We start from the raw sequence: 84,291 nt of genomic DNA, 5'->3' as shown, positions 1-84,291 counted from the left end.
GCTCCATTCGATGCCCCGTTCAATCGGGTAGGGCATCCATTACCCGCGACCATCGAAAACACTGCCGACGAGGTTTCGTATCGTCCAGCCAGCAACGCACTGGCAGTTCATGAAACATTCAGGCTAGTTACGGAGATGAAATGACAAGCAAGGACTATCCTCGATTTCAACGCATAGTCGCAATATTGATCGGCTATGAGAAGTTAAAGCAGCGTATTTGCTTTCTGCCCACCCGTCCGACTTCACCAGCGGCACTGACGCTGCTGGCATCGGGCGCCTGTCAAGACAGGCTGGCCGGTCAGAAGGCGGCGACATGAAGACAATCTTCCTGATCACGGCGCTTTCGCTTCCTTTGATGTCCCATGGAGCGCCGCTCAGCACCGCTATCAGCGGTGACAAGCTGATCCGACAATACCTTGGCGACCCGTCGCAGCGTCATGCCACGCCAAAAGGCGACGCCTACGTCGATCGGGAAACGGCCAGGGGCTATATGGATGGCGTCAAGGATTTGACGGAAGGCGAGCGTTGGTGCGATCCGCGCAATGCGCCACCGCACGAAATTCATATCGACGTCGTCCAGGCCATCGCTCAATTAAGCGCTGATCGGCGAAGGACGAACGCTGCCGTCCTGGTGCTGGAAACCCTGTCCCGTCTCTATCCTTGTAAGCCAAACGGAGGCAAGTCATGAAGCCAAGTTTCGCCGCTGTATAAAGCGGTTATCCGCGCCAAAGCGAATTTATTCGCGACAATCTGTACGAGCAACTGGGCTGGCCTGACTTAAAGAACAATCCCGCGTTTATGGATACGTGCGCGATACGCATGAGTGTCGGATTGGCGGGCGCAAACGTCGTCATTCCAGGCCGGCTGACCATCAAAAGTGGACCACTGAGGGGCAAGTCGGTCGAGCCAGGACAAGCCAAGCTTTCGCACATCCTTAAACGTTTGTGGGGTGCCCCGGAAGTCTACAAAAACCGGGACGCTGCGCGCCACGGCATCGCCAATCGAAGCGGAGTAGTCTCGTTTTTCAGAATCCACGGTGCGGGCGGAGCGAACGGCGGCCACATCGATATGATTGAGCCAGATGGCCACGGCTTCCATGTTTGCGCGATGAGCTGCTATCTGGACGCTGTCGAAATCTGGTGCTGGCCCCTGCTATAAGAATCAATCCGGTCGATAGCAGGAGCCGGTTGCTCAAGTAGGGCACGGGCGATATACCGAAACAGGGTGCCAGGCGCCCGGACAGCGTCTCAGTGCCAGTCGAGTTCGCGGATGCGCGAGACCTGGCGGCGCGCCATCAAGGCCCACAGTTGCTGGGCCAGGGGCAGGTCGGCGCTCATCCGGCGCGGCGGCGCGAGCGCCAGTTCGCAGTCGCGGTCGGACCATTCTTCGAAACGGATATGGCCGCCGCTGCTCACTTCGATCACATACATGAGGCCATCGTCGTAGCCGAAGCGCAAAGCCGCGCTGGCCGGTTCGGGCGCGGCAGCGGGCGCGCTACTGGCCTTGCCCTTGCCCTTGCCTTTGCCCTTTACCAGGCGCAGCGGCGCGTACAGCTCGGCGAGGACCGCGGCCAGCTGCGCCTCGGTGGGCGCGGCGATGTCGCGTCCGTCCATGCTCGTCAGGGTGAGCCAGGCTTGAGTCATGGTCGCGTCCTCCCGGAGGCACGCAGTCCCCGGCGCGGATGCCCCGGCTGGACTGGTACGTGGATGCACTATGTAAAGAGCATAATACCCAAAAAGCCGCTCATGCGAAGCGATATCTGAGGGTTGTTGCAGGCGCGATGAAACAGGTATCAAAACGCAAACGCGCCGCCCGGCGCAAAGGCGAGGGCGGCGCATGAAGGACGCTGCATCGAGCGTCGCCGGGCAAGCAGTTTACTGTACCAGCACCGGAATACTGAGCGGATCGAAATCGGTCCAGTCGCCACCTTCGATGGTGCCCTTGGCGCGCTCGATATGGTGCGAGCCCAAACCGCGCAGCACCTCGATGGCACGCGTTTCGTCGGCCGGCTGGTCGGCCGCCACCGCAATCAACATGCCCGACTGGCGCGGCTCGTAGCGGTTGGCATTGCTGCCCTCTTCCTTCTCGCCGGCATCCTTCATCTTCGACAAGCTGAACAGCGAACCCACGTGCGCCCCGACCAGGCCGCCGACAATCGGGCCGGCCGGACCGGTCACGACCGAGGTGGCCGCGCCGATCGCCACACCGATGGCGCCGCCGGTGGCCGCGCCCGCCACCACGCCCTCCGGGGTTTCCTTGGCGCCCGGCGACTGCATATGGTCGCCGCCGATCGCGGTCTGGTCATGCTGGCCCGGCTGGTTCAGGAAAAAGGCCGAGATGCGGTCCTCTGGAAAACCGGCGCGTACCAGCTCGCGACGCGCGTTGTCAACTTCGTCCTGAAGCTGAAAGTGACCTGCAACGATTGTAGACATGCTAACTCCTCCTGCATTAATGATGGCCCAGCATGCACCGTCCATCCTTTTTACTCTGTACGCAAACGCACCTAAGGCCACAGAGCAACAAAAAGAAATCTTCCCTTCCGCTCTATAAATATTTCTCCGTATAATAAAACGAAGGCCTGCCGCTTGCGCGGCGGCGCCGGCACGGCCAGCACAATCGCATTCTTTATTGAAAGACGCTGATGGAATTGGATACCGCGCATCCCCCCCGACCGCTTCCCGGCGCCGCTGAGGCAGCCTGGGACGCCTGCGCCAACGGCGTGCTGCTGGTCGGCGCCGGCGAGGCCGCGTTCCCCATCCTCGCCGTCAACCCGGCCTTTTGCCGCCTGCAGCGCCGCACCGACGCCGAGTTGATCGGCACCAGCGCGCTGGCGCTGGGCGACGCGCCAGGCGAAGCCCAGCCCGACAATTCCCTGGCCGTTGCCCTGCATGCGGTGGCCGGCGCGGGCGCGACCCACACCCTGCTGCTGCGCGCCAGCGCCAGCGCGCCGTGGTGCCGCTGGACCATCAGCGTGGCGCCAGCGGCCTCCGCCGCTCTTGCGCCCCAGCTGCTCTGCATCGTCGAGGATGTCACCGAGCTGCAAGAGCAGCAGGCCCTGCTGGCTCACCTGTCGAGCCACGACGCCCTGACCGGCCTGGCCAACCGCGCCCTGTTCAACGAGCGCCTGCAAGCGGCCATGACGCAGGCGCACAGCCGCGCCGGCGGGGTCGCCGTGCTGTGCCTGGCTCTCGATGGCTTCAACCTGGTCAATGAGAGCCTGGGCTACGTGGCCGGCGACCAGCTCCTGATCAGCGTGGCGATGCGGGTGCAAGGCTGCATGCGCCCGCAGGACACCCTGTCGCGCCACGGCGGCAACGAGTTCGTGCTGGTGCTGGCCGACGTGACCGACAGCGCCCAGGTGCATGCCGTGTGCGAGCACATCGTGCGCGTGATCGGCGCGCCCTTCCCGGTGATCGGCCAGAGCCTGCATGCCGGGTGCAGCATCGGCATCGCCCGCTATCCGCAAGATGCCGGCGATGGCGTGACCCTGTTGCGCTACGCCGACATGGCGCTGTCGCACGCGCGCGACCTGGGCGGCAACCAGTTGCAATTTTTCGCGCCCGAGATGAACCAGCGCACCACCGAGCGCGCCCAGATGGAAGCGGCGTTGCGCGTGGCCCTGACCGAAGGCCAGCTGCAGCTGCAATACCAGCCCATGGCCGACCTGCAGCAGGGCGCCATCTGCGCGCTGGAGGCGCTGGTGCGCTGGCAGCACCCGGTAATGGGCTTGATTCCCGCCGGGCGCTTCATCCCGCTGGCCGAAGCGGCCGGGCTGACCGTCGCGCTCGGCTACTGGAGCCTGCGCCGCGCGGTCGAGGACATGGTGGCCTGGCGCGCGGCCGGCCTGCCGCCGGTGCGGGTGGCGATCAACATCTCGCCCAAGCAATTTCGCGACGTCGCCCTGCCCGAGGCGGTGGCCGACGCGCTGGCGCAATCGGGCCTGCCGCCGCTCCAGATTTCGCTCGAAATCACCGAGGCGGCCCTGATGCAGGACCCGCAAGCGAGCGACGCCACCCTGGCCCAGCTCAAAGCGCTGGGGGTCGGCCTGACCCTGGACGACTTCGGCACCGGCTACTCCTCGCTGAACTACCTCAAGCGTTTCCCGCTCGACCTGGTCAAGATCGACTGCGGCCTGACCGGCAATATCGTCACCGGCGCCGACGATGCAGCCCTGGTCAAGACCATCATCTCGATGGCGCACCACCTGGGCATCGAAGTGGCGGCCGAAGGCGTGGAAACGGAAGCCCAGTGCGATTTTTTACGGCGCAATATGTGCGACCAGATCCAGGGCTATTTTTTCGGCAAGCCGTGCGACCGCGACCACGTGGCCAGCCTGCTGGCCTCCGGCCACGCGGTGCCGCCGCACCTGCTGCGCATCCAGAAGCTGCCGCGCACCTTGCTGCTGGTCGACGACGAGCAGAATATCGTCTCGGCCCTGAAACGCCTGCTGCGGCGCGACGGCTACCAGATCCTGTCGGCCAACAGCGGCCAGGAAGGACTCGATGTACTGGCCGCCAACGCGGTCGACGTGATCGTGTCGGACCAGCGCATGCCAGGCATGATCGGCGCCGATTTTTTGCGCGCGGCCAAAAACCTGTATCCGGACACGATCCGCATCATGCTCTCCGGTTACACCGAGCTGCAATCGGTGACCGACGCCGTCAACGAGGGCGCCATCTTCAAGTTCCTGACCAAACCGTGGGACGACGAGCAACTGCGCACCCACATCGCCGAGGCGTTCCGCCTGAAGGAAATCGCCGACGACAACGATCGCCTGCACTTGGAATTGCGCACCGCCAACCACGAACTGGCGGCGGCCAACCGGCGCATGGAAGACGTGCTGCGCCTGAAGCAGCAACAGATCACGCGCGACGAAATCAGCCTGAACGTGGCGCGCGAACTGCTGCAGTTCGTGCCGCTGGCGGTGATCGGCCTCGACGACGAGGGCATGGTGGCGTTCGTGAACAACGCTGCCGAGCGCGTGTTCCGCCAGAATGGTGCGATACTCGGCAATGAGGCGCAGATTGTGCTTCCTGAACTGTTTCCCGACGGCCTGGCCCCAAGCGGCAGCCACCAGGTCTACATCGGCGGGCGCTGCTTCCAGGTGGTGGCCCATCCCATGGGCGCGAACTCGCAGTCGCGCGGCAGCCTGATCACCATTAGCGCTTGCGAGGAAACGGTATGATGCCAGTTGAAGACACCATCGGGATCGACGACGCCATCGAGGGCATGGTGCTGGCGTGCGACCTGCGCGACGCCGGCGGCGCCGTGCTGCTGCCGGCCGGCGCCACCCTGGGCGCGGCGGCGCTGGCGTCGCTGCGGCGGCGCGGCATCGAACAGTTGCAGGTGGTAGGCAGCATGAACGCGGCCGACGCGGCGCTCGACGCGGCCGCCTTGCAGGCCGAACGCGAACGCCAGTGCGCGCGCCTCGAGCACCTGTTCCGGCGCTGCCTGAACGGCGCCTCCGGGGGCGCCAGCGCGATGCTGCTCGAACGCCTGCTGGCCTACCGCAGGAGCGCAGGATGAGCGCGGCGCTGAACACCTCGATCGACGACGTCGTCAAGCGGATCCGCGACCTGCCCTCGCTGTCGGCGGTGGTGGTCGAACTGCTCTCCTCCATGGACCAGGAAGACATCGATGTGCACGTCCTGGGCGGCAAGATCGCGCTCGACCAGTCGTTGACGGCCAAGACCCTGCGCCTGGCCAACTCCTCGTTCTACGGCATGTCGTCCAAGGTGACCACCATCCACCAGGCCATCGCGGTGCTCGGCTTTCACAGCATCCGCACCCTGGTGACGGCGTGCGCGGTGACCGGCAGCTTCCCGTCGAACGCGGCCGGCGGCGTCAACTTCCAGGCCTTCTGGCGCCACTCGGTGGCCACCGCCGTGTGCGCCAAGCTGCTGGCGGTGCACCTGAAACTCAATCCCGACACCGCCTTCACGGCCGGCCTGCTGCACGATATCGGCACTTTGGTGCTGGCCACCCGCTTCCCGGCCGAACACGCCGCCATGCTGGCCTACCGCAAGGAGCACGATTGCTACATCATCGACGCCGAGCGCGCCGTGATCGGGATCGACCACGCCGCCGCCGGGGCCGCCCTGGCCGCTTACTGGAAGTTCCCGGCCGACATGCAGGAGGCGGTGGCCAAGCACCACCAGATCGACGCCGGCGGCAAGCCGACTTTGGCGCTGCTGGTGCACGCCGCCAATATCTTCGCCACCGCGCTGGACCTGACCGGCGAGGAAGACGACCTGACGCCGCCGATGTCGCAGGCGCTGTGGGTGAGCCTGGCGCTGAGCGAAGCCGACTGCGCCAAGCTGTTCCGCGATACCGAGTCGACCTTTGTCGACATGTGCAAAATTCTCGTCAGCTAAGGCAATGAACGCCATGGAGACCGATCCAGATGCCCAACCGCGAACAAGCGTTCTCTAACTGCCCTCCCGGCGCCGACGACGGCAGCGCCGTCGCCCTGTCGGCCCTGCTCGACGGGCACCCGGTGGCCACTTTCGTGATCGACCGCGATCACACCATCACGCACTGGAACAAGGCTTGCGAGCACCTGCTCGGCTGGAGCACGGAAGCGATGATCGGCACGCGCAATCACGGCGTGGCGTTTTACGCCCACGAGCGGCAGATGCTGTCGGACATGATCGTCTCGGGCGACGGCGATGGCCTCGGCGCGCACCGCCAGTCGGCCCTGATTCCCGGCGCCTATGAGACCGAAGGCTTTTTCGAAAACCTGGGCGTCGGCGGGCACTGGCTGCACTTCACCGCCGCACCCCTGCGCGACACCTCCGGCCAGGTGGTCGGCGCGATCGAAACCATGCGCGACGTGACCGAGCGGCGGGTCGCCGAAAACGCCCTGCGGCGCGCCCACGACAACCTCGAACACCTGATCGAAAAGCGCACCGCCCAGCTGGCCGAAGCGAACGAACGGCTCGAAGACGACCTGCGCCAGCGCCAGATCGCCGACGCCGAGCTGCGCGCCAAGCACCTGGCCCTGACCGAACTGAACGCCAAACTGTCGATGGCCCAGGAGCAGCTGGTGCAGTCGGAAAAGCTGGCCTCGATCGGGCAACTGGCGGCCGGCGTGGCGCACGAAATCAACAATCCGATCGGCTATATCTTCTCCAATTTCGGCACCCTGCAAAGCTACCTCGACCAGTTGTTCGACATGTTGCATGTGTATCAGGAGGCGGAAAGCCAGGCCAGCCCGGAAACGGCGGCGCGCCTGGCCGCCATGCGCAAGACGCTCGACCTCGATTTTTTGCGCGAAGACATTCCGGTGCTGATGAGCGAATCGAAAGAAGGCATCGTGCGCGTGCGCCACATCGTGCAGGACCTCAAGGATTTTTCGCGGGTCGACGCCAACCAGGACTGGGTCTGGGCCAATGTGCACGGCGGCATCGATTCGACCCTGAACATCGTCTCCAACGAGGTCAAGTACAAGGCCGACGTGGTCAAGCAGTATGGCGCCATTCCCGACATCGAATGCCTGCCGTCCCAGATCAACCAGGTCATCATGAACCTGGTGGTCAACGCGGCGCACGCGATGAGCGAGCGGCGCGGCACGATTACGCTGCGCAGCGGCACCCTGGGCGAATCCGGCGCCGCCGCCGAACAAGTGTGGATCGAGATTGCCGATAACGGCAGCGGCATCCCACGCGAAAACCTGTCGCGCATCTTCGACCCCTTTTTCACCACCAAGGCGGTGGGCAAGGGAACCGGCCTGGGCCTGTCCCTGGCCTATGGCATCATCCAAAAACACCGTGGCAGCATCGATGTCGACAGCGAGATCGGACGTGGCACCACGTTCCGCATCGTGCTGCCGGTGCACCAGAGAAGCACAAGCGAGGAGAGCAGCCCATGACAGACAGCCTGACCGACGATACCGCCCCACCCCCGGCCACCGTGCTGTGCGTTGACGACGAACCGAACATCCTGTCGGCGCTGCGCCGGCTGTTCCGCCCGGAGGGCTACCGGGTGCTGGTGGCCGACGGCGGCGCGGCCGGCCTGGCCATCCTGGAACAGGAAAAAGTCGACCTGGTCATTTCCGACATGCGCATGCCCGAAATGGACGGCGCCCGCTTCCTGGAGCACGTGCGCCAGCGCTGGCCGTCCACCTTGCGCCTGCTGCTGACCGGCTATTCGGACGTGTCCTCGATCCTGGCGGCGATCAACCGCGGCGAAATCTACCGCTACATCACCAAGCCGTGGGACGACACCGATATTTTGCTGGTGGTGCGCCACGCGCTCGAGCGCCATGCGCTGGAGCAGGAAAAAGAGCGCCTGGAAGTGTTGACCGCGCGCCAGAACGAGGAATTGAAAACCCTCAACCAGAGCCTGGAAGCGAAGGTCGAGATCCGCACCGAAGAGTTGCGCAACTCGCGCGACACCATCCTTGAGACCAACAAAAAGCTCAAGAGCAATTTCATCACGACGATCAAGATCCTGTCGAGCATGATCGAAATGCGCGGCGGCAACCTGGCCGGGCATTCGCGCCGCGTGGCGGACCTGGCGCGGCGCCTCGCCGTCAAGCTCGGGCTCGATGCGAACGCGACCCAGGAAGTGTTCATCGCCGCGCTGCTGCACGATATCGGCAAGATCGGCTTTACGGACGACTTGCTGGCCACGCCGGTCAATTTGCTGGCGGGCGACATGCTGGGCGTGTTCCGCAAGCATCCGCTGCGCGCCGAACAACTCTTGATGCCGCTCGACGACTTGCAGGGCGTGGCGACCGTGTTGCGCGCGCAGATGGAGCGCTTCGACGGCGCCGGTTTTCCGGACGGCGTGGCCGGCCCCTTGATTCCGCTCGGCGCGCGCATCCTGGCGCTGGCGTCCGACTACGACAATTTGCAGATCGGCGCGCTGATCCAGCGCCGCGTGCTGGCGCCCGACGCCAAGCAGATCATCTACGACGCCGTGGGCAAGCGCTACGATCCGCACGTGGTGGCGGCGTTCCGGGCGCTGATGGATGGCGACAAGATTGAAAAAATCAAAGACCTGGCCACCATGGCCAAGTACCTGGCGCCTGGCATGACCTTGTCGCGCGACCTGGTCAGTCCGGAGGGCTTGATGCTGCTCTCGGCCGACCACGTGTTGGACGAACGCCTGATCCAGCAAGTCCAGGATTTTGAAAACAAGAACGAGGTCCGCCTGAATATCTGGGTGTGGCCTTTGCCGGTGAAGGAGGCTTGACATGCGCCGCATATTATTGGTTGACGATGAAATCAACGTGCTCAATGCGCTGGTGCGGGCGATCCGCCAGCACATCGAGATTCCCGACTTGCAGATCGAGACCTTCAGCGATCCGTTCGATGCGCTCACGCGCTGCGCCGAGGTTACGTTCGACCTGGTCATTTCGGATTACAGGATGCCGCAGATGACGGGCGTGGAGTTTTTGCACGCGATCATGGAAGTGGCGCCCGACACGGTGCGCATGATTTTGTCGGCCTCGACCGAGTTCGAGACGGTGATGAGCGCGATTAACGAGGCGCAGGTGTTCCGTTTCATTCCAAAGCCGTGGCAGGTGGGCGATTTGCGCGAAAATATCCGGCTCGCGCTGGAATACCGCGATACGCTGCACGAACAGCATCAGCTGGCGGACCGGCAGCGGGTACACGACGGCACCTTGAGCCGCGAAGAACTGGCGATCCGCAAGATGGAGGAAGAGGAACCGGGACTGCTGAAGGTGAACTGGGGGCCGAACGGCGAGATTATCATGTAGGTGGGCAAGGGTCAGCCCGCCTCGGTCGTTGCCGGCCCCGGCGGCCCCTGGCGGGAACGACGGCGCAACGGTCAGCGCGCATTGCCGCTCGCTACCCCTTCGCGCCCGCCCCCGGCGGCAGCACCGGCAAGCGCACCGTAAACGTGGTCCCCTTCCCCGGCGTGGACGCCACGTCGATGCGTCCCCCGTGCTTGTTCACGATCCCGTACGACAGCGACAAGCCCAGCCCGGTCCCGCTGCCCACCGGCTTGGTGGTAAAAAACGGCTCGAAGATCCGGTTCACATGTTCCTGCGCGATGCCGCAACCAGTGTCGCTAATGGCCACCCACACCCAGCCATCCTCGGCCCCGGTGCGGATCGTGATCACGCCTTTTTCCTTGATCGCGTGCCCGGCATTGACCAGCAGATTCATGAACACCTGATTCAGCTGCGACGCCAGGCAAGTGACCTGCGGAATTTGCCCGTACTGCTTGTCCACCGTGGCCTTGTACTTGATCTCGTTCGACACGATATTCAAGGTGCTGTCGAGCCCATGATGCAGGTCGGCTACCTGCCACTCGTTCTCGCCCACATGCGAAAAATCCTTGAGCGCCTGCACGATATCCTTGACCCGCTTGAGGCCGTCCATCGACTCGCGGATCAGGTCGGTCGCATCATCCTGCAGGAATGCCAGGTCCGCGCTTTTGCCGATCTGGGCAATGCGGCTGGCCAGGGCCGGCGGCGGGCTGTGTCCGGCAATCGCGGCATCGTACTCGCGCACCACCCCGAACAGGGTCGCCACGTATTTCTGCAACGTCCCCATATTCGAATTGACGAAACCGACCGGGTTGTTGATCTCGTGCGCAATACCGGCCGCCAGCTGGCCGATCGAGGCCATTTTTTCCGATTGCAGCAACTGGTTCTGCGCTTCCTGCAAGCGCCCGATCAGCAACTGCTGTTCCTGGCCCTTGCTGTAGAGCGCCTCTTCCATGGTCTTGCGGATCGTGATATCGGTCAGCGAGCCGATCACTTCGAGCGGCGCGCCCTGCTCGTCGCGGATCAGGCGCAGGGTGTCGTGCATCCACAGGTAAGCCCCGTCGGCCGCGCGGAAGCGGTACTCATAGGCGCGCTGGCCTTCGACGAACACCAGCGCCAGGCTGGAAAAGATCGCCGGCGCGTCGTCCGGATGAATATGATCGAACCAGAAATTGGGATCGGCCACCATGTCCTCGGGCCGGTAGCCGAGCACGTTGTAGGCGTTGTTGCTGACAAAAGTCATCTTGAAGTCACCGCTGGGCACGGTGCAATAGATGATGGCCGGGGTATTGTCGATCAGGTACTGCAAGCGCACCAGCGGCGAAGCGGCATCTGCGGCCGGCGCACGCGCCGCCACCGGCGTGTCGGACGCGAAGGATTCAAATTCCTCGAACTGCATCGCCATGATCTCGATCCCGTGGGAAAGTACTTCAGGCGATTATGACCCAGTATTCATGAGCGCGCCAGCATCATCGCCACTGGCCGTACACCGTGCCGTAGGAGGCGGGCGGCTCGGGGTCGTCGAAGCGCGGCTCCGCTCCCGGTTCCGGTCCCGGTTCCGGTCCCGGTTCCGGTCCCGGCGCTGGCGGCTCGAGCCAGGCGCGCGGGTCGACCCGGTAGTACTGCTGGAACTGCTCGTACAGCTCGGCGTGGCGTTCGGCCATCTGCCATGGCTTTTCGAAAAACGTTTCGGTGGCGACCGCGAAAAACTCGGCGGGACTGACCGCGCCATAGTGGTCGAGCACGCTTTGGCGGTGGAACATGGCTTCGTGGCGCAGGTTGTTGAAGTCGCGCGAGAGCACCTCGGACCAGTTACGGTAGCTGCCCGGATGGCCCAGGAAAGGGGCGCCGTTGTTGCTGCCCGATTCGCTGTCGAGCTGGTGCGCGAATTCGTGCAGCACCACGTTCTGGCCGTCGGTCCAGTCGCCGGCGCCGCGCTGGACGTGGTCCCACGACAACACGACGCGGCCGTCGACCCACGATTCGCCCAGCAGTTCCTGGCGCGCCGGATGCACGATGCCGGCTTCGTCGGCATGGTTGCGCGGCACCAGGAAGGCGCTCGGGTAGACCAGGATGGTGTGCAGCTTGCGGTACACGCGCGTAAAGCGGTTCAGCAGCAGCAGGCAAGCCTGGCCGGCGATGGTGACGCGGATCTCGTCGTCCATCGCCAGCCCTTCGCAGCCGACGAATTTTTTCTGGAACAGGAATTGCTGCACCAGGCGCTGCAATTGCGCCTGCAGCTCGGGCTGCATGCGGTGATAAATCGGGATATTGCGTTCCAGGATAGCCAGCCAGGCGGGCGGGAACGGCTGGGCCAGCGCGCGCTTGAGGCGCCAGCCGGGATAGCCCATGCCGAGCGCGATTGCCACCACGATGGCGGTGGTCCAGAGCAGCGCTTCCATCTTAGTCCTTGTCGGGTGCGATACGAAAACGAGGGAGCCGCGCCTCGGCGAGCTCCCGCGCGGCGTTGGCGCGGGAGCGGACGGCGCCGGCGTGGCTTACGCCGCCTTGGCGAGGCCGAAGTAAGCGTCGACGGCGTCGGCGTTACCGATCAGCTTGCCGCCGATGAAGACCTGCGGCCAGGTCGACTGGCCCGACACCGCGCGCAGCACGCTGGCATTGATTTTCTGGTCCTGCGACATCTCGTTGAACTTCAGGCCATGCGCCTTGAGCGTGGCCTTGGCGCGCGCGCAGTGCGGGCAGCCGGGCTTGGAAAACACCACGACCGGCTCGGGAACCTGCGCGTCGGGATTGACATGGCGCAGCATGGTTTCAGCGTCCGACACCTCGAACGGGTCGCCTTCCTTGTCGGCCTCGATGAACATCTTTTGGATGACGCCATCCTTGACCAGCATGGAATAGCGCCACGAGCGCATGCCGAAGCCCAGGTTGCGCTTGTCGACCAGCATGCCCATGCCCTCGCTGAAGTCGCCATTGCCATCCGGGATCACGGTGATGTTCCCGGCATCCTGGCCGACTTTCCACTCGTTCATGACAAACGCATCATTGACCGAGATGCAGACGATCTCGTCGACGCCGTTCTGCTTGAACACGGGCGCCAGTTCGTTATAGCGCGGCAAATGGGTGGAGGAACAGGTGGGCGTGTAAGCGCCGGGCAGCGAAAACACGACGACGGTCCTGCCCTTGAACAGTTCATCGGTGGTGATGTCTTTCCACTGGTCGTTGGGCCGGGCCTTGAACGTGACATTCGGTACGGGCTGGCCTTCCAGCGATTGTGGCGTCGGTAACATGGCGTTCCTTTTAGTGAGTAAGTGGGACGAGCGAACATCCCCGCACCGCCACAAGTGGGGCTGGTTCGGGGGTTTTCAATTGGGGACGATGACAGAAAAACAGCGGACGTGCCGAAGCACACGCGTCCGGAGCGGAAAGCGTGAAGGACAAACGGATAACAAGCGGAACGGCAAGGTCCAAGGGCGGACCGTGCTACGCCGGTCCTGCCTGGAAGATTTAACGCTACAGCGTGCGAGCGGCCCCTGCCCCGCAGTCCGACCGGATGGCGGACGCAGGCGCAGCGGGCGCCGCTCAGCCCAGCATCACGCCTGGTCTTTGGCCGACGGCGCCGCGCCGAACAAGGCGGCGACCAGCGGATCGCGCGCCACCGGGCTGCGATTGACGCGAATGGCATAGTGGGTGTCGTCCGCCAGGATGTGGAAGTGACGACCGGTGCCGGCCATGCTCTGCTCGCGCAGGCCCGGACGTTCCTTGCGCGGTGCGGCGCCTTCGCGTTTCGGCTGCACGATCGCGGCCAGGAAGGCCTTGACCCGTTCCGGGTCCGGCGAAATCTGGTACACGGCCTTGCCCAGGTAGGTGGCGGTGCCTTCGATATAGCGCGCCAGTTCGATCACGCCCGCTTCGCGCAGGTCGCGGATGTACTTACGCGCGCCGGACGGCGAAAATTTGAGGAACCAGGCGATTTCGTCGGCCAGCATTTCGTGGGTCGACAGTTCGCCAATCAGCTTTTGCATATTTTCAATGCGACGCTGGGTGGCCGAGGTCGAACGTACACGCTCGATCGGGGCCATCGAAATCGGGGCGCGCTCTGCCGGCTGGGGCGCGACGCGCTCGATCAGCGAAGAATTGGCGTTGGTATGCAATGTGGTCATGTCGCCTTGGGCCGCATTGTGGTGCTGTGTCGTTGCATGCATGTTGAGTACTCCATGAGAAGAGATTCATTTCGTCCGGATCCGGTACATGTCGTTTGACAGCCTGACAATAATTCGGTTCCGCACAACTGAGTGCAAGATTGCCTGTGCGGACCGCGATGGTCTGTGCGCCATCGAACATTTCGCACAATTTACTTCCTATGATCATCTTTTCATCGTTGCAATTGTGCTGACAGACCCTGCTGTGTGCGTTGGCGTACAGATTCCAACTAAACAAGACCGTATTCTGGGTTCGTTCGCACAAATTCGTGTGTGCAATGACTTCACTGACGTTCAGTCTGGTTGCCGCCGGCACCGGACACATATAAAAGGAAACCACCATGAAAACGACTATCCTGGCAGCACTGCTGGCAATCGCCGGCCTGACCGCATGCGAAAAAACCACTGTTAACCCACCTGCAACGGTTGTCACCCCAACCGTTGAAGTTCCAGTCGCCGTACCTGGCCCGGCCGGCGCTGCTGGCGCTACCGGCGCGACCGGCGCTGCTGGTACCGACGGCAACTCGGGTGCCACCGGCACCCCAGGCGCTGCTGGCGCGGCTGGCACCCCAGGCGCTGACGGCGCCAAAGGCGACCAAGGCAAAACCGGCGGCGACACCGTGATCGTCGTACCGGAAAAAACCAACTAATAGCCCCCGGCTATTTATTGCGCGACATCTCGCGCCGCACCAGGTTCGCCTGGTCCGGCGCGATTTTTCTTGGTACTCGCACAAATTGTTGTATTAAAAAGACAAGCTCACTATCACGGTACGCTATCGAACGGTTGCATTGAACTCCCCCACTTAATCTCAAGTCGAACGTCACACTGCAGCATTTCAGTGATGACAAATCGACTGACCTATCGAATAGGAGTTCCCTGTGAGCAAATTGAGAAAGACGGCCTTGGCGGCGGCACTAGCGTGCGGCGCGTCACTGGCCTTAGCGCAAGATATCAACCCCTCGTGGTACATCCAGCCCAGCGCCAATGCATTCAGGCCCGACAAGGATTTCGGTGTCGACGAGCGCGACTACGGTGGCGGCCTCAAGATCGGCAAGCCCGTTGCCGAGATGTGGGACGTGCAGATGGGCGTCACCCACGCGCGCGCCAAGGAAGGCCTGGCCAACTATCGCCAGACGCTGGTGGGCGCGGACGTGCTGCTGATGCTGTCGCGCCAGAATTTCCGCCCCTTCCTGCTGATCGGCGTCGGCGCCGAGCGCGACCGGGTAGACAATCCGCTGCGCCGGGTCAGCAAGACCTCGCCGTACGCGACCGCCGGCCTCGGCTTTCAACTGGGCCTGAGCGACCAATGGTCGATGCAGGCCGACCTGCGCACGGTGCGCGGGCGCCTTCGCGGCGACGAGGCCTTCGGTTTCGACCGCAGCAACAACAAATACCTGACGATCGGCTTCAACTACGCCTTCAACAAACCGGTTCCGCCGGCCCCGCCACCAGCGCTGACGCCGCCGCCAGCACCCACGCCGCCGCCGGAACCGGTCGCACCGCCGCCGCCGCCGCCGCCGCCGGCCCGCTTCGAAAAAGTCACGCTGGCGACCACCGAGTTGTTCGCCTTTAATAGCGCAACCCTCAACGTGACCCAGACCCGCCTGGACGAGATCGCCGCCGCGCTGTTAGCCGACCCGAGCATCACCGACGTCGACATCACCGGCTACGCCGACCGGCTGGGATCGGAGAAATACAACCTCAAATTATCGGAGCGGCGCGCCAACGCGGTGCGCGACTACCTGGTCGCCAAGGGCATCGACGGCGCGCGCCTGAAAGCCTACGGCAAGGGCGAGGCCAATCCGGTGGTAAGCTGCAACGACAAGCGGCGCGCCGACTTGATCAAGTGCCTGGAGCCGAACCGGCGCGTGGAAGTCGAGCAAATCACCATAGAACGACGCGTTCAATAAGAAGGCTAAGGCCTGTTTTGCGGGGGCGCAGGCTCCCCGCGCGAATTTAAGGAAAGTAACAATAATGGAAATTAAGGAATGGGCGCCCTACTCCAAACAACTGGTCAATGTGATGCGCTGCGCGGTCACCGAATGGTTCGCGCACCGCGCCGCCAGCAAGGGCGCGGCACTGGCGTTCTACACCCTGTTTTCGATGGCGCCGATCCTGGTGCTCGTCATTGCCATCGCCGGCTTTTTCTACGGCGCCGAAGCGGCCCAGGGCCAGCTGATTAACGAACTGCGCGGACTGGTCGGCAAGCAGGGCGCGGAAGCGATCCAGCTGATCCTGGCCGGCGCGCAAAACAAGGAAAGCGGCATCTGGGCGACCGTCATCGCCACCGGCCTGCTGCTGTTCGGCGCCACCACCGTGTTTTCCGAACTCAAGGACAGCCTGGACGAGATCTGGGCAGTGCCGGCCTCGACCGATGCGACCTGGTGGGACATCCTGCGCACGCGCCTGCTGTCGTTCGGGCTGATCCTGGTGCTGGGCTTTTTGCTGATGGTGTCGCTGGTGGTCAGCGCCGCGCTGGCCGTGCTGGAAAAATACATGAACGGATTGTGGAAAGATGCCGCGGTGTTGCTGTCGTGGGTATCGTGGGCGATCAGTTTCCTGGTCATTGCCACCCTGTTCGGCGTGATCTACAAAATGCTTCCGCGCATCAAGCTCTCATGGCGCGACGTGACCATTGGCGCGCTGGGCACGGCGGCCTTGTTCAGCCTGGGGAAGTTTGTAATAGGGCTGTATATCGGCAACAGCGGCGTGGCCAACAGTTTCGGCGCGGCCGGCTCGATGATCGCGCTGCTGCTGTGGGTGTATTACTCGGCGCAGATTTTCTTTTTGGGAGCGGAGTTTGCGCGCCAATATGCGCTGCAACTGGGCAGTTTGAAGCACAAGCCCGATGAAATCACCGGTGGCGGGCAGGCCTCGGCGGCGAAGGTGACGCGGATTCGCTGAGTTCAATATTGGCTGCCGCTAGCGGGGAGCTCGCGGTGAAAATGCACTTGCCGCCGACTGCACGTCGGCGGCCACACAGTCGTCCGCGACATCGATACGCTCTGCCAGCTCAATGATTGCGACGGGCAACGCCAGCAGCGAGGCGCACATGCCTGGCCTCAATTCGGATGACGTCGCCCGATTGCATGGCAATCTCAAACTGGCCTGCTTGCGAGGAGCCGCCAATCAGTCATCGTGCAGTGGGAGGCCGCTCGACACATGGGTCTCGATCCTCAGCACCACATCACGGTCCCGAAAGTGCGGCGGCAAGCCGGCGTCGCCATACGTGTAACACTCCAGCGTCAGCGAATGATTTTCTACAAAGGCGATAAAGCCACACACAATGCCGTCCACCTCGCCAATGACCAATGGATCGCCGAGTACTGCGCGAGCCAGGGGCAGGCTGGAAGAATCAAAGCTCAGAAAATATCCGACACCTGTGTACTCAACCTCGATAGTGCTTGCGGACCGGGCAAGCAGCGGAAGCCTGTCACCGTAGGGGGTAGAGCTTCCTAACAAACCGAGCACGTCCAACTCAAATTGGCGTAATGTCATAATGTTTCTTCAAGCTAGTTCTGGTCAGCGAGCGACAAAGCCCGTTTACTCATAGCGCAAGGACTCCGCCGGATTGATCCGCGCCGCCCCATAACTCGGATACAAGGTCGCCACGAAGGCCAGCGCCACCGACACGCCGCCAATCATGACGATATCCTGCCATTGCGGGTCCGACGGCACCGAACTGAGGAAGTAAATCTCTTTCGACAGTAGCTTGCTGCCCAGCAGTTTCTCCACCACCGGCATGATCATATCGATATTCATGGCCAGCAGCACGCCCGCCGCCACCCCGGCCGCAGTCCCGATCACGCCGACCAGCGCGCCCTGCATCATGAATACCGCCATGATCGAACGCGGCGAGGCGCCCAGGGTGCGCAAGATCGCAATATCGGCCTGTTTGTCGTTGACCTTCATCACCAGGGTGGACACCAGATTGAACGCCGCCACCGCAATAATGAGCACCAGGATCAGGAACATCATGCGCTTTTGCGACTGCAGGGCCGCGAACCAGACCTCGTTCTGGCGCGTCCAGTCGCGGAACATCAGTTCCGGCGGCATGCTGCTGGACAATTGCTGCGCCACTTTCGGCGCCTGGTGCAGATCATGCAAACTCAGGCGCAGCCCGGACGGCAAGGGCAATTGCTCGACCGCGCGCGCGTCGTCGATATGCGCCAGCGCCACGCTGGAATCGTAATCGTTGTGCCCCACATTGAAGGTCCCGGTCACCGTGAAGACTTGCCGGCGCGGCGTCCAGGCGGTGGCCGCCCCACCCTGCGGCGCCACCAGCAGCGACAATTTGTCGCCCACTTTCACGCCCAGCTTGCTGGCCAGTTCGTAGCCGAGCACGATATTGAAGCGGCCCGGCTGCAAATCTTCGAGCTTGCCGTCCTTGACGCGATCGGCGATGCTCGACACGGTCTTTTCGGCCGCCGGCAAGATGCCTTGCACCGCCACCGGGCGCATGGTTTCGTCGTACAGCAGCATGCCCTGCAAGGTGACGAACGGCGCGCCGCCGGACACGGCCGGATTGCCGCGCGCCTGCGCCAGCGTTTGCTCCCAATTGCGCAAGCCGCCGCGCTCGTCGATGACTTCGATGTGCGGAATCATCGACAGCATGCGCGCCGCCACTTCCTTCTGGAAGCCGTTCATCACCGACAACACCACAATGAGCGCGGCCACCCCCAGCGCAATGCCGCTCACCGAAATGAGGGAAATGACCGACAGCATCGGATTGCGTTCGCTGCGACGTTGCGCGCTGGTGTAACGCAGGGCGATCTGTAATTCGTAAGGTAAATTGGCGAGCATGTATTCCTAGTATCCTTGTGCTTTCAGGCGGCCGATGTCGGCTTCGCCATCGTCTTGCAGGCGTTTCTTCTCATCGAGCTTGTCCATGCCGAGGCTGCGCGACATCGACAGCAGCAGGCTCTGTCCGTGGGCCGGATGTTGTGGCGAGAACTGGTAAACCGGGTCTTCGAAGGCCTTGGCCGGCGCCACGATGGTCCAGCCCATGTCCTTGAACATCCCGATCACGTCATCGAGAAACAGCGCGTTGAGCAAATTGTGGTGCAGCAAAATCACCTGGGCAATGTCGCGTCCCTGCAGCCGCTGCGACAAGGCGCGGTAGGCCAGCGCGCGCTCGCGCACATGCGCCAGGTAGGCTTTTTTCAAGGGCGCCAGGTCGGCCTGGCTGTTCTTGTCCAAGGTCTCGGCCAGATGTTCATCGAGGCGCCAGTCGCTCGTGTCGAGGCTGACATACGCATTGCGATAGCCCTGCGCGGCGAGAAAGTCGCGCATGCCCGCGCGTTTGTCGGGCGTGCTGCCTTCGCGCAGGTAGGTGTAGCGGAACCACTTCTGGTAACCGGGCAAGGTGGCGATGATCTTGTCGCAGTCCAGCACTTCACGCTGGTATTGCGCCAGGCTGACCTTGGCGTTATCGAGATCCGGATGGGTCATCGTATGGTTGCCAATGGCGTGCCCGGCCTCGCCCCAGGCGCGCGCCAGCGCATAGCCGGCCGGCTTGTCGGCGCCATTGCCGGCGGTAACGAACAGCGCGGCCTTGACCTGATGCCTGGCCAGCGCGGCGAGCATGGCGTCGTTGCGTTGCTGGGGCGTCAGGCGTGGCGTGGCGTCCAGCGAGGGACCGTCGTCGAAGGTGAACGCGACCGATTGCGCGCAGGCGGCGCCGGCGAACACGCCGCAATAGAGCACGGCGCAAGCGGCCCGGGCCACGCTGAGCGCAAGATTTTTTAACTGGAGCATGAACAAAGCGCGCTTATGAATTGACGATCTGCAAGCCTAACATACGGCGGCGCGGGCGCAAAGGCATGCAGCCCGCCGCCGCCGGCTTACTCGCCCAGCAGCTCGGCCAATACTTCCATGCCTTCGACCCGTTCGGCCACGACCTTGATCATCACGACCACCGGCACGCCGAGCAGCAAGCCCCACATGCCCCACAGCCAGCCCCAGAACAACAGGCTGACGAACACGGCGGCCGGGTTCATCTTGGCGATCTTGCCGGTCATCCAGGTCGCAATGACGGTGCCGACCAGGGTGGCGATGGCGAGCGAGGCGCCGGCCACCAGCAGGGTCATTTCCAGCGATTCGAATTGCATGAAGGCAACCAGAGCGGTCAGCGCGGTGATCAACAGCGGGCCGAAGTACGGCATGATGTGCATCAGGCCGGCAAAAATCGCCCAGGCGCCCGCATTTTCTAGGCCGATGGCGCTCAGGGCGACCCACATCAGCAGCGCCAGCAAGGTATTGGTGACCAGCAGCATGAACATATAGTTCTGGATCGAGGAATTGATGTCGTCCAGGATATGCACGGTCACCTTCTTGCGGCTCAGCGATGGCCCGGTCAATTTGACCAGCTTGCGCTTGAAGGTGTCTCCCGCAAGAAGCAAAAAGAACACCAGGAACACCACCATCGTCGCTTGCGTGACGAAACCGATGAATCCCATCGAGCCGGCCAGCACCCAGTCCATGATCTTGAAACTGCCGCCGGCGGCGGCCGCGGCCGGCATTGCCTTGCGCGCCGCCGACTTTTGCCCGCCCACGCTGGAGGTGGCTTGCTCGATCTGGGAGGCGGCGGCCTGCATCTGCTGGATCGTGCTCGGCTGTCCACCGCTGGCGCGGGTCAGGATGCGCGTGACCTTCTGCGTAATGGTCGGCAATTCGTCGATGATGTTGAAAAACTCGCCCTGCACCCGGTTCAGCACCCCGCCCATCAGCACCAGGATGACGACCGTGACGATGGTGGCGCCGAAGGCGCGCTTGACGTGCATGCGCCGTTCGAGAAACAGGACCAGCGGGTTGAGCGTGTAGGCGATAAAGATCCCGAGCAAGAGCGGGACCAGGAATTTTTGCGCCCACTGCAACGCGTAGACAAAGGCAATCGTCGCGATGATGCCCAGCGCCAGCCCGCGCGCATTGACATGGATCGGGATGCGCAGCGCGTGCGCAGCGGTGGCAGTGAGTGGATCGTGATGCTCCGCGCCGGCATCGGCGGGGCTTGCCTTGACGGCGACGCTCTCGGTGGCCGGAGCGGGGTTTTCATTGGCGGGTGCCGGAATCGGATCTGCAAGCTGCATAAAATCTTCACATTATAGAGCCGGCGCCGCAGGCCGGCCACTGCGGGCCGGCCTGAAGAGCTCAGCTTACTTCACACGTACGTCGTTCTTGACCGATACTACACCCTTCACGCCGCGTGCCACATCGGCCGCTTTGGTGGCATCAGCCGGGTCGGCCACGAAGCCGGACAACTGCACGTCGCCCTTGAAGGTTTCGACATTGATTTCCGACGCTTTGAGGGTAGGCTCGTTGAAAATCGATGCTTTGACTTTCGCGGTGATCACGGTGTCATCGATAAACTCGCCGGTGCCTTCTTTGGTGGCGGTCGAAGCGCAACCAGCCATGGTGGCGACGAGGGTGGCGGCAAACAGCATGGTCGACAGACGTTTTGCGATTTTCATAGTGGACTCCTTAGTGGGTGGTTCAAAAAAGTGCTCGATATGAGCTGTTGCAGCATAGCTTGCTTGTTACTTATTTACCATACTGCGATTTCGCGGTTGAGACACAGGTGTCCTTGACCGCACCGGCAAACGCATCGCACTTTTCAAGCGCGACTTTGTACTCGGCCGTTCGTTTGTCGTCACGCGCATCGGTGCGCGCTTCGATCGCTTTCTTGTCGGCCCTGGCGTCGGCCTGGGCCGCGATCAGGGTCGATTTTGCCTGCTGCACGCAGACATCCTTGTCGTTGCCGGTCAGCGCACGGCACTTGACCTTGTCGAGGTCATAGTTGGCCGAGGCGATCGTCAGGCGCGACTGGGTGTAGGCCTTGAGCGTGTTCTTGTAGTTGGCGTCCGCTTCTTCCACGGCGCGCACGCGCGCCGCCTTGGCTTCTTCCACGCAGACATCCTTGGGGTTACCGGTGATCACGTCGCAGCGCGCACGGGCCGCCTTGTAGTTGGCGGTGGCGGCCTCCTTGGCCTGGCTGTACGCCGCCTTCGCTTCCGGCGTGGCCGCGCCGGCGGACAGGGCGGCCGACATCAGGAAAGCGCCGATCAAGGCGGGGGTGACTGCTCGTTTCATCTTGCTTTTCTCCGGTGACAATACATCGCTGCTTACCGTTGTACGGGATGTGCCGCCGCCCATCTGTTCGCTGGCGAACACAGCGTGATTAGTGGCAAAAACCCAACAGTTTGAGCCAAACTCAACTGGATCGACCTGAGTGCGGCAGCGCACAGACCCCATGCGGTGCGCTGATTATGCTGGCTTCACACTTTGTCAGGAGAACAACATGAAATCGACTCAGACTATCGCAGCAATCGTCATTGCCACCACTGCCATGCTCAGCGGCTGCGCCAGCACCTCGCCCCAGCCATACAACAACGGCGCTTACGACAATGCCGCCTCGTCCTCGGCTGGCTACGGCACCATCGAATCGATCCAGGTCACCCGCAATGAGGGCCACACCAACGGCACCGGCGCCGTGGTCGGCGGCATCGTCGGCGCGCTGGTCGGCAACCAGGTCGGCAGCGGCAGCGGCCGTACCGCGGCCACCGTCGCCGGCGCTGTCGGCGGCGCCGTGGTCGGCAACAAGGTCGAAGCGAACCGCAATCAAGGCAATGGCCAGGAGATGTACCAGATCAACGTTCGCCTGCAAAACGGCGAAACCCGCACCGTTGTGCAGGACAGCGTGTATGACCTGCGCGTGGGCAACCGCGTGCGCCTGGTCGACGGCCGCGTCTACCGTTACTGATTTTTCGCACTACCCATTTACTTACAATAACTCCCGACCTGTGTAAACAGCTCGACCACCTTTAAGGAGCCCACCATGGGTACCATTCTTCTCGTTATCCTCATTCTTGCGCTGATCGGCGTTCTTCCTACCTGGAACCACAGCCGCAGCTGGGGATACGGCCCAACCGGCATCACCGGCCTGATCGTGGTGGTGCTGATTGTGCTGCTCGTCACCGGGCGCCTGTAAGACAGTCGAGAACCGGCGCCGCGTGCGCCGGTTTTTTTGCCCCACCATACACAACCAACAAGGAGCTGCCATGCGCAAGCCCGACGACAATACGATGCCATGCGCATCGCCACGCACCACCGCCCCACTGGGCAGCGTGCTGCGCGCCACCGTGGCCGCCGCCTGCCTGCTGGGAATGGGCTTTGCCAACGCCCAGCTGCCCCAGACCTCGACCGACCAGAATGTGCCGGCCGCCACCGCGCGCCAGCAAGCGGCCGAAATCGCCCGTGGCGACCCGGCGCGCTGGTCGCGCGAAGACGTCACGCCCGACGCGCGCCTGCGTACCTTGCGCAAGGAAATGGGCGCGGCCCTGCAGGAAGCGAAGGGCGCATGCCGGGCCTTGCCGGCGTCCGAGCGCAGCGCTTGCAATAAAGAAGCGCAAGCGAACTACCAGAAAGACATGGCCGGCGCGCGCGCCCAGGCTGCCGCTGGCGGCTGATCCGACCCGCGCCGGCGCGCCGACGAGCGGCGCTGCCGGCAGCGCCGATTACGCCGCCGCGACCCAGTCATCCTGCTCCGGCGGCAGTTCATGCACCACCACGGCCGTTTCTTCGGCCACCATCACCAGCCAGCCCGCGTGCCTGAGCGCGCGCAGCGCATCGCGGTAGCCCTGCTCCCAGCGCCACTCGATCGATCCCTTTGAAAAATTGACGTCCTTCGACGCCATGTGCCAGTCGCGCCCGGCGTAGGGAATGCGCACGATGTGCAAGGTGGCGTCGCAACCGAGCGCTTCGAGTTCGCGCCGGTCGTCCTCGGTGCGCTCGGACTCGGGCATGCGCGCATACATCTGGCGCAGCTTGTGTTGCAGCGCATGGGTGGTGCTGTAGTCGTCGATATGGCGTTTCGAGCGCGAGGCGAATGTCACGTCTTTCTGCCGCGTACTGACTTCATCCATCGTCACTGGTTCCTCGCCCTCCGCGCTCCACAAGTCGACCATGAAGCAGATGGTGTCGCCACCGGGCAGCTCGCGCAGCACCGATTCGAGCGGGGTGTTCGAGTACAGACCGCCATCCCAGTACAGTTCGCCGTCGATGCGGACCGGGGCAAAGGCCGGCGGCAGGCTGCCGCTGGCGCGCACATGGTCGGCGCACAGCTGCCCGCCCTGGCTGTCGAAGTGCGCCAGTTCGCCGGTGCGCACATTGACGGCGTTGACCGTCAGGCGCATGCCGCCCTCTTCGTTCAGATAATCGAAGTCGACCAGTTCGCGCAGCGTGTCGCGCAGCGGCGTGGTGTCGTAGAACGAGGCTTCTTCGGGGGCCACCGTCATCCCGAACGGAAAGCCGCTGAACAAGCGCGGCGTGAAAAAGCCCGGTACCCCGCGCATGACGGTGTCAAACGTGTTGAGCCAGATATTCGAGCGCCGCTGGCGGTCGTCGACCCGGGTCATGTCCAGGGTGTCGGGATGCGAGACGCGGTCCCAGAAGGCCTTGATCTTTTCCAGCCGTACCGATTGTTCATTGCCGGCGATCAGCGCCGCATTGATGGCGCCGATCGAGGTGCCAACGATCCAGTCCGGCACCAGATTGTGCTCGTGCAGGGCCTGGTACACCCCGGCCTGGTAGGCGCCCAGGGCACCGCCGCCTTGCAGGACGAGCACGATACGCAGCTTGTCGGGATTGAGTTTGTTTATGTCAGTCATAAGAGGGCCGGGATGAAGTCGAGATGAAGAGTGCGGAAGTGAAAAATGCACAAGCGAAAAATGGACAAACGAGTATAGATGAAAACGATGTCAACAAAAAAAGACGGCGCCGAATCCGAAGATTGCGACGCCGCTCAAGCCCCACCATATTTTTCCGTTCTTATTGCAAGGCCGGGTTAGCTTGCCCGGCATGGTCGCCAAGCAGTTCAGCGGCATGCTTCACATGTGTTGCGTCACATGCGCTGCGCTACAACCGTCACATGCGCTGCGTTACAACGCCTGCGCCTGCCCCGTGCGGCGCTGCTGCAAGTACCACGCCACGCCGCCCAGCACGGCCGCCACGCCGAGCGCGGGCTTGATCAGCCGGCGCTGCGTGATGAAGCCGATGATGGTCGCGGCGTACGGCATGATCGACCCGACACTGATGCCGGTCGGATGCAGCACGCTGTCGATCCGCGAACGGACCGCCCAGGTCGCATGGTCGAGTGCCGAGTGAAACAGCACGTCGGGGCGCGCATCGTGTTTGATCCGGGCCTTGGCATGGGCGATGCCGACGCGGTAGAAATCGCCCTGGCGCAGCAAGCGCGCCTTGCGTTCGGCGATCGAATCGGCCTTGTCGCCACCCGTGCCCGGCCTCTTTTCGAGCCCGATAATGTTATCCATTGTCATCCTCCCGTCTGAATGGCCGCTTAAAGCAGCATGTCGCGATCGTTCTTCAGTTCGTTCATGGTCTCGGGGAAAGCCAGCTTGCCCTCTTTGAGCATGGCCTTGGCCTTGAGCACGAGGCCGATCGTCACGGCGATAAACACGGCAAACATCAGCAAGAGGATTTTCCAGCCCATGCTTTCCCAGGCGAGCGCAACAATTGTCGCGGTGCCGTAGGCCAACGCAAACATGGCGCACAGGACGGCCAGCGAAAAAATCACCAGCAATTCAAGCACATGATTGCGCACTTCGGACAACTCGAGTGCCGCCAGTTCCACGCGCGACACCACGAGTCCGAAGACATTTTTTGCCAGCCCTGTCAGGCCGCCCATCAGGCCGGGGCCATGTACTGCTGCTGTTGTTTTGTCCATGGCTTCTCCCGGCTTGGATTATTTACGGCCCAGGATCACACCGACCAACAAGCCGACGCTGGCAGCGGCGGCGATGGTGCGCCATGGGTTGTCCTTAACATAGACATCGGCGGTGTGCGCCAGTTCCTTACCTTTGACGATTGCTTGACCTTGCACTTGCGATGCCTTGCCCAGCGCCACGTCCAGCATTTCCATGCCACGTGCGCGCATGTCTTCGGCTTTCTCGCCGGTCAGCGAAGCGGCTGCCGACAGCAGGGTCTGGGCATCCTTGACCAGGGTTTTGACGTCGGTTTGCACGGCGTTCACATTGCCGTTCAGGTTTGAAGTGCCGTTCGTGCGGGTGTTGGTATCTAACATGATGAACTCCAGTGGTGGGTTGAAATAAGTCTGTAAAGTGTTACCGTTTTTGCTTTTAGGCTCTTAATGAGCCAGCAGATCACGCATGTCGTCCGCGTGCTCTTCTTCGACCGCCATGATGCTGATCAACAGATGCTTGGTGGTCGGGTCCTTGTCGCCAATGGCGGCAATCATTTGACGGTACGACTCGATCGCCACGCGCTCGGCGATCAGGTTGGAACGGATCATCGCTTGCACGTCGTCCGAATCGTCGTACTCGGCGTGGCTGCGCGCGGTCAGGGTGGCCGGATTGAAATTCGGCGAACCGTTCAGCTGGACGATGCGCTCGGCCAGCGAGTCGGCGTGTTCCTGCTCCTGCTGCGCGTGTTCCAGGAATTCGGCCTTGATCGGGCCGTTGCCCACGCCGCTGACGGTGTAGTAGTGGCGCTTGTAGCGCAGCACGCACACCAGTTCGGTAGCAAGCGCGTCGTTCAGCATGTTGATGACCGCTTCACGATCGGCTGCGTAGCCGTCCGTGACGGCGCCGTCGTCGAGATTGGCGGCTGCCTGGCGAATGGCTTTCACGTCGAATCCGTGCGCCAGTGGCTTGGTATTGTCTTCCATGATGATTCCTTTTGCTTGTAAATTACGACTTCAATTTGTTCGGTATTAACGACGCGGAGCGATCGCGGCGCCTTCGTTCGACAGAACGATTTCCACGCGGCGGTTCATCTGGCGGTTGCCGGCCGAATCGTTGGCGGCGACCGGGAAGGCTTCGCCATAGGCGCGCATCGCGACGCGGTCACGGGCAACGCCCATCTCGACCAGGGCGGCGCGCACGGCGGCGGCGCGTTTTTCAGACAACTGCTGGTTATGCGCGCTGCTGCCGGTACTGTCGGTAAACCCTTCGACCAGCACGCTGCGGTTCGGGTTCTGTGCCAGTGCATCGGCCAGTTTGCGCAAGGTAGCCTGGCCGTTGGCGGTCAGGTTGGCCTGGTCCACGCCGAACAGCACGTCGCCGATCGTGATGACCAGGCCGCGTTCGGTTTTCTTCGCTTGCAGGTCCGTCATCAGCGCTTCGAGCTGGGCGGCGCGAGCCTGGGCTTCGCGGGTCTGGGCTTCAGCGGCGGCGACCTGGCCTTGGGCGGCGGCAGCCTGGTTCTGGGCGGCGGCGGCATCGGCCGATGCGGCGGCGGCGGCGGCCTTGGCGGCGGCGGCATCCATCTTGGCGCGGTCGGCTTCGACGGTGCGCGCTTCGAGGCGCACGGCGTCGCGTTCTTTGCCGGAAGCGGCGATATCGGCTTCAGCCTGCTTCTGCTTGGCTATTTCTTGTGCGGTGGCGATTTTTTGCTTGGCCAGGTAGGCCAGCTTGTCGATCTGCTCCAGGCTATCCTTGCGGGCGGCGGCGGCGTTGGCTTGATCCAGCGCTTCGCTCGCTTGCTTGAATTCCAGTGGGGCGAAGGTCGACACGCGCGAATTGTTGTTGGCGGCGACGAAATCGCCACGGGCCTGGTCCAGCAATGGCGTAGTGGTCGGTACGCTGCTGCAAGCACCCAGTGTGAAGACGGCGGCGAGGATGGCGGATTTGATCAGGGTATGTTTCATGGAAGTGTTCCTTTTGTTGTCATGGCGCCATATGGCGCGGAATTCAATCGTTTTCTTGTGCTCTGGGTACTGCTGTGCGCGGACCGCTCGGCCTGCGCTGCCGCTGTGAGGGCGCGCGGCGCTGTCTGTTTTTCAGACGTGTTTTTGTTTTTATTGTTGTGGCTTGTTGGCGCGGTCGACTTCTTCGCGCAGCACGCGCAGGTCATCCTGGAGTGCGTTGGCGGCGGTGGTCGCCTTGGCCGAATTGGCTTTGCTCTGGGCCAGCTTGGCGTCGGCCTGGGCTTGGGTAGCCAGTTCGCGCGCCAGTTTGTAATCCTTGGCGGCCAGGGCCTGGTTCGCTTGCATCATCTTGCTGCGGGCAGCGTTGATTTCGGCCGGAGCCAGATCGGCGGCGCCGGCGCTCACGGCGTTTTCGACCGCATTCTTCGATACGGCAACATCAGCGGTGGCCGGTGCTTTTTGCGAACTGGCGCAAGCGACCAGTGTCATAACCAGTGCGGCGCAAAGTACTTTACTGACTTGATTCTTGATTTGTGCATTCATCGTGTTTCTCCATGAGGTGTAGTGATGTCGTGATAACGTTATAAGCTGATTTATTGGCAAGTTCGGTTCGCTGCCGCACATAGCAAATGTTTTACGTGCAAGGGGGCTGGCGACCGTGCGCTAACGTACACAAGTGCGCCACCCTTATCGCTTAAAGTGACCCTGTTACCACAATAAGGATAATCATGAGTCAAGCCGCCCCGGTCCCGTCCGCCCCCCGCCCACCGCTCGCGCGCCGCACCAACATTATTCTCGCCATCGCGGCCGTGCTGGTCGCCATTGCGCTCATCGCGCTCGCCATCTTGCTCACCTACGACTGGAACAAGGCCCGTCCCTGGCTCAACGCCAAGGCCAGCGAAGCGATCGAGCGCCCGTTCGAAGTCAAGGGCGACCTCAAGCTAAGCTGGGAAAAGCCGGCCGCCGTCATGGCCGAGCGCGACCGCACCTGGCGCGACGCGGTGCCCTGGCCGCACCTGGTCGCCAACGATGTGCACGTCGGCCAGCCGGCGGGGATGGGGACGGGCGCCATGGCCTCCGTCAAGCAATTCTCGTTTTCGCTCAACCCCTTCGCCCTGCTCCACAAAACCATCGCCATTCCCGTGCTGCGCTTCGATGCGCCGGCCGTCGACCTGCGTCGCGACAAGGAGGGCAAGAACAACTGGACCTTCCCCAATGACGACCAGCCGGCGCGCTGGAAGCTCGACCTGGAACGCGTGGTCTTCACCAAGGGCGTGGTCAAGTTCAATGACGCGGTCGAAAACATCGACCTGACCGCCGACGTCGACACCGTCAACGCCGACCCCGCCTACGGCATCAGCTGGAAGCTGCGCGGCACCTATAACAACGGCCCCGTCACCGGCGGCGGCAAGGCCGGCGCGGTGCTCTCGCTCAAGCAGCAAACCACGCCCTACCCGATCCAGGCCGATCTGCGCGTCGGCAAGACTCACATCGAAGTCGAAGGCACGGTCACCAAGCCGACCAAGCTGGCCGCGCTCGACCTGCGCCTGAAACTCTCCGGCGCCAGCATGGCGCGCTTGTATACGCTGACCGGGGTACTGCTGCCGGAAACGCCGGCCTTTCGCACCGAGGGCCGCCTGACCGGCGAGCTGGGCGAAACAAGCAGCCGCTGGGTCTACGACAAATTTACCGGCAAGGTTGGCTCGAGCGACATCGCCGGCCACCTCGAATACCGGACCGGCAAGCCACGCGGCAAACTGAGCGGCACTGTGGCGTCCAAGCTGCTGCAGTTCGCCGACCTGGGGCCGCTGGTGGGCGCCGATTCGAACGCCAGCAAAGAGGCGCGCGGGGTCGAGGCGGTGCAGCCGACCGGCAAGGTGTTGCCGGTCGAAGCGTTCCGTACCGAGCGCTGGACCGCGATCGACGCCGACGTGCGCTACGCGGCCGATCGCATCGTGCGCGAAAAACAGCTGCCGATCAGCAAAATGACCACCCACCTGATCCTCCAGGAGGGCGTGCTCACCCTGGCGCCGCTGAATTTCCAGATGGCCGGCGGCAACGTCACCTCCACCATCAAGCTTGACGGCAGCGGCAAGGGCAAGCAAGCCATCAAGGCTACCGCCAATGTCAGCGCGCGCCACATCAAGATCAAGGAACTGTTCCCTTCGATTGCCGAAATGAAGGCCACGGTCGGCCAGATCAACGGCGACGCGCAACTCTCCAGCACCGGCAATTCGGTGGCCTCGCTGCTGGCGGCCTCGAACGGCGAGATCAAGGCGCTGATCGACGAAGGCACGGTCAGCAAGATGCTGCTCGAACAGATGGGCCTCAATATCGGCAATATCGTGCTGACCAAGCTGTTCGGCGACAAGCAGGTCAAGCTCAATTGCATGGCGAGCGACTTCCAGGTCACCAACGGCCTGATGCAGACGCGCACCTTCGTGGTCGATACCGAAGAGGCGGCCATCACCGGTGACGGCACCATCAACCTGGCCAACGAACAGATGGACCTGACCCTCGATCCGAAGACCAAGGGCTTGCGCATTTTTTCGCTGCGCTCGCCCCTGCACTTGCGCGGCAGCTTTTCCAAGCCCGAGGTGAGCGTCGACAAGGGCGTGCTGGCCCTGAAGGCGGGCGGCGCGGTGGCGCTGGGCCTGGTGGCGGCGCCGGCAGCCCTGCTGCCCCTGGTCAATACCGGTCCGGGCCAGGAAAGCGGCTGCGGGCGCTTGCTGGCCGAGGCGCGCGAAAAGCCGGTGGCGCCGCCGCCCGGCCAGGGCGCGGCCAAGAGCAATAGCAAGGGTAACGCCAGCGCCCAAAACGTGCGCCCGCGGCGCTGAGTGTAAAAAATTGCGCTTTGTCACTTATGTGCGTTGCCGAACAGACCATGGGCCCGGCAAGCCCTAATCTAGACACATCGGTTGGGCGATATGCACCGCCGAACGCATAACAATATAGACCACCACCATAGAGGAATACACCATGAAAAACCTGAAAATCGTATCGACCCTGATCGCCGCCCTGATGCTGACCACCGTTGTTGGCTGCGCGTCGACCGACAAAAAAGAAAGCGTGGGCGAATACGTTGACGACAGCGTGATCACCACCAGCGTCAAAGCGGCCATCGTCAATGAGCCAACCCTGAAAGTTGCGGAAATCAACGTTGAAACCTTCAAAGGCGTTGTTCAGCTGAGCGGCTTCGTCGCCGCCCATGACAGCATCGCTACCGCCGGCAAAGTTGCCCGCAACGTCAAAGGTGTCAAGCAGGTGAAAAACGACATCCGCATGAAATAAGCTTTACCCATAAAGAGGCATCATCATGAAAACAATCAAGCAACTGGTAATGAGCGCGACACTGGTCACCGTGGCGCTCGGTTTGGGTGGCTGCGCAGGCATGTCGGCCCAGGATAAAAACACGGCCATCGGCGCCGGTGCCGGCGCAGTTGTCGGTGGCGTACTGACCGGCGGCAGCGCTGTCGGTACCGTTGGCGGCGCAGCCGTCGGCGGCGTCATCGGCAATCAGGTCAAGCCACCGAAATGATCCGGCTTGCCTGATTGATGAAAAAACCCCGCCAGCGGCCCCGCTCGCGGGGTTTTTTTACGTCTGCTCCGCGTGCGGGAAGCCCGAATCAGCACGCCTTGGCCCGCCTCGACGTCGAGCGCAGGCTCAGCGTCGGCGCGTCGGGAATGCCTTTCGGGCCGCGTACCTCGAGCATGTTGTCAATCAGGGATGCTCAACGCGACATCCTGATCGGGCCATGAGGACGAGCGCGAGCGCGATGATCACTTGTTTTGCGGAGAGAAACGGTCAGGGATAAGGCCGGAGGCGGTGCGCATCCGTAGCGAAAAAGACGAAGAATGCGCGAATACGTTCCCTGGACAGCGCCGCGTCCCGCAGGCCGGCGCTGCCCGCAGGCTCACACGAAGGCTGTCGACAGCGCGCTGGCGCCCGCTTCCTTGACGATCTCGTAGCATTTGCAGGAGGCCGCGGCCAAGCCCTGCACGTCGAGGATCTCGATATTGCCACGGCTGTAGATGATCAGCCCCTGCTGCTGCAGGGCGCTGGCGGCCTTGGTCACGCCGACCCGGCGCACGCCCAGTGCATGTGCCAGGAATTCATGGGTCAGGTGAAATTTGTCGGACTTGAGGCGGTCGCGCGTGATGAGCAGCGAGCGCGCCAGGCGTGCTTCGAGCACGTGGAAGCGGCTGCACACGGCGATCTGGATCGCCTGCGCCAGCAAGGTATCGGTATACCGGTACAGCACCCGCTGCAAGGACGGATTGCGCGCGAACTCGGTGCGGAACTTGGCGCTGTCCATGCGGCTCGCGCAACCGGCGCGCTGGACGATGGCGCGCGTTTGCGCCGTGTCGTGCCCGAGCGCGACGGTGGCGCCGAGCATGCCTTCGCGCCCGACCAGGCCGACCTCGAGCGTCATGCGCCCTTCAGCCACGCCCAGCAGCGAAATCAGGCTGTCGTGGGGAAAATAGATATGGCGGATCGGCTCGGCCGGCTCGTACAGCACCTCGCCCACTTCCACCTGGACCGGTTCGAGCAAGGGCGACAGCCGCGCAAGGTCGCTGTGCGGCAGGGCGGCGAGCAACTGGTTGCCGGTCGGGTGGTCGAACTCAACGGCGGAAACGTGATTCATCGCTCCCTCCGAAGGGCGTTGCGCGTTGGCGGCCAAGAGACAAAACGGATAGCGATCATTAGATAGGTAAGGCCAGGTTGGTAGTACAAATACATTTACAAACAATTTCAATCAGCGTAACGGCAATAATAGGCAAAGTATGTACGGTGACGCACGGAAGGACCGCCCCATCCTCGGGAGAATGACATCCATCAACCCGACAGTGCAGCACCTCACATCATCAATAAGGAATCATCATGACGACGCCCTCCCCTCCCGCGCCCCGTAGCGCCCAGCATCCCCTGCTGATCGCCGCCGCCGTCGCGGTGATCGTGTTTTGCGGAGCCGGCACCGTCGCCATCCTCGGCTGGATTCCGTCGTCCATCGGGGGCACGCCCGCCAAAACCGAACTGAGCGAAATCGACCGCGCGGTGCTGGCCTCGACACTGCAAAGCGGCGCGGCGGCGACGGCGCCGCGTACCCTGGCCGCACTTGATGCGCCTGGGACCGGCGCCGAACGCGACACCGAACGCGACGCCGCGCGCTACCGCGCCGCGCAGCGCGCCGAGAACCAACGCCTGGACGACCTGCGTGCCGGGCGCGAGCGCGAAGAAAAGCGCGCCGCGCTGTATGACAACACGGCGGCGCCGGCGCGCGATGCGGCGCGCGATGCGACGCGCGATGCGACGCGCGAACCAGCGCCCGAGCACTGGTGCAATCATTGCGGCAACATCGAATCGGTACGCGAAATCACCCAGCGCGCACAAGGCAGCGGCCTGGGCGCGGCCGGCGGCGCCGTGCTCGGCGGCTTGCTCGGCAACCAGGTCGGCGGCGGCAATGGCCGCAAGCTGGCCACCGTCGCCGGTGCGGTCGGCGGCGCGGTGGTCGGCAACCAGGTCGAAGGCAATCTGAAAGCGACCCGCAGCTACGAAATCCGGGTGCGCCTCGACGATGGCGGCGCGCGCACTTTCCACCAGCAGAGCGCGGCCGGCTGGCGCACCGGCGACCGGGTCAAGGTGGTCAACGGGGCCTTGCGTCCGGTCGCCTGATCCGACCCGGCTGTACTAAAAAACAACGCCCCGTGGCTTCTGCCCGGGGCGTTTTTGTTTTCTTGTTTGCAATGTGCGGCAACGAACTGATCTGCTGATGAGCAAGCGCGAAAATAGCTTCACGCCTGTAGCAAAAGGCGCGGCAGTATCACCAGAGACGAAGGAATTATCATGAACCGCATGGTTTGGATCGGCATTTTAGCTTGGGGCATTATCGTGACGCTGTTTGGTTTCAGCGCTGCGGGACCTGTCGCGGCGGGCAGCAGCGCCACAATGCAGGCCCAGGACGTGGTGTTCCTGATTGCCGGCGGCCTGGTGGCCTGCCTGATCGGTCTCGTTGGCCTGGCGGGCGTATTGGGATGGTTGCCCGCCTTGCAAAACGAACAAAAAACATATTCTTAATGTACGCCAGCGTACGGAGCGGCATGCAAGAGTTCTGCATACTGCACTCACGACATACCAGTCGTCTATAAAAAACCCACCGAGGACAAAATCATGCTCTATACAATCGCCGTAGTACTTCTGATCCTGTGGCTGCTTGGCTTGGTCACTTCCTATACAATTGGCGGCTTCATCCACATTCTGCTGGTTGTCGCTGTTATCATGATCCTGGTTCGCCTCATCAGCGGCCGAGGTATCTAGCTGACGCATCATCCGGCCATCGACTGATGTCCGATCCGTTTCGCGGTCGTGCCAGGCGTAGCCTGGTGTGACAGCGAAACGGATTATTTACTTTTAGGAGCCACACTATGAAAAAGAACCTGACTAAATCCCTGCTCGGCATCACCGTCCTCGCCCTGATGGCGACCGGTTGCGCCGACATGTCCGCCACCCAGCGCGGTACGGCAACAGGCGCTGGTGTCGGCGCCGGCATTGGCGCCATCATTGGCGCCACCTCCGGCCACGGCGGACGTGCCGGCAAGGGCGCCCTGATCGGTGGCGCCGCGGGCGCGCTGATCGGCAATATCTGGTCGAACCGCATGGAACAGCAAAAGCAAGCCATGGAACAAGCCACGCGCGGCACCGGCATCCAGGTCAGCCAGACCCAGGATAACCGCCTGAAACTCGAAGTGCCTGCCGACGTGTCGTTCGACACCGGCCGCTCCGCGATCAAATCCAATTTCCGCCCTGTGCTCGAGCGTTTTGCCAGCACCTTGCAAGACAATCCGTCGACCACCGTGACCATCATCGGCCACACCGACAGCACCGGCAACGACTCGGTCAACCAGCCGCTGTCGGTCGACCGTGCCGCCCAGACCCGCGACTACCTCGCGGCGCGCGGCGTGTCGCCGAACCGCATCATGATCGACGGCCGTGGCGAGCGCGAGCCGGTCGCTTCGAACGACGACCCGTCCGGCCGCGCGCGCAACCGCCGCGTCGAGATCTACGTCGCCGAGCCGAACCGCCAGGGTTAAACTCCGCGCTGTAGGGTTGTAGAAAATTAAAAACGGCCAACGCTACAAGCGTTGGCCGTTTTTTTGTTCTGTACCAGTACGAAAAATGCCGCGCAACGACTCTCCCTGATCGGCTTTACCGTTCTGGTGATCGCGACATCATCGCGTGATCAGCGCTTCGCTCTTGGTAGAGTCAGGTTCCACTTTCGACGTTTTCGATTAGAATAAAATGGGAGTGGAAGGAGGCAGCTCATGAGTATCGCAATTAACAAACAAGTACATTCATCCGTCAACCAGCGCGAAGCCCTTACCGACATAGCGGAAGAACTAGTCTTGCGCATGCCCGCGCTCGCGCCGGAATCGACCATGACGGTTGTCAAGGCTTTGCACGATCTACTGAGTGGCAACGATGAGATATCTCGTGCCAGACGTTTAGCAATGCAGCGCTATCTTGCCGAAACAACTGAACGGCAAGACAGCAATTCACAGCTCACGGAAGCGATGTTGACGGTAGAGGCGGCCGCTGAATTAATGCGGAGCAACAAGCCTTATGTTGCCATGCTGATCGATCAGAAATTATTGACGGGAGCTTTAGTCACGGAAGCCGGCCAACGCTGCGTGCCGGAATCGTCAGTACGCGCCTGGATTGCGGATCGCGACGCCAAGGCCAGCCAAGCCGACTATCGCGCAGCGGCCGCCGAGGCAGGAATGTATGACATTCCCGAGGAGGTGTATATCGAAAGTAATTTTCATCGCCGCTCATGACATGGCGGACGAGCATCCACTGTCGCCAGACAGCCTGACACATGTGGTTTTGGATGCCAATGTTCTATTGCCACCCAGGCTAACGTAAGAGTGGCGAGGCCAGGCGGACGTTAATCTGCCTGCGCCACGTGCACGCCCACCCCCAGCGCCCGATAACGCGCCAGCAAAGCCACGTCGGCGCCGTACGCGACCACGATTGCCCCGATCTCATCGGCACCGACGATCCGGTAAGGCGACGTCGTCGCCAGCTTTTCCGGCGATGCCAGCACCACCGTGTGCGCCGCCGCCCGCCACATGGCGCGCTTGACGGCCGCTTCCTCGAAGTCGCCGGTCGACAATCCCGCCTCCGGATCGATGCTGCTCACTCCCATGAAGTACAGGTCGGCGCGCACCTGGGCGATCGCCTCCAGCGTGGCCGCGCCCACCCCCACCACCGAATGGCGGTACAGGCGCCCGCCCAGCATGATCACCTCGACCTGTGCGTGCCCCAGCAGCGCCAGCGCCACCGAGGGACTGTGGGTGACAACCGTGGCGCGCAAGTCCGGCGCGAGGCAGCGCACCAGGTGGCCCGAGGTGGTGCCGCCATCGACAAACAGCACCTGCCCCGGCGCGACCAGGGCGGCGGCGGCGCGCCCGATGGCCGCCTTGGCGTGCGCCGAGATCCGCTCGCGCGCGCCAAAGTCGGCCAGCGCCGGCGACGCCGGCAAGGCCGGCAGCGCGCCGCCGTGCACGCGCCGCAGCAAGCCGTCACGCGCCAGCTCGCGCAAGTCGCGCCGGATGGTGTCTTCCGACAAGCCCAACGCCTCGCTCACGGCCTTGGCGACCACTTGCCCGTCGCGCCGCAACAGGTCCATCAGGTAGTGCTTTCGCTGGGTCGTCAGCATCATTGCCTCTGCACGTATTTTCTTGACGTTGCACGATTTTGCACGATATTCTAAAAAACACCAAGCACAATCACAAAGGAACATCATGCATGAGCCGCGGGTACGCATCGACCGGGAAGAACTGCTGTCGGACAACTGGTACATCCTGAAACGCCTGACCTTCTCGCTGCGCCGGCGCGACGGCGCCTGGCAAAGCCAGACGCGCGAAGTCTACGACCGCGGCAACGGCGCCGTCATTCTGCCGTACAACCTGCGCCAGCGCACGGTGCTGCTCACGCGCCAGTTCCGGATTCCGGCTTTTGTGAACGGCCACGACGGCTTTCTGATCGAAGCGGCCGCCGGCCTGCTCGACCATGCCAGCCCGGAACAGCGCATCCGCGCGGAAGCCGAGGAAGAAACCGGCTACCGCATCGGGAACGTGACAAAGATCTACGACCTTTTCATGAGCCCCGGTTCGGTCACCGAACGCCTGCATTTCTTTGTCGGCGCCTACGAGTCCACCGACAAGGTGGGCGACGGCGGCGGACTGGCTGCCGAAGGCGAAGATATCGACGTGCTCGAACTCGGTTTCGAACAAGCGTTGGCGATGATGGCCAGCGGCGAGATCATGGATGGCAAAACGGTCCTGCTGTTGCAATATCTCCAGTTGCATCTGATGTCGGCGCAAAGCTAGCGCCAGATCAATACATCGGCGTGGGAGGCACGCGATAGTTGCACACATGAATGCGCATTCTTCCCTCCCAGACACCCATGCAGCGCGCCCGGATCAGCGCGCGCTGCTGTGGAACCCGGACGCCGCCGCCTGCTGGAGCCTGCTGTTCACGCCCCTGTTCGGCACCATCCTCCTGATCCGCAACTGGGAAGCGCTGGGCGAACCGAAGCGCGCCGTCCAGGCCTGCTGGTGGTTCGCCGCCTGTCTCGTGGCGTTCGTCCTCAATTTCTATATGTCCCTGCTGCGCGAAGCATCCTTGCCGCTGCAAACGGGTCTCATCATCCTGCTGCTGATCTGGTACATCGCCGTCGCCAGCCCGCAGGAGCGCTTCGTGCGCGAGCGCTTCGGCACCGACTATGCGCGCCATTCCTGGGCGATCGCGCTGCCTTGCGCCCTGGTCTTGCTGATCGCGTACTTACTCGGTTACAGGCATCTGCTGGCCGTGTTCCAACAGGTTCATTGAGCTGCGCTGCCGGCCTTGCAGCAGCGCAGTTGTTGTTTGCAGTCCCCACCCACTTTTCGCAGGTTGACCACTCGCACAGGAGCACGGTATGAGCACGGAGCGTTTTGCCCATTTTTTGGATTCTCTGCAATCCTGGAGCGCCGAAGCGCCAGCGCCGGCCCCTGCGCCGACCAGCGCCACCGGCCAGACCAACGCCAACCAGAGCGCGCGCGTCCGCCGTGTCAAGGGGCTGCTGGAAGCGGTCGGATCGGACTCGGCCTGGCGCGCGCGCGGGGACGTGCTGACCGGCAACGACAACCAGGCCGGCACCGCCGATGAGCTCGACGATGAACTTGACGACGCCCTCGACGACGAGGACGACGACGACTTCAACTGAGTTGCTCCCCAGCGCGCGTTTCACGCTACACTGGCGGCTTCTCACAGGAGCCGCCATGATCCCACGCCTTCGCCCTGCCGCCGCCGTGCTCGTTTGCGCCGCAGCCGCCTGCATCTCCCCCGCCCGTGCCCAGACCATGCAAGCGGGCCTGTGGGAAAACACCAGCAAAACCACCTCGCAAAACCCGCAGATCGCCCAGGCCATGGCCGAGATGCAAAAACAGCTCGCTTCCATGACACCGGAACAACGCGCGGCGATCGGACAAATGGGCGGCAAGGCGGGCGCGCCGCACTTCGCCATGAACCCCGACGGCAGCGTGACCATGAAGCTGTGCCTTACCCAGAAAATGATCGACGACGCGGGCGGCAACTTTCTCGGCCCGCAAGACGGCAATTGCAGCCACAAGAAAAGCCCGCTGGTCGGCGGAACGCAGCGCTTTTCCTTCACCTGCAACAAGCCGCCCGCCTCCGGCCAGGGCAAGATCACCTTCCAGGGCGGTACCAGCTATACCTCGACCATGACGATGTCCTCCAGCGCCACCGGCCAGGAAGACACCATGCTTCTGGAAGGCAAGGGAAAATGGCTGGGCGCCAACTGTGGCAACATCAAGCCGATCGATATCAAGCCGCCCGGCGCCCAATAAGCACAAGGCACGCTATTCATCCGGCAATGTTGAAACAACAACATCCAGTGCCCGTTTCACGCTAAACTAGCGGATTCACACTTGGAGTAACTATGAATCAACGTTTCCGCCTGACCACCCTCGCCCTCGTTTCCGCCGCAGCATTGGCAATCACGCCTGCATTCGCTCAGACCATGAAGCCAGGCCTGTGGGAAAGCACCAGCAAAACCACCTCGGCCGATCCGGAAACCAACAAGGCAATGGCTGAGTCGCTAAAGCAGATGGCCAAGATGCCGGCGGCCCAGCGCAAGGAAATGGAAAAGTCGATGAACCAGCCGGGCGGCCCGGTCATGACCATGAACGCCGACGGCAGCATCACCGTCAAGACCTGCATCAGCCAGAAACAGATCGACGCCGGTGCCAACATCGGCGTCGATGACGGCAACTGCAAATACAAGCAAGGCGCCAACGTGGGCGGCACCCAGACGTATTCGTACGCCTGCGCCACGCCGCCGTCCTCGGGTGAAGGCAAGACCGTGTACCAGGGTAACGATTACACCTCGACCGTGAAGATGAGCACCACCGCCAGCGGCAAGAAGGACGTCATGACGTCCGAGACCAAAGGCAAGTGGCTCGGCGCCGATTGCGGCGCCATCAAGCCGGTGGACATCAAGCCGACCCCGGCCAAGAAGTAAGTCTGGCCATGTGGGCGGCGCCAACGCGGCGCCCGCACCGGCGCGGCGTTTACGTCGCGCCGGTAAACGCCAGGTAGCGCTCGCGCGCCAGGGTTGCCACCGGCCCGATGGCAAGCGTGCGCTGCTCGTAGCGGATGCAGGGCGTGACCTTGCCGTAGTTACCGGTATTAAAGATTTCCAGCGCTGTCAGCAGCTCGTCCGGATGGACGCTGCGCTCCTCCACCGCCACACCGGCCTCGGCCAGCAAAGCAATCACCCGCGCCCGTGTAATACCCGCCAGGAACGTGCCATTCGGCACCGGCGTCACCACCTTGCCCTCCGGCGTGACCAGGAACAAATTCGAGGTCGCGAACTCGGCCACATTGCCATCGCTGTCGACCACCACCGCATTGTCGTAGCCGCGCGCAGTCGCTGCGCGAATCGCGCGCGTGGTGTTGGCGTACAGGGCCGAGGCCTTGGCGTCGGTCGGCGCCATGCTGGCGTCCGGCCGGCACAGGGTGGACAGGCAGGCCGAAAAACCGGTGAACGGCGGCATCGGCGCATCGAACAAGGTCAATGCGAAACCGCTCTTGTCGGGCACCGGCACCAGAAAGCCTTCCGCGCCGAACACCAGCGGGCGTACATACAATTCGGCGTCGGCCGGAAATTTGGCGACGCCCTCGCGCACCAGCGCTTCCATCTCATCGACCGTCAGCGGGCACTGCAAACCGAGCCGCTCGGCCGAGCGGATCACCCGTTCCAGGTGCGGGCGCAGGTCGGGCAAGCGGCCGCGGATGGCGCGCGCGCCGTCGAACACCGACGAGCCGAGCCAGACGCTGTGATCCATCGCGCCGAACAGCGGTACATTACCTTCGGCCCATTGTCCTTGGAAATACGTCAGATACATAATTGCTCCCTATTCATTGTTATACAGGCAGTTTAACCGAACTCGCCGGCCAGGTTTGGCCACGCCCACGGCCCGGTTAGAGGGCGAACTCCAATGCAGCTCAGCAATAATCGCTCCGTACCTGTTAGCATTGAAAATGCTGCAATCATATATTTAACTTAACGCACGTCCTTGGACGTCCCGGCTGATGCACCTCGCAACTGAAATTATTCCTCCCCGACAGCCAGGCCGCTGGTTCACCATTGGCGTCGTGATCGCCCTGCACGCGGCCCTGTTGCTGGCGTGGCGCCATACGCGCGAGAAAGCCCCGGCGCGCGACGAGGACAGCGGCCCGCGCATCCAGTGGATCGACACCATCGCCCCCCAGGCGGCCGGGCGGGCGCCGCAAACCCGCCCCGCGCCGCCCGCCAGCGCCAGTAGCGCACCGGTGCGCGACACGCGCCCGCGCCGCGCTACGCCGCTGGTGACATCGGCGCCGCCCGCCCCTGCCATCAGCGTCCCCGCCGCGCCCGCCAGCGAGGCGCCGGCCATGACCGTCGTGCCGCCCGATCCCTTCGCCGAAGCGGCCCCGTCCGCACCTGCCAGTGCCGCCGACGCCATCCGCAAGCGGGCGTTCGCCGACCTGGGCAAGATCGACAAGGACTTGCGCAAGGCATCGCTCAACAAGTTCGCCGCGCCTGACGATTCGCCACAGAAACGCCTGATCGCGGGCATCCAGTCGGCCCGGCGCAATCCCACCTTGTTCGAGAAAGCCGAGATCGAGGAAATTACCACCGGTAACGCCGATGCCGGCGGACGCAGATACAGGATCAAGACCGGGCTGGGCACCTTCTGCATGACGACGCCCAAGGTCAGCGATGAGAAGCGGGACTTGAAATATACCAACTGCCCCTGACTAAGTAAGCCAGCTGTCTACCGGTCTGTACGCTAGCGTACAAAGTTTCAGAGCAACACCACGTACACTACGTCTTTAGTATCTGTTGCTCCGGCTATATTTCATGCTTCCCACTTTAGAACGAATCGATCCCCATAGCGACCGCATTGACGTTCTGGTCGACCTGGTCGAAAAACTGCGCCCGCGCCGCCGCGCCGAGATCGCCAGCAGCACCGAGCGCGTGCGCACCCTGTGCCAGCTGCTCAAAGGCAATCCAGAGCAAGCTTCCGCCCTGCGCAGCTACCTCACGCGCCTGCTCGACAGCCGCCGCCACGCCAGCCTGTACACGGACATCGGCGTGTTGTCCAACGACGGTTTCTTCACCGAATTGAAACGCCGTATTTCCTACCGCTTCCTGCCGCCCGCCCTCGGCGATGTCTACCTGAGCGACGCCATCGACCAGGTGCTGTACGTCCAGACCGATTACCGCTGGATCCGCAGCGTGCCCGCCGCCGACTGGCTGGAACTGTTCGACGTGGTCTCGAACGCCCCGCCCGTTCCTCTGACAGGCCCGGCCAACGCCGCCCGCACCACCGTGCTCGGCATGCTCGAAGCGATCCGCACCATCTCTTGCCGCGTCTGCGCGCTCGGCTTCGAGCCGCGCCTGATCAGCAGCCACGCCGACATCGAAAACTTCGATTCGCCCTTCCTCATGCAAAACATCGAGGTCAACAATTACCTCGACGGTTATGCGCGCCTGATGGCCGGCGAAGTGGCCGAGGTCGACGATGCGCGCCACCTGCTGGTCATGCTCGACCAGTGCGACAGCGTGGTCGCCAAGATCCGCAAGAACGCGCTCAGCCACGGCACCAGCGTAGCCCTGACCTACCTGCTGGTCGCGCTGACCCAGAGCATCGACCGCCTGCGCAAACTGCTGTTCCTGGTGGATGTGAGCGGTCACTTGCCGGCTGCCCCCGGGGTCGACCTGGCGACCCTGGCCAACGAGGCCACCCCCGACTACGCCCCGCCCACCAGCCTGCGCCGCGCCGGCGGCATTGCCCTGGCGCAGGAACTGGTCGAAGCGCACAACAACAAATACACGGTGCGCGACCTGTTCGCCGACAATATCGACCTGCTGGCACGCAATGTGACGGAAAACGCCAGCCGCACCGGCGAGCACTACATTGCCGACACGCGGGTCCAGCTGCGCAGCATGTTCAACTCCTCGGCCGGGGCCGGCTTCATCGTCGGCTTCATGGCGCTGTTCAAGATTCTGCTCGGCACCCTGCGCGCCGCGCCGCTGGTCGAAGCCTTTTTGTTCAGCCTGAACTATTCGCTCGGCTTCATGCTGATCCACGTGCTGCACTTCACCGTGGCCACCAAGCAGCCGGCCATGACCGCCTCGCGCATCGCCGCCGGGCTGTCGAGCAAGGATGGCAGGAACATCGACCTCGACAGCATGGCGGAGCTCATCAACAAGGTGTTCCGCACCCAATGCGTCGCCGTGCTGGGCAACCTGGCCACGGCGATCCCGACCGCCTACCTGATCGCCACCGGCTACCATTACGCCACCGGACATCACCTGGTCACGCCCGAGAAAGCCATGCACCTGCTGCACGACATCGACCCGATCCACAGCCTGGCCCTGTTCTACGCCGCCATTGCCGGCGTGTGCCTGTTCGTGGCCGGCCTCATTTCAGGTTACTTCGACAACAAGGCGCTCTACACCCGCATGGCGCAGCGCGTCTACCAGCTGCGCGGCCTGGGCCGCCTGCTGGGGCCGGAACGGCTGCTGCGCCTGTCGCTCTACATCGAGAACAACCTGGGCAGCCTGATGGGCAACCTGTACTTCGGCGTGCTGCTGGGAACCATCGGCACCCTCGGCTTCCTGTTCGGCCTGCCGCTCGACATCCGCCACGTCACCTTCTCGTCAGCCAACTTCGCCACCGCACTGGTCGCGCTCGACCACAAGATGAGCTGGGAAGTCGCGCTGACCTCGATCGGCGGCTTTTTATCGATCGGTACGGTCAATCTCGTGGTAAGTTTCGGCTTAGCACTGTTGGTTGCGCTTCGTGCGCGCAAGATTCACTTTGAACACGGTATTTTGCTGTTGAAAGCACTTGGACGGCGTTTCCTGGCCGCCCCCATCGATTTTTTCATCGGACCCAAGGACCTGCCGTCCGAGTCGCCCGACGCCGTACCATTTAGGGGATCAAAATGACGAAAACACGTGGCGCCGCCTGGCTGGCCGTGCTGGCCCTGACGGTCGGCCTGGCCTCCTGCGCCTCCCTGCCCTCGATGGAGAGGGTGGGCGAGACCCCGGTGGCGCAGAAGCACCCGACGGTTGCCACCGGCAAAGGCCGGATGGACAAGAGAAAAGCCGCCGACCTGCTGGCGCGACGCTGGGCCAAAGCCACGCCCGACATGAAGGCGCTGGCGCTGCTGGAAGAAGCCGCCACCGGCGTGCCCTTGGTGGCCGGCAACAAAGTCACCCTCCTGTTCGACGGCCCGGCCACCATGAAGGAAATGATGAGCGCCGCCGCCAATGCCAAGACCTCGATCAACCTGGAAACGTATATTTTCGACCAGGATGAGATCGGCCTGCAGTTCGCCGATGTCCTGATCGAGAAGCAGAAACAGGGCGTCACCGTCAACGTGTTATACGACAGCGTCGGCACCCTGGCCACGCCCAAGGAATTTTTCGAACGCATGAAGCGGGCCGGCATTGCCATGGTCGCCTTTAACCCCGTCAACCCGGCGGCGCGGGTCGGCAAGTGGGAATTGAACAACCGCGACCACCGCAAGCTGATGGTGGTCGATGGCACGGTGGCGTTCACGGGCGGCATCAACATCAGCAGCACGTATGCCAACAGCTCCTTCTTCCGCTCCAAGCGCAAGCCGGACGCGACCGACAGCAAGAAAGTCGGCTGGCGCGACACCCACATCAAGATCGAGGGGCCGGCGGTGGCGTCGCTGCAATATCACTTCATCGACGCCTGGGTCAACCAGGATGCCGGCGAGTTGCCCGAGCGCGAGTACTTCCCGCCGCTGGCGGCGGTCGGCGACAAGATCGTGCGCGTGCTGGCCACCGATCCCGAGCGCGAGTCGGAGATTTACAAGTCGTTCATGCTGGCGATCCAGGAAGCGAAAAAATCGGTCCACATCACCTCGGCGTATTTTGTGCCGGACCGCCAGTTTGTCGAGGCCCTGGGCGCGGCCGCCAGGCGCGGCGTGGACGTGCGCCTGGTGCTGCCGGGCGTGACCGATCACGGCCTGGTGTTTCATGCGGGACGCGGGTTTTACGATGAACTGTTGCGCAACGGGGTCAAGATTCACCAGTTGCAGGTAGCGATCCTGCATGCCAAGACGGCGGTGATCGACGGCACCTGGTCGACGGTCGGCTCGGCCAATATCGACCGCCGCAGTTTTCTGCATAACTACGAATTGAACGTGGTGGTGCTCGACGCCGGCTTCGGCGCCGACATGGAGAGCGCGTTCTCCGAGGACATGCGCGATTCGAAGGAAATCACCCTGGAACAATGGCGCGACCGGCCATGGAGCGACCGGGTCAAGGAATGGGCGGCGCGCCTGACCGAATACTGGATCTGATCGTGCGCGGGCGCAACCCCGCCACCCCGGCGGCCGGCAAAGTGTTGTTTGCCGACGCGATTCCCGTGCGCTTGCGAGCGAAACGCATTTACACGAAAATTGCGTTTCGCTATATTCAAAGCACACAGGGATCGGCGTGGCTTGAGATAAATCAAGCAAAGCCTTGATTCATCGGGCATGCGCGAGCGTTGCACCTGCCCCCGCAAATGGTGCGGACCTGACCGGGAAGCGATTTCATGCCGAATTACACCTTTCAAAAAAAGCAAATGACGGTGCTGGTGGCGGGCGCCTGCCTGATGATGGCCAACGCATCGGCGATCGGCACTGCCTGTCCGGCCGCAAGCGGGGCCATCATCACGGTCGACAACACGACGATCGATAATACCTGCACTATCGGCGCCGGCGAAAGCCTCGACGTGAGCGCCACCGGGGTCATTACCGTGCCGCTGGCAAATACACCCAACAACGGGGTCGAGGTCAATACGGGCGTCACCGCCGGAGCCATCACCAATGCCGGCACGATCAACCCGGTCGCCGTTGCCGTCAACGTCATGGGCACCCTGAACGGCGGCATCACCAATACCGGCACCATCGCGTCCACCGGCCCGTGGGGCGGCGTGACCGAGGAAGGGATTCGCCTCAGCGGCGCCAGCGTCGGCGGCGCCATCAGCAACGGGCCGGCGGGCGTGATCAGCACCGTCAACGGCAGCGCGATCCACATCGTCAACAGTACTTTACTAGGCGGCATCAGCAACGCCAGCGGGGGCGACATCGCCGCCGCCGGCGGCTTTGCCGCGCTCGATATCAGCAATTCGCAAATCGGCGCGAGCATCGTCAACCAGGGCCACATCGGCAACAAGACGGGACAAAACGGGCGCGGCATCGCTCTGCTGAACGTCACGCTCACCGGCGATATACTCAACAGCGGCACCATCGGTACCCAAGGCGGCAACCCGGCGCTGGCGCTGCTCGCCACCACCGTCAGCGGCAAGATCAGCAATAGCAGCATCTTGGGCATGGGTAATTCCAATGCCATGACGATACAGAGCGCTTCCACTGTCGGGCAGATCGAAAATACTGCAACCGGCACCATCAATGGCGCCTTCGCGGGGATGTATATATCCAGCTCCACCGTCACCGGTGGCATCGTCAATGCCGGCACGATCAACGGCATCCACGCCATCGAACTGCAGACGGCGACCATCAGCGGCGGCGGCATCCTCAACGACACCGGCGCCGCCACGCACGGCAGCCGCGCGCTTAACCTGGGCAATGCGCAGATCAGCGGCGACATCATCAACCGCGGCTTGATGGATGGCGCGGAAGGCGGCATTGTCGGATACAACGGCACCACCGTTTCCGGCAAGCTGAGCAACTCCGGCACCATTACCGCCAGCGGCGACACGATTAACCTGAACAATGTCCAGATCAGCGGCGAACTGGCCAATAGCGGCACCATCACCAGCACTAACGGCAAGGGCATGAGCATGACGGGCGGCTCCACGGCGGCGGCGGTCAGCAACAGCGCCACCGGCGTCATTACCACCGTCAATGGCTACGGCATCCGCATCGACGGGGTGGGCACCAGCGTGGCCGGCGGGATCGTCAACGGCGGCGCACTGAACGGCGCGCGCGGCATGTCAGTGAGCGGCAGCGCCAACATCGTGGCCTCCGGCATTGTCAACCAGCTCGGCGCGACCATCACCAGCACCGACATCGGCATCGCCATCGACAGTGCGCAAGTGCATGGCGGCATCAGCAACGCTGGCGCGATCAGCGGCACCAACAGCGGCATCGCGACCACCGGCACCAGCCTGGTCGATGGCGGCATGCTCAACACCGGCACCATCGGTGGCGCCAAGTCGCTCAACCTGGCCAATACCGGCAACGCCTTCACCGTGACCAATAGCGGCAGCCTGAGCGGCGACCTCGCGCTCGGCATCAATACCCTCACCATCAAGGGCAACGCCGCCAGTGTCACCGGCACCGTCACCGGCGGGACCGGCAGTGTGGTCAATATCGGCACAAGTGCGCTCGATAACGCGGCGATGACTGCCGGCGGCAATTTTGCCGGCTTGAGCCAGATGAATATCAACCCCGGCAGCACCCTGCGTTCGACCAGCGCGCTCACCATCGGCGCCCTGACCATGAGCAACAGTGGGGTCCTGTCGGTGGCCGCCGGCCATACCGTGTCCTTGACCGGCGACTATATCCAGCCGGCCGGCGGCGTGTTCCGCACCGGCCTGACCAACGCCACGACCTACGGCAAACTGAACGTCACCGGCGATGTCGACCTGTCCGCCAGCAGCCAGGTCGATGTCGATGTCGGCGGCGCGCCGGTACTGGCCAACGGCACCATCCTGGCCGATGTGATCAAGGCCAGCGGTACGCTCACCACCGCCGCCAACATTGCGGTCACCGACAACAGTTTCTTGTTCGACCTGACCGGTGTAAAAAACGGCAAGTCGGTCGATCTCGTGATTGCCGTCGCGGGAACGCCGACACCGACGCCGACACCCACGCCAACACCAACACCGACGCCGACACCGACGCCGACACCGACGCCGACACCCACGCCGACACCGACACCAACACCGACGCCGACACCCACGCCAACACCAACACCAACACCGACGCCGACGCCGGTGCCGACGCCGGTGCCGACGCCAGTGCCCACCCCCGTGCCGACGCCGACCCCGGTTCCAGTGCCGACGCCCGTGCCGGTTCCGACGCCAGTGCCGGTGCCAACGCCGGTGCCGGTGCCAACGCCGGTTCCAGTGCCAACGCCGGTCCCGGTTCCTGTGCCCACCCCGGTTCCAGTGCCGACGCCCGTGCCGACCCCGGTACCGACGCCGGTGCCCGTGCCGACCCCGGTTCCGACGCCAGTGCCCACCCCGGTGCCGACGCCGCCGCCGGTCATCCCGCCACGTCCGGCCAATACCGCCATCGCGGCCATCGTCGCCACCGGCAACTCGTCCGGCGGCGGCGCCGCGCGCGTGTTCGACAACCTGATCGCCAGCGGTACCGGCGGCGAGATGGGCCAGGTCATCACTGCGCTGGGCAAGCTGTCGACCGCGCAGGAAGTCTCGGACGCCGTCGGCCAGACCCTGCCGCTGGCCGGCGGCGGCATGGCCGCCGCAGTAGCCGCCACCATGAACCTGACCGACCGCGTGGTGCAGGCACGCATCGAAGCCAATCGCGGCCTGTCGGCCGGCGACGGCTACGGCAGCGAGCGCGCCATGTGGGCCAAGCCGTTCGGCGCCTGGGCGCGCCAGAGCGATCGCGATGGCACCATCGGCTACAAGGCCGACAGCGGCGGCCTGATCGTCGGAGCGGACGGCGTTGTCAGCAGCGCCGACCGGATCGGCGTTGCGCTGACCTACGCCCGGACCAATCTGGACGGCAACGGCGCGAGCCCGCAGTCCGCCGATATCGACCTGCTGCAACTGATGACCTACGGCAGCCACAACCTCGATGCCGACACCGACATCAGCTGGCAGCTCGACGCGGGCACCAACAAGACCGAAGGTCGCCGGCTCATCAGTTTTGGCGGCCTGACGCGTGTCGCCAGCAGCGATTATCGCGGCATGAGCCTGCATGCCGGCAGCGGCATCGGGCGCGTCGTGCGGCTCAGCGAGCAAACCAGCCTTGTCCCATCGGTGCGCCTGGACTACACCACCGTCAAGAACAAGGCCTACGCCGAAACCGGGGCCGGCGCCCTGAACCTGCTGGTGAACAGCCAGCGCGCCAAGCAGTTCATCCTGTACGCCGACGCCAAGTTCAATCATTCGCCATCGAAGCAATTGACGTTTTCCGGCAACCTCGGGCTCGGCTATGATTTCCTGGCCGAGCAAACCGCGCTGGTGACTGCGTTCGCCGGTGGCGGACCGGCCTTCACCACCAACGGGGTCGACGCCAAGCCGCTGTTTGCGCGCGCCGGCGCCGGCGTGACCTTGCTGCGAGACGGCAACACCGAACTGACGGCGCGCTACGACGCCGAAGCCCATCGCGGGTTCCGGGCGCAAAGCGTCTCGTTCAAGCTGCGCAAGCAGTTCTGAGCGCCGCCGCCGAGCCTGGCCTGAGGAGACCGATGCCGACCGACGCCCCCGCATGGCGTTTGAAAAGCAGCCTGGCCGGCATCGCGTGGCCGGCCGTCCCGGATGTGCGGGGCGGCCTGGTCTGCTCCCTGTTGCGCCAGATGGAAAGCGAGCAATGGCTGGCCCCGCACGAGATCGCGGCGCGCCAGTCGGTCCAGCTGGCGCAGATCGTGCGCCACGCCGCGCGCAGCGTGCCCTGGTACCGCGCGCACTGGCCACCCGGCCTGGTGGCGCAATGGAGCGAAGGCGCGCCCGTGCGCGCGGACGACTTCGCACGGCTGCCGTGCTTGTCCCGGCGTGAGCTGCAAGCGCAGTTCGACCAGCTTCAGAGCAGCGCCGTGCCGTCCGAACACGGCTCGCTGGCCGACAGCAGCAGTTCCGGCTCGACCGGCACGCCGGTGCGCTTTCGCAAAACCTACCTGAACCAGCTGATCTGGGAAGCGCTGACCCTGCGCGACCATGCCTGGCACGGTCGCGACCTGCTGCAAACGCTGTGCATCATCCGGCGCGGCGAGGCCGCCGAGGCCGACAACTGGGGCGTGGCGACCCGCATGTTCCACACCGGCCCAGCCTGTCTGTGCCCGGTCAGCGTCGATGTCGAGGCCCAGCTGGTATGGCTGGTGCAACGCGCGCCGGGCTACCTGCTGACCTATCCTTCGCTGGCCCTGCAACTGGCCACGCTCGCGCTTGAGCAAGGCGTGCGCCTGGCGGGCCTGCGCGAAGTGCGCACCTTCGGCGAACCGCTCGACGCGCAAGTGCGCCAGGCCTGCCACGAGGCCTGGGGCGTGCCGGTCAACGACACCTATTCATCCGAGGAATTCGGCTACCTGGCGATCCGTTGCCCGCACAGCGGCCACTATCACGTCCAGTCCGAAAACGTGCTGCTCGAAGTGCTCGACGACGACGGCAACGCCTGCGCGCCGGGCGCCTGCGGACGCGTGGTGGTGAGCGGTTTGCTCAATTTTGCCATGCCCCTGATCCGCTACGAGCTGGGCGACATGGCCGAAGCCGGCCCGCCCTGCCCCTGCGGGCGCGGCCTGCCGGTGCTCACGCGCATCCTGGGGCGCACCCGCAACATGCTGGTGACGGCCGATGGCAAGCGCTACTGGCCCACCTTCGGCTTTCGCGACAGCGGCGCCACCGGCATCGTCCAGCGCCAAGTGGTCCAGAGCGCGCCCGACCAGGTGCAGATCCGCTATGTCAGCGCCGATGCGCTCTCGCCCGACCAGGAAGCGAGCCTTGCGGCGCAGGTGGCGCGGCGCCTGCCGCCCGGCATGCGCGTCGAGGCGTTGCGGGTGGCCGGCATTGACCGCAGCGCGAGCGGCAAGTTCGAAGAATTCATCTCGCTCGTGGCGGCGCCGCCGTCCTGAGCTTAGTCCACCCGCTGCGCCTGCAACATCCACTTGACGTACAGACTGTCCGGCGTGGCGGGCCGGTGCCCGGCCAGTTCGCGCGCCGGCAGCGGCTCGCAGCGCACCGCGCCCAGGCCGGCGGCGCGGGCACCGGCGGCCAGCTCGTCGCTTGACGCCACCGCATGGGTGACCTTGGCGGCGCAAAAGGCGCGCACGATCTCTTCCAGCGCGCGCTCGCCCAGCAGCGGCACATGCAGTGCCGCCGTGCGCTGGGCGGCCAGGCTGGCCGCGACCATGCGCTCGACCTGCGGCGGCGCATACGCCAGCAATGCTGCGCCATGCTGCGCGCGCACGCTTTGATACAGCAGCAAGCTGCCCGCCGGCGCCAGCCGCGCCGCCAGATGCCCGAGCAGCCCCGCGCGCTCGGCCGGGGCGATAAAACTGAGCAGGGAATGGGCCAGCACCAGGTCCACGCGCGGCGCGGCCGCATCGGGCGGCGCGCGCAGGTCGCACATCTCGGCCGTGAGCGCGAAACCCATCGCGCCGGCGTACTGCCGGCACAGCGCCAGCGGCGCCGGCGCGCGGTCGGCGATGCGCACCTTGAGCGCCGCGACGCCTTCGCCGAAGGCCTCGTGCAACACCGACAGCAGGCCGCAATCGGCGCTGCCGGCGATGCAGACCGAGGCGACCGGGCGTGCGCGCGCCAGAGCGCGCAGGTCGCGCACGATCTGCGCGCGCTCGCTGGCCAGGCCGCTGATCACGCCCAGCAGTTGCAGCACCACCCAGCCGGTATGGTAGGCCGAGGCCATCGGCAACAAGTCGGGCAAGGCTTGCAGCAACAGCGCGCGACGCGCATCCGCGCTGAAAACGGACACCGGCGTCACTGGCCTGGCGCCAGGTCGGCGCTGGCAAGGGCGAAGCGCGCCACGGCCGCCTCGTCGAGCGTCACGCCGAAGCCGGGGCCGGGCGGCAAGCGCGCCTGGCCATCGCTGATATCGATGGTTTCGTTGATGATGTCGCCGGCGAAGCGCTCGCGCGCGGAACCGTAGCCGACGAATTCGCCCACGGCGGGGTGCGCGGCGGCAAAATGCAACAGGGCCGCGCTGCCCACCCCGAAGGTGTGTTTCGAGCCGAGGTTGCACTGCAGTCCGCCGGCTGCGGCAATCTCGACAATGGCGGCCGAGGCGCGCAAGCCGCCCGACTTGGCCAGCTTGACCGTGATGATGTCGGCCGCGCGCGCGCGCACCACGCGCATCGCGTCGGCCGGGCTGAGCACGCTTTCGTCGGCCGCGATGGGCGCGTGCGCGCGCTCCGTGATCAGTTGCATGGCCTCGATATCCCACCAGGCGCACGGCTGCTCGATGCATTCGAGCGCGCATTCGCGCAAGGCGGCATCGACCGCCAGCGCCGCCTTGCACTGCCAGGCCTGGTTGGGATCGATTTCGAGGCGCGCCTGGTCGCCCACGGCGCGCTGCACCGCGCGCGCCATGCGGATATCGTGGCGCCAGTCGGCGCTGCCTTTCAGGGTCAGCAGGCGGTATCCCCTCTCCACCAGGGCGCAGGCCGACTGCACCGCCGTGCGTTCGTCCGGCATGGCCATGCTGCGCGAGAGAGGAAAGCGCTCGCGCGTGGCGCCGCCGAGCAGGTCGGCCACCGCAATGCCGAGGTGGCGCGCCTTCAGGTCGTGCAGCGCCAGGTCGACCGCGCACAGGGAGGTGGGAAAGGCGTGCCGTTCCGACGACAGGCCGGCCAGCATCTGCAACAGGGCGACGATGCGTGAGCCGTCCTGGCCCAGCAGCAGCGGCCCGCTGACCTCGGCCAGGCGGCGAAACACGGAGTCCGCGCTTTCGCCGTCGCGCGCCGGGAAGATGATCGAGGCCTCGCCCAGGCCCACCGTGCCGTCGCGCGCGCTCAAGCGCAGCAGCACCTTGTCGCCCACTTCCAGGCGCCCGCGCGAGGACTGCATGGGCGCCAGATACGGAATGCGCACCTTCCACACCTGCACCCGCACGATCGTCAGCGGCGCGCCGCGCGCACTTGCAGAAGATATATCAGCCATTGAGCCATTCCGTAGATGAAATCGTGCGGGCGGAAATCGGCTGCGGCCGCCACTCAAGGCTATTGTACTGTCCGGCGGCGCGCCGTGCGCCCTAAATCCCGCTGGCCATCAAGCCTTCGGTATGGCCCGACCAGATATTGCCGGTGCGCAAAAATGGCTCGGTCTTCATCAGCGAAAAGCGCAAGCCCACCTCGTCCCAGCCGTAGCGGTCCACTTCGACCCGCTGTTGCTCGACCCGCACCACGTTGAACGAGTTCACTTCGCCGCGTCCGCGCGTCGAGGTGGCCGTGCCCGCCTGCACCACCAGCGCCGCGTACTCGCTCATCTGGTAGCGCGCCGAGGTGTTGCCCGCATGGCTGGTGTGCATATGCCCCGACAGCAGCAAGTCGACGCCGCATTCGGCGAACGCCTTCATCGCCGCCGGCGCGCGGTCGACCAGGTCGTCGTCATCCTCGGTCTTGGGCAGGTCGAACGGGTGATGGGTGACGATGACGCGCGTGATGGCCGGGTCCAGCCCGGCCAACTGCTTGCGGATCATGGCCACCTGCTCGTCGTTGACCCGGCCGTCCTTGAAGGTCAGCGAACGCGCGGTATTGACGCCCAGTACCGCGATTTCGTCATCCACAAAGATCGGGTCGAGATCGTCGGTGATGTAGCGCTTGTAGCGCGTGAGCGGCTGCAAAAAGCGCCGGAACACGTTGTACAGCGAAATATCGTGATTGCCCGGCACGATGATCTGCGGCCCCGGCAAGGTGTCGAGCCAAGCCCTGGCGGCCTCGAACTCCTCGCTCTTGGCGCGCTGGGTCAGGTCGCCCGAAACCACCACCACGTCCGGCGCGATGCGTTCGACCAGCTCGCGCAAGGGGGCGAGCAATTTTTCGTCGACACGGCCGAAGTGCAAATCCGACAGATGAACCAATGTACGCATGCTAACTCCTCAAGTTGGGACCACGACCGTCAGCGCGGCCGGACGGATCCGGTAGCGCAGCGGGGTCGTCATGACGGTGACTTCGCCATCGGTGGCCACCCGCAAACGCGTGTGGCGGGTGGTGATTTCCATGTTTTCCACAGTGAGCACGTCGAAATCGCGCTCCTGCGCCAGGCTGCCCCACAAGGCGCTCCAGCCCAGCCGCAGCAAGCCCAGCCGACCCGGGCGCTGCGCCACGTACAGGCTCAGCTTGCCGCCGTCGAGGCGCTGGCGCTCGCCCACGCTCAAGCCCTGCATCGTGTATTCATTATTGCCGATGAATACAAACGGCGTGCGCCGCGCGTGCTCGTCGTCGCCCACCTTCAGGCGCAGGCTCAGGAACGGATAGCGGCGCAGCGCGGTCAGCGTGGCCCAGCCGGCCGCCAGCCACTTGCCGCGTCCCAGCCGGCGCTGCTGCTTTTCGCGGTCGCGCACGATGTCCGGATACAGCCCGAGGCTGGAATTGTTGAGGAAAATCGTGCCGTTCACCTCGCCCACATCGACCCTGGTGCGCCGCCCCTGCGCCACGTTGCGGATGGCCTCGTCGAGCGCGAGCGGAATGCCGAGGTCCTTGGCGAAGTGGTTCAGGGTGCCCATCGGCAGCACGCCGAAGGCCACCTCGCTGCCGACCAGTTGCGAGGCGACCGCGTTGATGGTGCCGTCGCCGCCGCCCGCCACCACGATCTGCTTGCCGCTGGCGCGCGCCGCCCTGGCCGCGCCGATCAACTCGGCGCCGCCGCGCGCCAGGGTGACGTCGGCCGCCATGCCGTGGGCGGCGAACTTGTCGCGCAACTCGGCGGCGCGCGCGTCGTCGTGGCCGCTGCCGGCGCTGCCGTTGATGATGACTGCGATCGGGGTCAGCGAGGTCAGCGAGGTCAGCGAGGTCAGCGAGGTCAGGATAGCGCTCCTTGGAATGGATTGATGAGGCAAAGGGTCATTCGCTGATGCGGGCGGCGCGGCGGCGCCGCAGGGTCGAGCAGGAGGTGATGCACACCGCCAGCCAGCCGCAGCCTTCGACCATGGCGCCGAGCACGTCGCTCAGGTAGTGCGCGCCCAGATACACCCGGCTCAGGGCCACCAGCGCCACCATGGCGCAGGCGCCCAGCACCACCCCGATGCGCACCTTCCAGCGCGGCGCGACGCACACCAGGTAGGCTGCCAGCACCCCGTAGAACACGGTGGCGCCCAGCGTATGGCCACTGGGGAAACTGTAGGTGGCCAGGGTCAGCAGGGGCTCGTCGAAGCTGGGGCGGGCGCGCTGGAAAATGGTTTTGAGCAGCACGTTCAGCAATTGCCCGCCGGGCACCGCCAGCACCAGGCAGATCAGCCAGTAGCGCGCTTTTTTCAGGTAGAAATACAGTCCCAGCACGCTCGCCATGATCGACACGCCAAGCACGTCGTGGGTGTGGGTGATGAACAGCATGGGATTGGTCCAGACGCTGTTCTTATGGCTGTGGAACCAGTCGGCCAGGAAGGCGTCGAGCTCGGTGATGTCGTCGTGCGAGACCACGTCGGCGGCCAGGTTGCCGAACACGGCGGCGGCGACCATCATCAGGATGACGCCGATGGTCACATGCAGGCCGAGCTCGCCTTCGGGACTGAGGCGGGCGGCGACGAAACTGCGGACACGCGGAGGGACTTTGATCACGATGACGATGGACGATTGTTCTCGGCCGGCACCAGCGGCACGGCAACGTTTGCAATCTTACATGAGGCGCCGTCCTTGGTAGCGCACAGACCGCCGCTATGCTCCGCAGCCCGTCTATTCCAGCCTGTTGACCAGCTCCAGCAGCGCCGCGTGGTCGAGCGGCTTGTTCAGGAACGCGGTGGCGCCCTGGCGCAAGGCCCAGACCCGGTCCGACTCCATGTCCTTGCTGGTGAGCAGGATCACCGGAATATGCCAGGTCGCTTCGTCGCTGGTGATGGCGCGCGTGGCCTGGAAGCCGTTCAGGTTGGGCATGACCACATCCATGACGATCAGGTCCGGCAGCTCGCTGCGCGCCATGGCCACCGCTTCCCTGCCGTCGGTGGCCAGGATCACGCGGTGCCCGTGCAGGGTCAGCAATTCGGAGACGATCAGGCGCTGCACCAGCGAATCGTCGACGACAAGGATTTTTTGACTAGCCATGACAAATCATTTCAGTGTGCTGCCGGCCCAGGCGTGGCCGCCTCCGCAGCTTTGTGCTCGGGAGAGTAGCGCCAGTAAAAGGCGTGCGGCTGCAAGCCGAATTGCGCCTGCAATTCCTCGCAGACGATGGTTTCGGCCAGGTAGAGTGCCTTGAGGTTGGTGGTGCGGCTGATGGTGACGTACACCCGCAGCGTCTTGGTCGAGCTCGAATTATGCAGTTCGAGTGCGGTCACGTCGAACTCCATGCTGCGCAGTTTGTGCCGGATATGGCGCGCCACCTCTTTGCGCACGGAGTTGTACAGCGCCGTATCGACCGCCTTTGGGTCAGGCATAAGGAAAGCCCCAATCAATGAACGCGCCGCAACAGGCCTTGAGGAGCACTGCGGGCTGCATGAAAACCGTTTTCCCGGTTCCATCTGGCATGGACGTGACACTTGGCATCATACGCCAGATCACATGCGGCAACAGCCGGGGTGCGCGCAGTATCGCCGCGACTTGCACAGGAGTCAATCAAAATGTTGCTGAGAGCCAAATGTTGCGTGTCCTTGCCGGGGGGAATCGCGCGCCGGGAGGGCCGATGCTCCAAAACGACAAACAACTGTTTATTCATACAGTCCTGTGGTTTTATACAGTAGTTGTGCTATTCTTGAATCACTCGATCAACGCAAACCCACAAAGGAATTTGTCATGACACCACTGAACGGTAACTTCGGCCTCGAATACGCTCCAACCCCATTCATGATGCGCCTCGGCCGCCGCGAAGTGCTGGTCACGCGCGATTTCCGCAAGCGCTTCTACGCGGTCAATCCCATCATCGAATGCGACACCGGGGTCGAACCGGGCCACGTCGAAGTGCTGCTGATGCGCCGCTGGCTGCTGATCCTCTCCAAGGCGCATTAAACGCATATGCAAAGCTGATTTAATTCGTGTTCTTTCAGGTGGGCGGCACTTATGCTGAGTACTCCCGAACTTCCCACCGAGAGAGCCCGCCATGCTGTTAAAAACAATAAGCCAGTCACTGATCGCACTGACCCTGCTGTCACAAGCTGCCATCGCCGCTGACGTCACCTTGCTCAACGTGTCGTACGATCCGACCCGCGAGCTGTACCAGGACGTCAATACCGCGTTCGCCAAGCAATGGAAAGCCAAGACCGGCGACAAGGTCTCGATCAAGCAATCGCACGGCGGTTCGGGCAAGCAAGCCCGTGGCGTCATTGACGGGCTGGAAGCGGACGTGGTCACGCTCGCGCTGGCCTACGACATCGACGCCATCGCCGAGCGCGGCATTGTCTCGCCGCAATGGCAAAAGCGCTTGCAGCACAACAGCGCGCCGTATACCTCGACGATCGTGTTTTTGGTGCGCAAGGGCAATCCGAAAGGCATCAAGGATTGGAACGACCTGGTCAAGCCGGGCGTTGCCGTGATCACCCCGAACCCGAAAACCTCGGGCGGCGCGCGCTGGAACCACCTGGCGGCCTGGGGCTACGCCCTGCGCCAGCCGGGCGCCACCGAAGCGACGGCCAAGGAATTCATCAGCAAGCTGTACAAAAACGTGCCGGTGCTCGATTCGGGCGCGCGCGGCGCCACCACGACGTTCGTGGAACGCGGCATTGGCGACGTGCTGATCGCCTGGGAAAACGAAGCTTTGCTGGCGATCAAGGAACTTGGCCCGGACAAGGTCGATATTGTTGCGCCATCGCTCAGTATCCTGGCCGAGCCGCCGGTGTCGGTAGTCGACAAAGTGGTGGACAAGCGCGGCACGCGCAAGGTGGCGCAAGCGTACCTGGAATTCCTCTACACCGACGAAGGGCAAGAAATCGCGGCCAAGAATTACTACCGCCCGGTGGTGCCGACGATTGCCGCCAAATACGCCGCGCAGTTCCCCAAGGTCAAGTTGTTCACGATTGAAGAAGCGGCGGGCGGCTGGACCAAGGCGCAGAAGGCCCACTTTGCCGATGGTGGCGTGTTCGATCAGGTTTATCTGACGGGCAAGAAGTAATCGCGGTCACCCGGGCGGCATTGCCTCCGCAAGGTCGCCCCGGGACCGTCGCGCCTGAACCGTCGCCTGCACCGTCGCCCCCGCGAGGGCGGGGGTCCAAGTTTTCGGCGCAGTCGCCGGCTGCGGAACAGACTTGGGCCCCCGCCTTCGCGGGGGCGACGTTAGCGGACGGCGTGGACGGTGCATGGCCACGCTCGCTGCACGCCTGTTTCACCCTCCCGCACCCAAGCTGCATCAAGCCCTCAAGCAAGGTATGATCGGATCGCCAGGGAGCCATTTCCGGCCACACCGTAACTACGAGGAGACGTCAACGATGACCCGCATGACCGCTAACGATTTCGATCCCGAAGTGCTCAAGTTATTCGACCAGTATGTCCACGGCCAGCTCGACCGCCGCAGCTTCCTGTCGCAGGCAGGCCGCTACGCGGTCGGCGGCGCCACCGCGGCCGGCATGCTGGCTGCCCTCTCCCCCAGTTTCGCGGCCCAGGTCGTCGCCCCGGCAGATCCGCGCATCAAGGCCAGCTACGTCGAGTATCCCTCCCCCCAGGGCTACGGCAAGTTGCGCGGCTACCTGGTCCAGCCGGCCAACGCCAAAGGCAAGCTGCCCACCATCCTGGTGGTGCACGAAAACCGTGGCTTGAATCCGCACATCGAAGACATCGCCCGCCGTGTCGCGCTCGAGAACTACATCGCCTTCGCCCCCGACGCCCTGTTCCCGCTGGGCGGCTACCCCGGCGACGAAGACAAGGCGCGCGAACTGTTCGGCAAACTCGACCAGGCCAAGACACGCGCCGACTTCGTCGAAGCGAGCGCCATCCTCAAGGCCATGCCGGGCGGCAGCGGCAAAGTCGGCGTGGTCGGTTTCTGCTACGGCGGCGGCATCGCCAACTACCTGCCGACCGTGGTCAAGCACCTGGCCGCGTCGGTGCCATTCTACGGCGCCCAGACACCGGCCGCCGAAGTGCCGAAGATCAAGACACCGCTGCTGATCCACGATGCCGAAAAAGACGAGCGCATCCTGGCAGGCTGGCCCGCGTACGAAGCGGCGCTCAAGGCCAACAAGGTCGACTACCAGCACTACATCTATCCCGGCGTCGAACACGGCTTCAACAACGACACCACGCCGCGCTACGATGAAGCGGCCGCCAGGCTGGCATGGCAGCGCACCATGGACTTCTTCAAGAAACATCTCGGCTAAGCAAGCGCCCCGCGCCGCCAGCGCCACGCTGGCGGCGAACCAAACACCCTCCCGCGCTGTCTGTCCTTCGTGAGCCCACCGACGAAAGGATGCCCGATGAAACCCCGACTCAAACCCCTCAAGGACCAGGTGATGGTGATCACCGGCGCCACCAGCGGCATCGGCCTGACCACCGCGCGCATGGCCGCCGACGAGGGCGCCAGCCTGGTGCTGGCCGCGCGCGGGCGCGATGCGCTCGAACAGCTGGCCGGCGAGCTGCGTCTGCATGGCGCCCAGGTCGCCGCCGTCACGGCCGACGTCGGCGTGCCGCACGACGTGTCCCGCATCGGCCACGCCGCGATGGAACGCTTCGGCCGTATCGATACCTGGGTCAACAATGCCGGCGTGACCATTTTCGGCAAGCTCGACGAGGTCGCGCCGCAAGACCATCAGCGCCTGTTCCAGACCAACTACTGGGGCGTGGTGCACGGCTCGCTCGAAGCGCTCAAGCACATGAAGGGGCGCGGCGGCGCCCTGGTCAACGTGGGCAGCGAAGCGTCGGACGTGGCGCTGCCGCTGCAAGGGATGTACGCGGCCTCGAAGCACGCGGTCAAGGCTTTTACGGATGCGCTGCGGATCGAACTGGCGCACGAGGGCGCGCCGGTGGCGGTCACCCTGATCAAGCCGGCATCGGTCGATACCCTGTTCACGGTGCACGCGAAAAACTATATGGAGAAAGAACCGGCGCTGCTGCCGCCCATCTACGCACCGGAACTGGTGGCGCAGGCCATTTTGTATGCGGCCCGCCATCCGCGCCGCGATGTGTACGTGGGCGGCGCCGCGCGCCTGATGTCGCTGGCGGCCTACCACCTGCCGGCGCTGACCGACCGCTTGCTGGGCGGCCCGCTGCTGCGCAGGCAGAAGCGCCCGGCTTGCGGCATGCCGGCCGCGCAGGCCCGGCGCGACGCCCTGCACGCGCCCGACCCCGCCCATACCATGCGCGAACGCCAGGGCATGGGCATGGTGGCGCGGGTGGAAGAATCGAGCACGTACACCGCCTTGTCGATGCGCACCCGGCCCTTGCTCGGCGCGCTGTTAGGGGTGGGCGCCCTTTTTGCCGCCTGGCGCCTGGCCCGGCGGCGCGCTGGCCATGAATGCTAGGTCGTCCTCGTCGAGCGGGACCGAGGGAATCGATTCGATGTGATCGACATCGATGTCGGCGCCGTCGCGCACCACGGTGTCGCGCCCGGCGGCGGCGCGCTCGCCGGTGCCGCTTGAATCGGTATCGCTGTCGAGGTCGGGGTCGCCGATGTCCGGGCCGGCGCCAAGCGCGCGGCCGGCTTCGAGGTCGGAGGTGGTGCCGCTGCCGAGGTCGAGCACGTCCTCTTGCGACATGCCGGCCGCGCCGACCAGGTCGCTGCCGCTGTCGGACGAATCGCTGGGGCCGAGGGCGCCCGTGCCGTGGCCGGTGCCCAGGGTGCGGTCGGGGGTTTCTGGGAAGTTATCGGGGTCGAGCGTGCTGGTGCCTGTCATGATGCCTCCGGAAAGAATGGATGGTGTGATGACAGCGTAACCAAAAACGCAAGTTGGTGTCGCACGGACAAGGTTGATAGTTTTGTCGGATCGATAAACTCAAAACCGTCGTTCCTGAGCGGGAATGGCGGTTCTGCGGTGATGGGCACATCAAAGCGCTGACGCCCCTTAGTCTATCGGCGGATCAGCCCTGCGGCGTCACCGGCGGGCGCCACTTCATGCGCTCGGTGATATCCATCCCGATCCCGCGGTAGCCCGTGAACCGGCTCGAGGTATCGAACATCGGCTCGCCGCTCACCTGCAGGTATTGCACGCTGCCGTCGGCGCGCGTGCGCGTGAAGATGAAGTCGAGAAACGGCGTGCGGCTGGCGATATTTTCCTGCAACTCGGCGCGCTCGTCCGCATTCCAGCCACCCTCGCCCTCGCCTTCCGCGCCGATCCCCAGCATCTCGCTGACCGGCCCCGAAAACCGGGTCAGCTGTCCCTGCGCATCCTGCTCCCAGTACCAGTCCGACGACAGCTCGGTAAACCGCTGGAAACGCGCCTCGCTGGCGCGCAGCTCGGCCGTGCGTTCCAGCACCGTCTGCTCCAGCTGGCGGTTGTAGTCGGCCAGGCGACGGTACAGCAGCCGCACTTCCAGCATGTTGTGGATGCGCGTCTGCACCTCGATCAGGTCGAACGGCTTGCTGACGAAATCCTTGGCGCCGGCCTTGAGCGCGCGCAGCTTGTGCCCCGGCTGGGCGGTGATCACCAGCACCGGCAGGTAGCCGCCCTTTTCGATCTCCTTGAGTCCTTCGATCACTTCGAATCCATCCATTTCCGGCATCTGCAAGTCGAGCAGAATCAGGTCGTAGCCGTGTTCGGCGTGCGCGGCGCACACGGTGCGCGGATCCTGGGTCGTCGAAATGTTGCTGTAACCCGCGTTACGCAACATTTGTTCAAGCAGCATGACGTTCGCTTCCTGATCATCGACGATCAGGATGTTGCCGCTCAGGATTTCAGAAGGGTCAAGCATGTGGTTCTTTCAAAGTAGTGCCGGGTGCGACAGGGTCGACGACGTGTTGTTCGGCCGCGTGCCGCATGGCCAGGTCGAGCGCATCCATGAATTCGCGTACGCGGATCGGCTTGGTGAGGTATTGGAAAAATCCGGCTTCCAGTCCCTTTTCTATGTCGCGCGGCATGGCGTTGGCCGACAGCGCCACGACGGGAATGTGCGCCGTGCCCTTGTCTTCGCGCAGGATCTTGAGGGCGCCGTAGCCGCTCATGCCGGGCAGGTTGATGTCCATCAGGATCACGTCCGGCTTGCAGGCGCGCGCCATTTCGACGCCGTGATAGCCGTCCACGGCGGTGAGCAGTTGCAGGTCGCCGCGGCGCTCCATCAATTGCTCCACCAGCGCCAGGTTGGCCGGGTTGTCTTCCACGTAGAGCAAGGTCGGCTGCTTGCCGGTGGTGCGCGAGGCGGCCAGGCGGTCGCGCGCCAGGTCGTCGTCGTGTTCCAGCGCCAGCGCCGGTTCGGCCGCGCTGGCGAACTCGACCCAGAACACGGTGCCAGAGCCGACCGTGCTGTCGACGCCGATGCGCCCATCCATCAGTTCGACCAGGCGCTTGGTGACCACCAGGCCGATGCCGGTGCCTTCTTCGGTACTGTTTTCCTGGCCGAGGCGGTTAAACGGCTGGAACAGCTGCGCCACCTGCGACGGCGCCAGGCCGGCGCCCGTGTCTTCCACGCTCACGCGCACGCGCCCGTCGGCCACCAGGTCGCAGGTCACGCTGACCGAGCCGCCTTCGCGGTTGTATTTGATGGCGTTCGACAGCAGGTTGATCATCACCTGTTTCACGCGGGTGCGGTCGGCGTGGATGAACAGCTGCTTGTCGACGATCGGGAAATGCAGGCCCAGATTGCGGGTCGCGGCCTGCGGGCTGATCATGCCTTCGCAGTCGATCAGCACGTCGCCAAGCGACATCGATTCCTGCGACATGGTCACCTTGCCCGATTCGACCATCGCCAGGTCGAGGATTTCGTTGATCAGGCGCAGCAGGTACCAGCCGCCCTTGAGGATCTGGTCGATCGAGCGCTGCTGGTGCGGCGCCGGCGGCGGCACGTCGGACGCCATCAGCTGGGCAAAGCCGAGCACGGCGTTGAGCGGGGTACGCAGTTCATGGCTCATCGAGGACAGGAATTCGGACTTGGCGCGGTTAGCCTTGTCGGCCGTGGCGCGCGCGCTTTCCAGCTCGACGTTGGTTTCCTGCAAAGCGTGTTCGAACTGCTTGCGCTCGGTCACGTCGCGCGCGGCGGCGAACACGCCCTGCAGCTTGCGGTCGCGGTCGTAAAACGTGCTGGCACTGTACGACACCACGGTCCGGGTGCCGTCGCGCGCCACCGCAGTCAGCTCGACATTGGTGACCTTGCCTTCGCGCAGCACGCGCGTGACGGCGTCGTGCGCCCGTTCCGGCTCGGAAAAATAGCTCTTGAACGGCGCGCCGATCAATTCGTCGCGGGTGCAGCCGGTCAGCGCTTCCATTTGCTGGTTGACGTCGCTGATGATGCCGCGCGGATCGGTGGCGATCAGGGCGTCGGTATTCGATTCGATCAGTGAGCGGGTGTAGAACTGCTGGTCGCGCAGGCGCTGGTCGAGCAAGGCCTGTTCGGCCTCGACCTGCTTGCGGGCGGTGTTGTCGCTGCCGATCAGCAGGTAGCCGATCACACGGCCGGTGGCGTCGCGCAGCGCCGTCACCGACACCAGCGCCGGAAAGCGCGTGCCGTCCTTGCGCACATACGTGAGCTCGTAAATATCTTCGATGCCGCGCAGGGCCTTGTAGACCATCGATTCGAAGCCGGTCGCGATCGGCTCGCCCATTTCGTGGCTCAGTTCGGTCGCGCGCAATTCCAGTTCCTGATGGTCGGAAATATCGGCCGGGGTCATCTTGTCGACCACTTCGGCGGCGGCGTAACCCAGCATGCGCTCGGCGCCGACGTTGAAAATCTGGATCACGCCCTGGGCGTCGGTGGCGATGCTGGAAAAGTTGGCGCTGTTGAAAATCGCATCCTGCAGCGCGCCGGACTTGAGCAGAGGCACCGCGTGCAAGGCCCGTTCAGTTTCCGTGCGCAGGCTGATCGCCTGTTGCACGCGCACGAACAGCAACGCCAGGAAAATCAGCAGCAGGATGATGCTCGCCTTGATCAGGTTGACCGCCCCTTCCGAATCGACCGCATAGCTCAGGGCGATGGCGCCGACCAGCAGCAGCACCGCCAGGGTGGCGCCGAAGCCGATCACCATCAGGCGTTCGACCGAGGTTTTTTGCAGAAAACCGCTCATGCCAGGTTTCCCTGGCGGTGGCGCGTGTCCGACAACAGGCGTCCGAATTCCTTCTTGACGACCGCGTAGCATTCGCAGACGTCCTGCTCCAGCCCGGCGCGGTCGAGCACCGTGATGTGGCCGCGCCGGTAGCTGATGTAGCCGTAGCCCTGCAAGCGTCCGGCCGCCTCGGTCACGCCCTCGCGCCGTACGCCGAGCATGTTGGCGATCAGTTCCTGCGTCATGGTCAGCTCGTTGGTGGGCAGGCGGTCGAGCGTGAGCAAGAGCCAGCGGCACAGTTGCTGCTCGACTGAATGGTGGCGGTTGCACACGGCCGTTTGCGACATTTGCGTCAGCAGGGCCTGGGTGTAGCGCAACAGCAGGCGCATCACATGGCCGCTACGGTTGAATTCTTCCATCAGGATCGCCGCCGGCAAGCGGTAAGCGTGCCCGCGCGTCTGCACCACGGCGCGGCTGGGCGTGCTGTCGCCGCCCATGAACACCGACACGCCGAGCACGCCTTCATTGCCGACCCCGGCTATCTCGGACGAGCCGCCGTTTTCCAGCAAATAGTGCAAGGATACGATCGCGCTGGTGGGAAAGTACAAATGATGCAACTTGTCGCCCGATTCGGACAATACATCGCCCAAGAGCAAGGGGACCAGTTCGAGGTGCGGGGCAAGACGGTCGAATTCGGCGTCGAGCAGCGCGGCCAACAAGTGGTTCTGATTTGGGTCGTGCTTACTGGACATTGGAAACTGCCCCTTCTTCCAGTGAATACTGCGTTGAGTTAGTCCGACAGAATATCACGCAGTCATTCTTGGGCGCAATTCTATTACAATTGGGCACAACCGTCCGTACGGAACCGCACATACGAAACCGCGTAAAGCATATAGTGTGGTCATCCGGCCAACCAGATCGTCAAGCATCCGGATGCGTCTACCCAGGAGGTTCGCCGATGGGAAATTTATTACGCCGGGTTCGAATCTCGGTTTCGGTATCGGCCGCGCTTGCGCTGCTGGTCGGCCTGTGCCTGACTGCGCTGCTGTTCGCCTCGGTGCGGCGGATCGAATCGCAGGCGCGCACGCGGGCCTTCCAGCAGGACGCCAGCCTGCGCATCAATGCCGTCTCCGACGGGCTGGCGGACGCGATCGAGCAGCTGATGGTGGTTAACCAGCTGTTCAACACGGTCGGCGTGATCAGCCGCGAACAATTCCATGCCTTCACCGCGCCCTTGCTGGCACGCTATCCCGAGCTGCACGGCCTCAGTTTCCAGCGCCTGGTGAGCGACGCCGAGCGCCCGGCCTACGAAGCGGCCATGCGCCGGCGCGAGCCCGGTTTTGCCATTACCGAATATGTCGACGAGCGCCAGCGGCCGGCGCCGCGGCGCGCATCCTACAACGTGGTCGAGTACATCGAACCGGCCGAGGGCAACAGCGCCGCGCTCGGGCTCGACACGGCGGCCCTGCTGACCTATGACGACGCCCGCTCGCGTTCGCGCCGCAATGGCCGCGCCACCGCCACCGGCCTGCTGTCGCTGGTGCAGCAGCGGGGCTTTCATACGGGCTTCCTGGTGCTCGCGCCCGTCTACCAGCGCCAGGCGCCGCAGGCCAGCACTTACCAGCGCGAGCGCGCCGTGATCGGCGAAACCGCCGCCGTGTTCCGGGTCGACCACCTGATCCATACCCTGCTCGGCCGCGCCAGCTTGCTCGACCGGCCCGGCATGTCGATCAATATCTACGCCGCCGCCTCGGCCGAGCCGGCGCAGCTGGCGTTTTCGAACGGCAAAGCGCCGCACCCGCCCGAGCACGGCGGCGCCCGCGCCCTGCTGCCGGCCTGGCTGGTGTACGACCACCCGCCACCGGTGGGCGCCGTGTTCCACGTAGCCGGCGAGCCCTGGTTCATCGAGGTGACGCAGGAACCGCGCTCCTTCGTCGAAAGCCACGCCGGCTCCTGGTACGCGCTGCTGGGCGGCATTCTGTCGAGCCTGCTGGCGGCCGCGTATATCTACAGCCTGGTGTCGCGCCACTCCACCATCGAGCGCGTGGCCGGCGAGCGCACCGCTGCGCTGCAATTTGCCAACCTGCGCCTGTCGGAAGACCTGGCCTTGCGCAAACGCACAGAAAAAGCCCTGCGCCTGCGTGAAAAAGTCATCGAGGTGTCGGCCAACGCGGTCATCATCTGCAACGCCGAGGGCCCCGATTACGCCGTCGAGTACGTCAATCCCGCGTTCGAGGCGATTACCGGCTACAGCGCCGCCGAGGTGATCGGCAAAAGCCTCAAGTCGATGCAGGGCGCCGGCCACGACCAGCAGAACATTGACGAAATCAGCGCCGCCCTGCGCGAACAGCGCGAAGGCCACGCCGTGCTGCGCAACTACCGCAAGGATGGCAGCGGTTACTGGAACGACCTGTTCATCGCCCCGGTGCGCGACGACGCCGGCCTGATCAGCCATTTCGTGGTGGCCCAGTACGACATCAGCGCGGTGATGCGTTTCGAAGCCGAGCTGCAATACCAGGCCGGCCACGACGCCCTGACCGGGTTGGCCAACCGCCACCTGCTCAACGACAGGCTGTCCGGTGCGATTGCCGACGCGGCGCGCGCCGGCACCGGGCTGTGGGTGGTGTTCGTCGACCTCGACCGCTTCAAGTTCGTCAACGACACGCTTGGCCACGAAGCCGGCGACGCCATGCTGCGCGTGCTGGGCGAGCGCCTCAAAAGCGCCGTGGGCGAGGCCGACACGGTGGCGCGCATGGGCGGTGACGAATTCGTGGTGGTGCTGCCGGGCGATCCGGGCAATGGCGCCGGCCTGCGCGTGCTCCAGCGCATCACGGAAGTCATCGCCGAACCGCTGCTGATCCAGGCGCACGAGTTTTTTGTCACGTGCAGCCTGGGCGTGGCGGTGTATCCGGAAGACGGCGCCACGGCCGAGACCTTGACCAAGCACGCCGATATCGCCATGTACCGGGCCAAGGAACTGGGCCGCAACAACTATCAGTTCTATTGCCCGGCGATGAATGCGCGCACCCTGGAGCGCCTGCGGATCGAAGCCGACCTGCGCCACGCACTGGAACGCAACGAGCTGGTGCTGCATTACCAGCCGCAGGTCGATGTCCTCAGCGGCGCCATTGTCGGCATGGAAGCGCTGCTGCGCTGGGAGCATCCGGTGCTGGGGGTGGTCTCGCCGCTGAGCTTCATCGGCCTGGCCGAAGAAATGGGCCTGATCATCCCGATCGGCGCCTGGGTGATCCGCACCGCCTGCCTGCAAAACATGGCGTGGCAAAAGGCCGGGCTGGGCAAGCTGCGCATGGCGGTCAACCTGTCGGCGCGCCAGTTCACCGGCAAGGACTTGCTGCAATCGGTGGCCGATGCGCTGGAAGAAAGCGGACTGGCGGCGCGCTACCTGGAGCTGGAATTGACCGAAAGCATGGTCATGAACGACGTCGACAGCGCCATTACCATCCTGCGCAGGCTCAAGGAGCTGGGCGTGCACATTGCCATCGACGATTTCGGCACTGGTTATTCCAGCCTGTCGTACCTGCGCCGTTTTCCGATCGATGTGTTAAAGATCGACCAATCCTTCGTGGCCGATATTGCGCTCGGGGCCGACGGCGCCGCCATCGTGGTGTCGATCATTTCCCTGGCGCACAGCCTGCGCCTGAAAGTCATTGCCGAGGGGGTGGAAACAGCCGAACAGCTGGCCTTCCTGCGCGAGCATGGCTGCGACGAGGTACAAGGCTACTTCTTCAGCCGCCCGGTGGGCGCGCTGGAATTCGAACATCTGGTAGCGCAAGGAAGGTGTGCGATGGCCTGAACGGCGCGCGGGCGGGGCCGCGCGATGGAGGCGCGGCCCGCGTGGCGGGAATGACTTAAAACGAGTGGCGCATGCCCACGTTCAGGGCCGACCAGCCCTTGCCGCCGTCGGGCGCGGTCATGGCCATGTAGCCGGGACCGGTGCGGTGTTTCACCAGCGAGTAGGCGGTATAGAAATCGGTGCGGCGCGAAATTTGATAGGTGGCGCCGAAGGCCAGCATATCGACATCGCGGTTGGCGCGGTCGCGGTCGTTCTTGCGCACGAACGAGACCAGGTAGGTCATGGCGCGCATCGGCACGGCAACGCCGACCAGGACGTCGCGGCTGTCGGTCGATGGCGTGCTGGCCATGGCGGCGCCGTACGGATTGTCGGGATTCCACAAAGGCGAGTTGCCCCAGCCGCGGTTGGCGCTGTAGGCGGCGTACGCCTTCATGCGGCCCAGGTCGACATTGGCGGCGGCGATGGAATTCTTGGCATCCATGCGCACGCCGAGGGCGGTCGAGGGCGCCACTTTGGCAACGCTTTTGTTCTGGTGCGCGAGGCGCAGGGTGACCGGTCCGTCGGAAACGCCAACCGACAAGCCCCAGGCGCGGCTGTTCTGGCGGTCGCGCTCGAAGTTACTGAGCGCAATGCCGCGCGGCTCGGTCATATCCTGCAAGCCCATGCGCTTGCCCGGATAGCCGAACACCCTGGTGGCGGTCTCCGGACTGCCCGGTTCGAACAGGTCGCTGACATCGACCAGGGACAGGCCGTGCTTGGCCTCGGTCCCGGCAATGGCGGCCCGGTACACGGACGTTTGTGTCTGGGTCTGGGCTTGTGCTCCCGCTGCGCAGGCGCATAAGGCAACAATGGCAAGAGAAGATGTTTTCATGGCGGCACTCCGTACAATTGATTCTACGCTGCTTACGTTATCCCCCAGAAGGAATATTTGTTCTGTCCGTTACCCCACATAGCGCGTTATCATCGTCAATATCGTTTCGACCACCCGGCCCGACAGGACGTAATAGTGATTACCAGAAGCACCAGCAGCGCCAGCGACAAACCATTCCGTTATCCCAAAATGCCAGGCACCCTGCGCGCCGATGTGCTGGCAGTGTTGCTGGCGTCCGACGACATGACAGGGATTGAGAGTATTTTCGACCAAAGAAAGCAAAGCTTGAGCACGGTGATCCGGGCGCTGATCCGCAAGTACGGCTGGCCGATCGAGCGCAGGGATTTTCCGACCAACACGGCCGATGGCCGGGCCGGCTGGGCGTCGGTGTATTGCCTGCCGCAAGAGGTGATCGACGCGGCGCTGGCCGGGTCCGGACGCGACTGGCTGGACGGGGTGCGGGCGGCGCGCGCGGCACGCCGGCGCCGCCCGCTGCGCTCGCCTGGGATCGCGAAAAGCAAGGCCTCTGTCGCGCTTGACGAAGGCGACGGCGAGTAAAGCGCCATCGCCTCAATGCACATTGATGGAATAACAAAGGGAAAAATGGGGCCGGACATGTACAAAGTCGCCAACATTGGCCGGGGATGGCTGGCAGTGATGGCCAAACCGGTCGCGGGCGAATGGATTGAAGACGAGTTTTCCGGGATCGCCAGACATGGCGTAACGGAAATGGTGTCCTTGCTTGAGCGGCACGAAATCCGCGAACTGGGTTTGACCGAAGCGCCCGCGCTGTGCGCGGCCAACGGGATCGCGTTCACGTCGTTCCCGATTGCCGACCGCGGCCTGCCGGCCTCACCCGGCGTGTTTGCACTGGTGCGGGAGATCGCCCAACGGATCGACGATGGTGCGCATACGGTGATTCATTGCCGCGCGGGAATCGGGCGTACCGGCTTGCTGGCCGCCGCCGTGCTGGTGCGGCATGGGCATACGCCCGATGCGGCGTTCAAGCTGGTGTCGACGGCGCGCGGCGTCCAGGTGCCCGACACGGCGGAGCAAGTCGACTGGGTCGTCCGGCACCAACAACGCCTGCAACTGGCCGAATGAGCAGGGAATGCCGGCGATGATGGCAAAGCGACATCGGCTCGATGACACCTCGAACGACACCCTCAAGGCCCTGGCGGCAAACGGAATGCTGCCGGACGACATGATTGGCCTGTTGATCTCGCAGCGATGCGCGATTGCAGCAGCAATCGTGGCCGTTCGTAGCTCGTATGGAATGACGCTTGCCGAGGCCAAGCGCCTCATTGCTGCTAATGTGCACTATGCCACCGTGCATGACGCCAACCTCCCTCTTCACGACGCCCTGGCACGCCATGCGGACGAGGGCGACGCAAAGCTGGCCTGACTGGGCGCCATCCCATCGTTCCCGCCGCCGGCGACGCAATGACGTACTTGGGCCCCCGCCTGCGCGGGGGCGACGGTGTTGAGGACGTCGGGATCGATGCCCGCTTCGAGGCCGGACTGGACCTGATCCCGACTGGCCTGGACGCCAAGATCGGCAGCGGCGCAGGCGAGACTTAGACTCCTAGAACTCTTCCCACGCGTCGGCATCGGCGGCCGCCTTGGGAACCGGCTTGGGCGCGGGCTTCGGAGCGGCGCCGGCGAGCCGGGCGGCTGGCTTGGCGGCCGGCCTGGCCGCCGCCGCAGGCGCCACCCTGGCGCGCGCCGGCGTGCGCAGCGCCAGGGTCGTGCCTGTGGCGGCCACCTCGTCGCCATGCAGCTTGAACACGCTGACCGCCTCGGCCAGCTGCACGGCCTGGCTCTGCATGCTCGCCGCCGCCGCGGCGGCCTGCTCGACCAGCGCCGCGTTTTGTTGCGTGGCATTGTCCATCGCCACGATCGCCCCATTCACCTGGTTGATCCCGGCGCTCTGCTCGGCGCTGGCGGCGGCGATCTCGCCCATGATGTCGGCCACCTGGCGCACCGAGCCCATGATTTGGTCCATGGTCGCGCCGGCCTGAGTCACCAGCTCGCTACCGGTCTCGACCTTGCCCACCGAATCGTCGATCAACGCCTTGATTTCCTTGGCCGCGCTGGCCGAGCGCTGCGCCAGGTTGCGCACTTCGGACGCCACCACCGCAAAGCCGCGCCCCTGCTCGCCGGCACGGGCCGCCTCGACCGCCGCGTTCAGGGCCAGGATATTGGTCTGGAACGCAATGCCATCGATCACACTGATAATATCGACGATCTTGCCCGAACTTTCGCGAATCGCACCCATCGTTCCGACCACGTCGCTGACCACCCGGCCACCCTTGTTGGCGTGCTCGGCGGCGGAAACCACCAAGGTGTTGGCCTGGCGCGCGTTGTCGGCGTTTTGCTTGACGATCGAGGTCAGTTCTTCCATCGACGAGGCGGTTTCTTCCAGGCTGGCGGCCTGGTTTTCGGTGCGCGAGGCCAGGTCCATGTTGCCGGCCGCGATTTCCGTCGAGGCGGTGGTGATCGTATCGGTGCCGCTGCGCACCGCGCCGACGGTGCGGGTCAGGCTCTCGACCATGTCTTTGAGGGCGCTGAGCAGGCGCCCGGTTTCATCCTGGCGGGTGACGACGATGCGGGTGGTCAGGTCGCCGCGCGCCACCGTCTCGGCCAGCGCCACCGCCTCGCCGATGGGAACGGTCACCGAGCGCGTGATCAGCCAGCCCGCCAGCGCCGATACCGCGGTCGCCAACGCCAGCAGCAGCAACATCAACATTGCGGCCGAGCTCGACGCATCCGCCGCCTCCTTGCCATCGCGCGCCATCAGGCCCGTCTGGTACTTGAGGACCGCGTCAAGCCGCCCGAAGTAGGCGTTCTGCACTGGAATGACATCCTTGAACAGATAGGGCACGGCGCCCTCGCGCCCGCCCTCCTCGAACAGTTTGACCGCTTGCGAACGCAGCTGGAAATAGGCATCGAAGGCCTTGGCCTGGTCCTGGAACAATTGTTTAGCCTCGTCGGAGAGCATCATCGCTCCCAGCTTGGCGGCTGCCTCGGCGCCGGTGCGGTCGGCGTCGAGCATGCTGCTCAACAAGGCTTTGGCCTGGGCCGGATCGGGCGCCAGCATGGCGTTGCGCAGCGACTGCGCGCCACGGTTGGCGTAGCTGCGCATCACATTGGTCAGTTCGACCTGCACGTAGCGGTCGTTGACGATATGGTCGGTCAGGGAACTGGTGTAGCGGATGCGGTTGATGCCGAGCAGCGACATCACCAGCAGGAGGCAAATCGTCAAGCCGAACCCGATTGCCAGGCGCGCACCAATTTTCAGATGGGAAAACATCACGACAATCTCCTTGACGAACGTTCAGGGGGCGAACCGATGCGAACGATTGTAAGCCCGCCGCGTGCGATATCGTCAAGGAGTGTTGTTATGCGGCACATTGCGTGCCGCTGCGCGTTAACGCTGGGCCGGGACGAATTCCTGCAGCACGGCCTGGCGCAGCAAGGTCGGCGGCACCAGCCCCTGCGCCAGCACGAAGTCGTTGAAGGCCTGGCGGTTGAACTTGCGGCGCAAAGCCACCTCGGCCGCCTGGCGCGTTTCCATCAGGCGCTGGTAGCCGTAGAAATACGAGGTCGCCTGGCCCGGCGCGCGGAAGGTGTAGCGCTGCATTTCCTGGGTCGCCATGCCCTCAGACAAACCGACCTCGTCCATCAGAAAGGCTTTCACGCCCTCGGGCGTGATCTCGCCCAGGTTCACCATCGGATCGAGGAAGGCGCGGGCGGCGCGATGCATGCGCGCTTGCAGCGCAAACAACTGGCCGTCGAGCGGCTCGTACGGTTGCATTTCGGCTTCCGCGTACAAGGCCCAGCCCTCGACGTTGACGCTGTTAAACGCAAACACCGCGCGCGCGGTCGACACGCCGGTTTCGATCATCTTGGCAAATTGCAGCTCGTGGCCGGGCCGCGCTTCGTGCGCGGTCAGGGTCCAGGTTGCCGCCTCGTGGGTAAAGTCGTCGAAGGCGAGCATTTTTCCCTTGGCGTCGGGCGGCATGCCGGCGGTCAGGACGAACTCGCCGTATTCGCCGGTGTTGCCGATCAGGCGTGGCGGATTCATGTGCGGCGCCGGCTGCGCGGCGCTCTCGGCCGTGCTGGCCATGCGGATCACCGCCTTGCGCTCCGGCAGCGACACGATTTTCTGTTCGCGCACGGCCGCTTCGATCTGGGTCAGGCGGTCGGCGTACAAGGGCATCACGCGGTCGGGCGCAATCTGCTGTTTTTTCAGCTCGGCCATGACGGCGCGGTAATCCGGATTGGCCAGTTTGCGCTCGCGCGCGATCAGGCCCGCCGTGATATTCATCTGGTTGCGGATTTCGGCAAACGAGGTCAGCGCCTTGGCAATCAATTCCTGCGGGCTGATATCGACGCCGAACTGGCGCAGGTTATTCGCATACACCTCGGCCGGTAAACGATGGTCGCTACGGGCGCGCGGCAGGATCTGCTTTTTCACGTGTTCGTTGTAGGCGGTCAGCTGCGTTTCGAGCGCGGCGAAACTCGGTTCCCAGCCTTGCAGCTCGCTTTTGGCGAGCAGCTCCTTGATCCCCTTGATCAGGGTCGGGCTATCGTTGATCGCCTGTTCCACTTCATCCTTGAAAGGACCGATCAGGGTTTTGTTCGCTTTCAGGCGTTCCTGCAGGCGCTCGGCCGCCAGTTCGGTGGCCGGGCGATAGCCCTTGGCCAGGCCGGCGTATTTCTGCAGGCGCACCAGCAGGGACTTCTGGCGTTCTTTGGGAATGCGCGGATCGAGCGTCTGGCGCACCACGCCAAACAGCTGCGCGGCCAGGTTATCGAACGGCACAAAGTATTTACGATCGAGACTGGCCGCGCGCAGCTGGTCTTCGGCGCTGCCGATCAGGATATCGATATCCTGGCGGATCTTGGCGTCGGTTTCGGTTTTGCGGCGTTTTTGCAGTTCGGCGATGACGGCGCGGGTATCTTTATTGGTCTGCTCGAAGTGATCGCGCGAGAGGTCGCTAATCTGCTCGTCGTAACCGTCGACGCCCAAGCCGCTGGCGCTTTCGGGCTCGTACTTGGCCATGACGTTCAGTACCAGCTTGGCATTGGCATTACTTTTGGTGACCCACGCAGGTTCGGCGGCGGAAACAGCGGCGCACAGCGACAGCATGGCCAGCGCGACGGCGGCACGGACGGTGCGAATGGGGGTATGGGACTTCGGCATGACGCTCCTTGTTTTATACATATGCGTGCGGCCGGGAACCGGCAGGATACGCGGAGCATGGTTTTACCAGATTGCGGCCGAATGATCAAAGTTTCCGATCAGGCTGACATGCGCATGGCACGCATGCCGCCATCTTACAGCCTGCCGAATACCTCATCGAATGCGGCGAAGGTGCCGCGATCGCTTCGGTCGAGCACCGCAAACGTGACGTGGCTGAACGCATTCTGGTAACGCGGGTTATGCAGCAACTGCGCGCCAAACCAGCCCGCCATTTCACTGGGCAGGTTGCCGAACACGCCGCAACCCCACGCGCCGAGAATCAGGTCGGTGTGGCCGTGATGCAGGGCCAGCGCCAGCAGCTTGTCGATCCGCCGCAGCATGCACGCTTCCACATCCGGCATGCGTTCCGGTTCATTGCGCGCCAGCGCGCCGCGGTTGACGGCGGGCGCGGTGACGAAACTGGCCACATAAGGCGCGTCGAGAAACCCATACGCATCGTCGCGAAATACCGGCACCTTGGGCGAGTAGATCATGTCGTCGTTGTAGATGCACGAGCGCAGCGCGCGGTTGGCGGTGTACATCTCCGTCATCTGCACAATGCACGCGTACAGGCCGGACGACTTGGCCAGGTTTTCTTCCTGCGCTTCGGAGCCGCCGAGAAAACCGCCGCCCGGGTTTTTCGCCGAGGCGAAATTAAGGCACAGCGGATCCGGGCGTCCCGCGCCGACAATGCGCCGCGCGGCGGCCAGGCTCGATTCGTTGCGCACCTCGAACTGCGTGGTTCTCGCTTCGCCGCGAACCGGCGCCTGGCTCAATTGCGCCAGGCTGTCGGACGAATAATGGCGCGACTGCGCCACGGCCAGCGCCTGCGCAGCGGCTATCGACACCTCCTCCCCGCGCCCATTCTGGTAACTTCCCCCGTTCCATGACCGCCAGGGTTTCTTGCGCAATCGATGCGCGACGATCTCGATTGATACTCATTGCTGTTCCTTCTTATTATGGTTGCCATTGATTTGCATCGCTCCAGCATAAATGACTTAGTGGAGAAATGCAACTAACTTAGTTGTAATTTTTAACTAACGCCGCGAAAGTGATAGAATCCGCGTTCACGACAACGAGGACACGATGGGTAACGCCGATCTCACTGAACAGGAATATCTCGCCAGCTACAACGTCCACGCATTCGATGTGCCATTGACCAGCGTCGACCTGGTGATTTTCACGGTGCGCGAGCAAGCCTTGCAGGTGCTGCTGGTGCACCGTGGCGCCCATCCGGCCAAAGGGCAATGGGCGCTGCCCGGCGGGTTTATCGATATCCGTAACGACCCGGACCTGGACGGAACGGCCTTGCGCAAGCTGCGCGAAAAGACCGGGGTGACGGCGCCCTATCTTGAGCAATTGCAGGGATTCGGCAGCAGCACGCGCGATCCGCGCGGCTGGTCGGCCACGTTCGCCTATTTTGCACTGATTGGATCAAGCCATATCGAATTGCAGCACGGAGCGGGAGCCGACGCCGCCTCCTGGCATCCGGTCGGCGCGACCGGGGTGGACATGGACCTGGCGTTCGATCACGGCGTGATCCTGGCCACGGCAGTCCAGCGGTTGCGCAACAAGGTCGAATACACCTCGCTGCCGGCACACCTGCTGGCGCCGGAATTCACCCTCTCCGATTTACAGCGCGTGTATGAAATCGTGCTGGGGCGGCCAATCGATAAAAGCGCCTTTCGCAAGCGCGTGAAGGAAGGCGACTTTCTGGAAGAAATCACCGGCAAGCAGCGCCATGGCAGCAATCGTCCGGCGCAGCTGTACCGCATTCGCAGCGGGCAGCCGACGGTGTTTTTCAGCAGGACGATGGGGGCGTGATGGTCATGCCGTCCGATCCGCTTGGCAGATGCCAGGTCGGCAGTGGCTCATGGCGCCCTTTCCACTCCTGCGGAATGGCTGCCGCACCGGCGCAGCAGGTCACGATGCCGCCCACGATGGCGCAGATGGTATCGCGGTCGCCGCCCGCGCTGACGGCCAGCCACAGCGCCTCTTCATAGTTATCCAGATGGTGACTGCAGCACCACAGCGCAAACGGCACGGTGTCTTGCGCCGACATGCCGACGCCGTTGCCAAGAATCGACACCGCGAACTGCACTGATTTGACGCTGCCGATCGACTGCGCCCGCACGATGCGCGAACGCACCTCGCCCGGCGGCAGCAGCGCCAGCACGCCCTCAAGAAAATCGCGTGACGTCGGCAGCGCGGCGCATCCGCGCAGACGGCTCGCCTGCGCGGCGGCCAGCGCCACAGCCACGGCGCCGGCCACGCCTTCGGTGTGCGCGTGCGTCACTTGTGCCGACAGCGCCGCCTGCGCAGCGGCCTGCGCCAGATCGTCGGCGAAGAAAGCGCCCAGCGGCGCCGCGCGCATGGCCGCGCCATTGCCCCACGAGCCCTGCCCTTCGAAGGTGCTGCCGGCGACCGCGCGCCAATCCTCGCCCTCGCGAATGCGGGCCAGTACCCGATGCATCGACGGGCCGTAGGCGCGGTCGTAATCGTAGTGCGCGGCCAGGCTGGCGGCCAGGAGGTCCTGGTCGACATGGCCACGGCGCGCCAGCACGGCCAGGATCGACAGCGACATCTCGGTATCGTCGGTGTAATGCCACGGCGATGGCGGCAAGCGGCGTTCGGCCACGTCGGCGTCCGGATCGACCAGCTGGAAAAAGCACTGGCCGAACGCATCGCCGACCGACAGGCCGTCAAGCGATTCAAGTGCGCGGGAGAGTCGATTCATGGTGCAGTGCCCGCTGGGTGACGTACGTTCAGGGGCCGCCTCGGGTGGCAAGCGTTGCTCGGGCGGGCAAGTAGTGTTCTCAGTGGTCATGCTTTCCTCGTTGTGGCGCCGTTGCCACTATGATACGTACAAATTCCACCAAGCAGTGCCAATCCATTGGTCAATACACGATTGACTGATAATATATTGCCTCAAGGCATACACACAAACCAAAAACCAACTTTCCGGCCCGTTCGCGGCGTCGCCAACTGCAAGGAACGACCCACATGGCGCTCGCACAAGCGGTACATGACACGCTGCACGTTGCTGCGGAAGCGGCATATCAAGCCTTCCTTACGGTGCAAGAGGCCGACTTCCCGCTGACCTGCTTCCAGGTCGACAGCCACGGCCGCAGCCAGGCGAGCACCCTGCGCGGCGAACTTCCCCTGTCCGCGCCACAGCGGCGGGCGTACATGCATGCGTTGCCAGCCGGCTCGGTGCTCAGTTTCATGCTGTTCAGCGCCGGTGCGCGCTTTAACGACAGTACCGCGGCGCGCGGCCTGTACCTGGAATTCGGGCGCGGCCCGCAGGAACTCGACGGCGTGGTCCTGCTGCTGCCGTATGCCACCAAGGCGAGCGCCGGGCGTTTTTTCGCCGGCATGCTGCGCGCGACCGAGTGCCCCGACGCCAGCGCGGCGCTGCTGGACGAGATATTGCAAGCTTTTCGCGCCGTCTTGGGCAGCCTCGGCAGGCGCGAATGGATGCGCGCCCTGGAATACGACAAGACCGGCGTGCCCAGCCAGGCCGAGTTCGAGGCTAGTTCGGCGCCACTGCCCTTGCGCGCCGCCACGCTCGATCCGGCCAGCACCCAGGCCGACTGCAACAACGAGATCAACCACTACCTCGATGCGCTGGTCGAGCGTTACCCGTTTGCCGACGGCCTCGCATTTCGCGACGCGCTTTACCAGCTGGAGCTGGACTTCAGCGTGCCCAGCCTGCTGCGCATCGACGATTTCCTGGGACAGGCGGCCGCGTCCCTCGGCATGCCGGAAAGCGACTTCCTCGACCGCCGCGCCAACCTGAATTTTCTTCACTGCCTGGCGGCGTACTGCGGCAAGGTCGTCGCCAAGGCGTCCGCCTCCTGGGTCGACTGGTATACCTGCGATCAATGGCACAAAAAATACCCGAGGCGCGCCAGGCTGGCCGCCACGCCCTATCCCGCCCTGGTCGCCGAGTTCAACGGCGGCGCCGAGGCGGCGCCCTTCCTGCCGGTCGAGCTGATCCTGGGCCGTCTGTTTCGCGGAGAAACTTCCCAGCAGTTCCGCAGCGCGCTCACGGACCTGGCGGCGACGGTGCAGGCGGGCCGGCCGCGCCAGATCAACGACGAAATGCCGCTGATCCAGCAGATGATCGATGCGCTGCCGCCGCTGGGCATGCACTATCTCGATCTGGCGCGGCCGGACTGGATTGCCGGTAACACCTTTGAACACTGGTACGACAACTACCGCACCCTGTTCCGGGGTGGCCGGGTGGTATGGGGCGTGACGGTGCAGGCCAACTATGCCATTTTCGAACCCGGCAGGGAGGACTGCCTGGGCCAGATCATGTACGACCCGCATGGCATCGTGCCGCCGGAACAGTTGCGTCAGGCCACCAGCCGCTTCGTCAAGGTCAAGGGTTGCCGCCTGTCGGATCCGAGGCTGTCGTTCTTTTCCGATTTCCTGACAGAAGAACATGTCAGCGTCTTCGGTTTGCGCATGCCGTACAGCATTTCCAGCGACGATATCTGCACCTCGGCGATCATCTATCCGCGCAAACATTTGCAGGGCGAGCGGCTGTGCCAGCCGTTCTATCCCCTGCTCATCCACGACGACGTCCCCGGCGTGGCGATGATCCTGCCACGGCGCTTCTGGACACCGGGCCTGCTCGAGATGTAGGACGATCTGAGCTGACCGCAGCCAGCACCCGCTATTTTGAACAAGACCAACCAGGATTTCCGGCAATGATCATCGGCATCGATTTAGGAACCACCAACAGCCTGGCCGCGGTATGGCGCGACGGCAAAGCCGAGCTCATTCCGAACGCGCTCGGGCATGTGCTCACGCCCTCCTGCGTCAGCCTGGCCGACGACGGCGCCATCCTGGTCGGCCTGCCGGCGCGCGACCGCCTGCTGACCAATCCGTCCCTGTCGGCCGCCGCCTTCAAGCGCACCATGGGCACCGACCGGCGGATCCGCCTCGGCACGCGCGAGTTTCGCCCGGAGGAATTGTCGGCGCTGGTGCTCAAGTCGCTGGTGGCCGACGCCGAAGCCTTCCTCGGCGAACCGGTGCACGAAGCGGTGATCACCGTGCCCGCCTACTTTAACGATATCCAGCGCAAGGCCACGCGCATCGCCGGTGAACTGGCCGGCCTGAAAGTCGAGCGCCTGCTCAACGAACCGACCGCCGCCGCCCTCGCCTACGGCTTGCACAACGCGCCGCTCGAATCGCAATATCTGGTGTTCGACCTGGGTGGCGGCACCTTCGACGTGTCGATCCTGGAACTGTTTGCCGGCGTCATGGAAGTGCGCGCCACCGCCGGCGACAATTTTCTTGGCGGCGAAGACTTTACCGACGCGCTGGTCAAAGGCTTTATCGAGCACGTCGGGCGCGACGCCGGCCTGCGCAGCGAAGAACTGACCCCGGCCCAGCACGCCGGGCTGCGCATCGAAGCCGAACGGGTCAAGCGCGCGCTGTCGGGCCACGACCTGGCCACCTTCCGCTTCCAGCCGCACGAGCGCGAACTGCGCTGGGACGTCAGCACGGCCGACTACGAAACCCTGTGCGCGCCCTTGCTGGCGCGCCTGGCGGCCCCGCTCGAACGCACCTTGCGCGATGCGGGCTTGATGCCGTCCGACCTGGACCGCATCGTGATGGTCGGCGGCGCGACCCGCATGAGCATCGTGTACCGCATGCTGGCGCGCCTGTTCGGGCGCTTTCCCAGCCGCGACATCAATCCCGACGAAGCGATCGTGATGGGCGCGGCCGTGCAAGCCGGCCTGAAAGCGCGCGACGCGGCCCTCAAGGACGTGGTCATGACCGACGTCTGTCCCTACACCCTGGGCATTGAAACCTGCCAGCAGTACGACACCAACCGCTACCGCGACGGGGTGTTCTCGCCCATCATCGAACGCAATACGACGATTCCCGCCAGCCGCTGCGAAACCTACGGCCCGACCAGCCGCGAGCAGACGTCGGTGCGGATCAAGGTGTTCCAGGGCGAAAGCCGGGACACCAGCGACAATATCGAGCTCGGTTCGCTGTCGGTGCCGCTGCCCGCGCAGAGCTCGGCGGACAAGGAAGTCGACGTGCGCTTTACCTACGACATCAACGGCTTGCTCGAAGTGGAAGCGACCGTGCGCGCGACCGGCCTGGTACGCACCCTGCTGATCGAGCAAAGCCCGGGCGCGATGTCGCCCGATGACATCGCGCTCAGCCTGGCGGCGATCGCCCGCCTCAAGGTGCCTCCGCGCGAATGGGCCGAGGTGCAAGCCCTGCAGGAACGCATGAAGCGGCTGTACGAACAAAGCCTGGGCCAGCGGCGCGCCTGGATCGGCGAGCGCGTCGACCAGTTCGACACCATCGTGGCGCGCCAGAACCCGCGCGAGATCGCCAGGGCGGTCCAGATCCTGGGCGAAGCCTTACTGCAATTTGACACGAGTGCCTTGCTATGAGCATGTGGACCATACTCGGCATCGAGCCCACGCGCGAGCGCCGCGCCATCAAACTGGCCTACGCCGCGCGCCTGAAGCTGACCAATCCGGAAGACGACCCGCAGGGTTTCCAGGTCCTGCGCGAAGCCTACGAGCGGGCGCTGTCGATGGCCGACAGCATCGTCAACCCTCTGCCGGCCACGGCCGCGTGGGAGGGCGACGCTGGCGCGCACGCAGCGCCAGCGGCCGGGGGGTTTCCCGACCTCGGCGCGCTGGAGCGGCCGGCGCGCGGGCCTGGCGCGCCGCCGGCGCCCGCAGGCCAGGCGCAGCGCCACGGCGGCCGCGCGCCCCTGCCCGCGCTGGCGCTCGAGCACCCGGTGGCGGGGCCGCTGATCCTGACTGTGCGGCTCGAAACCGACGCCGAGATCGCGCAGCAAGCCGGGCAGCGTCACCAACCCGGCCCGCGCCCGGTCACGCCGTACTTCAAGCGGCCCGCGCCGATCTTCGACAGCGCCACCCTGGCGCGCATGGCGCACCAGTTGTGCGAGCAGTTGCACGCCATTGACGCGGGCGCGCGCGCGGCTGGCTTCGGGGAACTATTGCGCGAGCACCAATGGGATGCACCCGGGTTCACCCAGCAACTGGCACCGGCGCTGGTGGCCGTCATCGAGGAAAAATGGGACACGCACTGGCGCCTGGTTGCCCCCATCGGTGCGCACTACGGCTGGAAGACTAGCGGCGCCGCCCAGCGAAGCGGCGACGTGGCCATGCTGATGCAGCGCGCGCTGGCACGCGCCTGGAGCGCGCCGATCCTGTCGCTGGCGCCGGGGCACCCGGCGCGCACCGCCTTGACCATGCTGGCGGGCGAGCTCGACGAGTCCACAGTCCGGCAAGACGCAAAAAATGCGGCCAAGGTCGGGGCCTTGCGCGCCCTGGTGGAGCAGCTCAAGGAAGCGCCGGCGGAGGCCTTGCCGCACCTGGTCAACGCGCGCACGCTGGCGTGGTGGACACGCTTTCTCACGCAGCACGCGAGGCTGCGCGACGTCGACGAACGCTCCCGGCTGCGCGAGGCCGAGGAGCGCGCGGACCAGTTGATCCAGCGCGCGGCGGTCGAGGCCCAGGCCGAGCACGTCCCGGCCCTGCTGCGCCCGATCGCGGCCACCCGCGAAGGATGGAAGCGCATCGTGACCGGCGCTTTGGCGGTCGTCATTGTGTTGATTGCGATCAAAATATTCACGCAATAATCCGGGCGGCGTGGTGAACCAAACGCAAGCGCCAGTGACTCAGGGGCCGGCGGGCGGCACTATCCTTGCCCGCGATTGCGTGCTTGCTGTTTCTTCATGTGCCGTGTCCAGAGGAGGTCGAAGCATGCCAGGACAATGGCAAACGCACGCGATCTCGCCCGCCCCGTGCGCTGTCGGCGTTCGCCCTCGATGACGACATCGAGCACCCATTTCCGAGGATGGTTATTGGCGGCTTTCGTGTAGCGACTGAGCAGCTTGTCTGTGGCGTGAGACGCGAACGGTAATTGGCGGTCAATCAGATACACGAACGCAGGGTGAAAACTTTTGCGCGGCCCGTTGATGATGACCTCGACACAGGCGGGGATCTCGGTGCCATCGCGAAGAATGGCGACAGCCGACACGAGATAATGATCGCATGCCGATGCCGGCACAACGCTGTGGGCAGTGGGCCGGACCCACGTTTCATCCTGCCCGTCCGTGTCGATCTCATCCATCGCCCACTGCCAGACAGGGCAGGAACGCAGATCGGCCGGCAATAACTTTCCGACCGGCCTGGCGGCGTGCGCATCGATCTGCGGCATCAGTTGTCCGCCAGGCGTGCGCGCGGGACCCATCCCTGGACTTTTCGTCCACTTTTGGGATTGGTGTAGTTGGCATACACGAACGCACCGGAACGCAAGCTGGTGGTCAGGTGATCGCCGGGCACCACGAACACGCCAGGCATGGCGCAGACGGGATCGGGCGCGCTCAGGAATTGCAGGCGCCCGCCGCCCGCAACGCGGCCGGCCTGCGGCGCGCTCGAGGGCTCGGCGTTTTTCTGGGCCAGGAAGCCGTTCGCGCTGCACAGGCTCGGCGATTCGAATGCCATGATCACCTCGCCATCCTTCCACTGATAACTTTCCACGGCGGCTTGCGGGTCGGCCCGGTTGTTCAGATGCACTACCGGCTCGGCCCCGGCCATGCCGCTGCCGGCAAGCTCGCGGCAGCTTCCGAATTCCTTGGACAGCCTGGGAGCGCCGCTTGATAGTTCCAGCAGCAGATAAGCGTGCTTGCAGCTCGTGCCGGCGCGGCGCGCTTGTACCAGCACATAGTCGCGCTCGTCCGTGGACGCGACGGCCGACAAGCTTGCGCCGCTGGCGCCGATGGTGGCGACGTTCTTGCCGGCGACGATCAGATCGGCGCCTTGCGCACCCGCCGTCACCTCCACCCTGCCGTGGCGGGCGTCGATCCCGGTGACAGGCGCCGCCGCCATGGCCAGCAACGGGGCGAACAGGATCGCGGTGGTGAGTTTTTTGATGTGGAGTGAGGTCATGTGCGCGCCAAAAAGTAGCTCGTATTCTATCAGCGATGCGAACGCCGGCCCATAGCCGTTGCGCTTGCGTATCCCAACGCACGCACCTCGGTCATGGGATCGATTATGATGGGGCTACAATCATTATCGAATTCACATCGCCAACATCCTATGCAACAGTTCACGCTCCAGCAAAAATCGTTTCTGCTTCTTCTCGCCGTGGTTACCATCGGCTTCGGCTCGATCCTGGCGCCGTATGCCGGCGCCGTGTTCTGGGGCGTGGTGCTGGCGATCCTGTTCGCGCCACTGAACCGCTGGCTGCTCAAGAAAACCAATAACAAACCGAACCTGGCGGCCTTGCTGACCTTGCTGTCGATCGTGGTGATGGTGATCTTGCCGCTGGCCCTGATCGCGGTGTCGCTGGTCGACCAGGCCGCCACTGTGTACGAGATGGTGCGCTCGGGCGACCTGAGCGTGGGCACCTACTTCAAGAAAATCATGAGCGCGCTGCCGCAGTGGGCGGTTAGCCTGCTGGAACGCTTCGACCTGAGCACCCTGTCGAAGTTGCAGCAGAAAATGACGGAAGGCGCCTCGCAGGTCAGCCAGACCGTGGCGCGCCAGGCGATCCACGTGGGCAGCTATACCTTCGACCTGATGGTCAGCATGTGTATCATGCTGTACCTGCTGTATTTCCTGCTGCGCGACGGGCAATCGCTGGCGGCGCGCATCCGCGGCGCCGTGCCGCTGAGCCGCAAGTACAAGCAGCGCCTGTTCAACAACTTCACCGCCGTGACCCGCGCTACCGTCAAGGGCAACATCCTGGTGGCGATTGCGCAGGGTGCGCTGGGCGGGATGATTTTCTGGTTCCTGGACGTGCAGGCGCCGGTGCTGTGGGGCGTGGTGATGGCCTTCCTGTCGCTGCTGCCGGCCATCGGCGCGGCGCTGGTGTGGGCGCCGGTGGCGGTGTATTTCCTGGTCACGGGGTCGGTGTGGGAAGGGGTCACCCTGATCGCCTTCGGCGTGATCGTGATCGGCCTGGTCGACAACATCCTGCGCCCGATTTTGGTCGGCAAGGATACCAAGATGCCCGACTATGTGGTGCTGCTCTCCACCGTGGGCGGCATGGCGCTGTTCGGCTTGAATGGCTTCGTGATCGGCCCGGTGGTGGCGGCGCTGTTCATCGCGTCGTGGGATTTGTTTGCCTCGGCCAGCGAGTTTCATACGGATTGAACAAGGTGTTAAGAGCATCGCCACAAGCCCGGTTTAGCACAGCAATATCATGCCTACATCCAAGAGAATCGAATGAAATTTTACATCCCTGAGCTGGCTGTTGCTACGCTTCTTCCACCACAGCAAAAGTTGCAGCCCAAGTTCGGCGGGAAGCCGTGGGGATTTCCGATACAGCAATGGCCAGGCTGCAGGGAATGCGGCACGCCCATGGCATTGCTGGCACAGCTTCCCCACGCGCCCCCGGCCCTGGTGCTCGGAGACGAAGCGGATGTGCTGCACCTGTTCCAATGCCCGGAAGGCGGCTGCAGCAGCTATGACTTTCAAGCGGGCTGCACCGCCGGCATGATCGTCAAGCAAGCCGAACTCACGCAAGGCCTGACGGAGGCCCCGGCGCCATCCGAAAACAGGGAAGGGATTGCGCTCAATGGCGAACTGTGGATAACTGGCTGGACCGAACAGGAAGACGGGATTGCAGAGAGCTTGACGGAGGCGTTTTTTGACTGGGAGCAGTTCGATGCGCTACCGGAAAGCATCCAATCGTTTGGTTTCGAAGCCTGCCGGCGCACCAAAAGCGGCAGCGTCCCGCTGTGGGGCGGCAACGGCATCGCACAACACCCACCCGCGCCATTCGAATTCCTGATGCAAGTAGGCACGTCGCTATGCTTGCACGGCCCCATGCCCGCTGCCGACGCAATGGGCTGCGACACGCGCATCAATCATGCGCAAGGGGACGGTGGCCATCTGCCGGTGTCTGGCAATGCGAAAAAGGCGAATGCGCCATGGTTCGCCCAGCAGGACGAGGGCGCCGACGGCTTCTATGTCGAGATAGCCAATTTTGGCAGCGACGGCACCGCTTACGTGTTTATCGATCGTAGTACCTCGCCGCCCCGGATTGCCTGGTCCTGGAGCCGCTAGTCTTACTGTGTCACAAATTGAATTATATGCGTATACTGTTGAACTGTCTATATAACTGCAGGAGACGGGAATGACAAATTTGGCTGATCTGGATGTTTATCTTGAGCGCCTGTGCGACGCAG

Annotated in this window: 88 protein-coding genes; 48 read left to right on the top strand and 40 right to left on the bottom strand. The window is 64.0% G+C overall.

Annotation, left to right across the window (positions count from 1 at the left end; translation table 11 throughout):
- The first annotated feature begins 140 nt into the window (after nucleotides 1-140).
- The 3 genes from F2P46_RS27135 to F2P46_RS38875 all read left to right on the top strand — a co-directional run bounded on the left by F2P46_RS27135 (nucleotide 141) and on the right by F2P46_RS38875 (nucleotide 1,158).
- Nucleotides 141-317 (top strand): hypothetical protein, encoded by a 177-nt coding sequence (locus tag F2P46_RS27135; RefSeq protein ID WP_166896110.1) that lies wholly within the window; start codon nucleotides 141-143, stop codon nucleotides 315-317.
- The gene (locus F2P46_RS27130) at nucleotides 314-688 is read left to right on the top strand and encodes a Rap1a/Tai family immunity protein (RefSeq protein ID WP_166896108.1); all 375 of its coding nucleotides are present in this window, start codon (nucleotides 314-316) and stop codon (nucleotides 686-688) included. Before F2P46_RS27135 ends, F2P46_RS27130 begins: the two co-directional genes overlap by 4 nt.
- A gap of 110 nt (nucleotides 689-798) precedes the next feature.
- The gene (locus F2P46_RS38875; RefSeq protein WP_368737963.1) at nucleotides 799-1,158 is read left to right on the top strand and encodes a T6SS effector amidase Tae4 family protein; all 360 of its coding nucleotides are present in this window, start codon (nucleotides 799-801) and stop codon (nucleotides 1,156-1,158) included.
- An 89-nt stretch (nucleotides 1,159-1,247) separates the two neighbouring features.
- Here F2P46_RS38875 and F2P46_RS27120 read toward each other — a convergent pair whose 3' ends face one another.
- Complete coding sequence (locus F2P46_RS27120) at nucleotides 1,248-1,643, bottom strand: hypothetical protein (RefSeq protein ID WP_166896105.1); 396 nt, start codon at nucleotides 1,641-1,643, stop codon at nucleotides 1,248-1,250.
- A 231-nt stretch (nucleotides 1,644-1,874) separates the two neighbouring features.
- On the bottom strand, nucleotides 1,875-2,432 hold the full coding sequence (locus tag F2P46_RS27115; RefSeq protein WP_166896103.1) for a hypothetical protein: 558 nt from the start codon (nucleotides 2,430-2,432) through the stop codon (nucleotides 1,875-1,877).
- Nucleotides 2,433-2,641: 209 nt separating this feature from the next.
- On the opposite strand from F2P46_RS27115, the gene F2P46_RS27110 reads away from it, so the two are divergent.
- Genes F2P46_RS27110 through F2P46_RS27085 form a run of 6 tightly spaced genes read left to right on the top strand, consistent with a single transcriptional unit; the run spans nucleotide 2,642 to nucleotide 9,727 of the window.
- The gene (locus tag F2P46_RS27110; RefSeq protein ID WP_166896101.1) at nucleotides 2,642-5,185 is read left to right on the top strand and encodes an EAL domain-containing protein; all 2,544 of its coding nucleotides are present in this window, start codon (nucleotides 2,642-2,644) and stop codon (nucleotides 5,183-5,185) included.
- Nucleotides 5,182-5,526 (top strand): hypothetical protein, encoded by a 345-nt coding sequence (locus tag F2P46_RS27105; protein ID WP_166896099.1) that lies wholly within the window; start codon nucleotides 5,182-5,184, stop codon nucleotides 5,524-5,526. Before F2P46_RS27110 ends, F2P46_RS27105 begins: the two co-directional genes overlap by 4 nt.
- Nucleotides 5,523-6,374: an HDOD domain-containing protein gene (locus F2P46_RS27100; protein WP_166896097.1), complete on the top strand. Its 852-nt coding sequence runs from the start codon at nucleotides 5,523-5,525 to the stop codon at nucleotides 6,372-6,374. The genes F2P46_RS27105 and F2P46_RS27100 overlap by 4 nt, the downstream gene beginning before the upstream one ends.
- Before the next feature lie 29 nt (nucleotides 6,375-6,403).
- Complete coding sequence (locus tag F2P46_RS27095; RefSeq protein WP_166896095.1) at nucleotides 6,404-7,870, top strand: ATP-binding protein; 1,467 nt, start codon at nucleotides 6,404-6,406, stop codon at nucleotides 7,868-7,870.
- Nucleotides 7,867-9,198, top strand: coding sequence for an HD domain-containing phosphohydrolase (locus F2P46_RS27090; protein WP_166896093.1), 1,332 nt, complete (start codon nucleotides 7,867-7,869; stop codon nucleotides 9,196-9,198). Before F2P46_RS27095 ends, F2P46_RS27090 begins: the two co-directional genes overlap by 4 nt.
- 1 nt (nucleotide 9,199) lies before the next feature.
- The gene (locus tag F2P46_RS27085; protein ID WP_166896091.1) at nucleotides 9,200-9,727 is read left to right on the top strand and encodes a response regulator; all 528 of its coding nucleotides are present in this window, start codon (nucleotides 9,200-9,202) and stop codon (nucleotides 9,725-9,727) included.
- Between the two features lie 91 nt (nucleotides 9,728-9,818).
- On the opposite strand, the gene F2P46_RS27080 is transcribed toward F2P46_RS27085, so the two are convergent.
- The 4 genes from F2P46_RS27080 to F2P46_RS27065 all read right to left on the bottom strand — a co-directional run bounded on the left by F2P46_RS27080 (nucleotide 9,819) and on the right by F2P46_RS27065 (nucleotide 13,908).
- Nucleotides 9,819-11,141: an ATP-binding protein gene (locus F2P46_RS27080; protein ID WP_166896124.1), complete on the bottom strand. Its 1,323-nt coding sequence runs from the start codon at nucleotides 11,139-11,141 to the stop codon at nucleotides 9,819-9,821.
- 70 nt (nucleotides 11,142-11,211) lie between these two features.
- Nucleotides 11,212-12,144, bottom strand: a complete 933-nt coding sequence (locus tag F2P46_RS27075) for a zinc-dependent peptidase (protein ID WP_166896089.1) — start codon at nucleotides 12,142-12,144, stop codon at nucleotides 11,212-11,214.
- Between the two features lie 96 nt (nucleotides 12,145-12,240).
- Nucleotides 12,241-12,993, bottom strand: coding sequence for a glutathione peroxidase (locus F2P46_RS27070; protein ID WP_166896087.1), 753 nt, complete (start codon nucleotides 12,991-12,993; stop codon nucleotides 12,241-12,243).
- Nucleotides 12,994-13,296: 303 nt separating this feature from the next.
- Complete coding sequence (locus F2P46_RS27065; RefSeq protein ID WP_229509476.1) at nucleotides 13,297-13,908, bottom strand: winged helix-turn-helix domain-containing protein; 612 nt, start codon at nucleotides 13,906-13,908, stop codon at nucleotides 13,297-13,299.
- A gap of 338 nt (nucleotides 13,909-14,246) precedes the next feature.
- Between F2P46_RS27065 and F2P46_RS27060 the strand changes: the two genes are divergently transcribed.
- The 3 genes from F2P46_RS27060 (at nucleotide 14,247) to F2P46_RS27050 (ending at nucleotide 16,810) form a co-directional block, all read left to right on the top strand.
- Complete coding sequence (locus F2P46_RS27060) at nucleotides 14,247-14,555, top strand: collagen-like protein (protein WP_166896085.1); 309 nt, start codon at nucleotides 14,247-14,249, stop codon at nucleotides 14,553-14,555.
- A gap of 229 nt (nucleotides 14,556-14,784) precedes the next feature.
- Complete coding sequence (locus tag F2P46_RS27055) at nucleotides 14,785-15,816, top strand: OmpA family protein (protein WP_166896083.1); 1,032 nt, start codon at nucleotides 14,785-14,787, stop codon at nucleotides 15,814-15,816.
- Nucleotides 15,817-15,880: 64 nt separating this feature from the next.
- On the top strand, nucleotides 15,881-16,810 hold the full coding sequence (locus F2P46_RS27050) for a YihY/virulence factor BrkB family protein (protein WP_166896081.1): 930 nt from the start codon (nucleotides 15,881-15,883) through the stop codon (nucleotides 16,808-16,810).
- Between the two features lie 225 nt (nucleotides 16,811-17,035).
- On the opposite strand, the gene F2P46_RS27045 is transcribed toward F2P46_RS27050, so the two are convergent.
- The 6 genes from F2P46_RS27045 to F2P46_RS27020 form a co-directional block, all read right to left on the bottom strand.
- Nucleotides 17,036-17,404: a hypothetical protein gene (locus F2P46_RS27045; RefSeq protein WP_166896079.1), complete on the bottom strand. Its 369-nt coding sequence runs from the start codon at nucleotides 17,402-17,404 to the stop codon at nucleotides 17,036-17,038.
- A gap of 45 nt (nucleotides 17,405-17,449) precedes the next feature.
- The gene (locus F2P46_RS27040) at nucleotides 17,450-18,709 is read right to left on the bottom strand and encodes a lipoprotein-releasing ABC transporter permease subunit (RefSeq protein ID WP_166896077.1); all 1,260 of its coding nucleotides are present in this window, start codon (nucleotides 18,707-18,709) and stop codon (nucleotides 17,450-17,452) included.
- A 6-nt stretch (nucleotides 18,710-18,715) separates the two neighbouring features.
- Nucleotides 18,716-19,663 (bottom strand): polysaccharide deacetylase family protein, encoded by a 948-nt coding sequence (locus F2P46_RS27035; protein WP_166896075.1) that lies wholly within the window; start codon nucleotides 19,661-19,663, stop codon nucleotides 18,716-18,718.
- An 86-nt stretch (nucleotides 19,664-19,749) separates the two neighbouring features.
- Nucleotides 19,750-20,994 carry an AI-2E family transporter gene (locus F2P46_RS27030; protein WP_166896073.1) on the bottom strand — a complete coding sequence of 415 codons (1,245 nt, stop codon included), beginning with the start codon at nucleotides 20,992-20,994 and terminating at the stop codon, nucleotides 19,750-19,752.
- Between the two features lie 66 nt (nucleotides 20,995-21,060).
- Nucleotides 21,061-21,375 (bottom strand): BON domain-containing protein, encoded by a 315-nt coding sequence (locus F2P46_RS27025; protein WP_166880422.1) that lies wholly within the window; start codon nucleotides 21,373-21,375, stop codon nucleotides 21,061-21,063.
- Between the two features lie 70 nt (nucleotides 21,376-21,445).
- Nucleotides 21,446-21,994 carry a hypothetical protein gene (locus F2P46_RS27020; protein ID WP_166896071.1) on the bottom strand — a complete coding sequence of 183 codons (549 nt, stop codon included), beginning with the start codon at nucleotides 21,992-21,994 and terminating at the stop codon, nucleotides 21,446-21,448.
- 208 nt (nucleotides 21,995-22,202) lie between these two features.
- Between F2P46_RS27020 and F2P46_RS27015 the strand changes: the two genes are divergently transcribed.
- The 3 genes from F2P46_RS27015 (at nucleotide 22,203) to F2P46_RS27005 (ending at nucleotide 23,370) form a co-directional block, all read left to right on the top strand.
- Nucleotides 22,203-22,664 (top strand): glycine zipper 2TM domain-containing protein, encoded by a 462-nt coding sequence (locus tag F2P46_RS27015; protein WP_166896069.1) that lies wholly within the window; start codon nucleotides 22,203-22,205, stop codon nucleotides 22,662-22,664.
- A gap of 75 nt (nucleotides 22,665-22,739) precedes the next feature.
- Nucleotides 22,740-22,892, top strand: a complete 153-nt coding sequence (locus F2P46_RS27010; RefSeq protein ID WP_166896067.1) for a DUF3309 family protein — start codon at nucleotides 22,740-22,742, stop codon at nucleotides 22,890-22,892.
- Nucleotides 22,893-22,962: 70 nt separating this feature from the next.
- Complete coding sequence (locus F2P46_RS27005) at nucleotides 22,963-23,370, top strand: hypothetical protein (RefSeq protein WP_166896065.1); 408 nt, start codon at nucleotides 22,963-22,965, stop codon at nucleotides 23,368-23,370.
- Between the two features lie 48 nt (nucleotides 23,371-23,418).
- On the opposite strand, the gene F2P46_RS27000 is transcribed toward F2P46_RS27005, so the two are convergent.
- From F2P46_RS27000 to F2P46_RS26970, 7 genes are all read right to left on the bottom strand, one after another.
- Nucleotides 23,419-24,570, bottom strand: coding sequence for a patatin-like phospholipase family protein (locus F2P46_RS27000; protein ID WP_166896063.1), 1,152 nt, complete (start codon nucleotides 24,568-24,570; stop codon nucleotides 23,419-23,421).
- 270 nt (nucleotides 24,571-24,840) lie between these two features.
- Nucleotides 24,841-25,233 carry a hypothetical protein gene (locus tag F2P46_RS26995; protein WP_229509475.1) on the bottom strand — a complete coding sequence of 131 codons (393 nt, stop codon included), beginning with the start codon at nucleotides 25,231-25,233 and terminating at the stop codon, nucleotides 24,841-24,843.
- A gap of 26 nt (nucleotides 25,234-25,259) precedes the next feature.
- A complete protein-coding gene (locus tag F2P46_RS26990; RefSeq protein ID WP_166896059.1) occupies nucleotides 25,260-25,646 on the bottom strand; it encodes a phage holin family protein in 387 nt (128 codons plus the stop codon).
- Between the two features lie 18 nt (nucleotides 25,647-25,664).
- Nucleotides 25,665-26,003, bottom strand: coding sequence for a YqjD family protein (locus tag F2P46_RS26985; protein ID WP_166896057.1), 339 nt, complete (start codon nucleotides 26,001-26,003; stop codon nucleotides 25,665-25,667).
- 63 nt (nucleotides 26,004-26,066) lie between these two features.
- Complete coding sequence (locus tag F2P46_RS26980) at nucleotides 26,067-26,606, bottom strand: ferritin-like domain-containing protein (protein ID WP_166896055.1); 540 nt, start codon at nucleotides 26,604-26,606, stop codon at nucleotides 26,067-26,069.
- 45 nt (nucleotides 26,607-26,651) lie between these two features.
- Nucleotides 26,652-27,587: an OmpA family protein gene (locus tag F2P46_RS26975; protein ID WP_166896053.1), complete on the bottom strand. Its 936-nt coding sequence runs from the start codon at nucleotides 27,585-27,587 to the stop codon at nucleotides 26,652-26,654.
- A 150-nt stretch (nucleotides 27,588-27,737) separates the two neighbouring features.
- Nucleotides 27,738-28,130 carry a DUF4398 domain-containing protein gene (locus tag F2P46_RS26970; RefSeq protein ID WP_166896052.1) on the bottom strand — a complete coding sequence of 131 codons (393 nt, stop codon included), beginning with the start codon at nucleotides 28,128-28,130 and terminating at the stop codon, nucleotides 27,738-27,740.
- A 185-nt stretch (nucleotides 28,131-28,315) separates the two neighbouring features.
- Between F2P46_RS26970 and F2P46_RS26965 the strand changes: the two genes are divergently transcribed.
- From F2P46_RS26965 to F2P46_RS26955, 3 genes are all read left to right on the top strand, one after another.
- A complete protein-coding gene (locus F2P46_RS26965) occupies nucleotides 28,316-30,424 on the top strand; it encodes an AsmA family protein (RefSeq protein WP_166896050.1) in 2,109 nt (702 codons plus the stop codon).
- Between the two features lie 142 nt (nucleotides 30,425-30,566).
- Nucleotides 30,567-30,878, top strand: coding sequence for a BON domain-containing protein (locus F2P46_RS26960; protein WP_166896048.1), 312 nt, complete (start codon nucleotides 30,567-30,569; stop codon nucleotides 30,876-30,878).
- A 25-nt stretch (nucleotides 30,879-30,903) separates the two neighbouring features.
- Entirely contained in the window at nucleotides 30,904-31,125 is a 222-nt protein-coding gene (locus F2P46_RS26955) for a glycine zipper 2TM domain-containing protein (protein ID WP_099881030.1), read from the top strand.
- 376 nt (nucleotides 31,126-31,501) lie between these two features.
- Here the strand turns inward: F2P46_RS26955 and F2P46_RS26950 are convergent, their stop codons facing one another.
- Nucleotides 31,502-32,233 (bottom strand): Crp/Fnr family transcriptional regulator, encoded by a 732-nt coding sequence (locus F2P46_RS26950; RefSeq protein ID WP_166896046.1) that lies wholly within the window; start codon nucleotides 32,231-32,233, stop codon nucleotides 31,502-31,504.
- Between the two features lie 236 nt (nucleotides 32,234-32,469).
- On the opposite strand from F2P46_RS26950, the gene F2P46_RS26945 reads away from it, so the two are divergent.
- The 5 genes from F2P46_RS26945 (at nucleotide 32,470) to F2P46_RS26925 (ending at nucleotide 35,420) form a co-directional block, all read left to right on the top strand.
- Nucleotides 32,470-33,261 carry a glycine zipper 2TM domain-containing protein gene (locus F2P46_RS26945; protein ID WP_166896044.1) on the top strand — a complete coding sequence of 264 codons (792 nt, stop codon included), beginning with the start codon at nucleotides 32,470-32,472 and terminating at the stop codon, nucleotides 33,259-33,261.
- A gap of 171 nt (nucleotides 33,262-33,432) precedes the next feature.
- Complete coding sequence (locus F2P46_RS26940) at nucleotides 33,433-33,663, top strand: hypothetical protein (RefSeq protein WP_166896042.1); 231 nt, start codon at nucleotides 33,433-33,435, stop codon at nucleotides 33,661-33,663.
- A gap of 93 nt (nucleotides 33,664-33,756) precedes the next feature.
- Nucleotides 33,757-33,903, top strand: coding sequence for a lmo0937 family membrane protein (locus tag F2P46_RS26935; protein ID WP_103170603.1), 147 nt, complete (start codon nucleotides 33,757-33,759; stop codon nucleotides 33,901-33,903).
- Between the two features lie 107 nt (nucleotides 33,904-34,010).
- A complete protein-coding gene (locus F2P46_RS26930; RefSeq protein WP_166896040.1) occupies nucleotides 34,011-34,676 on the top strand; it encodes an OmpA family protein in 666 nt (221 codons plus the stop codon).
- Nucleotides 34,677-34,907: 231 nt separating this feature from the next.
- Nucleotides 34,908-35,420 (top strand): hypothetical protein, encoded by a 513-nt coding sequence (locus F2P46_RS26925; protein WP_166896038.1) that lies wholly within the window; start codon nucleotides 34,908-34,910, stop codon nucleotides 35,418-35,420.
- Between the two features lie 110 nt (nucleotides 35,421-35,530).
- Here F2P46_RS26925 and F2P46_RS26920 read toward each other — a convergent pair whose 3' ends face one another.
- A complete protein-coding gene (locus tag F2P46_RS26920) occupies nucleotides 35,531-36,304 on the bottom strand; it encodes a DeoR/GlpR family DNA-binding transcription regulator (protein ID WP_166896122.1) in 774 nt (257 codons plus the stop codon).
- Between the two features lie 85 nt (nucleotides 36,305-36,389).
- On the opposite strand from F2P46_RS26920, the gene F2P46_RS26915 reads away from it, so the two are divergent.
- The 5 genes from F2P46_RS26915 to F2P46_RS26895 all read left to right on the top strand — a co-directional run bounded on the left by F2P46_RS26915 (nucleotide 36,390) and on the right by F2P46_RS26895 (nucleotide 39,172).
- Nucleotides 36,390-36,977: an NUDIX domain-containing protein gene (locus F2P46_RS26915; RefSeq protein WP_166896036.1), complete on the top strand. Its 588-nt coding sequence runs from the start codon at nucleotides 36,390-36,392 to the stop codon at nucleotides 36,975-36,977.
- A 46-nt stretch (nucleotides 36,978-37,023) separates the two neighbouring features.
- Complete coding sequence (locus F2P46_RS26910; protein ID WP_166896034.1) at nucleotides 37,024-37,479, top strand: hypothetical protein; 456 nt, start codon at nucleotides 37,024-37,026, stop codon at nucleotides 37,477-37,479.
- An 88-nt stretch (nucleotides 37,480-37,567) separates the two neighbouring features.
- A complete protein-coding gene (locus F2P46_RS26905; protein ID WP_166896032.1) occupies nucleotides 37,568-37,855 on the top strand; it encodes a hypothetical protein in 288 nt (95 codons plus the stop codon).
- A 55-nt stretch (nucleotides 37,856-37,910) separates the two neighbouring features.
- Complete coding sequence (locus F2P46_RS26900; protein WP_166896030.1) at nucleotides 37,911-38,498, top strand: DUF3617 domain-containing protein; 588 nt, start codon at nucleotides 37,911-37,913, stop codon at nucleotides 38,496-38,498.
- A gap of 92 nt (nucleotides 38,499-38,590) precedes the next feature.
- Nucleotides 38,591-39,172, top strand: a complete 582-nt coding sequence (locus F2P46_RS26895; protein ID WP_166896028.1) for a DUF3617 domain-containing protein — start codon at nucleotides 38,591-38,593, stop codon at nucleotides 39,170-39,172.
- A gap of 49 nt (nucleotides 39,173-39,221) precedes the next feature.
- Here F2P46_RS26895 and F2P46_RS26890 read toward each other — a convergent pair whose 3' ends face one another.
- Nucleotides 39,222-40,058, bottom strand: coding sequence for a branched-chain amino acid aminotransferase (locus F2P46_RS26890; protein WP_166896026.1), 837 nt, complete (start codon nucleotides 40,056-40,058; stop codon nucleotides 39,222-39,224).
- 187 nt (nucleotides 40,059-40,245) lie between these two features.
- On the opposite strand from F2P46_RS26890, the gene F2P46_RS26885 reads away from it, so the two are divergent.
- The 5 genes from F2P46_RS26885 to F2P46_RS26865 all read left to right on the top strand — a co-directional run bounded on the left by F2P46_RS26885 (nucleotide 40,246) and on the right by F2P46_RS26865 (nucleotide 50,008).
- Nucleotides 40,246-40,953 carry a hypothetical protein gene (locus tag F2P46_RS26885; RefSeq protein WP_166896024.1) on the top strand — a complete coding sequence of 236 codons (708 nt, stop codon included), beginning with the start codon at nucleotides 40,246-40,248 and terminating at the stop codon, nucleotides 40,951-40,953.
- A 103-nt stretch (nucleotides 40,954-41,056) separates the two neighbouring features.
- Nucleotides 41,057-43,153 (top strand): site-specific recombinase, encoded by a 2,097-nt coding sequence (locus F2P46_RS26880; protein ID WP_166896022.1) that lies wholly within the window; start codon nucleotides 41,057-41,059, stop codon nucleotides 43,151-43,153.
- On the top strand, nucleotides 43,150-44,541 hold the full coding sequence (gene cls, locus F2P46_RS26875) for a cardiolipin synthase (RefSeq protein ID WP_166896020.1): 1,392 nt from the start codon (nucleotides 43,150-43,152) through the stop codon (nucleotides 44,539-44,541). Before F2P46_RS26880 ends, cls begins: the two co-directional genes overlap by 4 nt.
- A gap of 236 nt (nucleotides 44,542-44,777) precedes the next feature.
- On the top strand, nucleotides 44,778-48,599 hold the full coding sequence (locus F2P46_RS26870) for an autotransporter domain-containing protein (protein WP_166896018.1): 3,822 nt from the start codon (nucleotides 44,778-44,780) through the stop codon (nucleotides 48,597-48,599).
- A gap of 32 nt (nucleotides 48,600-48,631) precedes the next feature.
- Complete coding sequence (locus tag F2P46_RS26865) at nucleotides 48,632-50,008, top strand: phenylacetate--CoA ligase family protein (RefSeq protein WP_166896016.1); 1,377 nt, start codon at nucleotides 48,632-48,634, stop codon at nucleotides 50,006-50,008.
- Between the two features lie 2 nt (nucleotides 50,009-50,010).
- Here the strand turns inward: F2P46_RS26865 and F2P46_RS26860 are convergent, their stop codons facing one another.
- The 7 genes from F2P46_RS26860 to F2P46_RS26830 all read right to left on the bottom strand — a co-directional run bounded on the left by F2P46_RS26860 (nucleotide 50,011) and on the right by F2P46_RS26830 (nucleotide 55,476).
- Complete coding sequence (locus tag F2P46_RS26860) at nucleotides 50,011-50,865, bottom strand: class I SAM-dependent methyltransferase (protein WP_166896014.1); 855 nt, start codon at nucleotides 50,863-50,865, stop codon at nucleotides 50,011-50,013.
- 5 nt (nucleotides 50,866-50,870) lie between these two features.
- Complete coding sequence (locus tag F2P46_RS26855; RefSeq protein ID WP_166896012.1) at nucleotides 50,871-52,049, bottom strand: enolase C-terminal domain-like protein; 1,179 nt, start codon at nucleotides 52,047-52,049, stop codon at nucleotides 50,871-50,873.
- Nucleotides 52,050-52,140: 91 nt separating this feature from the next.
- The gene (locus tag F2P46_RS26850) at nucleotides 52,141-52,977 is read right to left on the bottom strand and encodes a metallophosphoesterase (RefSeq protein WP_166896010.1); all 837 of its coding nucleotides are present in this window, start codon (nucleotides 52,975-52,977) and stop codon (nucleotides 52,141-52,143) included.
- A 9-nt stretch (nucleotides 52,978-52,986) separates the two neighbouring features.
- Nucleotides 52,987-53,877: a diacylglycerol kinase family protein gene (locus tag F2P46_RS26845; protein WP_166896121.1), complete on the bottom strand. Its 891-nt coding sequence runs from the start codon at nucleotides 53,875-53,877 to the stop codon at nucleotides 52,987-52,989.
- A gap of 73 nt (nucleotides 53,878-53,950) precedes the next feature.
- The gene (locus F2P46_RS26840) at nucleotides 53,951-54,664 is read right to left on the bottom strand and encodes a phosphatase PAP2 family protein (protein WP_368737962.1); all 714 of its coding nucleotides are present in this window, start codon (nucleotides 54,662-54,664) and stop codon (nucleotides 53,951-53,953) included.
- A gap of 114 nt (nucleotides 54,665-54,778) precedes the next feature.
- Nucleotides 54,779-55,144: a response regulator gene (locus F2P46_RS26835; RefSeq protein WP_166896008.1), complete on the bottom strand. Its 366-nt coding sequence runs from the start codon at nucleotides 55,142-55,144 to the stop codon at nucleotides 54,779-54,781.
- An 11-nt stretch (nucleotides 55,145-55,155) separates the two neighbouring features.
- On the bottom strand, nucleotides 55,156-55,476 hold the full coding sequence (locus F2P46_RS26830) for a hypothetical protein (RefSeq protein WP_166896007.1): 321 nt from the start codon (nucleotides 55,474-55,476) through the stop codon (nucleotides 55,156-55,158).
- 59 nt (nucleotides 55,477-55,535) lie between these two features.
- On the opposite strand from F2P46_RS26830, the gene F2P46_RS37135 reads away from it, so the two are divergent.
- The 5 genes from F2P46_RS37135 (at nucleotide 55,536) to F2P46_RS26810 (ending at nucleotide 59,481) form a co-directional block, all read left to right on the top strand.
- Nucleotides 55,536-55,835: a hypothetical protein gene (locus F2P46_RS37135; protein WP_208296789.1), complete on the top strand. Its 300-nt coding sequence runs from the start codon at nucleotides 55,536-55,538 to the stop codon at nucleotides 55,833-55,835.
- Entirely contained in the window at nucleotides 55,832-56,044 is a 213-nt protein-coding gene (locus F2P46_RS26825; RefSeq protein WP_126075708.1) for a hypothetical protein, read from the top strand. The genes F2P46_RS37135 and F2P46_RS26825 overlap by 4 nt, the downstream gene beginning before the upstream one ends.
- Before the next feature lie 91 nt (nucleotides 56,045-56,135).
- Nucleotides 56,136-57,143 (top strand): sulfate ABC transporter substrate-binding protein, encoded by a 1,008-nt coding sequence (locus F2P46_RS26820; RefSeq protein WP_166896005.1) that lies wholly within the window; start codon nucleotides 56,136-56,138, stop codon nucleotides 57,141-57,143.
- Between the two features lie 313 nt (nucleotides 57,144-57,456).
- Entirely contained in the window at nucleotides 57,457-58,341 is an 885-nt protein-coding gene (locus F2P46_RS26815; protein WP_166896003.1) for a dienelactone hydrolase family protein, read from the top strand.
- 96 nt (nucleotides 58,342-58,437) lie between these two features.
- Nucleotides 58,438-59,481, top strand: coding sequence for an SDR family oxidoreductase (locus F2P46_RS26810; protein ID WP_166896001.1), 1,044 nt, complete (start codon nucleotides 58,438-58,440; stop codon nucleotides 59,479-59,481).
- Here the strand turns inward: F2P46_RS26810 and F2P46_RS26805 are convergent.
- The 4 genes from F2P46_RS26805 to F2P46_RS26790 all read right to left on the bottom strand — a co-directional run bounded on the left by F2P46_RS26805 (nucleotide 59,416) and on the right by F2P46_RS26790 (nucleotide 63,901).
- The gene (locus F2P46_RS26805) at nucleotides 59,416-59,853 is read right to left on the bottom strand and encodes a hypothetical protein (protein ID WP_166895999.1); all 438 of its coding nucleotides are present in this window, start codon (nucleotides 59,851-59,853) and stop codon (nucleotides 59,416-59,418) included. The genes F2P46_RS26810 and F2P46_RS26805 overlap by 66 nt on opposite strands.
- Nucleotides 59,854-60,037: 184 nt before the next feature.
- Nucleotides 60,038-60,868, bottom strand: coding sequence for a response regulator (locus F2P46_RS26800; RefSeq protein ID WP_166895997.1), 831 nt, complete (start codon nucleotides 60,866-60,868; stop codon nucleotides 60,038-60,040).
- On the bottom strand, nucleotides 60,861-63,170 hold the full coding sequence (locus F2P46_RS26795; RefSeq protein WP_208296788.1) for a PAS domain-containing hybrid sensor histidine kinase/response regulator: 2,310 nt from the start codon (nucleotides 63,168-63,170) through the stop codon (nucleotides 60,861-60,863). Before F2P46_RS26795 ends, F2P46_RS26800 begins: the two co-directional genes overlap by 8 nt.
- Nucleotides 63,167-63,901, bottom strand: coding sequence for a Crp/Fnr family transcriptional regulator (locus F2P46_RS26790; RefSeq protein WP_166895995.1), 735 nt, complete (start codon nucleotides 63,899-63,901; stop codon nucleotides 63,167-63,169). Before F2P46_RS26790 ends, F2P46_RS26795 begins: the two co-directional genes overlap by 4 nt.
- Before the next feature lie 206 nt (nucleotides 63,902-64,107).
- On the opposite strand from F2P46_RS26790, the gene F2P46_RS26785 reads away from it, so the two are divergent.
- Complete coding sequence (locus F2P46_RS26785) at nucleotides 64,108-66,963, top strand: EAL domain-containing protein (protein WP_166895993.1); 2,856 nt, start codon at nucleotides 64,108-64,110, stop codon at nucleotides 66,961-66,963.
- 55 nt (nucleotides 66,964-67,018) lie between these two features.
- On the opposite strand, the gene F2P46_RS26780 is transcribed toward F2P46_RS26785, so the two are convergent.
- Nucleotides 67,019-67,834: a porin gene (locus F2P46_RS26780; RefSeq protein ID WP_166895991.1), complete on the bottom strand. Its 816-nt coding sequence runs from the start codon at nucleotides 67,832-67,834 to the stop codon at nucleotides 67,019-67,021.
- 135 nt (nucleotides 67,835-67,969) lie between these two features.
- On the opposite strand from F2P46_RS26780, the gene F2P46_RS26775 reads away from it, so the two are divergent.
- Genes F2P46_RS26775 through F2P46_RS26765 form a run of 3 tightly spaced genes read left to right on the top strand, consistent with a single transcriptional unit; the run spans nucleotide 67,970 to nucleotide 69,239 of the window.
- Nucleotides 67,970-68,392, top strand: a complete 423-nt coding sequence (locus tag F2P46_RS26775) for a hypothetical protein (RefSeq protein ID WP_368737961.1) — start codon at nucleotides 67,970-67,972, stop codon at nucleotides 68,390-68,392.
- Between the two features lie 57 nt (nucleotides 68,393-68,449).
- Nucleotides 68,450-68,938: a protein-tyrosine phosphatase family protein gene (locus tag F2P46_RS26770; RefSeq protein WP_208296787.1), complete on the top strand. Its 489-nt coding sequence runs from the start codon at nucleotides 68,450-68,452 to the stop codon at nucleotides 68,936-68,938.
- Nucleotides 68,939-68,945: 7 nt separating this feature from the next.
- Nucleotides 68,946-69,239, top strand: a complete 294-nt coding sequence (locus F2P46_RS26765) for a hypothetical protein (protein ID WP_166895987.1) — start codon at nucleotides 68,946-68,948, stop codon at nucleotides 69,237-69,239.
- Between the two features lie 180 nt (nucleotides 69,240-69,419).
- Here the strand turns inward: F2P46_RS26765 and F2P46_RS38610 are convergent, their stop codons facing one another.
- The 3 genes from F2P46_RS38610 to F2P46_RS26750 all read right to left on the bottom strand — a co-directional run bounded on the left by F2P46_RS38610 (nucleotide 69,420) and on the right by F2P46_RS26750 (nucleotide 73,993).
- Nucleotides 69,420-71,147, bottom strand: coding sequence for a methyl-accepting chemotaxis protein (locus tag F2P46_RS38610; RefSeq protein ID WP_166896113.1), 1,728 nt, complete (start codon nucleotides 71,145-71,147; stop codon nucleotides 69,420-69,422).
- A 117-nt stretch (nucleotides 71,148-71,264) separates the two neighbouring features.
- Nucleotides 71,265-73,043, bottom strand: coding sequence for a DUF885 domain-containing protein (locus F2P46_RS26755; protein ID WP_208296786.1), 1,779 nt, complete (start codon nucleotides 73,041-73,043; stop codon nucleotides 71,265-71,267).
- A gap of 134 nt (nucleotides 73,044-73,177) precedes the next feature.
- Nucleotides 73,178-73,993: a TIGR02452 family protein gene (locus F2P46_RS26750; protein ID WP_229509474.1), complete on the bottom strand. Its 816-nt coding sequence runs from the start codon at nucleotides 73,991-73,993 to the stop codon at nucleotides 73,178-73,180.
- 175 nt (nucleotides 73,994-74,168) lie between these two features.
- Between F2P46_RS26750 and F2P46_RS26745 the strand changes: the two genes are divergently transcribed.
- Nucleotides 74,169-74,906, top strand: coding sequence for an NUDIX domain-containing protein (locus tag F2P46_RS26745; RefSeq protein ID WP_166895985.1), 738 nt, complete (start codon nucleotides 74,169-74,171; stop codon nucleotides 74,904-74,906).
- Here F2P46_RS26745 and F2P46_RS26740 read toward each other — a convergent pair.
- Complete coding sequence (locus F2P46_RS26740) at nucleotides 74,884-75,819, bottom strand: ADP-ribosylglycohydrolase family protein (RefSeq protein ID WP_166895983.1); 936 nt, start codon at nucleotides 75,817-75,819, stop codon at nucleotides 74,884-74,886. The genes F2P46_RS26745 and F2P46_RS26740 overlap by 23 nt on opposite strands.
- 266 nt (nucleotides 75,820-76,085) lie before the next feature.
- On the opposite strand from F2P46_RS26740, the gene F2P46_RS26735 reads away from it, so the two are divergent.
- The 3 genes from F2P46_RS26735 to F2P46_RS26725 all read left to right on the top strand — a co-directional run bounded on the left by F2P46_RS26735 (nucleotide 76,086) and on the right by F2P46_RS26725 (nucleotide 80,733).
- Nucleotides 76,086-77,735, top strand: a complete 1,650-nt coding sequence (locus F2P46_RS26735; protein ID WP_166895981.1) for a hypothetical protein — start codon at nucleotides 76,086-76,088, stop codon at nucleotides 77,733-77,735.
- 65 nt (nucleotides 77,736-77,800) lie between these two features.
- Entirely contained in the window at nucleotides 77,801-79,510 is a 1,710-nt protein-coding gene (locus F2P46_RS26730; protein WP_166895979.1) for a molecular chaperone HscC, read from the top strand.
- Complete coding sequence (locus F2P46_RS26725) at nucleotides 79,507-80,733, top strand: hypothetical protein (RefSeq protein ID WP_166895977.1); 1,227 nt, start codon at nucleotides 79,507-79,509, stop codon at nucleotides 80,731-80,733. Before F2P46_RS26730 ends, F2P46_RS26725 begins: the two co-directional genes overlap by 4 nt.
- Nucleotides 80,734-80,792: 59 nt before the next feature.
- Here the strand turns inward: F2P46_RS26725 and F2P46_RS26720 are convergent, their stop codons facing one another.
- Nucleotides 80,793-81,314: a hypothetical protein gene (locus F2P46_RS26720; protein ID WP_166895975.1), complete on the bottom strand. Its 522-nt coding sequence runs from the start codon at nucleotides 81,312-81,314 to the stop codon at nucleotides 80,793-80,795.
- The gene (locus F2P46_RS26715) at nucleotides 81,314-82,045 is read right to left on the bottom strand and encodes a hypothetical protein (RefSeq protein ID WP_166895973.1); all 732 of its coding nucleotides are present in this window, start codon (nucleotides 82,043-82,045) and stop codon (nucleotides 81,314-81,316) included. The genes F2P46_RS26720 and F2P46_RS26715 overlap by 1 nt, the downstream gene beginning before the upstream one ends.
- Before the next feature lie 150 nt (nucleotides 82,046-82,195).
- On the opposite strand from F2P46_RS26715, the gene F2P46_RS26710 reads away from it, so the two are divergent.
- Together F2P46_RS26710 and F2P46_RS26705 are read left to right on the top strand one after the other, a co-directional pair.
- The gene (locus F2P46_RS26710; RefSeq protein WP_166895971.1) at nucleotides 82,196-83,254 is read left to right on the top strand and encodes an AI-2E family transporter; all 1,059 of its coding nucleotides are present in this window, start codon (nucleotides 82,196-82,198) and stop codon (nucleotides 83,252-83,254) included.
- Between the two features lie 72 nt (nucleotides 83,255-83,326).
- Nucleotides 83,327-84,169, top strand: a complete 843-nt coding sequence (locus F2P46_RS26705) for a hypothetical protein (protein WP_166895969.1) — start codon at nucleotides 83,327-83,329, stop codon at nucleotides 84,167-84,169.
- The last annotated feature ends 122 nt before the right edge of the window (nucleotides 84,170-84,291 follow it).

Origin of the sequence: Massilia sp. CCM 8734 (assembly GCF_011682155.1) — a bacterium.
Classification (GTDB): Bacteria; Pseudomonadota; Gammaproteobacteria; order Burkholderiales; family Burkholderiaceae_D; genus Telluria_A; species Telluria_A rubra.
Note: the sequence above shows the minus strand (reverse complement) of the source record. Positions and strands in the feature narration are given on the sequence as shown.

What these genes read in the sequence shown, in the direction of transcription:
- F2P46_RS26765 (WP_166895987.1), top strand. Translation starts at nt 68,946, where the DNA reads ATGCCGGCGATGATGGCAAAGCGACATCGGCTCGATGACACCTCGAAC.
- F2P46_RS27095 (WP_166896095.1), top strand. Translation starts at nt 6,404, where the DNA reads ATGCCCAACCGCGAACAAGCGTTCTCTAACTGCCCTCCCGGCGCCGAC.
- F2P46_RS26850 (WP_166896010.1), bottom strand. Translation starts at nt 52,977, where the DNA reads ATGCGTACATTGGTTCATCTGTCGGATTTGCACTTCGGCCGTGTCGAC.
- F2P46_RS26995 (WP_229509475.1), bottom strand. Translation starts at nt 25,233, where the DNA reads ATGGATAACATTATCGGGCTCGAAAAGAGGCCGGGCACGGGTGGCGAC.
- F2P46_RS27050 (WP_166896081.1), top strand. Translation starts at nt 15,881, where the DNA reads ATGGAAATTAAGGAATGGGCGCCCTACTCCAAACAACTGGTCAATGTG.
- F2P46_RS26915 (WP_166896036.1), top strand. Translation starts at nt 36,390, where the DNA reads ATGCATGAGCCGCGGGTACGCATCGACCGGGAAGAACTGCTGTCGGAC.
- F2P46_RS27045 (WP_166896079.1), bottom strand. Translation starts at nt 17,404, where the DNA reads ATGACATTACGCCAATTTGAGTTGGACGTGCTCGGTTTGTTAGGAAGC.
- F2P46_RS37135 (WP_208296789.1), top strand. Translation starts at nt 55,536, where the DNA reads ATGAAAACCGTTTTCCCGGTTCCATCTGGCATGGACGTGACACTTGGC.
- F2P46_RS26820 (WP_166896005.1), top strand. Translation starts at nt 56,136, where the DNA reads ATGCTGTTAAAAACAATAAGCCAGTCACTGATCGCACTGACCCTGCTG.
- F2P46_RS26970 (WP_166896052.1), bottom strand. Translation starts at nt 28,130, where the DNA reads ATGAATGCACAAATCAAGAATCAAGTCAGTAAAGTACTTTGCGCCGCA.
- F2P46_RS26770 (WP_208296787.1), top strand. Translation starts at nt 68,450, where the DNA reads ATGTACAAAGTCGCCAACATTGGCCGGGGATGGCTGGCAGTGATGGCC.
- cls (WP_166896020.1), top strand. Translation starts at nt 43,150, where the DNA reads ATGACGAAAACACGTGGCGCCGCCTGGCTGGCCGTGCTGGCCCTGACG.
- F2P46_RS26855 (WP_166896012.1), bottom strand. Translation starts at nt 52,049, where the DNA reads ATGGCTGATATATCTTCTGCAAGTGCGCGCGGCGCGCCGCTGACGATC.
- F2P46_RS26955 (WP_099881030.1), top strand. Translation starts at nt 30,904, where the DNA reads ATGAAAACAATCAAGCAACTGGTAATGAGCGCGACACTGGTCACCGTG.
- F2P46_RS27000 (WP_166896063.1), bottom strand. Translation starts at nt 24,570, where the DNA reads ATGACTGACATAAACAAACTCAATCCCGACAAGCTGCGTATCGTGCTC.
- F2P46_RS26725 (WP_166895977.1), top strand. Translation starts at nt 79,507, where the DNA reads ATGAGCATGTGGACCATACTCGGCATCGAGCCCACGCGCGAGCGCCGC.
- F2P46_RS27120 (WP_166896105.1), bottom strand. Translation starts at nt 1,643, where the DNA reads ATGACTCAAGCCTGGCTCACCCTGACGAGCATGGACGGACGCGACATC.
- F2P46_RS26940 (WP_166896042.1), top strand. Translation starts at nt 33,433, where the DNA reads ATGAACCGCATGGTTTGGATCGGCATTTTAGCTTGGGGCATTATCGTG.
- F2P46_RS38610 (WP_166896113.1), bottom strand. Translation starts at nt 71,147, where the DNA reads ATGTTTTCCCATCTGAAAATTGGTGCGCGCCTGGCAATCGGGTTCGGC.
- F2P46_RS26830 (WP_166896007.1), bottom strand. Translation starts at nt 55,476, where the DNA reads ATGCCTGACCCAAAGGCGGTCGATACGGCGCTGTACAACTCCGTGCGC.
- F2P46_RS27025 (WP_166880422.1), bottom strand. Translation starts at nt 21,375, where the DNA reads ATGAAAATCGCAAAACGTCTGTCGACCATGCTGTTTGCCGCCACCCTC.
- F2P46_RS26810 (WP_166896001.1), top strand. Translation starts at nt 58,438, where the DNA reads ATGAAACCCCGACTCAAACCCCTCAAGGACCAGGTGATGGTGATCACC.
- F2P46_RS26880 (WP_166896022.1), top strand. Translation starts at nt 41,057, where the DNA reads ATGCTTCCCACTTTAGAACGAATCGATCCCCATAGCGACCGCATTGAC.
- F2P46_RS27070 (WP_166896087.1), bottom strand. Translation starts at nt 12,993, where the DNA reads ATGTTACCGACGCCACAATCGCTGGAAGGCCAGCCCGTACCGAATGTC.
- F2P46_RS26735 (WP_166895981.1), top strand. Translation starts at nt 76,086, where the DNA reads ATGGCGCTCGCACAAGCGGTACATGACACGCTGCACGTTGCTGCGGAA.
- F2P46_RS26910 (WP_166896034.1), top strand. Translation starts at nt 37,024, where the DNA reads ATGAATGCGCATTCTTCCCTCCCAGACACCCATGCAGCGCGCCCGGAT.
- F2P46_RS26835 (WP_166896008.1), bottom strand. Translation starts at nt 55,144, where the DNA reads ATGGCTAGTCAAAAAATCCTTGTCGTCGACGATTCGCTGGTGCAGCGC.
- F2P46_RS26960 (WP_166896048.1), top strand. Translation starts at nt 30,567, where the DNA reads ATGAAAAACCTGAAAATCGTATCGACCCTGATCGCCGCCCTGATGCTG.
- F2P46_RS27075 (WP_166896089.1), bottom strand. Translation starts at nt 12,144, where the DNA reads ATGGAAGCGCTGCTCTGGACCACCGCCATCGTGGTGGCAATCGCGCTC.
- F2P46_RS26745 (WP_166895985.1), top strand. Translation starts at nt 74,169, where the DNA reads ATGGGTAACGCCGATCTCACTGAACAGGAATATCTCGCCAGCTACAAC.
- F2P46_RS26800 (WP_166895997.1), bottom strand. Translation starts at nt 60,868, where the DNA reads ATGCTTGACCCTTCTGAAATCCTGAGCGGCAACATCCTGATCGTCGAT.
- F2P46_RS26890 (WP_166896026.1), bottom strand. Translation starts at nt 40,058, where the DNA reads ATGTATCTGACGTATTTCCAAGGACAATGGGCCGAAGGTAATGTACCG.
- F2P46_RS26705 (WP_166895969.1), top strand. Translation starts at nt 83,327, where the DNA reads ATGAAATTTTACATCCCTGAGCTGGCTGTTGCTACGCTTCTTCCACCA.
- F2P46_RS26865 (WP_166896016.1), top strand. Translation starts at nt 48,632, where the DNA reads ATGCCGACCGACGCCCCCGCATGGCGTTTGAAAAGCAGCCTGGCCGGC.
- F2P46_RS26785 (WP_166895993.1), top strand. Translation starts at nt 64,108, where the DNA reads ATGGGAAATTTATTACGCCGGGTTCGAATCTCGGTTTCGGTATCGGCC.
- F2P46_RS27040 (WP_166896077.1), bottom strand. Translation starts at nt 18,709, where the DNA reads ATGCTCGCCAATTTACCTTACGAATTACAGATCGCCCTGCGTTACACC.
- F2P46_RS26905 (WP_166896032.1), top strand. Translation starts at nt 37,568, where the DNA reads ATGAGCACGGAGCGTTTTGCCCATTTTTTGGATTCTCTGCAATCCTGG.
- F2P46_RS26990 (WP_166896059.1), bottom strand. Translation starts at nt 25,646, where the DNA reads ATGGACAAAACAACAGCAGCAGTACATGGCCCCGGCCTGATGGGCGGC.
- F2P46_RS27130 (WP_166896108.1), top strand. Translation starts at nt 314, where the DNA reads ATGAAGACAATCTTCCTGATCACGGCGCTTTCGCTTCCTTTGATGTCC.
- F2P46_RS26975 (WP_166896053.1), bottom strand. Translation starts at nt 27,587, where the DNA reads ATGAAACATACCCTGATCAAATCCGCCATCCTCGCCGCCGTCTTCACA.
- F2P46_RS27005 (WP_166896065.1), top strand. Translation starts at nt 22,963, where the DNA reads ATGCGCAAGCCCGACGACAATACGATGCCATGCGCATCGCCACGCACC.
- F2P46_RS27035 (WP_166896075.1), bottom strand. Translation starts at nt 19,663, where the DNA reads ATGCTCCAGTTAAAAAATCTTGCGCTCAGCGTGGCCCGGGCCGCTTGC.
- F2P46_RS26895 (WP_166896028.1), top strand. Translation starts at nt 38,591, where the DNA reads ATGAATCAACGTTTCCGCCTGACCACCCTCGCCCTCGTTTCCGCCGCA.
- F2P46_RS26945 (WP_166896044.1), top strand. Translation starts at nt 32,470, where the DNA reads ATGACGACGCCCTCCCCTCCCGCGCCCCGTAGCGCCCAGCATCCCCTG.
- F2P46_RS27020 (WP_166896071.1), bottom strand. Translation starts at nt 21,994, where the DNA reads ATGAAACGAGCAGTCACCCCCGCCTTGATCGGCGCTTTCCTGATGTCG.
- F2P46_RS26720 (WP_166895975.1), bottom strand. Translation starts at nt 81,314, where the DNA reads ATGCCGCAGATCGATGCGCACGCCGCCAGGCCGGTCGGAAAGTTATTG.
- F2P46_RS27105 (WP_166896099.1), top strand. Translation starts at nt 5,182, where the DNA reads ATGATGCCAGTTGAAGACACCATCGGGATCGACGACGCCATCGAGGGC.
- F2P46_RS26900 (WP_166896030.1), top strand. Translation starts at nt 37,911, where the DNA reads ATGATCCCACGCCTTCGCCCTGCCGCCGCCGTGCTCGTTTGCGCCGCA.
- F2P46_RS26885 (WP_166896024.1), top strand. Translation starts at nt 40,246, where the DNA reads ATGCACCTCGCAACTGAAATTATTCCTCCCCGACAGCCAGGCCGCTGG.
- F2P46_RS26805 (WP_166895999.1), bottom strand. Translation starts at nt 59,853, where the DNA reads ATGACAGGCACCAGCACGCTCGACCCCGATAACTTCCCAGAAACCCCC.
- F2P46_RS26935 (WP_103170603.1), top strand. Translation starts at nt 33,757, where the DNA reads ATGCTCTATACAATCGCCGTAGTACTTCTGATCCTGTGGCTGCTTGGC.
- F2P46_RS26870 (WP_166896018.1), top strand. Translation starts at nt 44,778, where the DNA reads ATGCCGAATTACACCTTTCAAAAAAAGCAAATGACGGTGCTGGTGGCG.
- F2P46_RS26965 (WP_166896050.1), top strand. Translation starts at nt 28,316, where the DNA reads ATGAGTCAAGCCGCCCCGGTCCCGTCCGCCCCCCGCCCACCGCTCGCG.
- F2P46_RS27110 (WP_166896101.1), top strand. Translation starts at nt 2,642, where the DNA reads ATGGAATTGGATACCGCGCATCCCCCCCGACCGCTTCCCGGCGCCGCT.
- F2P46_RS26755 (WP_208296786.1), bottom strand. Translation starts at nt 73,043, where the DNA reads ATGCCGAAGTCCCATACCCCCATTCGCACCGTCCGTGCCGCCGTCGCG.
- F2P46_RS26710 (WP_166895971.1), top strand. Translation starts at nt 82,196, where the DNA reads ATGCAACAGTTCACGCTCCAGCAAAAATCGTTTCTGCTTCTTCTCGCC.
- F2P46_RS26930 (WP_166896040.1), top strand. Translation starts at nt 34,011, where the DNA reads ATGAAAAAGAACCTGACTAAATCCCTGCTCGGCATCACCGTCCTCGCC.
- F2P46_RS26985 (WP_166896057.1), bottom strand. Translation starts at nt 26,003, where the DNA reads ATGTTAGATACCAACACCCGCACGAACGGCACTTCAAACCTGAACGGC.
- F2P46_RS26815 (WP_166896003.1), top strand. Translation starts at nt 57,457, where the DNA reads ATGACCCGCATGACCGCTAACGATTTCGATCCCGAAGTGCTCAAGTTA.
- F2P46_RS26730 (WP_166895979.1), top strand. Translation starts at nt 77,801, where the DNA reads ATGATCATCGGCATCGATTTAGGAACCACCAACAGCCTGGCCGCGGTA.
- F2P46_RS26740 (WP_166895983.1), bottom strand. Translation starts at nt 75,819, where the DNA reads ATGAATCGACTCTCCCGCGCACTTGAATCGCTTGACGGCCTGTCGGTC.
- F2P46_RS27115 (WP_166896103.1), bottom strand. Translation starts at nt 2,432, where the DNA reads ATGTCTACAATCGTTGCAGGTCACTTTCAGCTTCAGGACGAAGTTGAC.
- F2P46_RS27030 (WP_166896073.1), bottom strand. Translation starts at nt 20,994, where the DNA reads ATGCAGCTTGCAGATCCGATTCCGGCACCCGCCAATGAAAACCCCGCT.
- F2P46_RS27100 (WP_166896097.1), top strand. Translation starts at nt 5,523, where the DNA reads ATGAGCGCGGCGCTGAACACCTCGATCGACGACGTCGTCAAGCGGATC.
- F2P46_RS27015 (WP_166896069.1), top strand. Translation starts at nt 22,203, where the DNA reads ATGAAATCGACTCAGACTATCGCAGCAATCGTCATTGCCACCACTGCC.
- F2P46_RS27090 (WP_166896093.1), top strand. Translation starts at nt 7,867, where the DNA reads ATGACAGACAGCCTGACCGACGATACCGCCCCACCCCCGGCCACCGTG.
- F2P46_RS27080 (WP_166896124.1), bottom strand. Translation starts at nt 11,141, where the DNA reads ATGCAGTTCGAGGAATTTGAATCCTTCGCGTCCGACACGCCGGTGGCG.
- F2P46_RS27060 (WP_166896085.1), top strand. Translation starts at nt 14,247, where the DNA reads ATGAAAACGACTATCCTGGCAGCACTGCTGGCAATCGCCGGCCTGACC.
- F2P46_RS26715 (WP_166895973.1), bottom strand. Translation starts at nt 82,045, where the DNA reads ATGACCTCACTCCACATCAAAAAACTCACCACCGCGATCCTGTTCGCC.
- F2P46_RS26795 (WP_208296788.1), bottom strand. Translation starts at nt 63,170, where the DNA reads ATGAGCGGTTTTCTGCAAAAAACCTCGGTCGAACGCCTGATGGTGATC.
- F2P46_RS26925 (WP_166896038.1), top strand. Translation starts at nt 34,908, where the DNA reads ATGAGTATCGCAATTAACAAACAAGTACATTCATCCGTCAACCAGCGC.
- F2P46_RS26950 (WP_166896046.1), bottom strand. Translation starts at nt 32,233, where the DNA reads ATGAATCACGTTTCCGCCGTTGAGTTCGACCACCCGACCGGCAACCAG.
- F2P46_RS26825 (WP_126075708.1), top strand. Translation starts at nt 55,832, where the DNA reads ATGACACCACTGAACGGTAACTTCGGCCTCGAATACGCTCCAACCCCA.
- F2P46_RS26920 (WP_166896122.1), bottom strand. Translation starts at nt 36,304, where the DNA reads ATGCTGACGACCCAGCGAAAGCACTACCTGATGGACCTGTTGCGGCGC.
- F2P46_RS38875 (WP_368737963.1), top strand. Translation starts at nt 799, where the DNA reads ATGGATACGTGCGCGATACGCATGAGTGTCGGATTGGCGGGCGCAAAC.
- F2P46_RS26790 (WP_166895995.1), bottom strand. Translation starts at nt 63,901, where the DNA reads ATGTCCAGTAAGCACGACCCAAATCAGAACCACTTGTTGGCCGCGCTG.
- F2P46_RS26780 (WP_166895991.1), bottom strand. Translation starts at nt 67,834, where the DNA reads ATGAAAACATCTTCTCTTGCCATTGTTGCCTTATGCGCCTGCGCAGCG.
- F2P46_RS27010 (WP_166896067.1), top strand. Translation starts at nt 22,740, where the DNA reads ATGGGTACCATTCTTCTCGTTATCCTCATTCTTGCGCTGATCGGCGTT.
- F2P46_RS27065 (WP_229509476.1), bottom strand. Translation starts at nt 13,908, where the DNA reads ATGCATGCAACGACACAGCACCACAATGCGGCCCAAGGCGACATGACC.
- F2P46_RS27085 (WP_166896091.1), top strand. Translation starts at nt 9,200, where the DNA reads ATGCGCCGCATATTATTGGTTGACGATGAAATCAACGTGCTCAATGCG.
- F2P46_RS26980 (WP_166896055.1), bottom strand. Translation starts at nt 26,606, where the DNA reads ATGGAAGACAATACCAAGCCACTGGCGCACGGATTCGACGTGAAAGCC.
- F2P46_RS27135 (WP_166896110.1), top strand. Translation starts at nt 141, where the DNA reads ATGACAAGCAAGGACTATCCTCGATTTCAACGCATAGTCGCAATATTG.